Below are 99,093 nucleotides of genomic sequence, written 5' to 3' on the forward strand. Positions count from 1 at the left end.
AAGCGAAGCGTTGTAGCCTGCATCAGCTGCGGCGGTGAAAACCACCGGAGCCTCTGGACGTCCATTGGGGATTGGAAACGCCGTCGCGGTCACACCAGCAGGCAATCCGTCCAGGCTAAGCTCCACCGGACCGCCGTAACGGTCGCGGTTGACGGACACCATCATCGCGCTGCGTCCTCCGATTGGAACCGCGACAACCTGCGCTTCGTCGCGGCGGAGCTCTTTCAGCGTCAAACTGACCGATGGTGGCGGTGTGCTGACTTCGATTCGATAGTTGTAGGTCGGTCCGCCGGAACGGAGGTGATCATAAATGCGAACCTTGTGTGGCCCATCGTCCTTGGCATCGAACTCCAAGAACGGGTCAATTCGACCGCGGCTATCATCGTTCGAAACGATCGTCGAGTTGTCGGGGGCAAAGACGTTGATCACCGCGTCCAACGGCGAACGAAGCACATTGCGAGCGAAGACTTCGACGCGGTAGCGTGTTCCCTTTTTGGCTTCGAACGCGAAACAATCAAAATCATCGGCTTGGCCAATCACGCCACAATATGCGGCGGGGACTTCTGACAGGGGCGCTTTCGCACGATCGTCGTTCGGCTCTTGTTCCATCACCACCGGCAGATTGTTGACGCGGACCCAGTTCGGCGATGGCGTCACGCCGGTGTCGTCTTGGGTGACCACGCCCCATTGTTCTTGCGATTCGCTCGGCAACGGGATCATTGCCGAACGCTCCGTGCCGTCCGACATGATCAATTGGGCATTCAATTCACTTGCCGGCTGACCGCCCGCGGGAATCACGGTGACAGGGCGTGGGAACGTTCCAACATGCAACCGGTAGGTACCCGAGTCGCTGCCCTGGAAAGAACTCTCACGAACCAAGATCGTGTAGGTGCCGTCTTCTGGCGCGGTGTAGGAGCACATGCCGTCCTGTTGCAACAGATCACTATCATCGCTTGATGCGACTTCGAAGCGACCTGAATCAAGGATCGCGATGTAGGGATCCAGGATGTCACGATTTTGCAGCGAGAATGCAAGCCGAAGGCCTTCGATTTCGACATTCAGTGTTTGCCCTTTGGCAAGCTTGACCTGATAGTGGTCGACGTCTTCACGTTTGACGATTCCTTCGACGGTCGAATTCAATTCGATCGCTTGCGGGGCGTCGAACTCGTCATTCGGTTCGGCTTCCGTCACGATTGGCATCGAGCCAACACCGAGTAGACGAAGGTTTGCGATCCCGCTTTTTGTGACCAGACGAAGTGGGTAAAGGCCCGGCGTCAAGTCGGCGGCTGCTTTGATTTTGACTTCGACTTCAGAGTTGTTGATCGGCTTGACTTCCAGGATTTCGATTCCTGGTAAATCGCAGAGCACTTGCGAAGCGTCACTCAGTCGATTGCCGCGGAACTTCACGACCGATTCTTCCCCTCGCACCACACCACGAGGTTCCAGCAACGTGACTTCGGGGATGGTCGCATTCGCCGTGGAGGCGACGGACGCGACTAGGGTCGCTAAGGTCAGGGCTCGGCAAATGCGGCCCGCGTTTCTTATCAACATCGTCGATTCGTTAACGATTGAGGAACGGTCGTGATAGTCAAAACCGCCCACCGAAGCAGGCGGTCGTTTGGTTGAACCCTACGATCAAACCATCAATGGCGTGATTAGCTTTCCGCCATCAACGATCTCGATGGGCCGATCCCCCGGTGCCATCAATTCTTTGTCTGCAACGATTCCCATCAAGCGATACATGGTCGTTGCCAAGTCGGCGGGCGAAACGGGATTGTCTTCCGGTTCGGCAGCGGTCGAATCGGAAGACCCGTAAATCATGCCGCCTTTGATCCCGCCACCAGCTAGCATCACGCTGAACACCTTGGGCCAGTGATCGCGTCCCGCATCGGGGTTGATTTTCGGTGTGCGACCGAATTCACTGCTGACCATCACCAACGTCTCGTCCAATAGACCGCGATCGCTGAGGTCATCAAGCAGCACCGCCAAGCCTGTGTCAAGCGACGGCATCTGGTTGCGGAATCCCTGGGTGATGTTCTGGTGCATGTCCCAGCCGCCGTATGTCAGGGTCACCAATCGCGTGCCGGCTTCGACCAGGCGTCGCGCCATCAACAAACGCTGCCCGGCCTGGTTTCGCCCGTAGCGATCGCGAAGACCGGCGTCTTCTTTATCGATATCGAAGGCTTCCTTCGCAGCGGGAGTGTCAAGCAAGCTATAGGCCCGTTCGTAGAACGTGTTCATTGCATTGACGTTGTCCGCAGCAGTGGCCGAGGCGAATTGGTTATTCACCATTTCGAGGGCTTGTTTACGGCGTACAAATCGCTCGCCATCAACGCCACCTGCCAAGTCCAGGTCGCGAACCTTGAAACCGTTTTGCGCCGGATCGGAGCCCAACGCAAACCCGCCATAGCTGCTGGGAAGATACCCCGTCCCGGCGAATTCGTTGGGGACGTTCGGGATACAGATATACGGTGGCAGGTTGTTTCGTGGCCCGTATTCGTGGCTGACCACCGAACCGAAGCAGGGGTACTGCAGCGCTGGGCTTGGCTTGTACCCCGTGAACATGTTGTGCGTGCCACGCTCGTGAGCGGCTTCGCCGTGCGTCATCGAACGAATAATGCTGAACTTGTCGGCACGCTGAGCCAGTTGCGGAACCGTTTCGGCGAATACCTCGCCGGTGTTGGTTTTGATCGTCCGCATCTCGCCCCGATATTCCAGCGGGCTGTACGGTTTGGGGTCGAACGATTCCTGGTGAGCGATCCCCCCGGGCAAGTAAACGTGAATGACGCTTTTCGCCTTGGCTTCGACGAAGTCGTATTGCTTTTGCTCCGCCATTGCTTCTCGCATCAGCAGCTCTGGCAGCGACAGCCCTAGCCCTCCGAGAGCTCCGACTGTCAAGAAACCGCGCCGACTGAATGGACTTCCTTCACAACGCATCGAACGACTCCGTAGTCAATGTTGAAGTGCTTGAGATCTATCAAACAAACCTTGTCGCGGAGGACTTCCTCGGCGATCAAGACGGCGACGCAGCCAACAAAACAGCTGCGACGAGATCATCGTTGGGCGGGAACATGTCGTCGGCCTGGGGCAGCGTCAAACATGCTGGGAGGTGGGATTGGGGTGGGTAGGGCTGAGTTCGAATCGGTCCGTCACGCCGGTGGAGATCTGCAGAGCCCGGTCGCCCTGCCAACACTCCAACGTTTAATTTGTTCCGATGAACCTGATAAAATCAAGCATAGTGGATTTTTATCTAGGTCCAACGTTTCTGCACGAGTCGATCTGGCTCGAATGCTTGTGATCCCGGCCGAGGGTTCAATTTTTCGGCGGATCCACTGAACACATTTTCCCTTAGGGTCGATTAGCGTAGCGAAAGTTTCCCCATCCGTCAAACCTTCACCCCCCAAGTCGGTCGTTGGCAGAGTGCTAGGGGATTGCCTGAGTGAGTCCGGTGAGATACGGAGTCGTTTGCATTGGCAAATTACGGTTCAGCATTTCGGGCATGGTCCACACCTGAGTGTCGTCCAAAGACAGATTGACACTTCGCCAAGTGAAGCGAACTGGTTGGTAGCGCCAACCTGTGGTTTCGCCGGAACTGTCAGCTTCGATCCTCAGCAGCACCTCCGGATCGGTACCGTTATCCCACACAAATGCGAACAGGGCGCCGTCACGATCTGGCGTCGACTTCTCGTAGCGAAAGATCGGCTGGGGAAGTAGCCGGAGATGATTGGTCTGTCCGTCGTGAATCATTTCCGCGCTGAAACGCCTAGCCAGCGTTCGCATTTGTCGTAATCGAACCGCATCATTGGTGCTAACCTCTGGCGCCTTTTCGATGTCTTTCAGCGCCAGCTTGTCAACTTCTGGGCGCCAAGTCTTGTTGGGCGGATTGCCAATTCGAAGCGGTGTAATTGGCTGTGGCTTCAGCAAATGAAGTTCGACGAATTCCGTGTCGCGGCCGTTGATCGGAATCGAGCCGATCGTTCCAACCACGGCCAAGCGGTCTGACTTGTCGGTCCAAACATAAACACTGCCAAAGAATTGACCTTCGGTTGAAAAGCGGAACAAGGGCTTCGGGTTCCAGTGATATGCCTCGCCAGAGTCCGCTTGCAGCGTCAGCTCTTTGCCTGTTTGGTCAAAGTGTTTGAAGAGTGTCTCACTGCGTTGCGTCTTTGCAGTTTCGTTCTTGTCAGAGTCCTGGGCGGTCGCTTGCGATGCAACCGACGCGACGAGGAACGCCACAAGCATGATGAGTCCGCCAAAGTTTCGATCAAACTTTTCAACCAACATCTTTCGTGCTCCACGCGATCGCGTTTCCCTGTTCTCGGCGCTCTACGCTGCAACGCCAGGGAATCAGGCTAACACACTGAAGACGCGTTGTCTATTAATTAGGGCGTGGCGAGCGACGGCTGGTCCATTCCGGCAGTGTCGCATCCTTTATAATCAGGTTTCGTCAGGCCTTGCCCGCTGCCCCGCCTTCTCCTCCTTTTCCGAGACATCAGCCGATGATCGCGAACAGCCTGCGGTTTCCTCGAATTGCCGCTTCGTCCATTTTTGCTTGTGTCGTCCCGATCCTATTTGGCGCCGGAGCCCAGTGTTGTTCGGCTGATGAGGAAGTTCGTGACAGCCGTCCCAATATCGTTTTGATCATGTGCGATGACATGGGTTGGAGCGATATCGGATGTTATGGAGGTGAGATCGAAACGCCGAATTTGGATCGTTTAGCGCAAGGCGGCGTGCGATTTCGAACGTTCTACAACAACGCCAAGTGTGAGCACACGCGAGCGTCGCTGTTGACCGGCCGTTGGTGGCACCATGTCGGTGCGTCCGCTTCGGTGCACTATGCCGCGCCGACTTTTGGCGAGCGAATGCGCGACGCTGGCTACCGTACGTTGATGACTGGTAAGTGGCACGCCGGACAAACGCCCTATCAGCGTGGCTTTGACAGACACTTCGGGTTGACTGACGGTTGCTGTAACTTTTGGAACCCCGGGCACGCGCGGCCGGGCGAACCTGAGCCAGCCAAGAAGATGGTGCGGCGTTGGGCCGATGACGAACAGGAGTATTTGCCCTACACGCCAGAGAGCAGCGAGTTTTACACCACCGACGCATTTACAAACAAAGCGGTCGAGTACCTGCATCAGTATCGCGACGAAGAGCAGCCGTTCTTGTTGTATGTGGCGTACACCGCACCACATTACCCAATGCATGCGTCCGAAGAGGACGTCGCGAAATACCGCGGCAAGTACGGCGCGATCGGATGGGACAAACTCCGCGAGCAGCGATTCGCTCGTCAGCAACAATTGGGCATTCTGCCCGATAACGCTGTGCTGTCGCCCCGCGATGCTCGCTTGCCAGCTTGGGACGACATCAAGTCTGACGATCGCGATTGGTGGGACCTGAGGATGGCGACCTATGCCGCGATGGTTGATCGATTGGATCGCAATATCGGCAAGCTACTTGGGACGATTGATGACATCGGTGAGAGCGACAACACCTTGGTCTTTTTTCTCTCGGACAATGGCGCCTGCGAAGACTCCGCCGACCGATCGACGGTCAAAGGTTCGATGCCTTGGGAGGTCACCAGCTTCCTGACACAAGGGCGTCATTGGGCAAACGCCTCCAACACTCCGTTTCGAAAGTACAAAACGACTGATTATGAAGGCGGAACGCGGACGCCGCTGATCGCCTATTGGCCCGGCAAGATTGCTGCCGGAACAACCACGGACCACGTCGGACACCTGACCGATTTTATGCCCACGATGTTGGATCTGGCGCAGGCCGACATCACGGACGAACTACCGGGCCATTCGTTGGTGCCAGCTCTGCGGGGCGAAACCGTTGAACGACCTTGGCCAATCTATTGGCAATTTGGCAAGGCGAAAGCGATCCGCAACGAGACGCACAAATTGGTGCAATATGACAAAGGAGACTGGGAACTCTACAACCTTGTCGAAGATCCTTGTGAGCTAGACGACCTCGCCAAACGCGAACCGGAACTCGTGAATCAATTTCGTCAGCAATGGGAAACTTGGTGGAAGAACAAACCCGCCAAGTAGCGAGGCGGAGGACACCAACTTCACAACGCTTGGCGGCGCACGACAATCAAGGACGCTCGCTCAAGAAAAACCGTCTGATTCTCACGTAGGGTTGATTGATGCCGCTCCGTATTTCGTTGTGTGTTGTTTTCGCGATCAGTTGGTTGGTCGATGTCCGTGCGAATCCTCAGGTCGCGATACCCAAGCAAACCCCCTCAGATGTTGGTGCTGGAAATCATGGCGTTGTAGCAACGACCAGTCCGCTCGCGTCGATCATCGGACGCGAGTGCCTGGAAGCTGGCGGCAACGCCGTCGATAGCGCAGTCGCGACTGGCTTTGCGTTGGCGGTCACTTGGCCAGAAGCCGGCAACATCGGCGGCGGCGGTTTCATGCTGATCAGCCCTCCGAATATTGCATCGCCAAGTGACGTTGTCTGCATTGACTTTCGCGAAACCGCACCACAGGCAGCGACTGAAAGGTCGTTCGTCAATTGGTCACAGTCGCGGCATGCAAAAATGGCTGGCACACCCGGCTCGGTCGCAGGCATGGCACTCGCCCACCAAAAATATGGTTCCTTGGCTTGGAAGGAGCTCGTTGCCCCGGCTATCAAGCTTGCCAAAGAGGGATTTGTCGTTGATGACTACTTGGCGTATTCGTTGAATTCCGCGTTGACGGATCCCGCGATCAAAGACGCACGCTATGACGAATTTCGCCGCGTGCTTGGGCATCCCGATCAACGACTTTGGAAGCCCGGTGATCGTTTGGTCCAGCCAGATCTCGCGGCCACGCTTCAACGGATCGCTGATCAAGGCGCGGATGGTTTTTACCAAGGTCAAACGGCGGACAAAATCGTCGCCGAGATGAAACGTGGCGATGGGTTGATTTCGCGTGATGACTTGGCTGGCTACAACGCTGTTGCTCGCACCGCGACACAATCGGCGTATCAAGGGCACGACGTCTATGGGGCACCGCCGCCAAGTTCGGGCGGCCTGACCGTCGGGCTACAGCTTCGAATGCTCGAGCGATTGAATTTGACTCCGTCATCGGACGCGGTTTGGACGACGCCACAAATGCATTTGATGATCGAAGTGATGCGGCGATCGTTTCGTCTTCGTGCCGCATTGCTGGGTGACCCCGCGACAACGGAAGTTGGCGACGCGTATGACGATGCCCATGTCGAAGCAATGGCCCGAACGATCTCGCCTCGCCAAGCCACTTCGAGTGCGGACATTGCCGGACACATTCCCTTAACCGCTGGACCGTACGAAAGCGAACAAACCACGCACTATTCTGTTGTGGATGGTAATGGCTGGGCAGTGAGTACGACCACGACACTCGAGCGGTCTTTCGGCAGTTGGATCATGGTCAAGGATGCCGGGGTGTTGCTCAACAACGAGATGGGCGATTTCAATTGGGTTCCTGGTATGACAACCAAGACCGGCCAGATCGGCACGAAGGCGAACTTGGTTGGCCCAGGCAAAAGAATGCTCAGTTCGATGTCGCCAACAATCATTGCTAAGAACGGACAGCCGGTTTTGGTTGTCGGCAGTCCCGGCGGTCGCACGATCATCAACACGGTCGCCGAAGTGATCGTGCAATCAATCGGCTTTGACAGACCACTGCTCGAAGCGGTCGAAGCGCCACGGTTTCACCATCAATGGTTCCCGGATCAAGTTTCCTTAGAAGACGACGAGCATTTCGACGCGATCACACCGGCGCTTCAGGCGATGGGGCACCAATGCAGCCGTCCGTCTGGCCGCCGCCAAGGTTCCGTCCATGCGATCGCAATCGATCCAGAAACCGGAACGGCAACGGGCGTTTCGGATTGGCGGCGTGGCGGTAGCGTGGAAGCCGCGAGGTAGCTCGCTACCACTGCAGCCCCCATCGGCTGGGATCCTGGTTCAGGTCAAACCAGCCGTCGAAGTCGGCAAGCTGATCCGATTCGGACAGCTCAATCGCACCGGCGTCTGCCGACGCGAAAATGAACTTACCGAGGTCGTGGCTGTTGGCGAATTCCCAGGCGATCAATTCTTCTTTGCCGGATTCGGCAAAGTGATCGACGGCAAGTTCCAGCAGAACACGACAAACGCCTTCGGCGGCCACATGACCACGCTTTGCTAACTTTCGATCTTTGAGGGCAACCCGGATGGCATGACGCACGAACTCGGTGCGTTCGGGCTGCCCTTTGTCGAATTGGGGATCGTGATTCAGTCGGATGATGCTTTCTCCCGCAGTTTCTTGATGTCCGCTTCTACGGATTCCCGTCGGGCAATCAAGTCTGTCAATGACGAACGTTCTTTCTCGACAACGTCGGCCGGTGCGCGAGAGACGAAGTTTTCGTTGGCAAGTTTGGATTCTTTGCCAGCGACCTGTTTGATGATTTGACCAAGCAGCTTTTCCAAACGCGATAGCTCGGCTTCGACATCGATGAACTTTTCCAAGTCGACGTGGACTTCGATACCGATCCCGGGAATCGTTAGTGGTGCGTCGGTTTCGAACGCTTCAACCTCGGGGCCGATCGCCAGGACGTCGGCGCCAGCAAGTCCGGCGAAATAAGTCGACATCGGCGCGAGCAAGGCTTGGCTGGATTCACTGCACGTTAGCGAAACCGGTACCGTTTCTTGTGGCTTGATCGATTGGCTGGCGCGGATCTGGCGGATCGCGACGACCACTTGTTGGAACTCCGAGAACTGACGCTCGATTGCCGCGTCATTGTGACTTGAATCGGATTCTGGCCACGGCGCGACCATCAACAATTCGCTCGCGGGTTTGCGATCCAAGCCACGTGTCGGCGCGATCTCATTGAGGAAGCCCCAGATCGATTCGGTCACAAACGGTGTGATCGGATGCAGCAGTTTCAGTAGTGTGTCCAAACCGTGCACGATCACGTTTTGGCTGAGACTGCGTTCTTTTTCGTCAGCCAGGCGAGGCTTCGCAATTTCGACGTAGAAACTGCAGAACTCGTTCCATGCAAAGTCGTAGATCACGCTGCGAGCTTCGGCAAATCGGAAGTGTTCGATCGCGTCAGTCACTTGGCGTGTAACGGTCGCCAATCGGCTGAGCAGCCAGCGGTCTTCCACCGGCAGTTTCGCAACATCGATCGCTTGCGGCGTGAAGCCTTCGAGGTTCATCAGAACAAATCGTGACGCGTTCCAGAACTTGTTCACGAAGTTGCGGCTGTTCTCGAACTTTTCACTAACAACAGCGGCCTTCGGATGTTGCTTGTCTGCTTCGGATTCGGCCCACTGTGTTGAGAACGTCTTCTTGCACTCGGGACAATCGATCGTTGTTGCGGTGCGGTTCTTCTTTGTTTGGTCGACCAGTTTTTCGCAGTGCGGGCATTCGTACTGGACGGGCATACGAACGTCTTGCGTTTCGGTCGCGATCTCGGTCAATCCGAACCGCAGTGCATCGGGGCCGAACTTCTCGATCACGTCGATCGGGTCAACACCGTTGCCTTTGCTCTTGCTCATCCGTTCGCCGTGTCCATCCAAGATGGTCGGGTGGATGTAAACTTGGTCGAAGGGAATCTCGCCCAGGTTGTTCAGACCCATCAACACCATGCGAGCCACCCACAACGTGATGATGTCGCGCGAGGTGCACAGGGTCGATGTCGGATAGAAGTAGTCGAGCTCTGCGGATTTTTGCGGCCAACCCAAGGTGCTGTGTGGCCATAGAGCGGATGAGAACCAGGTGTCGAGTACGTCGGCATCACGAACTAGACGCAACGCTTCGAGTTTGGGTTCCAGCGGCGAGTCTTCGTTCCGCAAGCAGACGAACACGTTAAAGGACTCGCCATCCGCGTTCGGCTGAACGGCCGCGGAAATTTGATCGTCGCCGGCAAGCGATTTTGCTTTGTCGACGATCGCATTGGCTTCCGCTTCGGTCTCAAACGTTGCCGACCAAATCGGAATTCGGTGTCCCCACCAAAGTTGGCGGCTGACGGGCCAGTCGCGTTTTTCGCCGAGCCAATCGAGATAGCCTTTGCGATAGCGTGTCGGGAAAATCTTGACGCGTTCGTCGCTGACCGCATCCATCGCCGATTGGGCGAGTTCATCCATTTTGACGAACCACTGGTCAGCCAAGTACGGCTCGATCGCGGTCTTACTGCGATCTGACAGCGGCATTTCGATATCGCGGTCTTCGATATCGCCGAGCAATCCTGCTTCGTCCAAATCGGCGACAACTTGTTTACGCGCCTGCGGGATCGTCAATCCTTCATACGCTGGCGCGACCGAGTTGATTGTCCCGTCAGGATTCAAAATGTTGATCATCGGCAGCTCTTGTCGCTGTCCGACCTCATAGTCATTGGGATCGTGCGCCGGCGTGATCTTGACGCAGCCTGAACCCAGTTCAGGTTTCGCCCACTCATCGGTCACCAGCGGGATCTCGCGATTGACCAAAGGCAGCATCAGCTGACGACCGTCGGCGGCCATGTCACGAAGCTGGATCAGCTTCGGAAGCATCGACTCACGTCGTTTCGCGAGCGCATCGATTTGGGCCTGGACGTCAGTCTTTTCTTTGGCACTTGCCGCAACCAGCTTCTCTTGCAGTTCGTTGGCGACACGATCCAGCGCGGCGGATGGGTCAGGGTGTACGGCGACCGCAGTATCACCAAGCATCGTTTCTGGACGAGTCGTCGCGATTTCGACGAACTCGGGCTCACCGGGTTTGGGATCGATCACCGGGTAACGGAAGTGATAGAAGTGACCTTTCTTGGTGACGTTCTCGACTTCGTCGTTGCTGACCGCCGTTTGCAAAAACGTGTCCCAGTTGACCAAGCGTTTGCCGCGATAGATCAGTTGTTTTTGGAACAGATCAAAGAACGTGGCCCGAACGGCGGCCGCACAGGTTGGGTCCAGCGTGAACCGCGTACGACGCCAGTCACAACTGCAGCCCATCCGCTGCAATTGGCCGATGATGCGTTTTTCGTATTGGTCTTTCCAGCTCCAGATACGCTCCACCAAACCTTCGCGGCCGATGTCGTGACGCGACAGGTTTTCCTGTTCCTTCAAGCGTCGCTCGACGACCGCTTGAGTTGCGATCCCGGCGTGGTCTGTTCCCGGCATCCACAGCGCTTCGAAACCTTGCATCCGTTTGGTACGGATCAAAATGTCTTGTAGCGTGTTATTCAAACCGTGCCCCAAGTGCAACGCACCGGTCACGTTTGGCGGCGGGATAACGATTGAGTAAGGCTTCTTGTTCGGATTAACTTCCGCGTGGCTGCAACCGGCCTTGTCCCATCGCTGCGCAATCTCGTCGGCTGCGGTTGAGTGATCGAACCGAATCGGGATGGTGTTTTCGTTCATGTCGCCGGAGTGATGTTGTCTTTGTGCAATTTGTATTCGACCGAATCGATCAACGCTTGAAAGCTGGCTTCGATAATGTTGTCGCTGACGCCGATGGTGTTCCACGACTCGTTGTGGTCGGCGCTTTCGATGATGACGCGGGTTCCGGCAGCGGTGCCGCTACCATTATTGAAAATTCGTACTTTGTAATCGACCAAGTGCATTTCCCGTAACGCAGGGTAGAACGGCAGCAATACTTGGCGGATTGCCGAGTCGAGTGCGTTGACCGGCCCGTGACCTTCGGCTGCCGCAAAGCAGTCTTGATCACCGACGCGGATCTTCAAGATCGCTTCGGCATAGACATCTTTTTCATCGGCCGACGTCTCCCCGGCAACCACTCGGTATTTAATCGGGCTGAAATGCGGTGTAAACGTCCCAACGGTACGCTTGATCAACAAGTCAAACGAGCCCGCTGCGTTCTCATATTGGAAACCTTGGTTTTCCAGTCGAACGACCTCGGACAGGATTTTGTCCTGGATTTCGCGATCATTTTCAATGCTATGTTGCGTCGCAACCGCCGCAATGTTGCTGCGACCGGATAGTTCGCTCACCAGGATGCGGCGTTCGTTACCAACCAACTCGGGGTTGATGTGTTCGTACGTCGACGAGGCTTTGTTGATCGCATGAACGTGCATTCCGCCTTTGTGAGCGAAAGCGCTTTGTCCGACGAATGGCTGGTTCGTTCGCCACTGCAGGTTGGCGGTCTCGTAAACGAAACGGCTAAGTTCGGTCAGGGATTGCAGGTCGCGTCCGCCGAGTACCGTGTAGCCTTTCTTTTTGAGCGCAAGGTTGGCCATCACCGACAGCAAGTCTGCGTTGCCGCAGCGTTCGCCGATGCCGTTGATCGTCCCTTGGACCTGCGACGCGCCAACGTCGACGGCAGCCAGAGAGTTGGCGACGGCTAGTTCGCTATCGTTGTGGCAATGGATCCCAAAGATCACGTTTGGGAAATCTCTTAGCCCTTCGATAGCCGCTTGGGTGATTTCAGCGATCTGTTCTGGGAGCGAGCCGCCGTTGGTGTCGCACAACGCCATCGTGGTCGCACCGCCGGCTGCTGCCGCCCGAAGTGTCTCGATGGCGTATTGCGGATTGGCCCGGTATCCATCGAAGAAGTGTTCGGCGTCGTAGACGACGTCGGCTGACTTTTTCAGAAAGGCGACGCTCTCGCCGATCATGTCGACGTTCTCTTGGAGCGAGACCCGCAGGACTTCGGTCGCATGGTAGTCCCACGTCTTGCCAACGACGGTGATCACTGGCGTTTGGGCCGCGACGAGAGCTTTCATGCCCGGGTCGTCTTCGGCCTTCATCGAACGCCGACGTGTCATCCCAAAGGCACAGACCTTTGAATCGCCAAGATCATGTTTGCGGATCTGTTCGAAGAACGCGACGTCTTTTTCGTTGCTCAGCGGGTAACCGCCTTCGATCAAGTCGACGCCGGTTTCGGCGAGGCGAATCGCGATTTGCAGCTTGTCGTTCAACGAAAAGCTGACGCCTTCGCCTTGCGAGCCGTCACGGAGAGTGGTGTCGTAGATTTGGATCTGTTTCGAAGTCATGGCTACTTTCGTTTACAAAAAAACCCCCGAAGCGGGCCTGCTACGGGGGGTGCTGTTTGTTTGAACTACCGTGTCACCGGAACGAAATCTCAACAAGCCGGTGCAGGCTGAGTGGTTCCAGGGCATCGTTTCCCCCACGTCATCACTGGCAAACCGAGCCAGGGACGCGGCAAATAATGACACGGGTAATCATGCGGGGAATGCTTCAATTCGGGGTGGGGTTCAGTCGGCTGGCGGTGAGGATAAACCTGTGCCTCGCGTTCGTCAATCACGGCTGTTTCGTTGGGGATGGCGCCTCAAACGTCTGTGCGGAGGCTGAATCCGCCCCCGAATCGGTCGTTTTGCCAGCCGGTGGTGCCAGTCAGCGGGTCGAGGTGCTACGGCGTAGTCGGAAGCCTTCGCTGCGGACCATCGTCCAGCAGTAGCTAAACACGAACACGATGCAAATGGCGATCATCATCGTGACAATTCGGGCGAAGTGCATGTTCACGATTCCGGCATTTCGCCAAATCGACAAAAACTGGAACACTTGGCCACAGCCGATCAGCAGACCGAGGCTGCCCACACCGGCGGCTGTCGCCAGAGCCTGGCGTTTGCGGTGCGGATTCAACGCCACCACCCCGAAAAACAGGATGGGAATCCCCAACATCATGGGGATAAAAAGCAGAGGGACTTTCTCAATCGAGCCGAAGAGTGCGATCGCCGTATCGATGCACAAAAGAAGTCCAGAAACGATGCCAAATCGTGCCATTGACCGATCTATTCAAACCTAGGAGTACCGCCTTGTAGGTAATTGAATCGGGCAACCGATCCGTACCCAATCCTACCTCTGACCAATCGACAATGTCAGCCCAAAAGGATAAATCGCTCAGCCCCTGTGACGATCATTCCAGGAAAAAAAATTGCCCCAGGTGCGGCTGTAGGGCCGAGCACTTGGGGCAACCGTTGTGTGGAGGGAAGCAAGGCCTACGGCACTGCCTAGGTCTTGCCGCCAGGCCTATTCCTCGGATTTGCTATTGGGGAACTCGAGCTCCCCTGCGGCCGCGTCTTTCTTCATCAGCTCTGCTTCGCGACGGTGTTCGTCAGCGAGCTCGGAATCGCCAACTTTGTCGTAGCACTGTGCCAGCATTTCGTGGGCTTTTAGTGCCAGCGATGGCGACGTGAGTGATTGTTCTAAGTCGCTGATCGCGTCGCGGTAGCGTTCCATCCGAAACAGGATTTGGCCACGCGTTTCGAAAAAGTGCGGTGTCGGCATTGGCGTCGACTCGATTGCCTTGTCCGAAACCTGCAGGGCGCGTTCCAGGTCAGCGTCTTCACGCATCGTCAGTGCGACCGCCAAGTTGTTGAGAACGGCGGCGCTTTTGTCATTTAAGTCAGCGGCGAGGCCCAGGTGCAGTTCGGCGTTGTCAACGTCTTCCTTCATCAATGCCGCGGTGCCTTTGATGAAGTGTGAAATCCAAAGTGGAGATCCTTTCACCAGTGCGTTGCGAACACTGACGACATCTTTGTCAGATTCGTCGAGGTTCCCTAGGACGTGGTCTGCCAGCATCGTCACGACGCGAGGGTTGTTGGGAGCGATCTGAACCGCCACCTCGAGCATGCGCATGACGCGGAGTCGTTCGCTGACGGTGTCCGTCGGTGACTTTTCGATGTAGTTGACGTAAGCGACGATCGCATCGCCAAGTCCCAGCGTCAGCATTTTTTTCTCTTGTTCCGTCTGCGCGATTTCCAGACTGCCTTTCAATGTCCGAATCGCGTCACTGTGTCGTTCGAGGAACAGCTGATTGCGGGCGACCATGAATGCCAAGCTGGCGTTCATCGGATCGTCCTTTTGCATTTCCTGGGCCTTGTCCAGGGCTTTCGTCGCATACAGTTCGGCCTTGTCCGTGTCGCCGATGCGGCGGGAAAGCTCGGCGGCCTTTAGTCCCAGCAATGGTTCCGTTTGCGATAGCTCGTCAAGCATTTCGATCGCCGCGGCATAGCGACGGCGGAAGATCGCATAGTCGGTGTACATCTTCCTGACGTTGATGTCTTTCGAATCGGCGTCACAGATCAGCTCCAGAATTAAACCGCATTCGTCGAGTTGTTGCTCATCAAAGTCGGCCCATTTCTTGCCAAGCATTTCATTCTGCAATAACCACCGAGCTGCCGGAACGTGTCGGCGCTGCAGCAGTTTTCGCATGATTTGCGTTGCTTCTTCGCTGTGTGACTGTGCATCTCGCACCCACGCGTAGCGGTGCAGCAATTCGAGGTTGTTGGGGTCTGTTTCGAGTTGCCGCTTGATAACGATTTCGGCGGTCGGAAAGTCATCCTTTTCCAGCGACACCATCAGTTGGCGTTCAAGTCGGCGATTGCGCCAACCGGTTCCGCCGCTAAACGCGATGAAGCCGGTGACAAACAAGACGACCGACAGGATGATTGCCGGGATCGCTTTGGGAGCGTCTTGCCAAGGAATCCCCAAGAACCACGCTCGGATAAATTCGGTGCACCATCGCATCCAGGCCAGAGGGTTTAACGCTTGCATCTCAGTGCACCTCCGATTCGGTCGTTAGTTTGTCGTCCGACAAGCTGCTCGCTTCGGTGGCGAACGCGGCGACTTCGGGTGTCGCGTCATTCGGACGCTGTACGTTCGCTTGGGCGGGCTGCGATTTCGTTTCCGTAGGCCGAATGCGGCCCGCGTTGATTGCAATCGCATCGGCGATCTTCGCACGCATTGCGATGAAGTCTTCTTCGAGAGCCAGCAAGCGTTTCGGTTCGATTTTGTCAGGGACAATCACCCACATCTGAAACATCAGCACTTCGTTTTGGTCCCACACACCTGTCGAGTCGATGCGGTTCCAAACGCGGTGGGAAAATGCCGCCAAACTATTTGGCGCATCAAGCAGAGTTCCGTCGCTGCCGATTCCCGAGAACAGAAGGTATCCTCGTGCCGAGGGGCCCTGTTTGAAACGGGCGAGCACGTAGGTGGTTCGCAGCGCGTCGGGGTTTTGCGATTCGATTTCAAGTGTTTCGAAGTCGGTTGGCGACTTGATGTCCCGGTCGAGCAACATCCAGTCCAATCGTTCGTAGCAGTCACACAATTCGTGCCAACCTTTGTGCGGTTGACTGAGGACGATCTGGGCGGTCATGTCTTCCCAAGAACATTCCCACACGTCGGAGTTTGCTCCCAAGTAGGGAACTTCGTAGTTGCGGTTGGCAACGTGATTGACCACCGACAAGGATTGCAGGGCACTCACCAAATCAGACGGCGGGTCAAAGACCAAGTCGGTTTCACCAGAGACACGGTCTTCTGGTCGACGAGACGTGATCACTTGAAAGATTGAAAGCCCGCCAACCACGACCATCACGCACAAAAATCCGATCTGCGCGTTGCGGTTTCGCACGAGTGATTGGGCTGTTTCGAAAAACATGCCGCGCCGGTCTTGTTCGATCCAGGTGTTGGTATCACGTTGGGTCATTCGACCGCCTTCCTCCTCGCTGTCGCGGATCGCGATGCGGTTCCAAACACTAACGAGCGGATTGAATTCCGTTTCGTCAGGCACAACGTGGAACAGCGTCACCATCAGGAAGTCGAAGGACAACAGAAACGCGAATGCGAGTCCGAGTGCCAGATAGCCGAGCAGTTCGTGCGGCCAGCCTTCTGCCAAGTCGATCTGGTACCAGCTAGCCGCCAATGCCACGACGGTGACTCGGACGACATTCGAAAACAGGGCCAGCAGACAGGCAATGCCCAAGTAAATCGGTGCGGTCCAGACACGCCGCTTTTTCCATGCAACGACTGTAAGGGCAAGAAATCCAAGCGTAAAAACGGATTGGATTCCGCTGCATGCCTCCGCCACAAACAACTCGCGATCGGCAAGTTGAATCACGTTGTTGGTGACCGCGTGTGGGATCGCGACCGCGTCAAGCAGGACGCTCGACATCCAAGTTGTGATCCGTTGCAGACGAATGACCAACAACGCGTCCAAGCGAATCAGCTGAATCGCTGACCAGAGTGGAAGGGCAAGGACAAGAAGCGTGCGGTCATGTGGCCCACGCATTGCGCGCAGCAGCGACGTCGCAAACAACACGCAAGCGACTGCGCCAAACCAGGGAAACTTTAAAATCGCGCCCGCGACGACCAGCAGCAATCCAATGCCGACAGCAGCCCAACTGGCTGTGCCGCGCGGAGGATAGAACACCCCGTCGCTGCGCTGATAAGCGAGCCAAACCACGACGGCAACGGCAAACGGGATGTAGTGGTAGGTGGTGTTTGCCCACAGCGTTACCAGGTAGGGCACCAGCAATGGCACGGAAACGATGCCCAGCGCCAGCCAGAACCATCGCCAATTCGAGTGTGGCGATCCGATTGTTTGCTGATCAGAACCAGCCGAAGAAGGGGCAGGATTCAAGTGCTCGTCATTGACCGAGCTTCCCGCCTGTGCAGAGTCCGCGGACGACATGGTATCGATAGTTGTCGAATTGGAGGATTGTCATGCAAAACGAACCGCGTGTCGTCGCAAGGACAAGACGCGGTTCCGATTTGACGCACACGGTTGTTTCAACCGAGGGCCGTTATTGATTCAAGTCGCCGTGATCAGACTCACTGTCACGAGGCAACGTTTTGGGCATTGTCTTGACCAAGGTGCCGTTGCTGGACGAGCCCGATGATGAGGCGGTTTTGGACGAAAAGCCATTCGTCTTTGACGACTCGTTCTTGATGATCGAGCGATTGTTCGTCACCGCGACGCTGGTCGCGCTGGTCTGGCCGTTGCCGCGAGAGTACTGCCCGCCGTATCGACCGTGGCGGTAGTAACCGTAACCGGTGTATCCGTCCGAAGCGGTGGCTTCTTCCGAGTTGTTGATCACGACACCAAGCACGTTTGCACCAACACCGTTGAGAATGTTCAGCGATTCGCGGGCGTTCGGTTTGCTCTTGCGACGAATACGAAGCGTCAAGATCACAGCATCCGCCATGCTCGCCGTGATGCTTGGGTCGGTGACGACCAATAGCGGCGGCGTGTCCAAAATGATGTAGTCGAATTGCTCGCGAAGGTAGTCGAGCAGTTCGTTCATCATCGGCGACGTCAACGCTTCGGCCGGGTTCGACGGAATCGGGCCGGACGGCATCACATGCAGTTTCGGCAGGGGAGTCGCGTGGGCGGCATCCAGCGGATCGCATTCGCCGTTAAGTACATTCGTCAAACCGAGTTTTTCTTCGCACGCGAAGTTGTCGGTCAGTTGGGGACGACGCAAGTCACAGTCGATCGCGAGGACGCGTTTACCACTTTGGGCGATCGAGCACGCGAGGTTACATGCAATCGTGCTTTTACCGTCACCGGGCAAGGGGCTGGTGACTTGCAAGATCCGTCCGCGTTCGATGTTGCTCATGTCAAAGAACGTTGCCGTTCGCAAGGAGCGGATCGATTCGGCCGTCATGCTCGATGGCTGGTGAACGACCGCCAAGTCGGTGGACAAAGACTTGTAAGGGTCGAGTTCGCCTTTCTTCGTTTTTCGGCGTTTGCCGCGGAAGAATGGGATGTGAGCCAAAATCGCGACACCCAGCGTCGCGCTGATTTCTTCCGGATCGCGGAACGTGTTGGCGTTTTTCTCGAGCAGCAACGCAAGGCCGCTGCCAAGCAGGATGCCGAGCACGGTGCCCAAGCCGGCCGTTTTGATCAAGCTAGGTCCGACAACCATCGCCTTGGTCGGTTTCCAAAGTTCGTCGACTTTCGTGACGCTGTCGTCGTTGCCAAGTTGCGACTTCCGCATGTTTTCTTCGAGTTGATGCAGCAGTTCACGGCTTTGCTCAATCTCACGGATCATCTGAGCGTTCTTTTGCTCGTCCTTGGCCAACTCAGCGGCAGCGCGTTTTTCGCTGGCGATCTGGTCATCGAGATCTTTCAGGTGCAGTTGCTGCGTCTTGACCATTGCCTTGTGCGAATACAAGACAGCCTCGACGGTTTCTTTCGCGCGGGCGACTGGATCACCGTAGGTGTCTTCGAACCATTTTTCACGAAGCTTCGCGATACGGTCAGATTGTTGCTCAACCAGTTTCAACAGTTCTTCGCGAGTTGTTTCGAGCTGTTGATCAAACGCTTTGACCGTCGGGTGCGACTCGCCGAATTCGCGAGCGTTGATGTTTCGTTCGACCATCAACGGCAGCAGAGTCTTTTGGACGTCGATCGCCGCCAAAGCGCTATCGCCAACGAGTGGGTCGTTGTCACGTTTGTCGGAGATCGAGCTGATCTTTGCACCGAGCAATTGGCTCATCACATTCAAGACAATCCGCGGGTCGTCGGACTGCTTTGCGACGCTTTCCATTTGCGACAAAATCGTTTCTTGCGAACGCAGTTCTTGGAATTGACGCGAGCGTTCGGCGATCAAGGCCAGGTGGCGTTCGCGGTGCGGGTTGATCGCGTTGCCTTCGCTGTCCCAGTCGAGCGGTGCTTCCCGGCGGAAGTCGTTGTAGACGCGTTCCATTTCGGCGAGCTTGGGAGCCAGCGAGCCGATCGCCACGTTGATCAAACGCGTGAGGTCTTCTTGCGTGTGGCGATGGCGTTGGTTGTAGTAATCTTGCAGTGACTTGCTATAGGCCTGTGTCGCCGCTTCGCAGTGCTCCGGGATCTCGCTGTCGAAGTGCAACAGAGTGATCAAAGATTGAGCCGTTTTGACGTCCGTCACCTCGGGCTCGAGGGTCAGTGTTTCCTGAACCTCTTTGGCGAACTTCTCCAGATTGTTTTCGTAAAGCTCTTTGAACGGCTGCATCACCGGCTGTTCGAAAGCCATGCGGGCAACTGTATCGCTGTACAGCTGTGCTTGCAGGACTTCGATGTCTGGGACGCCGCCGACGACTTCTCCGGTGACGGTGTCAAGGATCGGCGGGCGATTCGACTCGACCATCAGTCGCGTTGACGAGCGATAGGTTTCGGGCATCTGCGTGAAGATCAGAAACCCGATCATTCCGAACAGGATACCTGGCAGCAGCACAGCCCAGCGATAGCGCCAAAGTGCGCCGGGAATGTCCAGCGGTTGCGCCGACATGACGACGTTTTGGCGATTGGAAACCTGACGGTTGCGAAAACTCGTTCCTGGTTTCGAAGGTTCTGCAATCATGTGGGGAAGTTGTCTGGTTCGGCAGAGCTTACGGGTGACCGACTGGTGAGAGTACCAGCCGGGGGTCGGCAGTCTGGTCTCGAGAAGACCAGCACACAAGCATTCATCCAGTGATTCATCGTGCCTTAGGGCAATCCGTCACCTTAGACGCACACTCGGTCGACTTGTTCAGCTCAATTGGAAAATTGGGGCAGTCATTTTGGGACTCGCTTTCCCGCCGGTCAGTTAGGCGCGGCTGGTGAGAGCCAACGACGCCCACATCGGGGAAACCGTGCAGTTGTAGTTTAACCCTCAATTTATTAGGGCCATAGCGGTTTTGAGTTTCACGAGTCGCAAAACTAGCCCTCCGGCGTCACATCCGAACTGACCGACACATCCTCGGGTGTCCCTCGGTACAACCGTTGATGCAGGTGTTGAGTCGCCTTTTCTATAGAATCGTTAAATCGCTCGTGAGCCCGCAATGTGCGGGGAAATCGCAAGTTAATTCCGCGAAGTATTGCAGCCCGGTACTCCGCCGGAAACAATCTTTTTGGCTTACTCCTCCCTCGCCAAACAACCGCCCGACTGAAGTATGAACGTTTCGTTTAATCTTCCGAAAACTGCCGCATCCCTGGATGGGACAACTTGCCTCGTGACCGGCGGTGGCGGATTTATCGCCTCGCATGTGGTCGATGCTCTGCTCGCACAAGGCGCCTCGGTTCGCATCTTGGATAACTTCAGCACGGGCTTTCGCAGCAATCTCGAACACCGCCCCGCCGAGGCTGACGTCGAATTGATCGAAGGCGACGCGGCCTGTGCGGAAACGGTTGACAAGGCCACCCGGGGCTGCGACTACGTCTTTCACCTCGCCGCGATGGCAAGTGTCCCGCGAAGCATGCGGGAACCACAGCTTTGCCATGCCTGGTGTGCGACCAGCACGATCAATCTGCTCGCCTCGGCACAGACGCACGGTGTCCGTCGGATGGTGATCGCCAGCACAAGCGCTATCTACGGGAATTCCCCGTGGGTCAGTAAGCGCGAGACGGACCCGCCGGCGCCGCTTTCGCCCTATGCCGCCGCCAAGCTATCCGCCGAAGCCTACATGCAATCGTTCGCGCGGACGTCCGACGTCGAAACGGTGACACTGCGGTACTTCAACGTTTATGGCCCCCGCCAAGATCCCAACAGCGAATACAGTGCGGTGATTCCTCGATTCGTCTCGATGATCCTGACCGGCGAACGCCCAATCATTTACGGCGATGGCGAGCAGTCACGCGATTTCGTCTATGTCGGTGACGTGGCCCGAGCGAACATGCTCGCCGCGACGGTCCCCGATATTTCCGGTGGCATCTTTAACATCGCCTGCGGACGTCGCACGACGTTGTTGGACCTGTTGACATCACTTCGCGAGATCTTGGGGCAAGACATCGAACCGATCCACGAGCCCCCGCGCGTCGGCGATGTCAAAGATTCGCTCGCCGACATCACCGAAGCACGCACACGATTGTTGTTCGAGCCATCGGTCAGCATTGACGAAGGGCTCCGCCAAAGCGTTGATTACTACCAGTCGATCTGCAGCGTGAAATCGTGAGTCGTTGGGATTGAGGGTTCTCGAAAAACGCGGGTACTCCCAAACCGATTCGCAATCATAATGCGTGTTCTCAAGCAACACGCTCGCACCACCTTTTTCGTCGAACCCAGAAACCAGGCAATGATTCGCGCCGACGTTCACCAGCCTTACTTCCGCAAGTTCCTGTTTGTCTTTCTGGGGTGTCTCGCATTCGGTGCGTATTGCCTTTATGACGGGTTAGTTGCCTATCCAAAAAAGCTGACCATGGCAGAAGCCTACGAGCAGCTTCCTGAAGACGGGCGGCAAGAGGCTTGGGTAACGTTGGCGACCGAAAAGGGATGGCCGACGCGAACCCCAGCAAACTCGCCCGACGAGATGCGGAACAAGATCGGAACGCAATTCATGATGGCGGTCCTGTGCGGCCTGTTCGCGATCCCTGCCCTGCTGAAATTCATGTCCGGTCAAGGAACCTGGGTCGAAGGCGACGAGACGCTGATCCGGAACAGCAAAGGCAAAGAGGTTCCCATCGACGCGATCACCAAGATCGACAAAAAGAAATGGCCGGACAAAGGCATCGCGAAGATCTACTACGAGGTCGACGGAAAAAACCACAAGTTCATCATGGATGACTTTAAGTATGACCGTGCCCCAATGGGCGAATTGATGAAGTTCGCCGAAGCCAACTTGGACGAAGACCAAGTCGTTGGCGATGACTTTGAACGAGACAAAGAAGCTCTCCGCGAATTGCAAGCCAAACAGGAAAGCGAGTCACTCGGGCAGACACAAGCGGACCCGACACAGGTCTAGTCTCCGCCGCTATCGCGTCCGGACGTCCAGGTCCCGTTTGCGTGACTTGGCGCTGCGTTACACTCCTGACTGACACAGCCAATCATTTCTGGAGGACAAGATGTCAAAGCTGAGTTACGCCGTGATCGGAAGCGGGGCCGTCGGCGGCTTGTATGGGGCAATGCTTGCCCGGCAGGGTCACGACGTCCACTTTCTATGTCATAGCGATTATCAACATGTTCGCGATCAAGGCTGGACAATCGAAAGTCGTTGGGGCGACTTCCAACTGCCGAGTGCGAACGTCTATTGCAAAGCAAGCGAATTGCCACCTTGCGACGTCACACTGCTGACCCTGAAATCGGTCAAAAACGATTTGCTTTCTGAGCTGTTGCCGACACCGACAGGCGATTCCGGTGTCGTGCTCGTCCTGCAGAACGGATTGGGCGTCGAGGCTGAAGTGGCATCGTTGGTTGGTGAGCACCGCGTGCTGGGCGGCTGCTGTTTCTTGTGCAGCAACAAAGTTGGGCCCGGACATATTCGGCACATCGATTACGGACGGATCGTTTTCGGACCCTACGTCAACAGCGACACAACACTTCGGATCGCCCAGCAGATTTGCGAAGAGATGCAGTCGTCCGGCATTGAAGCGCAAACGTCCGAAGACCTCAACATGGTCCGCTGGCGAAAGCTGATGTGGAATATCCCATTCAATGGACTATCGGTTGCGCTCGACGCGTCGACGGACAAATTGATCGGCAACGCCAGCAGCGTCGATCTGATCCGCGATATTATCACCGAAGTCCATCAAGCCGGGAACGCCTGCGGGGCGGCGATCGACTCGTCATGGATCGAAAAGACGATCGATCACACTCGAGAGATGGTGCCCTATGACAGCAGCATGCGTCTGGATTATCTGGCTGGTCGCGAGATGGAATTGCAAGCGATCTTGGCAAACCCGCTCGCCGCGGCCAAAGCGGTCGGCGTCGCGATGCCCAAGACGGAGATGCTGTACCAAACGTTGTGCTTCATGCAGGCCCAGCAAGCTGCCGCGGCATCGACGACATCCTAGAGCTGCGCTCGATGCAAAAAGTAAACGCACGGCCTTCCCCCCGAAAGGCCGTGCGTTACCTTAAATCCCCTCGTCACATCTGATTCGCGTGCTGCCGCAATCACCACCGGCTCCCGTCGGCAGCAGTCATTCACGATGTTATGAACAAAACATGAGTGCAGAATCAGGACGATGCGAGGAAACGTCGTTTTGACAGGACAGCCGCTGATTCGCCGAAGTTAAAGTCGACTGCGGCACCAGGGCTGTCATCGAAAGTCAGGTCGCTAAAGGCATCGGGATCAACGGTTGCTGTCGCACCGGTGCCAAGCGTGTCTTGACCATCGATATAGTCTTCGGGCTGGGTTTCGCTGACGTCGTACGTCCCAGCCGCCAGTTGGGTGAATAGGTAGTCCCCATTGTCGTCGGTCGTTACAACTCGCGTGACCGGTTCATTGAAGATATTCGTCCCAGTCAGTGTTATCGTAACTCCCGCGATGCCGACTTCACCCGAATCTCGAACTCCGTTGTCGTTTGCGTCGACATAAACCGAGCCGCTGATCGAGCTTTGAAATCCTTCGACGGTGGTTGCGGCGGTATCCGAGTTGTTGGTCAAGTCGGATTCGCCCGTCACTGTTTCTACGGAGACGCTATTCGTCACGGTGCTTGGCGCGGTCGCGTCAACGGTCGCATTGATCGTGAACGTGAACGTTCCACTGGCCGCCAAATCGCCAACATCGACAGTGACGGTTTGGCCGTTGGTCGTCACTGTTTCGTTGCCAGGTGTGTTGGCACTGACGAACGTCAAGCCGCTGGGCAACGTATCGACCGCGGTCACGTCTTCGGCCGTCGAGACGCCGTCGTTGGTCACCGTGATGGTGTAGACCAGCGTGTCCCCCGCTTGGGCCGTCGATTGATCGACCGTTTTATCAACCGTCAAATCGGTTTGTGGCGTCGCGGTCACATCGACCGAATCGCTGTTGTTATTGGTGTTCGTTTCGCCCGCGTCCGCCGTTACCGATGCCGTATTGGTGATGGTCCCGTTCTCGGTGGCACCGACGGTAAACACCAGCGTCGCGGATTTGGTTTCGGCGTCGGCCAGTGTGACCGCTGGGAACGTCACCGTGGTCCCATTGGAGGTCGCGGATTGGCCATCCAGCGTGCCGCTGACAAAGGTCATGCCCGTGGGGATCGCATCGGTCAGGATCACGCCGGTCGCCGTGCTGGGGCCAGCGTTCGTCAGATCGATCGTGTAGGTCACGTTCGTGCCTGATGCCGGTGTTGTGTCGTCCGCCGTCTTGTCGATCGTCACATCAAACTCAGGCGACAGCGTGGTTTGTGCGTCATCGCTGTCGTTGGTGGTGTCGATATCGCCGCCAGCGACGCTGATTGACGCATCGTTGTCGATCGTTCCGGTTGCGTCTTCATCGACGGTTGCCGTCATCGTGAAGGTCTCGGTCGCACCGATGGCGATCGTGTCGAACACGACGGTCACCGTTCGGCTGGTGCTGTCGAATCCTTGCGACGCTGCGCCAGGTGCCGAGATCTGGCCGAGCGTCAAGCCCGCTGGCAAAAGATCCGTAAAGGTTACTTGTGCCGAATCGCTGATGCTGTCGGTGTCGTGCGAGATCGTAAACGTGTACGTCAACGTGTCGTCGCCAGGGGTTGCCGTCGACAGGTCCACGGTCTTGGTCAAAATCAGGTCCGTGGTCCGGTTGATCGTCAAGTCGATGTCGTCACTGTCATTGGCGGCATTGGTATCCGTGTCCGACGTCGTGATGTCAGCTTGATTGTTCAGCGTGCCGGTCGCAGACGAGGCAATGTCAACCGTTACGGTAAACGTTTCGGTTTGACCGCTCGTGAGCGTGCCGACGTCGAAGGTCAGGTCTTGCCCGTTTTGTGAAACGGTCACTCCGGAGGTGCCAGCGTCAAACGAATCGAACGTCAACGCGGCAGCCAATGTGTCGGTGACTTCGACGTCACGTGCATCACTAGGACCGCTGTTGGTGACGGTAAACGTGTACGTGATGCTGTCACCTGCCACGGCCGTGTCGGTAGTGGTTTTGGTCACGCCGACGTCGACATTGCGAGCGACCGGGGTCGTTTCGGTCGCAGTGTTGTTGCTCGTGTCCGGATCGATGTCCGGCGAACCGGCAACGGTCGCGGTGTTGGTCAACGAAGTTCCCGCATCAGCCGCAACCATGACAATGAGATCGATCGTCGCCGAAGCGGCATCGGCAAGGTCATCGACGTTGATCGTCAATTGGCCGCTCGATGCGGGTGACTCGGTCACCGTTCCAGAGCCACTGGTAAACGAGCCGCTGACGAAGGACAGGTCCGCCGGCAAGTTATCGGTTACCACAATTCCGGTCGCCGTATCGGGACCATCGTTCGTCACGGTGATGGTGTAGGTGAACTGCTCCCCAGCAGTTACCGAACCGGTCGTGTTGTCGGACTTGGTAATGACCAAATCGGCTTGTGCCAACGTGGCCAAGGCGCTATCGGAATTGTTCGTGTCGTCGGTTTCGACTTCGTCGCCCGCAATGGTTGCGGTATTCGTCAACGGTGCTGTCTGGCCAGCATCAATGTCGACAGCGATGCGAATGGAGCCGGTAGCGGATGCAGCAAGCGTGCCGACCGGGATCGTGATGTCCTGACCGACAATCGTTGGAGTGAAGCCGCCAAAATTGGACGCTCCCTGATTGATCGTCATACCGACTGGGATCGAATCGGTGATGACAACGTTGTTGGCGTCGAGCGGACCGTTGTTACCGAAGTCGATGTCAAAGAACGCTTGTCCGCCTGCGTTCAGCGTCGAGGCGGGTTCGTCGAGTGTCTTCGTGATCTCCAGGTCGATTGTTGGCGTCAGACCGAAATCGAGCGTGAAGTTTGTGTTGACATCGGTGTCGCCGTCGTTGTTCGGTTCGCTGCCGGCGACGAGTGTGATTTCTTGGCTGACGATTCCGACGCCCGCCGAAATCGCACCGTTGTCGTCATTGTCGATGTCGTCATCAGGGTCTGGTGATGGATCGTTGCCGGTGCTGGTCGCGTATCCGAAGAACGGCTGACCGCTGCCGAATTGAGCATCGGGAATGACAACCATGTAGTTGCCGGCGTCCAAGTCAGTAAAGACGTAATCGCCATTGACGTCCGTGGTCGTCGTCGCGACGGCCGTTTGCGTCGATGGATCGATCGCCCCGCCGCCGCCCGGTTCGGCATACAGTTCGACCGTCACGTTTTGCATGCCGCTTTCGGTGCCGTCCAATGTGCCGTTATTGGAATCGGTCCCACCCCCTAAATCTTCAAACACCGTGCCGCCAAGTTGCAGCAATTGGGTGTTGGATAGGTTGACTTCTATCGGCGAGGGGCCGCGTGATTCGACGACCGAAAAGAAAATATCATTGTCGGCCAGGGTCACCGTTGCGGTGGCTCGGATCGCGGCGACGTTGTTAAAGTCAGCGGGGTTGGTCACGCCCGCGAACCCAGAGGTCGCCCAGCCAACGTTTGTGAAGTCGACGAAGATCGTTTGTAAGGCAGGGTTCTGCGGAATGGTGATGTCGATCTGCGACGCTTCGGTTGCCGAGGTGAAGACGATGACGGTCATCGTTTCGTCTTGGTTTTCGGCGCGTGCCTGAATCTCGATACCGGTGTTGATGGCCGGCGTAGTTCCCGCCGCACCACCGGCGAGTTGTGCTGCCGGCGACAAACCAGGTACAAACGACAATCCGTACGCACCGTCATTTCCGTCGTACTCAACCGTTGCTTGTGACAGAGCACCACCACCGGTGCTGAGGCTTAGCAATTCAGTTCCGTTGTCGACTTGGAACGTGGTGTTGCCGCTGGCATTGGTGTGGACCAGTTCGACGTCGCGAGATCCACCCAAGGCGTTTGCCGCCGCTTGGGTATTAGTCTGCGTCGTGTTTCCGCTGGCTGTGATCAACTGACCGCCGGTCGTGAAGTCATCGATCGTGACGATGGTTTCGCCATCCGCATCGTCAGCGGTGACATCAACCAGCGCGGCCGCAGGCGTCGTGACTCCGGCGCCTGCCGAGCCTTGCAAGACAAAGTATGTTCCGACACTTAAGTTGTCGAAGCGATACAAGCCGGGCTCTGGATCCGCCGAGGTCGCAGTTGTAGTCGTCGCGGCTAGCGTGTCCACGCCGGAGTCGTACACGTTGTTCGCGTTGGTGTCGTTGTACAACTCGACTGTGATGCCTTCGAGTCGTGTATCGTCACCCGTCAAGCCGTCGCCGGTCAGGTCTGCATAGGCAATTCCTGAAACGGCCCCAATGTCACTCGCCAACAACTGACGCTTCGTCAATGTCTCGAGCTTCAGTGCTCGACGACGTGATCGTTCTACCGTTGCACGACGATTGCGACCGGTCAGTCGCTGAATCATTCGTTGCCAGACCATGGGGAACATTCCTTCGTTTTGGGTGACTCGACCGCTCGGTCGCACGTATTGGGGAAGCGAGACCAGTGCGCAAGTTCGTCAATCATTTTCGAACTTGCGTAGCCGTCATCTTGCGGGGGGAGATCGTCTCTGATCGTGCTATCGGCCCCGGGTCAACCAAAATTAAACGGGTGGTAGGATTTAACGATTACCACCGATATTCCAATCCATAAGTGATGCCATTGGCCCAGTAGTCAGTCGTGTTGAATGCGAACATCGGGTATGCATCCGTGCTGCTCAGTGCTGGCGGCAAGAAGTCTGGGTTGATCGCTGTTGGGATGTGCTCGCCAGGGCGAACAACATTCGACCAGTAGATCCCCGTGTAGCCAATCGTTGCCTTGAGGTGGTCGGTCAATTGGTAACCCAAGGTCAGGTTGAATTCGGGCAGGACCGAGAACTCGTCCTGCTCGAAGGTACCTTGGTTGGTCAGAGCCAGCAGGCCTCCCGATTGGGCCGCACCGTCATCGATCGAAGTCGAACCGTTGATGCGAACAATTTGATTGGTGTTGCCCACTGCAATTCGGATCAAGCTTTCAAGGCTCCAGTACCCGCGGACAATTCGGTTGCTCCATCCCAAGTCCACACCGTTGAAACGGTTCTCGGTATCGAACGCGTCAGTGATGTCAAACGATCCGGGGTTGGTACCGGTGCTGAGCAGATCTTCGTGAATCGAAACGCCTTCGTTGAGTTCCATAAATCGGTATCCCAAACGGAATTCCGAGCGGCTGCAGTAACGATTGGTGTTGGCAAACAAAATCGGTGGGCGGCAACCTTCGTCGCAACTCTTCAAGAATCGCAAGCTGAACGCACCGCCAACCATTTCTGTGTAGGCCTGAACGGATACGGTTCCGTTCAACGCGATTTGTCCGTCGTTGAACGCGATCAATTCCGAATCGTTCATGCCGGTCGTCACGTTGTAGAACGGACGGGCCAAGATCGGGTCACCGGTGCTGGATGCCGAAAATGATTCGTCTTCGCGTTCGAGTTCCAGGTATTCGGCAGCCAAGCCGACCGTGTGGCAGCTATCGAACCAGAAACCGAACTTCAAGCGGCCGCCGGTGCGTGAGTCATCCAAGATGTCTCCGCCGCCATAAAGTACCGTCGCACCAGGCAGAACACCTGCTTCCGACCGGCCGCTGATCGCACCAGGCATCGACTGTGTGACGAGCGCGGGGACGTTCATTCCGTCGGTCCAAAAATTCAACGCTTCGAATGAGATGTAGCCATCCTGTGGCAAACTCAGCGTGATCGCCGGACGCCATGCGCGACCGCCTGCCAGTTCGCCGCACAAACTGCAACCGCAATTCGGCCCACAGCTACTCCGTGCGTCACAGCCGATCGCGTCGCAACCGGCCCCTTCACAACCACAACTTGGGCCAATCGCGTCGCAAGACATGTCGACGTATCCGGGTTCTACATATCCAGGCTCGATGTATTCGCCATCGTAGATCACCGTTTCACCCATGGGCGGCGGTGTTGGGATCGCATGGCTGGTTACGCGATGCGATGCTTGTGTCACCATTCCTTGTGGGGCCGCCGAATCGGTCGGCTTGAGCACTTTTTTCTTGGTGGTTGCCGTGCGCTGAACACCTTTCGGCGAAGGCTGGCGGCTGGAAGCAGATGTTTGAGCGCCACGGACTGGCGTCCACTTGGCACGGGCTTGCTGCTCGCGATCGCTGGATTGTGTTTGCGCGTCGGCAAGCGAAGCTGGCAAAATCGCGAAGACCGCAATCGATGTGATCGCAAGCTGGCGGAAGGTGTTGAGGTTCGGCACGATCGTCACCACTGAAGAACTCGGGGAGGAAAACCGACTGCCAGCGATCTGTCTCCTCGCAGGCATCAGTCAGTTCTGGGCGTACCGGCGAGCTCAGCGCAACGCACGGCACGATCTGTCACTTGCCGTATCGACGGCCTCCACCTCAGCCCTAAACGTAAAATCCGAAAAATCCTCAAAATCGTTACGACCCGCAAAACCGTCAAAGTTTGACATTCGATTGCTAGCAAGTTGGCTGTGTCGATGTCGGTTACCTGGGCGATTATTGATACCTCTTGGTGAATCCCGGCAGCCAACCTTGACCTCGTCCCCGGCATATTGCTACTGGCAGGCTAGCGATCGAGGCTTCTCGGTCGTTCTCCCGATGAACTTGAGCGAATTTGTGGCAACTCGTTGACTCGACACGCGAAATCCAACCGATCTCGACCTGGCCTGCGACTGGGTTTTTCTATTCCGGCGGCGGCTGCTAGCAAAGCGGCGGCACGGCGGGCGATGACCGCGCGTATTGCACTTGGGATTGGCTCGCTTGTTGTTTGCATTCCGATGCTCAGCGGTTGCCGAGGTCGCGCCCAAGACGACTACTATCGCCAAAAGTTGACGAACCAAATTCGCGTTCTGGAAGACCAGTTGTATGACGCGGATTACCAGAATCGCGTGCTCCGCGACAAACTCGAGCAAGCTCGTGAAGTTCAATCAGACGAGCCAGATGGACAGGGCGACGATCCGTATTTAGCGCCCAAGCCGCTCGAAGATTACGACGTGATGGATTTGGATCCTTCGCCAAGCGACATCCAATCGGAAGAACCGAGGGACGATTTCACGCCCCCGTCGCTTCCCGTCCCACCGGTCGATTTCCCCGATGACTCCAGTGTGCTGGAACCACCAGCGGACAAGCCATTGGAAGCGCCGCCTTTGCGTGATCCAGATCCGATGCCTGTCGAGACGCCCGGCGAACCGACAGATGTCGCTCCTGGAATCGACAGTGATCTTGGAATGCCAGAGGACCTGCCATTGCCGGTCCCGGATCCAGACAACAACAGTCAATTATTGCCGGCGCCGAAATCGCCAGGCGAACAGTTGCTTCCTCCCAGTGACGACCAACTTCAAGACGACCAAATCATTCCGGGCGACCCACAACCGCCTGCAGGCAATCCGTCCAATCCTCCAGGCAGGATCACATTGCCGCCGAACTTGGAAAGGATGTCCTACGAAACGACTGTGGATGCCAGTCCGTCCGCAGTTCCGATTCCGGATCATCTGGAGATCCATCCGCAGCTATCCGGGGCGCATCGGCCGAATGACGATGAACCGACCGATGGGCTGTATCTCGTTGTGACAGCAGTCGACAAGGCAGGTGACATCCTCGCTCTAGCGAACTATGACATCGACGCCAAGTTGACGGTGGTCGCAATCGATCCGCTCGACGAATCAGAGGACCCACGCGTTGGACGTTGGGACTTCACGCCCGAGGAAGTACGCAGTTTTATTCAGCAAAACCCGGTTGACGGTTTTCATTTGTCCCTGAAATGGCAAGACCGCATCCCCGATGGGGAAGAAGTGATCGTCCATTTGCGATTGAAAGCTGCGGACGAAGAAATGCGTTGCCAAGCCAGCCTGCGGTTGAACGATGCCGTCGCGGTGTCCAGTTGGCTCCCACGCGGGTAGCCAAATTTTCGCCACCGGTCCTGCGGATCACTCGGACGACACCGTGTTCGAAACGATTCGTTGGGTGCGTTTTGCGTGCTTCTCGCTGAAGCGGTGGAACCCGCGGAACCTTCCCAATTGTTAATTCTTTCGAAAGCTGCCCCCATTGTTGTGTTTGAACAGGGTGCTTTTCGTCTCACTACAAATGCCGTCATAGTGAAAACGGGAAACTGCGGTTATGCTAGCCGCATGAATGCAAAGCAGAAGGAACGCAAACGTCCCCAATCCGAGAGTTTCGATAAGCTCGACCTCTCCCCCGTGATGCGCCGCGCCCTCGAAAAGGCCGGCTTCGAAAAACCATCACCGATCCAAGCCGAGCTGATTCCGCTCGCGCTCGACGGCTACGACGTGATCGGTCAAGCACGGACCGGAACCGGCAAAACCGCCGCGTTTTCCATCCCGATTCTAGAGCAACTCGACTCGCTAGAAGATTGCCGCGATCCTCAGGCGATCATCGTGGTACCCACCCGCGAGCTAGCAGATCAAGTTGGCCGCGAGATCAAGCGACTGGCGGTCGGCGTTCCCACCGAAGTCGTCGTCTTGGCGGGCGGTCGAAACATCCGCCAACAGTTACGGCAACTCGAAAACGGGGCTCAAATAGTCGTCGGGACGCCCGGTCGATTGCACGATCACTTGCAACGTCGTTCGCTGCGTACTAAAGACGTTTGGTGCGTTGTCTTGGATGAAGCGGACCGGATGTTGGACATCGGTTTCCGTCCCCAGATCGAACGAATCCTTCGTCGGTGTCCGCGCGATCGCCAAACACTCCTGCTTTCTGCCACGTTGCCAGATTCGGTTCGACGGTTGGCAGAGTCTTATATGCAGGAGCCCGAGGTCATTGACTGTTGCCAGAACGAGATGTCGGTCGACACCATCGAGCAGCATTACTTCACCGTCGCGCAAGACAAAAAGCTGGACTTGTTGCTCAGACTTCTCGAACGTGAGCAGCCCGAGCAAGCAATCGTGTTTTGCCGTACCCGCCGTGGAACCGACCGACTCTGGCGTGCACTCAGCAAGAAGCATCGGGCATGTGCCGCAATGCACGGCGATATGGCGCAGCGAGAACGTGACCGGACGCTGTCCAGTCTGCGTGAAGGCAGCTTGAAAATCTTGGTCGCGACCGACGTCGTGGGGCGAGGAATCGACATCAGCACGATTTCGCACATCGTCAATTTCGATGTCCCCGAAGACAGCGACGACTACGTCCACCGGGTCGGGCGAACTGGTCGAATGGGACGCGATGGTGTCGCGTTCACGTTTATCGTCCCAGGACAAGGTGACTTCTTGACCGGGATCGAACAGCGCATCAACAAGCTACTGATCCGCGATTCAATCGAAGGGATGGAGCCTGAAAAGAAGGTCGAAGCGGAACCGGAATCCGTAGGCGAAAAGCCAAAGCGAAACCTCAATCCGATGCGACGAAAGGTGACCCGGCGCCGGTAAACACACTGGCCACCATCACTTGGTTTGCACCCGCATCGATTAACCGTTGCAAATCGGAAGCGGTTCGGACCCCACCGCCCGAGACCAGATTGATCTGCGGAAGTTGTTTCCGGATCCGCTGAATCAATTGCAAAGTCAAGTCGGATTGTCCGGTGCCAACGGATCGCAAGTCGAGCGCGACGACGGTTCGTATCTCGCGAAGGATGACGGCATCAATCCAGTGCTGCTCTGTGATATGACTGCAGAGCCACTGGCCATCGGCAAAGTCAAAGCTAACCCCAACGTGGTCGTTTCCGAATCGTTGGGTGAGTGTATCCAACGCTTCGAATCCTTTCGCCGTTTCGGTTGCGACCAGCACGACCGTGTTCGGCAAGTGATCAAAGATCGTTGCCAAGCATTCCAGCTGTTTGTTTTTCGGTGGATCAGTCGCGCCGATGTCGAGCAGCAATCGAGTGCGCTTTGGCAAGATTCGAGCGATGCGTGTCAGCAGATCGGATTGCATCTCGCCGATGCAGATCGCATCCAAATCGGCGATGTAGATTGCGCCGATTGGGTAGTCGCAATACTGTTGTGCATGAAGGACTGCATCGCCAGCGATTGAAACGACGCGGCCATCGGGATGGGCAAAACGCTCTGTCGCGAGATAGCGGTCGCGGTTTCCACTGACCGCATGGACAGACTGCCCTGATTTTAGATCGATGACGCCGACGCTATTCGGCCAGTCCCAGAGTTGTTGCGAACGTGGTGGTTTCGCGGCCGAACCGTCCGCCATCGGTTATTCAGGCAGTGAGAACAGCGATTCAACTTTGACGATCGCATAGTCGTCGGGGAAGGTGTGAACCGCTTGAACCAGCATCGATCGTTGGCGGCATTCGACATTGATATAGCTCAGTGCGCCAAACGACATTCGGCCACTCGAGTCAAAGGTATGCAGCAATCCCTCGACGGGCTGTTTCCCGAGCTGCTGGCCGACCATGAAAAAAAGATCAGGGCTGACCGGCTCCAATTGGAAATGAGTGCGGTACGACACCCCCGATTGGCAAACGAACTTCTCGGTACGACTGCCTTTTAACGGACGTTTGATGAGGCATCGTTTTGTTGGCAGCGGTTGGTGCGCACCGGTTGCGACTTCGCAAATCGTCACGGGGCCGTCGCCAGCACGATTCCACGTGATGACATGCCCACAATTCGTGATGCTGATTTGGGCCTGATACGCCGTCCGTTCGATACGACGTGTCCGATGAACCGTGTACAGTTCCGGGTGCAGCGATCGGCTGAACACGTGAAACGAAAGTTCGGCAACTTTTGGGCGAACCGAGAGCACGATAAATCAATCCGAGGAGAATGGAGCTGGAAACATTCGATGTTAAACGCGCAACGTACAGTCGCAAAGCGCCGAGTGTTTCGTTCCTTTTCCATTGCGAAGTGACACGGCAGGCTCTCGGCAATTGGCCTGGTACATGTCATTATAGGATGCACCAGGATTCGGAAAGAAGAGCGTTTGCGGACTTCATCGGCAAAGAAGCGTTTTTTGTCAAACCGCTCAAAATTCCATTGACAGCAGGGTTCGAGCTCACAAGTTACGCCATGGTCATTGTCATCGATAACTACGATTCCTTCACTTACAACCTCGTTCAGCGACTTGGCGAAATCGACCCCTCGGTCGAACTCCGCGTCTTTCGCAACGATGAGCTCACGGTCGAGGAACTCGAAAATCTGTCCCCCGATCGAATCCTGATTTCGCCGGGACCATGTACGCCGAACGAAGCCGGAATCAGCGTCGATTGCGTCAAGCATTTCGCTGGCAAAGTGCCGCTACTCGGCGTCTGCCTTGGTCACCAGTCGATCGGGCAAGCCTTCGGGGCGACGATCGTTCGTGCCCCGCAATTAATGCACGGCAAGACCGACGAAATTCATCACGACAACGGTGGACTGTTCCAAGGCCTTGCACAGCCATTCACCGCGACACGTTATCACAGCCTGGTGATCGATCCGGCAACCGTGCCGGATTGTCTGGAAGTCGGCGCTTGGACCGACACCGGTGGTACTCGCCAAATCATGTGTGTCCGTCACAAGACACATCAAATCGAAGGCTGGCAGTTTCACCCCGAGAGCTTCTTGACGGAGCCTGGGATCGAGATGCTAACTCGGTTTTTGAAGTGGTAAGGCTTCGCGGTACGATCGAGCGTTTCAATCAATCGGCCACGCTCTTTCTTCTGCTGGTTGCTTTCGATTCGTCATCCATTTTGTTGGCGGACGATACTCGACAAGCAGAGCAAGAGACGCAGCCCATCTCACTCGATCAGTTCCCGCCACCACCAGCTGATCTTGAACAGCTGATACGGCGAGGCAACGTTCGCTTGATTACTGGAGGCGAACCAAAGTCCGAGTTAAGTAACTTGGACGCCAACAGTCAGCTCGCAGGCGAAACGCGTTTCCATTTCAACTATCGCTACCAAAGCAACGCGCGCTGGCGAGTGTTCCGAAACCGGGGGGCCGCAACGTCAAGCAATACAACTGCGGATAATAAGTCCGTCCGTATTGATGTTCGCTTTCACTCAATCAACTTGGAACAAACTCACGAAATTTGGTTGCGACAAGTGCCACCTTCCAATTCCTTTTGGAAGCATCCGGTGGTACGCCACGAGTTCGACCACGTGCAGATTTCGTCCGACGAGCGGATCGAAAATTATTTTCGTGATGGCGTGAAAAGTGCCAGGCGATTTACCGTTCCACTTGCCGAAGTTGCGAACGAGCAGGGGCGTGTTGATGACGCCAAAGTGCGTCAGCAAATCGAACGGAAGTTGCAAGAGCTTCTGCACGAGACAAGTGAGCTTGTACGCGTTCGGTATCTTGAGCTCGATCGTGTGACGCGGCACGGCATCCGTCCGCTACCAAACGATTGGGTGCCGCTGCCCGACGAGAATCCCTAATTCGAGGCTTCGGGGGCAGAAGCACACTTCGGTTCAAGGCGACCGGCGTGTGCCTAACGGAACGAAGGCGGCGTGGGACTGCCGGGATAGACTTTGGCGTTGAGCTGTTCCTCTTGGAAACGCTTCATTCGCTCTTGGAATTCCTCTTCCGTCTCTTCATCGCGTGGCGTGAAGCTTTCCGGCAGATCTTCGGGAGCTTCCTGAGAATCGGGGCGACCGCTATGGTTCGGTGGGATCACTTGGCTGCGCGATGAAGTCTCACCCAGGTTGATCATTTTGTCTTCCAGGTCGCCAACTTTGGCGCCACCGGGGTCGGCTAGACTGCCAACACGTCCCGAGTCACGGTGCAGACGCTTCCACGCGCCACCGTAGGCCGCAAAGGCTGCGTCTTCACGGTCGCAGCACAGTCGGCAGCCGCCGCTGGTGACGATGCAGACGCAGACGAGTAGAACGCTGGTCAAAGCATTCTTCGGTTGGATAGCGGTACGGTGATTCGCGGTAAGCATGGTCGCTTCGGCCGGTCGATTCGCGGTGCGATGACGCTCATTTGTCCCCACGTCAATCGATCGCGAGGCGCAAAAAAAGAACGGTGCCCAAACTTCGGGTCACCGTCTTTATCGGTTATGCCAGCTGTTCGCTTTAGTAAAGCTTTGACGGTTAGGTGATTCTTGCCGCCAAGATCGCGAGAGAGCTCTGCTGCCGTGAAACCCAAATCGCCGGGCACGGCACTGGCCTAGCTCCGAACCGATTTGAATACGTCGCTAAAGTTCTTGGCCATCAGGTTCAACGCTGCCTCGATCCGCGGAGCCGTGCCAAGCTTGTCGCCGACACCGGGAAGTGCCATCACACAAAACAGAACGAGGACAAACCCGCCGTATGCTGCCGCACTGCCAATGGTTTCGTGCTTCTTGACCTGCTGGCCTTTCGTAAACGGCAGACGAAATGCCCATCGTTTTTTCGGTTCATACTCGTGAACCGTTACCACTTGCAGCCTTGGTTCGCCTTCAACCGAAGGCACAAAAACTTGTGGCGTGATCAGTAAGCGACGGTCGTCGTAGTGCAGTTCATACCGCGTTCCCAGTTTGATTTTCTTGACTTGCTTTGGGTCCAGACCCAGTGTGAAACCTCCGCCGCAAGTTTCACGCACAAAAACTTTCAACGATCGTGGACCGACAAACAGAGTGGCCGCAGCGTTGCCCACCACTTTGCAGCGGTAAATCTTTTCTTGGGCAGTGTTCGGAACGACTTTGTACAAGTGCTCGGCCATGACTCGTAAACCTAGGTGCGGCGTCGCACCATGCTTGACGGATGAAAACTGACATTACAACGATGGCGCCGAAGTGATCAGACGGAAAGACGCCAGCGTTTTTTAATCGCAACTGTTGAAAAGTAGCTTTGAAACACCCAGTCGTAGCCTTGTACACCATCCCCTCTTTAGGGTTTTTCTTGTCAAGGTGAATGGAATGGGGGGATTTTGCGGGCTGAAACAGCTTCAGCGAATGAAGGGGTCCTGCGAGGTCGAATGCAGACATAGACCGCGCCGAGTCCGGTTCCTGCCGACCGTTTCTTAACGTCCGGACCTCTTGATGAAACTTTCGATCGCAATCCTGCCGCTGACCGTCTGCGCTGCTCTCGCCACGATGGCATGTTGTGGCGGCGCTGCCGCGCAATCGGTGGTCTTGCCCCTGCCGACAAATCCAGTTCATGCTCCAGCGACGTTCGATCGGCCGGCTTATGGAAAGACACAGCGGCCGGCTTGGTCAGCACCTGCCGATCCGCACCAATGGCGCCTCCCCGCATCCAGCCCGGTTTCGTCCGCCGAAGCGCGCGAGCAACTTCGCCAAGCGTATCGAATCGCACTGTTGAATTCAGCGGCAGAAGGAAAGACTGGCTCGTCCGATGATTCGGGGCTTCTTGACGGCGACGATCTTCTTGGCGGAGATGACTTACTTGGCGGAGATGACTTACTTGGCGGAGATGACTTACTTGGTGGAGATAGTTTGCTCGGCAGTGATAGCCTGCTGGGTGGCGATGATTTACTTGGCGGCGACGACTCGGCCGCGGGTGACCCGCTCAAGTCGTTTCACTCCACACCCGCGCCAATCAATTCCGGCGACGAAAAAACAGACGCAAAGAAAACGCCCGCGGACGGTCCCGATCCTCACGAAGCTGTTTGGACAGAGAACTGTTATCCCTCCGCGGAAACATGCCAGAAATGTCATCCCGCGCAATATGATCAATGGCGTTCCAGCGGTCACGCTTATGCATCCGTATCGCCCATGTTCAATCGTTTTGAACAAGCGATGACGGAATTGACGCGTGGTACCGTTGGAAGTTTTTGTGTTCGCTGTCATTCACCCGTCGCGACGCAGCTCGAATTGCCTCGTACCGACAGTATTCTCGAGTCACCGCCGGTGGTTCGTGAAGGCGTGACATGCATCGCCTGTCACCGCGTCAATGAACATTACTGGCGGAGCAACGGTGATCGTCGTATCGAACCCGGTGACATCCATGCTCCCGTCAATGGCGGACATGGTGGCGCTGGCGTGCGTGCAGCGATCGCAGACGCCAAGGAGTTGAAACTCAAGCCTTCCGCCGATGACAAAGGTCCCGGTCAAGCGATCCACCGCGATGGTCGCTTTTTTGCCCCGCTCACGAAAAGCGATATCTGTGTTTCGTGTCATCAAGTCGCTGTGCATCCGGGGATTTGGCTGGAAGTCGTTCATGCCCAGTACCGCAGTGGCCCCGCTTCAAAGAAAGGAATTAGCTGTCAGGACTGTCACATGGGGGCAGTTCCAGGAAAGCCGCTCGGCTACGAAACCGGATACGCTGCGTACTTGAATGACAAGCCGTATGGCGAACCCCGCAAGCAGTCCAATCATATGTTTTGGGGCCCCGGATATTCGATCGCGCACCCCGGGGTCTTTCCGCACAACCCGAAAGCCAAGCAATACAGCCCGCGAGAATGGGTTGCGTTTGACTATCGTGCCGGCTGGGGGACCGAAGCATTCGAGAAGTCGGTCACCCAAAGCATGTCATTCCCAAAGCCTTGGGATACCACGGATGACCGCCGTGATGCCCGCAAGATCATCGATGACAACTTGCACCGACTGCAAATCAAGCGAGCCGCAGCAATCCAGACGATGGAAGGCGGTACTCAAATCTGCGGACCGTTCTTCGAAATGCAGCCACTCGCCGGACAGGATTTGAACTTCAGCTATCGCGTCGACAATATTAGCGAAGGCCACAACCTTCCAACCGGATCTCTCGGCGCGCAGCCACAACTCTGGTTGAACGTTGCACTCATCGATCCCGACGGGATGCGAGTTTGGGAAAGCGGTTACCTCGACAGCAACGGTGACCTTTGTGACATGCACTCCGTCGATGTGGCGACACATCGTATTCGGCGTGACAAAGACCTTTTTAATTTGCAAACGAAGTTCTTGATCAATAACGTTCGCGGGACGGATCGCGAAGCCGCACTTCCGCTTAACTTTTCACTTGATCAGTTGGTCTTCCTCCGCCCTGGTGCCGTGCCCGTTTCAGTGCTTAACCACCCGCCTCTGATTCGGATGGAGGCGCATAGCATCGCGCCTCTTGATCATCGAACCGCGAGGTACAGCATTCCCGCGTCGGTGATGAACAAGCCGGGGCCTTATCGACTAAGCGTTCGTATGCGAAGCCGCACCGAACCGATGTACTTCATGCGGCAAATCAACAGCACACCCGAGATGATTCATCGAATGATCGAAGGAACCTTGGATCTGCATCCCAGCAGCCATACGTTTTGGGTGAAGTAATGCGTCTATCAGTGTTCAACAACCAGCGATTCGAATCGCGATCATTTTCAGTTTGCTTGGGGGGATTCTCGCAAGCACTGTCAGCGCACAGAGTCCACGAAGATTGCCACGCGTAAGTTCGCCCGACGTCGGTGCTGCTGTGCCGGATGGGCTAGCATCGACGGCGTATGATGATCGTGTTTTTGAAATTGCGATTCGTCAATCGTTGGCCCAGATCGAACTTAGTCATTTAAGTCTTCCAAGTGTATTGCCAGCCCAGTTCGCCGAGCCGAGCGGTTTTCCCCATGGTCAATGGAGTAGTGTGTTTGCAGCTCCCGTTGGTGAAGACGCATCACCGGTTTCGCAAGTCAGCAATAACGATTCTGGGAAACACGACGCCGAAAAGTCGAAGGCCGACCGCTTCGTTAGTCCGCTGATTGATTTGTCGAAGGCCGAGCTCGCAAGTAACCACTGTGACTTTTCCACTGTTTGTCTTCCGACCGGTGGGAACGGGATCGATGCCGCGGAAGAAGCGTTCCCCTATGATTCGAAACGTGACGTTCCAACCCAGCATCCCTGGGTGGAGTGGGGGCGTGTCTGGTATGGCGACGGGATTACCCCAAGAGGCATCGACTTGTTCGGGCCGATGAACTTGGTCCGTCCAAAGTTCTATGTCTATGGTGACTTTCGAACGGCCATCGCCAGTGGTCGAAACGCTGTTGCGAGGACTGACAACTGGGCTAACCGGTTGAACTTGGATATGGACTTGCAAATCACCGATACAGAGCGATTCCATACCTTTATCGGTCCGCTCGACAAGCAAAATCGCTTCACTCGGTGGGAGTTGGTCGACGGCGATTTGCAATACCGCAATGAGATGAACTGGACTCCGGCAACCGGTTTCTTCGAAGGCGATATGGGGTCGATCCTCGGTGCCTTGGCCGGGCAGTCGTCGCCTTTCGAGTTGCCCGTGACTGCCGGGTTAGTACCGCTGCTGTTTCAGAACGGAATCTGGATGGAAGACGCGGTGAGTGGGATGGCATTTTCGCTTCCCGCAAAGCACTCACGGCTCCTGAACTGGTCCAACGTTGACTGGACGTTTTTCGCAGCGTTTGATCAAGTCAACAGTCCCGCGTTCCGTGATAACAACGATGCACAAGTTTATGGAACGGCCGCGTTCATCGAAGCCTACGGAGGCTACATCGAAGCCGGTTACGCCTACTTGAACGTGCGGCACGACGATTCGCTCAGCTACCACAACGCGACCGTCAGTTTTACCCGTCGTTATTTCGATCGAGTGAGCAACAGCATCCGCGTGATCGTAAACACCGGCCAAGACGGCGACCGGCTTTCGCGCACCGCAGACGGCGGTCTGCTGTTGATCGAAAATAGCTTGATCACCGCGACGCCGCTGACGTTCGTTCCCTATGCCAACGTCTTTTATGGTTGGGGGCGGCCGCAATCCGTTGCCCGCGCGGCAACATCGGGCGGCGTCCTTCGCAATACAGGGATCAACTTTGATACCGATGGCGTCAACGGATTTGCGACGCTTGATACTTCCGCCGCCGACACGCTAGGCGGTTCGATCGGCGTCGATTTGATCGGTGAAAGCTTGGACCGTCAATTGTTGCTGGAGTTCAGCTATTTGACGCCGCATGCCGACCGAGCGATTGCCAAAGGTGATCAGTACGCGGTCGGTGCTCGGTATCAGTTTCCAGTAACCAATGCCACGCTGCTGCGATTTGACGTCATGCATGGCTGGCGAGAAAACGATCGTGATGTCTATGGCACGCGAATGGAATATCGTTGGAAGTTCTGATCGCGACTAAGCCGCGACCACGTCCAAGATGCGACGCATTTCGGCGACGGCGTCGCGCATCCCGACCATCAGCGCCCTGCTGACGATCGAGTGTCCGATGTTCAATTCGATCATGCCTTCGATTAAAGCGACCGGACGCACGTTGGTGTAATTCAGGCCATGGCCGGCGTGCAAACGCATGCCTTCTGCACATGCGACTTCGCCGGCGCGGCGCAAGCGATCCAATTCCACATCGAATGCTTCTCGCTTGGCCAGCGCATAGGGACCGGTATGAAGTTCGACGGCATCAACGCCAAGTTTTGCTGCCGCGGCAACTTGGTTGACATCGGGATCAATGAACAGACTGGTTAAGATCCCGGCTGCTTTCAATTGATCGACGGCAGCCGCGATTCGCCCGTCGTCACCAAGGACGTTGAGCCCACCTTCGGTGGTCACTTCTTCGCGGCTTTCCGGGACGAGCAATGCCCAGTCCGGTTTGACGCGAACGGCGATGGAAAGGACGTCTGCGGCGCAGGCGAGTTCGAAATTGGTTTTGACCGTGACCGTTTGGACCAGCAACTCCACGTCACGGTCTTGGATATGACGACGGTCTTCGCGGAGGTGAAACGTGATTCCGTCGGCACCACCCTGTTCGGCGAGCGCGGCGGCGATGACCGGATCGGGTTCATAGGTGCGTCGCGCCTGACGTACGGTCGCGACGTGATCAATATTGACGCCTAGTTCAATCATGGACCGCCTGAGAATTGGGGGCGTATTGCCGATGGATAATTTGCCAAGGAGGGGGAGGGATCGCTTCCCCTCAAAGAATCAGAGCAACCAATCCTGCCGGTTCGGTCGCTTTTGAAGGCGACCATTTAATACGCCCAGCCGCGACTCGTCTACTCGGGATCGGACTCATCCGATCGATAGTAGGTTCGCAGTGATTTTGGCAAAGGATCAATCGCCAATTGGTCGGTGATTGCCCCGTCGGTCTTGGCGATTCGCAGGACCGTGACGATGTCGGCGTAATCTCCGCCAACGGCGGCGATCCCTTCGAGCAGGCCAGGGACTGTCGCGTCGCACAATTGTCGTCGGTCTTGTTTGCCAACTTGGAATCGGCTGACACGCAGTTGAGCGGGGTTGGCCGGGTTCTGTTTAATGATCAGCCCAAGCGGGCCCATAATCGCACCATCGATCGTGACGGGGCCGCTGTTGCCAAAGACGACGATTTCAGGAGTATCGCGAGTCGAAACGGCAATTGCCGGACCAGCGGTCGACGCAACTTGGTAGAGCATGCAACGTTTCCCGATCGGCTTGGCGGACATGATTCCGCCTGATTCTCGGCGTTTGCGCAGGACCGTGAACGCGCCATAGCGCGATTCAATACTCTCTTGTTCGAAGAGCGGTTTAAGGGCGTCAACGACACCCGGGTGCTCTAAGCCTTCGAGTGCTTGAAAAGCCGGGTGACGGAAAGCGGCATCGCTTTCGATGACCGCGACCAGCGGTTCGAGTGCTTCGTAGCGATCGAGGTACGCGAGCGCTTCGGCGGCATAGAATGAAAGTTCGGGATTCGTGCTTTTGGTGCCGGCAATCAGAGTTGGGATCGCGCTTTCACCAATCGCTTCCAATTGAAGAGCCGCATCGGCAGCCTTGGCTGGGTTGTTCAATTCGCTAGCCAAGCGACGCAGACGTTCCTGTTGTGCCGAGGCACTGGTGTCGATCACAAGGGCCCTTAGTACCGAGACGTAGCGTCCCAGTGAATCTTCGTAACGCGGGTGCACTTCGACTTCGATATAGTCGTCCTCGACTGGTTTGGCTACACCGCGGCGCGTCGTGCCATCGAAGAAAAAGAACCGCCGGTTGATGGCCGCGGCAATCTTGGTGGCAACTTTGACGTGTTGATATTCGGGCCGGATGACAAATCCCATCTGGCGGCTTTCCTGAACCGTCCCTCCGCCGAGGATGAATCCTTGGGTTGCCAACCGCGGGTCATCACCAGATTCGTAGGCCGAGCGGGGAAGGACTGCGCCGGTCCCCATTCCCATGAGGTCACCTTGGCGGACGCGACCGCCAAGGATTTTTTGTTGTCGGAGTCGTGTCTCAAGCAGCCATCCGCCGTGCAAGGTATCCGCATTGGCATCTAAGGGTGATTCGACGACGAGGTCGATCGGGTCGCCGCGTTTGGCTCCTGGCGGGATGGTCCCCATGACGCGGACAAGCGCGTTGTCCGTTTGTTCAAGGATTTTGAAAGCGTCTTTGATGTTATTTCGACGCATCTCGTCGACGAGTTGATCGCGATAGGGCGACGGGTCTGCGGGGCCGCCGGTTCCGGCGAGAGAGTTGACGAGTCCGACACCCGAGACACGAATCGGGGAGAGGCCGCGAGGCGCGGCGGCTTCCCGGATGAATTCGGGCGGTGTAGGCACGTCCAGCAGATTCGTGAGTTTCTTTTCTTCGCCTTCGTTCTTTCCTTTGAACAGGCTGCACCCACCGATCACCGCAAGAGCGACCGAGCAAGCGAAGATGCTAGCGAATCGGCGTGATGAGAATAGGTGGTGTGTGCGTGGTTGCATCATGCGAGCCAAGCTGAATTGGAGAGCGCGTCGTTCGGGATCCTGACGTTGGGCGTATATCAAGCGAAGGGCATCGCAAGCAACATCACTTCGGGTTGCCAGCATTTCACCAATCGGCTCTCTCCCAAATCGACGGGGCCAGACCCCGACAGTGTGTGGCGATCGCAATGCTTTCATTTTCAATCTTGGCGGGGCCAGACCCCGTCATTCAGTCCGGATCGCAATGCTTGCATCTAGTCTGCTGGCAGGGACAGACCCGGCTGCTTTCTGGTGGCGGGGCCAGACCCTGCCAAAGCAGACCCTGCCAAAACTTGACGGGGACAGACCCGGCGGTTGTGGAGAGTCTGATTTGCTAGCGGGCGAGTTTTACTTGCCCTGGAGAATGGGCGTGATCGCTGGTGGCTTGATTGCTGTCGGGGTCTGTCCCCGGCGTTGGGGACAACTTGGTAGTTGCAGGCCGGCAGCCTGAAATGGAAATGCTTGCAACTTCGAGATCGCGATTTGAATGCAATGCGACGTTGAATGGTGGGGGCCGAGTTTGCACGGGAATGGAGTCAGTTCTGCTTGAGAACCAGCGTGATCTTCGTCGCCGAGCAGTGGCTAATCCGCGGGTTTAGTCACCCAAAATAATTTTCCGGATCGCAGCTTTTTTGAAAGCAATTTGAAGTGGACACCTTGGCCATGCACTCAAGTGCGGTGCATGAAAAGCGTGCAGCCTTGCGTTCACCACCCAGGTTGCGGCCTGCTTAAATCGCGAGCATCTTCTCTTTGCTTGCGTAAGTCCTTTTGAAAGCATCGTTTAGCGAGCAGCGTTTGACGCCCTTCGAAGATCGGCACATCCAAACACGTGAGCGACCGCTGACGCGATCACGCTCCCACGAAACGAAATAGCTTGCAAAGGAATCTGGCCATGACCGATTTGAACCCGAAGGAATTCAACCCTCTCGTAGCACCCGAGGACACTTCCGGCGGTAGTCAACTGCGTTATGCCAGCGATCCCGATCCCGATAAGGAAGCTGACCTTCCTACGATTGAATTGCCAGCAACAGAGTATTCCGGCAGCTACGAAGACCGTTGCAAGCAAACCCTTTTCTTGGCCGAAGAGGCATTCGCCAAGACTGGAAGTTGGGTGCTCTTCTACCGCGTCGTGATGGGAACCAAGGGCGTCGTTCAGAAGATGTTCTCGGATCCGGAAGAATACAAGCAATTCATTGTCAGCGAGCACTACGCAACTTTGCAGGAGATGCTAGCTGCCATTCGGAGCCAGGATCAATCGAAGGCTGATTCTGCCGAACCAGAACGGATGATCACAATCCGGATCCCTCGTTCGCTCCACGAGTCGCTGCAGGTTGAAGCTAAGAACGCTGGTCTGAGTATCAATAAGCTATCAATCAGCAAACTTCTGCTACCAGTGAACCCACGATTCATTCCGGAGCAGCAAGGTCGACGTCGCGGTCGCAAGCCAGGCCCGCAGGGTAGCCGCAGCAAGATTGGGAATCGAACGGACGCACCGGCGCCCTCGCAGTCCGAGCCAAGCAATCGGATCAACTTCCAGCAGAAGGAAAATGTTCGCGAGCACTCGCACCCCGCCCATCACTGGGGAAGCAACAACCCACAGGCATAGCCGTACGAAGTCGGTGTTCAGCAATCGGTAAGCTGAGCGGCGATCAAGCAAGCCGCTGTTTCGATGCGATAGATGCGTGGTCCTAATCCGACCACGCCAAATCCGTTCTGTTGTGCCTCAGCGACCTCTGAATCTGTCAGGCCGCCTTCTGGGCCGATCACGAAAATGACGGGCGTTCTTTTGCTAGCGGTGGTGGACTCATCGACCAGCTGCGACGCCCGCTCTCGCAGGCTTTCTGCGCCAGGATGCGCGACACACTTGGCGACCTCCATACTTCCGGCGGTCTTCAGCCAATCCGCGAACGATCGCGCCTCGTCGATTTCCATTAGCATGTTGCGAGTGCTTTGCTTGCAAGACTCGATTACCACACGCCGCAACTTTTCCAGCTGACTTGAACTTGGTGGTCGTTGGCTTCGGTCGCAGATCAGCGGGACGATCGCGTGAACACCGAGCTCCGCAAGCCGTTCGATCAGTTCCTTCGCGCGATCGCCTTTTGGTAGGGCAATCGCTAGCGTCAGTTGGATCGCGGGTTCGCGATTGATTGCGACAGAAGGCTCCGCCGTGACAAGGCAGCTTCGCTTGTCGATTGCGGTGACCGCGGCGGTTGCTTGGTGGCCCGACCCATCAAAAAGTTCGATTGAGTCACCGGTCTGTAGACGCATGACACGAGCAGCGTGTCGAGCTTCGTCTTCGCAAAGCGGAAAGGTACCGCCACCGGATGGTAGATCGGAAACAAAATATCGCCGAGTCACAAGCAACTTCCTTTTCAGAGACGATTCGCAAGTCGCCATCGGCGCAGCGTGCGATTGAACAGCGCTGCGCATTTCAGTTTCCGCATCAAGGGAGTTTGGCCACCAAATCACTTTCTGAGCGAGTCTGGGGCCTGGCGCAGCTGCGGTAGCGTAGCGGCCGGTACCGCAAATCGGTAGATCGCATCGGAGGTGCGAATGTTCCGGGACTCGATTGCGGTCGTAGCCGGTATGTGCGTCTCGTCTTAGAGATCACTGATTTCGATCTCGATCAGCTCGGGCTCGCCGATCAACGTTCCGGGCGCATGGTGTCTGGAAGTCCAATTCTTGTGATTGGGGTAGGCATCTTTGTGAATCATTTCGTTGCTTAGCTGTGCGAACGGATTGTCGGACGGCTTGATTTGGGCTCGTTGTTCGGCTTGGACCGCCTCAATCCCGAAGGGGACCGGATCGGTCGGCGCGTGTCGGACTTCGTTGGAGAGATAGCGTTGGACGCAATGTTCGCGTTGGCTGCCGACACAGTGGTCTCCGACGATTTGCGGCGTGATGAATACCAACAATTCACTTTCGCGTGTGCTTGCCGATCGATGTTGGAAGAGCCTTCCGATCACCGGAAGCGTCCCAACGATCGGCACGGCGGTTTGTTCAGAGATTCGTGTCCTTTGGCGAAGGCCGCCTAGAACGATCGTCTGGTTGTTCGCGACACGAACGGTGGTGTTGGTTTCGCGACGATCGATGATTGGCGCGTTGTCTGTTTCACTAAAACCGGTGAGTAGGCTGAATCGCGGATTAACGACCATCGCGATCGTGCCGTCGTCGGCAATGTGCGGGACGACGTTCAGTGTTACGCCAGCCTCGCGAAATTCGGTCGTGCCAATGGTCCCCCCATCAATGCCTTGGGTGAGTTGTTGGTAGGGGACTTCGGTGACGATTTCGATTTCGGCCGTTTCATGATTCATCACGACGACGTTAGGGTCAGCCAATAGGCGACTGTCACCGGCCGTGCGGAGGGCCTGGACAACACTTTGCAGGTCGAATCTGTCGTTCAGGCTGGTGATGGTCAGCAACCCGTTGGTTCCAGAACCGACCGTTGATGTCACCGTGTTCAGGACCGCCGAATGGGCAGCGGTTCCGGTGGTCGCATCAATCGCTGTGCCCGCAACCGAACTGTTCCAGTTGATGCCGAGGCGATCTAGATCGTCAGTGCTGCAATCATAGATCATCGCCCAAATCCGCACCTGTGCGCGAGGCTGGTCAAGTTGTTCAACCGCGGCGGAGATCTGTTCTAGGTTGGCCAACTGGTCTGAAACGACCAATTTGTTTTCTAGCTCGATAGGGGCAAGCCGTCCTGTCGGGCTAAGAAGCGTTTTTGCCGCTTCGGCTAGTGTCGCCGGATCAACATATTGCGTCCGGAAGACGCGTACGGTCGGCGGCGGCGTGACCAACGCGCTATTTCCGTTAAGCCCCGTCGACGCGTTTTGATTGCGGCCGACCGTTCGATCATTGAATTGTTTTGCCGCCTGTTCGAGTGCATCGAGATGCGAGCGGACTTGTTGCAGTCGCTGTGGGTAATCGATTAGCACCAACGAGTTGCTTGCTGCGATCGCGTGCGCACGTCCTTCGGGGGACAGCAGTGATTGCACTGAGGGAAGCAGGTCTTCGACTTGGTTCTCGATCAAAGAGACGATTTCCGTTTTGAATAACGGAAGTTGGTCGCCCAAATGATCCAACGGCACAACAGACAAACTTGTTCCGACGACGCGGTAACCATATCCGCGTGTGGTCAACAACGAATCAAGAATATCGCTCACCGAAGTGTCGACAAATGAAGCGTTGACGGTTCCGACAACTTCGTTGCCAGCGACGATGTTGACACCACAGACATCTCGGAGCGTAAACAGTGCATCCAAGAGTGTTGAATCGCGTAGCGTCAGGTCGTACTTTGCAGCAAGTTTGTCACGTAGCGCGCTGGGTATTTCAGGCTGCGAATCAGTGACACCTTGAGCGAGCAGCAAGTCGCCTGTGTGAGGTGCAGTTGCCATGATCATCGCAGTGATGATCGCACCGCATCGCAACCCGATCTGTGACAGGCGGATGACGTTTCGCAACCCCATTTTTTCCACTGGTAAGTCCGGTTCTCCGTAACGCACGCGAGGATGATCGCGTTGTCGTCCTGATTCGCTGTATCTCCATTTACATGCGAGAATCGTTTGCGGGAACCAATCCCAAGAGCGAAATCTCGATGTCGAGCGACAAATGTCCGTGATTACCCTCGCGCTGAACCGTCAAATTTGTCGGAACCGCAAATTCTGCGATTGAGTTAAGTCGGATGATCAGCTTTGTGAGGTTCGTCAGCGGTCCTGTCGCGGACAAATTGAGTAATCGTGTTTCGAGATTAAAGTCGGACTCAATTCCTTCTTCTATCTCTGCATTTGAACCCAGTCCTTGGCTGGGGACCCACGGAGTTTGTCGTGGGTCGGAAAGAGTCAATCGCTTGAGCTGGCATTGCAGATCAAACGTGATTTCTGTCACAGATTCGCGAAACTGTTCGGCGCGATCTTGGTCAAAAAACAGGTTCTGTTGGCCGTCCTGCGTGCCAAGTTGCGCCAAGCGACTTTGCATGGCGGCGACATTGTTTGATGCCAATGTTGCTTCATAGAGTTCCGTGGACAGGCTTCGCACTTCACTCTGTCGATCGCCATAGTGGTCCCAGCAGGGGAGGGTGACAAACAGCAATAGGAACAGCGTGATTCCCCAAACAACCCAACGTCGTTTGGGATGATCGAGTGAGCGTCGAACCAGTTGGTCAACCATCGGATTCGGCCTCGAAAGAGAACTCGTTCAGGGCTGCGGGCACCACATTATGGCTAAGCCGATGGTCTAGAGTTTCGGTGGACCGATCCGTTTTTGCCTTGGCGATGTTTTGCAGTTCAGTCGGCTTGGCGAGTTCGGCTGATACTTCGAAGCGGACCTCTGTTGTGGAAATGCCACGGTGCGCTGATGTCGATTGCAATGCAACACGTGTTAGCAGCGGGCAGCTTCTCAGTCGACGTAGGTACTCGAAAACTCCATCATCGCTGCGACTGATTCCCACAACCATGACGGAATTGTCTGTGTGAAACTGAATCGATTCGAGCCAAACGCGGTTGGGAAGATCATTTCCGATTGCCCAGATCGTTTCGGCCCAACGGGGTTTGTGGACTGATTCGCTCAACTGCCGGACTTCATTGGCGTATTCGATGCGTGACGTCAATGTCGCGCGTAGCTCTTCACTGGCATCGACTTCATCAAGATAGGAATCGATCTGAAGACTGATCTGTTCGATTCGCGATGACAGACGCAGATCGAGCGCGAGCAGGGCAAAAGTTACAACCGCTGCGGCAATGATTGGCCAGGTACTCGTTAGCAATTTGGCCCAAGGCAGTTTGTGATCGGATCGCAACGTCGCGACCAAGTTGTTGCTTTCGTTGGCGTTGGATGCTTCGATCTGTGAACGGACCAATCCGATCGCTGCGATGACACTTGAATCGGGTGTCAGATCGCTGTCGACAGACAGTTTTTCGCAAAGGTCGTCGAAAGGAAACGGCGATCGGTCGGCAGCGTCGTTAGTTTCCGAAATGCTCGCGACGTAAACGGTTTGCAAGTCCGACGGCGCTTCGGGGACTTGGGATTGGACATATCGTCGCAAGCATTTTAGGTGGCGCTGAATCACTTCGCCTTGTTCGATCGATTTGTCTAAAAGCGCGGGGCGGTAGTCCAGCAACAATCGACCTTTGTATGAAATGCCAAGGTCCATCCGGCCCAGGTCATCGATTACCAACAGCACCGGTTCGTTGTCGTCGCGACCGCAGGTATGCAAAACTCGGCACAACACCACCATCGTGTGTTCCAGGTTTGCCAACCGCAGCCCGGTACTGCGTGTTGCGGCGGAGATCGCTTCGACGACATCACGCATTGCAACCGTAACCCAGACACGCTTCCGTTTTGCGTCGATTCGCTGCGTGTATTCGGTGCGAACTTTTTCTCCAAGGCCCATGCCGATATATCGTTCGGTCCGGGCCGCCAATTCGGTCAGTTCGTTATCGACGTGTTGGTCGGTACCCGAGAGGACACGGGTGACGCAGGCATGTCCGCCGATTGCGCAATAGACAGCTTGTCCCGCTAGGCCATGACGCTGCACCAGTTCGCTGAGATGGGTTTGCAGCGTGCCATCGTTCCAGTCACCGCGGGCGGGACCACTGTCGGCGGGAAAGCTAACGCGGTCGAGTACCAATCGGTCTTGCGACTCAGCGGTTCCGTCCGAAATCGCTTTTTCACTATAGGCGAGTGCGATGCCGGCGGGCGAAATTTCCAACCCAACGGTCCGCTTCGTTCGCTTTCGCCGATCAAATCGGCGGCCGTGACGCATTCCAAATCCGTCACCCGAACGAGGCCCGCTACGTCGTTCAACGATGGCTCGATCTTGGCCTATCGCAGTCAATAAATCTTTGGGAGGTCGAAGTGCCATTTCAACCGCCTTGTTTGATTGTCACATCAAGGTAACGCGAGAAAGACCCTGAACGGCCTTCGGAGTGAACGTCGACAGTGCCATTACCATTGTCTGAGAGCGTGACTGAATAGGTCCGGCCGCTGCCTGGCGGGAACTCGGTTGTTTGGACACCTGTTCGCCATTGAAAGTCCGACTCCAAGTTCATGATCGCGGCGTGCACACCTGCCTCGGCAAGGTAGCGGGCTTCATCCCATTGCACCGAATTTCTGAGTGCCATGAACCGGATGCGTTCCGATTCCAACAGCCCAACCACCAGCGAACTGACAAGGGTCATCGCGAACAATGCGATCAACAATGCGGCTCCGGTGCGGCACCGCGAAGTTCGTCGAAGATCTGTGCGCAGGTGTTTGACTACCACGATCGGATCCAGACTTTGCATTCTTGTTCGAGCAACGGATCGCTGGAACGATCTTGTCGGGCTTTCGCGACGACGCCAATCAGTTGCATGTCGTTGGGTTCAGATTCCAGTTGGACACCGGCTGCGTCGTAGCCGGTGAATTCGAGGTCTTCGATGTCGTCGGCGAGCGTTTGGAAGGCGACGTCGTGATTCAGTTGGAATTGGACTTCGCCATCCCCGTTGCGTCGCCAGGTGCGAATGGTGCCGTCGTTCATCAGTAGCGAGATTTGGTCACGACGTGATGAGATCGAAACGACTGCCGCTGCTTCGCGAGATTCGCGGACGAAGTGCCGCACGAGACTGCCAAGTTGTCGTTCAACAGCGTGATCGCGATCGACGACTTCCCAGGTTTGCCCCGAAGTCCGAAAGACCAGGGCCATCCCCATCATGATTGTCGTAATCATGGTACCGGCAACGACCATCTCGAGAAGCGAGATTCCGTTGCGTCGTCGGTTGCGAAGTTTATTGGCCATTTGCGAGCTCCTGGTAAGTCTTTGTTTTTGCGACTTTGGTCGCCAAGCGAAGGTGGAGTTCGCCGGCGTCGAAAGTGCCATTCCGGTTGCTGTCTCGAAACGTCAATACGTCGATCACAGCGAGTTTTCCTGGGACGCCGCCGACGGAGGGTTGGTCCGAGACGACGGTCAGAAAGTGACAGGGGATCGAATCCACCGATCCAAGCCTGCCTTGTTTGTTTTGGATGTTCCAAGTTGCAGATGTGGTCGCCATTGCGAGTTCCAGTTGGGCAATGCAGCGACAGTGCAACCATTCGTAGTGCCGTAAATCTGCGGAAACGATGACCCGTTCACGCATCAGCCCCAGTGCGGGAGCAATCGCGACCGAAATGATCGTGGTTGCCGCAACCAGTTCCAGCATTGTTTGCCCAGTACGCTTTCGAGCCCCAGCGTTCCCAACTGGTTTGGCGTGTGTGTTGTCTCCCCGCATCGCTACAACTCGTTGACACGAACCGATTGTGAAAACGGGACGACGTCCACTTTGTATTGCCGGTTAGGTCCGCGAAAGACGACGGTGAACGGTGCTGTTCCGTGTCCTTCGAAATCAAACCAAACCTCTGATTGTTGTGTGACGACCTCGACATCGGTGTGTACTAGGTGTTCGTCGATCGTGTGGCGAATATCTCCGCTTTCGCGTCGCACCGTTGACCATACATTTCCGATCGCTTGTGATCGGCTCAAAACCACGCCATGCGTTTGGCCTGTGCGAACCGCTGACGCTTGTGCGAGTGAGATTGCGTTGGTCAACACGGACGCTTCGAATTTGGCCCCCGTGTCGCCAAAGGTGCTTCGGCCGAGTCGCATCATGGCTGCGCCGGCAAAGATGCCCAGCAACGAAACCACCACGATCAGCTCGACCAAGCTCATCGCGGTTCGTCGTGTCCGGCACATCAATCGAACTGCGGGACGTTTCGGTTTTCGTTCGTTCAACATGAACGCCAGCGACCGATTCGGTGTCGTTTTGCGTGACGGCCTTATTTCACTCGGTGCGTTGTCGAATCGAGACGGTATCGGGTGTTGTCGACCGGGTTGCGTGGGATGCCTTCAGGGAAGTAATTCACGTCGGTCCCGATGTCAGACAAGTTGCTCTTCGGGTAGCTCCCTTTCTCGAAGTACCAGCGTTCAACTGCCGCATTGATTTCGGCAATGTTTTGTTTATTGACTTCTTGCTGGGCCGTCTTTTTCGACGCCGTGATCCGTGGGATCACAACCGCCGCGATGACCGCCAAAATGGTGATCACGGCAAGCAATTCGAGGAGTGAAAAACCGCGTTTGCGGATTGTCGTGCGATGGTTCATTTAATTTCTCAGGTCGAATCCACGTGCGGATTGCGTCCGTCGCAAAGCAAAAGTCCTGGGGCCGTTGACGGTGGTTGCGACACCGACGGTTTACTGACAAAGGTAGCTTTGCACACAATCGAAACGGACCGAATCAATTCAATGTCGATGTCCGTTTACCCTCCCCGTATCCGGTGCGACAATGTATCGAGTCCCATCAACCGGACAGACTGGAAGTCCATCGGGAAAGTATCGTGGATCTGCGGCAATCTCACTCAAGTAGCGATCCGGCCAACGACCTTGTTCGCGATAGAACAGCACGGTTTGCAATTCGATCATTCGGACATTCAATTCGCATGCTGTCGCGTTGGCCTGTTCTTTACCACGACCCAACCGGGGAATGATCGCAGCGGCAAGCACTCCGATGATTGTGACGCTCGCGACCAATTCCAGATACGAAATGCCCTTGCTTGGTGAGCTTGTCGACCGCAACATCAGCCGCCGACCTTGCCGATCAAGTCAAACATCGGAAGATACACCGCGAGCAGGATTCCTCCTACGATAACGGCCAGACCCATCGTCAAAATTGGTTCGATCGCGGCAACGATCGTGTCTGTCGTGGCGTGGACGTCCTTGCGCAGGTGAGTGCGGATTTGTCGAGTCACGGCGGCCAGTCGGCCGGTTCTTTCACCGACGATTACCAATTGCTTGACGACTTCCGGAAACAGTTCGCCTTCGCGTTCGATCGCGACACTGAAACGTTCACCGCGCCGAACGGCGGCGTTCAAGCTTTGGATCTTTTCGCGTACGTATTGGTTTGATACCGCCCTCGAAGACGACGGCAACGCCTCGGCAACGGTGAACCCTCCTTCCATCAGGTTACCTAGCACTTCGGAAAACTGAAGGATCGCAAATTTGCGGAACCAATCTCCAATCAAAGGCAGTTTGATCAACTGTTCGTCGATCGAGCGACGGGTGATCGGATTGCGAAGTAGCGTTGTTATCGTGGCGAAGAGTATTGCCGCGATGATTGCGATGTAGATCCCGTTGCGGGTCAAAAAGTCAGAGCAATCGATCAAAAACTGTGTGATCCAAGGCAGCTTGGCATCAGCGTCTTCATACATCGTTTGAAATGTCGGGATCACGTTGGTCAACATGAATGCGACCGACCCGGAACCGGCAACCAGCAATAACGCCGGATAAGTCAGTTTCTTGAGGATGTAAGACTTTTGGTTTGTTGATTGCTCAAGCTGTTCGGTGATACGTTCGAGAGTTTTGTCGAGGCTGCCTGAAATTTCACCAACGGAGATTTGGCTGACCAAGATCTCATTGAACGCTTCCGGAAACTCATTCATCGCCGATGAAAGTGACTCACCGCTTTTTAGATGCCGACAGAGCCGTTTCAGGATGTGGTGATACTTGGCCATCGATCGATCTTTTCCGACCGTTTCGATCGCGTGTGTCAGCGAAACCCCATTGGAGACCAGCGTGGTCAAGTTCCGCATCAACAGGACGAGGTCCTTGGGTTTGAATTTACGGTTAGGATCCGCGCCAAACTTGATGTCATGCAACGAACGCAAGATTGTTTGAAGCGACAATCCGTTGGTCGACGCTACCGGCGAAGAGTGGGACATGGTTTCAACCTGAGAGTTTGAAATAGACCTCGTCGATCGACGTTGTGCCCAGCACTGCTTGCCGCAGTCCCATTGTGGCCAATTCGATCATCCCGCCTTCACATGCAATTTTCCGTAGTTGGCTTGCTGGCAGACCCGACTCGATTGCCTGTTCGAGTTTTGAGTCGACAACCATGATTTCAAAAATGGGGATCCGACCCGAATAGCCTGTGCCACCACAACGCTCGCACCCGCCCGGTTCAAAGTAGCGTTCGTGATTTGCAAATTCTGGTGGCACGATTTGTCCTTGGTAAATCGTCCGCAGTAAATTCCGATTGATTGAGGTCGGACGTTTGCAGTGATCGCATAACCGGCGTAGCAATCGTTGTGCAATGGATGCGACGAGTGAACCGGCGATTTTAAAATGGTCCAGCCCCAAGTCACTTAATCGTGCGACCGTGCCGACCGCATCGTTTGTGTGTAGGGTGCTGATCAGCAGGTGCCCGGTAAGTGCGGCTTGAACCGCTGTTGTCGCTGTTTCGTGGTCACGGATTTCGCCCACCAAGATGACGTCTGGGTCTTGTCGCATGAGGTATTTCAACCCGTTAGCGAATCCCATCCCGAAGTCGTTGTTGGCATGGACTTGGTTGATTCCCGGCAAACGAAATTCGACAGGGTCTTCGATGGTCGAAACGTTTTTGGTCGACGAATCCATGCTGCACAACATGGAATACATCGTGGTCGTTTTTCCAGAACCTGTTGGCCCCGTCATCACGATCATGCCGTGTGGGCGATCGAGCAATTGTTTGACCAACTGCAATTGCGGGTCCGGCATACCCAATGAATTGATGTTGAATGACTTGCTGGATTCGTCCAGAACCCGCATCACGACTTTTTCGCCGCGTACGCAGGGGATACAGCTGACACGGAAACTCGCCCGTGTGTCGCCCACTTCGATGGAAAGGTTGCCATCTTGGGGCCGCCGTTTTTCGGCGGTGTCGAGATCAGCCAAAACCTTGACGCGGCCGACGAGCGCGTCTTCACTGTCGTCGGGAACGGACATGATTTGGTGGAGTTGCCCGTCGATCCGATAGCGGACACGCATCTGAGGTGCGTCGGGCTCCAGGTGGATATCACTCGCTTCGGCACGGACGGCACCCATCAAGATCGCTTCCAACAATCGCACCACTGGGGCGTCACTGTCGTCCGAATCGAACGCTTCAGCCTGAGGTGATCCGATCGATTCACGCAGCTCTTCAATCCGCATATCGACTGCGGCCTGTTTGGCTTTGATTCGATCATCGAACGCTGATTCGACCAAGCGTTCGATGTCGTCTTCGAGGCAGATCGCCGCTTCGACTTGGTAGCCGGTCATCAACTCGATTTCGCTGATCGCTTCCATGTCGCTGGGGTTTTGCATCCCGACCCGAAGCACTTTGTCGTGCAGTGCGACCGGCGCCACCCGCCGTCGACGCACATAGGTTTCTGGCAATAGTCGCACTAATTGTGGATGCGTCGCGGTTGATTCCCCGTTGTAGAACGGCGTTTCATATTGTTCGGCAAGAGCCGCGCCGAGTTGACCTCGTGACACGATCCCACGTTTGAGCATGAACACTCCGAGTGGCAAACGTGTTTGCCGCTGGTCTTGCAGAACTGCTTGAAGCTGTGTTTCGGTGATGACTCCTTGTTCGAGGAGAATATCACCCAGACGTCGAATCGCAGTCATCTCGCCGCCTCACCAATGCTGGTGGTCAGGGATTGATCACGGATGGCATCGATCAACTTGTTTTCCAAGTCGATTGGGTCGAAGGGCGAGACCAGAAAACCGATTGCTCCCGCTTTGTAGGCTTGCTCGACTTCGACCAAATCACCGCGACTGGACAGGCACAAGATTGGAATGTGCGAAGTGCATTCGTCCGACGCGATGGATTCGATCCAGCGCAAGCCGGCGCCTTGATCGAGGTCGAGGTCGACAACGACCGCATCGGGAAGACTGCCAGAGATCGCTTCTGCCATTTCGCTGTCTTGATGCACGTTGGTGACACGGATCCCGAGCAGGCCCAGCCGATGTTCTGTCACATCCGCAACGATCGGATGTGCGATGTAGATCAAAACATGGCGAGTGTGTGGCTTCATCGTCGGTTGGCGTTAGGCAGTCCTACGAGAGCCAGACGCAACGTGTGTTTGTTCGCAAACGAAGAAAGCAGGTGGCTCAAAAGAAAATCATTGATGCGTAAAAACGCTAGGTTGCAGCAAAACGGTTGACTTCAACGTCGAGCGTTGAATGGACTGAACAGTATCGATTGAGGGAAAAACGACAATTCGCAGGATCGCATCCGCCGGCCGACTGTGCGTGACGGAGATTCACATACGTCTTCTGTCCAACGACTTTTACGACACGAACAGTTGCCATGTCGTCAATGTTTCTGCAGCACGCTGGAGTGGTATTCCGCTTCGCCACGAGTTTGGTGGTTACCTGTTCGACCTGCCTGACGCTCGTTGCACAGTCCGCATCACAGCCGACGATTCAACAACCGTTCACGATTGAATCGATTGGCGACAAAGAACCTGGATTCTTTACCGAACCGGTTGAAGAGGTCCGCAAGCCCGCTGCTGTGCCGACCGAAGAGACGAACACCGATACCATTCGCTTGCTTGGCATCATTCGCCCAAGTGTGCCGAACGCAACGGCAACTGCACTCTTCCGAATCGAAGACCAGTTCGTGGCCTTGGAAGACGGTCAACGTCACGACGGAATCACCATTCGATCGATCGATTGCCAAACGCGGACGGTGTTGGTTGAACAACAGGGGCAGACAGTTTCGATTCACTTGTCGTCGCAGCCGATCGTCAATCAAGCACCGCCGCAATCGCGATCGGCAACGTCACGCCGCACGGATGAACGGGCGAATCTTAATCGCGGCACGATGTCCAGCGCTCAGGCGAGCGGCATCCCGTCAGCGATACCTAACGCAATCGATTTGCCGCAGCTCTCTCCACCAGGTTCACTGCCATCGGTCGATCTACAGTTGCCGACGCTTCCAGAGTTGCCTGGTCTGCCAGACGTCCTGATGGAATTGAAGGGGCGAAAGTAGTGTTGGAACGGACTACCGCGTCTTGGCGGTGTGTTCAGGCGTCGGTCCTGATTGCTTGCCTTGTTTCTTCCGCGCAAGCCGACAATTTGTATGTCCGCGCAACCGGTGCGGACTCGAACAACGGACGTTCTGCTACCTACGCAGTACGCACAATCGCCAAAGCGGTCGAGATTGCGCGATCGGGTGACGTGATCTATGTCGGCGCAGGCGTCTATGCGGAAAGCTGCTTGATCAACAGCAAGACCTCGGCAACGAGCCAGGGCTGGTTGGTGATCTATGGCGACCAAGACGGTCGGTATACCGGTGATGCTGGCGAAGTGGTCGTTCGCCCACCTGACAGTCGGTGGGCATTCGACATTCGGCAATCCAACAATGTGGTTCTCTATGGACTGACGATCGATCCGACGGGGACTGCGAATCGATTGGGCGTTCGGATTCTAGATTGCCCGGCAACTTATGTCGTCGCTTGCAAGCTAAATCGCTGTCACTACGGCATTCATGCAACGCGATCAAATCTGATCGTCTATCAAAACATCCATCAGGAAAATCGACATGCTGTTTACGCGGCAAACGCGACAAGCTTGCAAGTCTTGCTCAGTCGATTCACAGACACACGTTATTCGGTGGTAACGCAGTCAGTCGGACTGGTCACTGTAAATGGCTCGCAATTTGAATGGATCGATTCCGCGGATCCGGTGCGCGGAATTCATTGCGTTGACAGTGGAATGGTCGTGCAGAATAGCCAGTTCACAAAAAACAATATCTGCATCTATGGGACAGGGATCACTTCTGCACAAATCGACCGCTGTCAGTTTCGGCAAGCGATCAGCCACGGCATTCACGTGACAGGCACCCGTCTGGCGGCATCGAATTGCACGATCGATTCTGCACAGCAAGCGTTGATGATGGATGCGAGTGACCAGGCGGTGCCGCTACAAAATGTTGTAATTGAGGGTGCCAACATCGGTGTCGTTGCTCAAGGCAGTGACTATCACTTCGCCAACGTTTCAATGTCGAACTGTAGGATCGCACTTCATCAATCAAACGACTGCTCACGTCTTACGATCGGCGAAGACGAGACGGTGGTGTTTCGAGGCAATGAATATGCGATCTATTCGAATACGCTCGGGGCGGTTTCGCTGACAAATGCCAACCCGTGTTCGTTGCACGTCACGAAGTGTGACTTTCAAAACAACGATCGTGGATTGCTCGTTTATGGCACCACGACTTGGCTTCGCGATTGCCAGTTCGCTGGATCGGCGTACGGTGTGACGGCGATGAGCTCAGATACGCTGGAGATCGAATCGTCAAACTTTCGCGGCAACGAAGCACAGCCGGCAGATTGCAGCCATGGGGTCTATTCGGACGCACGCAATGTTTCTATTCGCCAAAGCTGGTTTGCAAACAGTCGACACGGGTTGTTGTTGCAAAATCCGGTTGCTGATCAAGTTCACCTGCAGCAGAACGTCTTCGAAGACATCGAGTATGCCGCGATCGATCTGCGCGGTGGTTCATTCGTCTTCGATGGCAGCGAAGGAAATTTGATACGTCGTTCGTTGCGTGGAATTGTCGGTCAAGGCACAACCTGGACCGTGAGAACCGCATCCTTTGACAACACGACCGCTTATCCCTTGCTGGACTATTCGGGGCAGTTGACTGTCGAATCATTGCAGGCGCAGGGAGGCAACGTCGGAGTCTACTCGGCGAATTCGCAACGCCTCGATCTCCATTCCACGTCTTTGCAGTCTTATGTGCACTATGCAGTCGTCGTGCATGGCTGTCAGCAAACGTCGTTGAGCGATTTGGTTGCAAGCCAAAATCAAAATGGGGTCTACGTCGATTCAGTTGACGATCGAACGATTCAGTTGACCCGCTGCGAAGCGGTCGGGAATGCCGGGTATGGGTTCGTTTTGAAAAACATCACGCCCTCCGTCGATTCACAGTTTTGTACCGCGAAAGACAACTTGTATGGCATCGTGGTCGAAGATTGCGATCTTGGGATGGCTGCCGACCAACACTGGTTGATCGCGGGGAACAGCTACGGCATCGTGTATCGTCGTGGATCGATCACGCTACAAGGGCTGCACTTAGAAGAAAATCGCGTAGGGCTTCATGGCTATGACTGTGACGTTGCCGCAAGTGATCTAGCGATTGACGCGGCCGATTCATCGATGGTCGTTTATGCCCGGGAGAGGGTTTCGATTGTCGATAGCCGCTTCCAAGATTCACGTGTTGGGATCCATCTGACAACGACGGCTTTGCCATGTGATGTCACCATCCGGAATTGTGCGGTCGAACGAACGCAGGGGCATGGTGTCTACTTGCGAGATGATCAGGAAGTTGGATTGACCGTTTCGTTGGATGGTCTGACGATTGATCAGGGACATCAGGGCATCACATTGGTGAACTGCGACGCAACGATCTCGACAACACATCTTTCTAATCTGGCACAGAACGCGATCTACCAACTCGGTGGCTCCGGTCGGATTAATCGCTGCCTGATCAATGATGTGACATCAGGATGGGGGTTGGTCGCTCGAGGACTGCGAAGCGATGTTGATGCGACGCAAATGATTCGGGCTGCCAACGGTGTGTTATTCGAATCTAATTCTGGCCGAATTCGGAACACGACAATCACGGCGGCAAACTATGGAATCTATGTTGCCGGAAGTGAATCGAATTGCTCGGTCGATTTCGTTTCAATTGCAAATGCTGCGTCGATCGGTTTTGTTCGCAGGGACGGCAACGCTGCGCTATCGAACACCATCATTCATGGGCAGCGATATGGGATCTACGACACCGCGACCTCAGGCGTTTTGACTCACGATCACAATTTGATTGACGCCCAAATCCCTTTTGTCGGCACTGACGCTGCTGAAAATGAGGGGACTGGTTCGCCGCGATTTGTCGATGTTGATGCGGGGGATTTGCACCTCGCATCGGGATCACCGGCGATCAATGCGGGGATCGATCGAAACACCTGGGTTGATCTCGACGGTAACGAGCGACCCAGCTTCGATGGCTTCGAAATTGGGGCCTACGAGTACATGCGTCCTGACGGATCGATCAAAGTGCTCTCTTGGGATGAGGTCGCGACGCAGTGATTGGGCGAGGCTTGATCTTTTGGCAGCCCCCGATAATTTCGTTGCTTTGACTACCTCTCGCGGTGTAAAACAGGGACACTCCCTGCCCCCCCACTTCGAGCCGCCGAGAGGCCCACTGTGAAAGACTTGCAACTAAAGCGGATCGCGTTCATCGCCGCACTTTCCGTTTGCATGCCCCTGCATGCAGAGGCAGCCTACATCTCTGACTTGGTCGCCGTGCTTGGTCCTGGTACGCTCACTTCGGCACCAACGGCGGACACCACCGATCTGAACAACGACAACTTTGCCGGTGCCGGTATCGATAACGGGAATCAGATCAATTTCGAAGGGATCACGATTACCGATCTCCAGCCGATCGATTTTGTCATCGAAGCGACTAACTCAGGTGGTACCAGCGAGTATTTCATGAACTTCGGCACGGCAGTAAATGACACCGGTGTCGCATGGAAGGGCTTGCGACTGGAACTTGGATCGGGCACTGGATTTGATTTTATGCGCACTACCAATCCGTTTCCTGGTGTGGTGGGATTGGATTTCGATTTCCCAGATACCGATCCAACGGTCAGCTCGATCGATTTGCCCGTGGTAGAGCACACCGCTGACATGATCTTTTTTACCGGCGGGGTGATTGCCCCAGGTGAGAGCGCGACCGGACAGCAGCTCTCACTCGATTTGCCAGATATCGGCGGCTTGATGACTTACAATTTCACGTTACGTATGGAAGTCGTCGCAATTCCTGAACCGAGCATGGTTGCATTGCTCGGCGGAATTGGATGCGTCGGGGTGTTTCGCCGTCGGCGATAAGGGCGACTGCAAAGAAGTTATGACGTAACGGCTTCGGAAGGGACCGTTTCGGTTGACCACTTGGTGAAGTCGTGCGGCTCACGATGGACACGGTTGTAGACCGTGTCACGTTCGATCGGGTCACGTCCCGCTTCAACGATCAATTGACGAATGTCATCGACGCTCAAGCATTGTGGCGTCGTCGCACCCGCATCGTGATAGATCAGCTCGTGCCGTACGGTCCCGTCGATATCGTCCGCACCGTAGGCCAACGCTGTTTGCGCTGTTTCGATACCCAGCATGATCCAGTAGGCCTTGATGTGCTGGACATTGTCGAGCATCAGCCGACTGATCGCGATCGTTCGTAAGTCCATCAATGCAGATGGCTTTTTCAGATCCGAAAGCTTGGTGTTGTCTGGGTGGAACGCCAACGGAATGAAGACTTGAAAACCGCCGGTACGATCTTGCAGTTCGCGGAGTCGCAGCAGGTGATCGATTCGGTGATAGGCTTTTTCGACATGCCCGTACAGCATGGTGCAATTGGTGCGAATGCCAATCTCGTGTGCGGTTTGGTGGACTCGCAACCATTCGTGAGTGTTCGCTTTGTGCTCGCACAATTGATCGCGAACTTCAGGGTGAAAGATCTCTGCGCCGCCTCCCGGCATGCTGCCAAGACCGGCTTTTCGTTGATCCTCAAGGACCCATTGCTTGGATTTTTTGGTTTGGAATTCAAACCAGTTGATTTCTACCGCGGTCCAAGCTTTCAAGTGGATTTGTGGGTAGTTTTCATTGAGCAACTCGATGATGCCACGGTACCAAGTGTACGGCATCTTGTGGTGCAAGCCGCCGACGATGTGCATCTCGGTGCAGCCGTTTTCGGTCGCTTCCTGGCCACGTTGAAGGATTTGTTCGTCGTTCATGACGTAACCCTTGGGGTCACGCAAGTCGCTACGGAAAGCGCAGAACCGGCAACGGTAGACACATACGTTGGTCGGGTTTAAGTGCGTGTTGATGTTGTAGAAACCAACATTTCCGTTTTTGCGTTCACGGACCAAGTTGGCCAACATTCCAATTTCTTGCAGCGGTACGGCGGGGTCGTACAAGAAGATTCCGTCGTCCATCGACAGACGTTCTTCCGCTTCGACTTTGTCTCGGATCTCGCGGAGTCGTGCGCTATAGTCAGCTTGAATCATGGAATGCAGTTCAGGTTTGTCAGTGAGTTTCAGCAGGCTTGGCAGCCCGGAAAGGCCGGTGAGCCTGGATCGTGTCCGGAGTCTATTTTGACCTGATTTGCGTCAAACAAAAGGTCCCCTCCGCCCAGACTAGCTACCGAAATCGTGTCGAGTTGGTAACCCGCCGGGTTAGGAATTGGCGAGCTGTTGCAGTTTTTCGCGGGCTGCGCCGTTGTCAATCGTTTGCTGAGCAAGCGACACCCCCTCTGCGAGCGTGGCGACTTTCTCGGTCAATAGCAGTGCTGCGGCGGTTCCCGCGACGACGGTATCGCGTTTGGGGCCGGGCGCGCCATCAAGAATTTGCCGGATGATCTGAGCGCTTTCTGCCGGTCCCGATGCATGAAGCGATTCGACACCCGCAGGGAGAAGTCCGAAGTCTTCTGGGGTCCAGCGATGTTTCCCAATGATTTCGTCACCGCGAACTTCGACTGCGTCGGTGTATCGGTCCAAGGAAACCTCGTCTTGGCCATCGGCGGCATGCACGACAAACGATCGGGTGGTCGAAAGTTGTGCGATGGCTTGCGAGATTTTGGTCTGTGCCTCGGGGCGGCTTGTGCCGAGCAACTGGTGAGTCGCGCCGGCGGGATTGCAGAGTGGACCGAGCAGGTTGAACAAGGTTTTTACGCGCAGTTTTCGCCGGATTCCGACGACATGCTTCATCGCCGGGTGCAGTTTCACGGCAAAGCAGAAGCAGAGTCCGATTTGGTCAAGTCGTTCGGCCACCTTGTCGGCATCGGATTCGATCGGGACGCCAAGTTCTTCCAGCACGTCAGCGGATCCGGTCACACTGGTCGCTTTGCGGTTTCCATGCTTGGCAACCGGCACACCGCAGGCTGCGGTGACGATCGCGATCCCGGTACTGATGTTGAAGGAACCACTTTCGCTGCCGCCAGTCCCACAGGTATCCAAGAGAACTTGGTGTGAATGGGGGATCCGGGTCATGTGTTGCCGCATCGCTTGTGCAGCGCCAACGATTTCCGAGACCGCTTCGCCCTTTTCACGTAGTTGCAGCAGTAATTGACCGATCTGGTCCTCGTCCGCTTCCCCCCGCAGCATGGTGTCGATCAGCCGTCCCGTTTGTGAGGCGGACAGATCTTTGCCGCTGCGTGCGATATCGATCGCTTGCACAAATGAGATCGGTTCGTCGGCTTGGGCGTTTGGGGTGCCCTTTCCGGATGAATTCATGCAAGTCAACGGTTTTGAGGATCGACACGAGCGGGATACGACATCTTTACACAGGGTAAACAGATCGGGCTCGTTTCGAAACGCCCGGGACTTTACACTTTGCCTATGACAAGAAAAATCATCATCGATTCGGATCCCGGAATTGACGACGCGATTGCCTTGACGATGGCGCTGTTCGATCCGCGATTAGACGTATTAGCGATAACGGCAACCGCCGGTACGGTTGATGCCGAACAGGCGACGTCCAATGTTGGGGCGATCATTTCGACCTTGGACCCGCCGCGGTACCCACGCGTCGGCAAGGCGTCGCCGCCGGAAGACGCATCGGTGACCGACGATTCGTTTTTGAATGGTCGGAGTGGCTTGGGGGATTTCGAAGTCGCAAACAACGCCCGTCAGCACTTGCCAGCAAGCGAAAAGGTGATGGCAGAGCTGCTTCGCGCACACCCCGGTGAAGTCACGATTGTCTGTTTAGGACCCTTGACCAACTTGGCGCGATTGGCCCAGCGTGATCCGGCCGCGTTGCAATTGGTTGATAAGCTGGTGATCAGCGGTGGCGCCTATCGAGCACCCGGCAACGCGTCGCCGGTCGCCGAATTTAATTTGCACTTCGACGCCGTCGCCGCGGCGGACGTTTTCTTGTCCCCCACGACGAAGTCATTGGTTCCGCTGGACGTTACCAATCGAATCGCGTTCGGTGTCGATTTGTTGGAACAGCTTCCGGCAAAGTACACGCGAGCCGGAAACTTGCTCGGTCAAATGTTGCCGCACGCGTTTCGCATGTCACACCAGCGACTGGGCCGCGAACTTTTGCCGCTGATCGATGCCACAACCATTGCGGCCGTTCTAGAGCCAGAGTTGTTCGAGTGGACGGAAATGGCTGGCAAGGTCGAAACACAGGGCGTGCACACTTGCGGAATGAGCGTGTTTGATCGCCGTCTGCGTCCGGAATGGCAGACCAACATGGAAGTCGCGCTGAAAGCGGACGTCGATGGTGTTCAGCAATTGATCCACCGCAGCCTAAAGTACGCCGGGCAGCAAACCTAGAAACACGAAAAGGGTGACCCGATGCAGAACATCGAGCCACCCCTTCGTTGATGGAATTCGTTAGGAGGTCGGTCAATTACCAGTTGTAATTGAATCCGACATAGCCACCGTGCATCATCAGGCAATCGTCGGCGCGAACACGGCCTGCCGATTCGACGCTGGTGTATTCCGCCGGCATCGAGCCGATGGAGGTTGCGACGCCGCAGGCAGTCAGGACTCGATAACCGCAAGTCGCTGTGAAGCGATTGCAGATTCGGTAGCCAAGTCCGAAATCGAGTTCACCCAATCCTGCCAAGTTGACGTCGGATTTGTCGGAGTAGAGATCGCCAGCTCCTGCACCTTGTGAATCGGTGTATGCCATGACCATGTCATTGCCGATCCAGTGACGAACTCGGGCGTCATTGCCATAGATGCCAACTTTACCGCCGACGTTCAACATCAAACGGCATCCAATCGCGTAGCTCAACTGTGAGCCGAATTGATAACCGTAAAGATTGTTTTCGGTATGCAGTTCGTAGTAGATGTCGCTGCCGCCAAGTCCAGGCATCCCGTCGACGTCACCAGCGATCAACAAGTCATCTTCCAGTTGGAACCAGCGGAACCCGTGTGACGTGCGGACGCGAACGCGACCCGAGCAAGCTCGTGCCAACGGTCCGATCGCGCTGCCGTACAAGCGGCTACGTTGTGATGCGCGGTACGGCCCACAGCCTCCGCCTAATCCACAACCGCCGAGCAGCCCGCAGCCGCCGTTGCCGCCTAGTCCACAACCGGCAAAGATCGATGACGGGTACGCCGAACCAAGGCGGCGTGCTCCCATCAATCCGAAGCAGTTCAGGTTGATCTCAATTCCCTTCACGCGGATGTCACGTTCGGCACAAATGCATGCGGCGTTCATGTCGTAGTCGTCATACACCGTCGTTGCACCGCCGCCACGGTTGATGGAAACCGTGTTGAGTGCCGGAAGTGTAAAACGAAGCCCCGCGCCAGTGTCGGAGTACATACGCGATTGTGGGTCGGGATCCCAGTACAAAAACCCGACATCAATTCCGTAGGCACCGCAACCAAGGTAGCGACCGATCCGGGTGTTGAATCCGGCGGTGTTGCCGGGATTCAAATAGTTGTATTGGCCAACGGCAACCGCGTTGTCATACGTCGCAAAGACCGCGTTCGATCCGCCAGCGAGTTCCCAGAACAGGATGTCGGTTCCGCCGTACCAAGGTGAAATCGCACCCACGTCGCCGCAACCGGTTGGAGTGCAGCCGCCGCCGCAGCCGCCAGTGCATCCGTCCATCGAACAACCTGGCGCCGAGCAACCGGATTGACCATAAGATCCGATATTGCAGGAGCCGGAGTTGCAGGAGTCTTGATCGCATGCCCCACCGTACATCGGTCCGCCACACGCGCCGCTTTCGTAGTCGCTGTATGGTGCTCCCTGCCAAGGAGCTGATACGGCGTCAGAGTAAGGGCTGGAATAGACCTGGGTGTGAGGCACAGCTTGTGGTTGGCTTACCATTGGCGCTTCGGCCATTGGTGCCGCGGGAGTCGGGACGTTCTGTTGCTGATGCCCAACGCTGTAATGCGTCGCGCCAAAGTGCGGCGCATTCAGTTCAGGCATCGGAGGTTGCGACACATATCGCTGCGTCGGAACATACTGGCCCGTTACGGTCTGTTGCCTTGGTGCGAATTGCCGTGGCGCGACCTGTTGTGTAGCCATTTGTCGAGATGCCAACCGGGCGGTTGGCATCGTCGGTTGTGGAATACCTTGCGGCGCTTGGTATTGCGACGATGGTGCCGCATAACCTTGGTAGGGTTGCCCCGTCGGTGCTTGCGGATACATCACCGAAGGCGGATAGACTTGCATCGGTGAGACCGGTCGACCGATTGGCGCCGGAATGTTTTGGACGGCACCCTGCATCGCGACCTGTTGGATTTGGTCAGCATCGGGTTTGGGTGCGTCGAGGCCTTCCATGACCGTCTTCAGATCGGTCGAAGGCATCTTGAACGAATTCCATTTCGCTGGCTCGTCCGCGGTGGCGTCGAGAGCGATCCCGACACCGACGGTTAGCCCAATTGCCGCGGCAATACTCCGCACAAATGGCGTCTTCACTGTCCTACTCCTTTGTGTATTCCATCACGCCCACAACAAATACGCGATCACACGCGACTCCTTGTCATGGATTGAGTCGTTCCGTTGTCATTCGCCGAAGTGATCACGGAACTGGCGCCGCCGACCTCCTGTGGAGACGCAGTAGTCTGGATCGGACAATCGATTCGTTCCTAATACACAGACGAACGATTTTCGGTGTCGCTGGATGTTGGCGGATGTTGCAATCGCCATCGTCAGAATCGTCGTTAAGACACGCAGTACCGATAGAGTTTGCCCAACCCGAACGCCTTGTTGGGGCAAAGGTGCTATCCGGCGTCGAACAACGACTGTGGATCAATACAGAGGTCGTCCGTTGGCAAACAGGACCAGTCAAAGTGTGATGTCAATTCGCTTGCTTTGCAGTCTTCGGGCGTATCGATCAAGCCCAACGTGAACGCTGCCCAACCGACAATTGTTTCCGGTCGGACGCCTCGTTCGCGATAGTACCCCAATCGCGTGTCACCGTGCCGTTTCGCCAATCGCCGGCCGTCCAAACCGCGGATCAACGGAACGTGCGCATATGTCGGACTGGGAATGCCGAGTCGTTTGGCGATGTCCATTTGCCGAAACGTACTCGCGACCAGATCGTTTCCGCGTACAACCTGGTCGACGCCTTGGAGCTGATCGTCGATTAAGACCGCCAATTGGTAGCTCGCATCCCCGCTCCGCGAGACCACCGGAAAATCGCCGAGTTCGAACGCAGGATTACATGCTTGCCGGCCGAGCATTTGGTCGTCGAATTCAATGATTTCGTCGCGAGCGCGAAACCGAAAACAGTGCTCGCGATCGTCGATCGTATCGCCGTACCGATAGCCGGCGCAGATTTTTGGATAGGGCGGCAACTCACCACGGAACCGTGTCTCATGTGGCGCCGAAATCACCTCTTCGATGTCTTTGCGCGAACAGTAGCACGGGTAGATCAAGTTCGATTGGTGAAGCTGATCGATCGCGACTTGATAATGTTCACGGTGATCCGTTTGTTTGGCAATCGTCGAATCCCAGTCGATGCCAAGCCACCGCAAGTCTTCGATGGCTTGATCGATTGCCCACGTTTTCACGCGTGGTGAATCCAAATCATCAATCCGAAGCGCGAGTTCACCTCCGACATGCCGGGTGGACCAATATGCAACCAAATGGGTTCTGGCATTTCCCAGGTGTTGGGCACCGGTTGGCGACGGGGCCAATCGGCCACGTGTCACGATTGTGCCTGAATCATATTGGTCATGCTTTGCTTGGCGATTGCTTCGGCACCCATTGAATAATCAAACACTTCGACACTGACCCACCCGCGATAGTCGATGTCTTTCAAGGCGGCGAAGATCGGGACAAAATCGACATCCCCCATTCCCGGGCCGCGTAAATTGGGATCGTTGGCATGGAAGTGAATCATCGCGTCTGCGTTATCCCGGATGATCGTTTCGATGGGCGTTGGTTCATCGCTCATTGCTTTGACATCCAAGTGCAGTTTGACCTGTTCGCTATCGATCATTTTCATCAGCTCGCGGCCTTCCGCGGCAGTATTCAAAAAATTACCTTCGCCTCGGCCCAACGGTTCGAGCGCAATCTGCACACTGTACTCTTCCAGGGCTGGTACGACGGATCGCAAGCAGTTCGCGGCCGCTTCCATCGCTTGGTCTGGTGTTTGGGAAGACGGGAAGTTTCGTTGCTGGGGCGAGCCGAGCACCATCAGTTCGCCGCCCAGATCCGCGCAGAGTTTCGCCAGCTTTTTCAGATAGTTTGCTGTCGCTGTACGAACGCCGATGTCGAGCGTGGTGAGGTGAAAGCCTTCCGTTTTCGCCAGTAGCCAGTGAAGGCCGATGACGTGCAAACCCGCATCAGTGACTTGCGATCGATAAGCGTTTCGTGCATCGGTGCCGAATTGATCCAAGTCGTCCGTCAACATGAACGGTGCGATTTCCCAACCTGTGTAGCCAGCATCCTTGGCAATCTTCAACGCATCGGCCAATGGCATGTCGCCGAATGTCTCATTGCAAATGCCATACTTCATCGTCAAAATTCCTCAAGAAGAATGAGTGCTCGGGTTGGCCATGGTGAAGCGTTTGATCGCGTCTGGCAATTGATCGATGCCGATGGTCAGCTATCGAGGTCGGCCATCAACACAAACCTTTCGCTGTCTCGAACGGAGCCCAGTGTGCGTGCTTCTAAAGTTTGTCACGGTCGCGGGGCCAACGCTGTCGGGGGCAACTAGGATAGCATTGATGGACGGTTGACCGGAACCGGGGCAAACCGTTGCCGGCTGGGAACATATCCGCCCTTTTGCGCCAATAGGTACCGGTATCCAATTGATTCGTCGATTGCCACAACGTTCAACAGTGATCCGTGCTGCGGCAGCGACAATCGCAGTGGCGATCGTAGTGGTCTATCTCATCGCAATGTTTGCGACGCCCAATGCCAGCGGACTCGGCACGCACCAATCGCTGGGGCTTCCGCCATGCAGTATTCGCGTGTTGTTCGGCATCCGTTGTCCAATGTGTGGGATGACGACGTCTTGGGCGAACCTGGTGCGAGGGCAGGTGTGGGCTGCGGCGTCGGCGAGCGTGACCGGCTGCCTTTTGGCGTTTTATTCGCTGTACGCACTGTTTCTGGCGGTGCAGAGTGCGGTGTTAGGAATGCTGCCTAGCCCATCACAAGTGCGAACCGCGACTTGGGTTTTGATCGGGATTCAGCTACTGATCGTTGCCGAGTGGTTGTATCGCTTGAACTGAGCAATTGGGACGAGCAACGTTTGCGAATGATTACGATCGCCAATGTGGTGTCGTTCGTGGGTGATGGCTTATTCGGCGTGATCGTAGAGTGGCAAGTGTCTGTAGTAGACTTCCAGGCAATAGATCGACATGCAGGTTGTGTAGAGTCGTCCGCCGATACTCCATGCGTCGCGCTGTGGCGCCCAGCTTCCGCGTTCTTGACCGTCACGAATTTGCAACGCGGGAAGCTTGACCTTCATTTGGTCATTCCACCATTTCCAATGGAAGCCGCCGTAATGATGAAACGCTTGGGTTTCGTAGTACCAGCAGTAGACGTTCTGGTTGTTGGTGTCGAACGGTGCTTGTTCCTGTAGCAGCGACAGTCCGTCACTCATTGATGGGTGTCCTCGATCCCAACCGAGGTATTGGCGGCATAACAGGCCTTCGGCGGTGAGCGCTGTTTTGGCAACGCCCTGTCCAGGCTGATAGCTATAGGCGGCGCCGTTGTAGACGGAGACCGAATCGAGGAAGTTTGAAATTTCTCGCACCTGGGAGTCTTTCACTTCCAGTCCGGCAGCCATCGCGCTTTGGACAGCCATGACGTACCAACCGGTAACGGACATATCACCTGGTTCGCGGGGACGATAACGCCAACCGCCGCCAGGTCCTTGTGCGGTGAAGGCGTAGTCGATTGCCAGTTGTGCGTATCCACGCAACCAAGAATCCTTTGTCATTCCATACAGTTCGCACAGCGCGATCGTTGCTTGCGCTTGGGCGTAGGCGCGATCGTTGCCGCGAGTTTTGGTGGCCATGAAACCGGTGCGATCTTGCATTTGGATCAGTGCCTTCACCCCGCGGTGGACCTCTTCGCGGTAGGGGCCTTCTAAGTGCGTGTTTCCGTCACCGGCGAATGCGAGTAACGCCATCGCAGTTGCAGCGCAGCTATTGTCGGTGTTGGCGCCGTTGTCGTACGGTCCGTCGAGTTGCCAATGGCCGCGCGAGGTCTGTTGGCGTTTCAGCCATGCGAGTCCAAGCTTGACGGCTTCTTGTGTTTCCGGCGTGGCGCCGTACATGGCCATCAGGGCATTTCGCATCGCCCCGGTACGTCCGCCAAACATTGGTTTGGTGATCGAAACGCTTCCAGGACCAAGTTGTTCAGGCTGGATGTCAGCTTGTTCGAACGTTTCGACGTCTTCGAACAATTCGACAACATCGGCTTCCACCATCGTTTCGGTCAGCGCGTCCTCCGTCGCCTCGATGGTCTCATTCATGATCGGGCTGGAAAGGTCCAACTCGCTGGCGTCGTCATCGGATCGTTCGGCGATCCCAAATTCGACGACGAGGTTTTGAAAGCCTTCGGGCATGGGAGAGGTCAACAGCGCCAGGATCAGCAAGACGATCAGGTGGATGACCAGGCTGAGCAGCCAGCTGGGGGCTGACCGGGTGACTTCGTCGGCTAGTTCGTGATCGGAATCAGAGGCTGGGGCAAGATCGGTTTGATCGGATCGGGGCGAATTTGGATCGGTTGCCGCGACGACTTGAGGCAAGTCACCGCGCCAGCGAGTGTTGGCGGTCCCAATCCCCGAACGCGGTGCAGGCTCCGTCGGCCCGACCGACGCCCCCTCAGCGCGAGCCTTGGGCGACCGAACAGGCGGAAGGGTCGACCGAGGCGGAGGTGGCGGTGGAGGTAGTGGTTTTTTTTCGGAAGGGTCTCGGTTTTCGATCGTTCTGAAGCTATTTGCCAATGGCGGTTGCAAACCGTCTGGTCGCGTGTGCACCCCGGTGTCGACCAGTGGCAGGTTATCGACTGGCCGCGGTTTTTGCGATGAGACAGCCTCACGGGGGACTTTACCCGGCACGGGCGGAGGTAAAGGAGTGAGGGCGCGAAATTCGCTGGATCCCAATCGAGCCGAGGAGGACTCATCCGCAAGATTATGCGACACAGCTGTGGTCCCGATTGTCAGGGAAAGACAAGGTTAACGCGAGGCGGGCCCGAATTCGGGACCCCAAGCATCGGGTCACAGTATATCGCAGTCTGAAGTGTACGACAAAAAGCGGGGTAGGATTCCCGGTGTCCGGAACCCCCACCCCGCTTAGCTTGTCGCGTGCAGAGTTTGATTCGCCAGGACACTCAGGCCTTTCGCGGTGGCCTAAGTGAACCTGATCGATTTCAATTAGCAGCCGCAGGAAGGTGCAGCAACTTCACAACCGCAGGCTGGTTCAGCGTCGCAACCGCAAGCGGGTGCAACGTCGCAGCAGCTCTTTTTGCATCCACCGAACAGCTTCTTCAGCAGTCCGCCTTTGTGGCCACATCCGCAAGCTGGCTCGCAGCAGCTGCCGCAAGCGTCAGCCGAACCGCAACCACATGCGTCAGCCGATCCGCAAGCGGGAGCTGGGCAGCAAACGGTGACGGGAACTTGCTTGCAGACAGTGCGTGGAACGCACTTGGTGACGGTGTAAGGTTCGCAAACCTTACGGCACTTGGCGACCTTAACGGTCTTGGTGTAGCACTCGGTGCGGCACTTGTTGACGCAAACGGTCTTGGTGCGGCACTCGGGAACCATCTTGCAAACTTTGTATTCGCAAGTTTTGGTGCGGCATTCTGGAACCATCTTGCAGGTCGTGTACTTGCAAGTCTTGGTGCGTGGCTCGCAAACGTAGCTGCAAACGGTGTAGTTGCAGGTCTTCGTGCGGCACTCAGGAACCATCTTGCAGACGGTGTAGTTGCAGGTCTTGGTGCGGCACTCGGGGACCATTTTGCAAACTTTGTATTCGCAGGTCTTGGTGCGGCACTCAGGAACTCGCTTGCAAACGGTGTAAGGAATTTCGCGGGTGCGGCATTCTTTTACGTAGCGGGTGCAAGTGATTTCTTTTTCTTCGCAAGTTGGAACCCAAACTTTCTTGCAAACTTGCTTTGGTGGGCATTGAACGCATTCAACGCGGCACTTGCCGGGGCAGTAAACGCAGCGGCAGGTCGAAGCGTCGTAAGTCCAGGTACCTGGCTCACGAACGGTGCGACGCATCGTTCCGCCGGGAACTTCTTCCGTGCGGGTTTCCCAGTGTCCACCTTTGACCGTGATGGTCTTGGTGAATTGCTCGGGAACCATAACGGTGTAGTTCTCGGTACGAACTTTGTCTTCTTTCACCGTGTTGTAAACGGTGTAGTTGATCGTGCGAGTCTTGGTCTCGTAAACCGGAACCATCACGGTGTAGTTGATGGTCTTGGTACGAGTTTCGTGGACCGGCTTCATCACGGTGTAGTTGATGGTGCGGGTCTTGGTCTCGTAAACCGGCTTTTTAACCGTGTAGTTGATCACTTTTTCGTGAGTCTCGTACACTGGCTTCATCACGGTGTAGTTGATCGTACGAGTTTTGGTCTCGTAGACTGGCTTCTTCACCGTGTAGTTGATGACCTTTTCGTGAGTCTCGTACACTGGCTTGTTGACGGTGTAGTTGATCGTACGAGTTTTGGTTTCGTACGTCGGCACCATCACGGTGTATTGGACTTCACGTTGCTCGGTGTAAGGAACGACGCGCGAAGCTTGGACTTCTTTATCTTCGTAGTACGTTTCGTACTTCGTGCGATAACGAGTCTCTTCGACTTGGTCGTAAACCGTTTCGGTCACGTTACGCATGACGGTGTATGAACCGCATCCGCCTTCTGCAGGTGCACTTTCAACAGCACCGGCAGCTTCGCCACCTTCGACGACTTCACCGTCAGCAACGACAGAACCACCACACGAGCTACACCCTTGGTAGCTGATAGCGCCACAATAAGCGCCGCGTGCGGACTGAGCCCCCGAGACGATCGCCAGGATCGCCAGGGCGGGCAGTAACCACAGCCTTTTCATCTCTTCTTTCTCCAGGAAACACAAATTGGGTTGCAATGGGACGCACTGGATGATGCGAGACCCATTGCTCACACCCTCCTGCACTTGTGGCGTGCACGTGCACTGCGACGAAAGACCCCCCGTTCGAGATGACGCATCCGCTAAGCGGCTCGTGACCTTCACCAACCTTTCCCGTTACGGAAGGGAGGAAGATGGATCGGACACGCAAAGGTTGCGTCCCAACGAATTGGGTCCTTATGCCGTCAATACATCGACTGCGTAAACAGTTCCGACCAAGTAAAGAGACTTGCCCAGGCAAATTTTGGCGGTTGGGTAGTCAGGGAGTGTCGCCAATAGGAGGCGTATCGATTGTGCCGATTTCGACGGCCAGGCTACGACCGTAAACGCCCAACCGACCCGCCTGATGTGACCATTCCTCCGCAACGGAGTATTCGTTGCAAAAACACCTCGTTCGGGCGACGAAAGCCCGTGTGATCGGCAGGTTCAAAACGGCTGTAACCTCTGGCAGGGTTACAAGCTTGAACTTGTCGCAGTGTTAAAGTCCAATACCCCCATGCCAGACAACTCCGAACCTGTCGAAAATACCCCACAGCCGGTGCGTTTCCCTCGCCCTGCCGTCGGTCGGTTCAGCCTCTACTATCGCGAGCTCTATCGCCTGCTGGATCAAGGGAAAACCCACATCAACAGCAAGCAACTTGGCTCGATTGTGAACGTCTCGCCCGCCGTAATCCGCCGTGATCTAAGCAATTTGGGGACGATCGGACGCCGTGGCGTGGGGTATCAAATCGATCAGTTGATCGAACAGATTGGCGTTGTCCTGGGCAGCGGACTTCAGTGGCAAGTAATCCTGGTCGGCGTCGGTTCCCTGGGCGACGCACTCCTGCGCTACCGTGGTTTCGAACGACTCGGGTTTCGCTTGGTCGGTGCGTTCGACCTGGACGAAAGCAAGGTCGGAAAACAGATCGGTGGTGTCTCGATCCTGAGTGCCGAAACGATGGTCGGAAAGCTTGCCGAGCTTTCTCCCGACTTGGCCATCATTGCCGTTCCGGCAGATGTTGCGCTCGATGTGGCAAGCGAATTGGTCGCCGCAGGGATCAGCGGTATCTTGAACTTTGCCCCGACAACGTTGCGATTGCCCGCCGGCGTCGCGGTCGTCAACGTTGATTTGGCGAGCGAACTACAACGTCTCGCCTTCAGCGTGCAAAACCTGCCGACGGGGCCGCCACGTTAATTGGCGTTGTCGCCCGAAGACAATGTGGACCGTGCATCGAGGACCACGCGCCGAGCTTCGTCGATGTTGTCCGCCGTTGCGGTGAGGTGTCCCATCTTGCGGCCGATTCGTGCCGAACGCTTGCCGTACAGGTGAAGCGACACCGTCGGTTCGGCTTTCAGAAGTCCATCCCAGCGTGTCGGTCCCGGTTCGGACCATACGTCGCCAAGCAAGTTGGCCATCGCCGCCGCAGGAACACGCAGCGAAGGGTCGCCAAGCGGCAATCCACAGACAGCCCGGACGTGTTGTTCGAACTGGCTGGTAAAACACGCCTCGATTGTTAAGTGACCGCTGTTGTGCGGTCGTGGGGCGACTTCGTTGATCATCAACGTGTCATCGTCAACGACGAACAATTCCACACACAGAACGCCAACCAAATCGAGTACCTCCGCCGCTCGCGTCGCCAATGCAACCGCCTTATCGATTAAGGCAGCGGGTAGCGATGACGGACAAACGGTGGTGTCCAAAATGTGGTTGACGTGGTGATTTTCGAACGGAGGAAAACAGCGTGTTTTCCCGACCGCAGAACGCGCGACAATCACCGAGGCTTCGGCGCGAAACGCGATACAGCGTTCGGCGATCCAGTGTTCGGTTTCTTGCCAAGGGATCGCGTCGATTTCGTCGGGGCTGCTGATGCGATGTTGCCCTTTGCCGTCGTAGCCGCTACGTGCCGTTTTGACGATGACCGGCCAACCGTGTTGCTCGGCAAACGCTTCAAGGTCTGCGCGTCCGGTCACCCTTGCAAATGGAGTGACGGCCAAACCAGCGTCGGCAAAGGTTTGCTTTTCGATCAAGCGGTCCTGTGCGGTCGCTAAGACATGATGCGAAGGATACGTCGGAGCATGTTCGCCGCAAAGCCGCATCGTCTCGGCTGGAATGTTTTCAAACTCCAATGAGATCACATCGCACTGCGCCGCGAACCGGCTGACCGCTTCGTCGTCATCGAGGTGACCGAAGACGACTCGTGTGGCGACTTGAGCGGCGGGTTCGTCATCGGAACCGCAAAACACCACCACGTCATATCCCATTTGGATCGCAGCGATCGCAAACATTCGTCCCAATTGGCCGCCGCCAACCATTCCGATCGTCGCGCCCGGGAGTACCGTTTTGTCATTCAATGAATCGTTCTCGGACACGCGACTACTCCAATTCCGTTGACGCCAAGACCTGTGCCGTTTGCTGGTCGACATACGCTTGCAGTCGTCCCGCGAGGGCTTCATCACCGACGGCCAGAATCCGAGCCGCCATCAGACCGGCATTCTTTGCACCACTCGTTCCGATTGCCATTGTTGCGACGGGGATGCCGCCGGGCATCTGCACGATCGACAACAACGAGTCCAGTCCGCTGAGTGCTCGGCTTTGAACGGGGACCCCAATCACAGGCAAAACGGTCTCCGAAGCGACCATCCCAGGTAGGTGGGCAGCCCCTCCCGCGCCGGCAATGATGACTTTGATCCCACGGGCTTTCGCCTGTTGTGCATAGGCAAACATGCGAGCCGGTGTGCGGTGTGCACTGACAACGGTTCGTTCGTGCCGAATGCCAAGGGATTCGAGAATTTCGCAGGCCGGACGCATGGTTTCCCAATCATTTCGGCTGCCCATGATGACACCCACCAAAGCGTCAGTTTCAGGAAATTCGGTGCCTGCGTCGGTCATGCTGATCTTGTTTTCGGGGCCAATGAATGGGGGACGGGCGGTGCTCAACGGGCCGCGTCTCCCTCGTCAAACGGACACAAAAGATAGGCTGCCGTCGCCAACATTGCTACCGCAGACCCGTCGCGGATGCGGGCGACGCGATTGCCCCGCGATGACGGATCGTTCTTCGCCAGAATGGCCTAGCGGGTTAGGAAATCTAAAACCGCCGTATCGGTCAGGTCATCGACGATTCGGTCCGGTTTGGCCTGTTCCAGTTGCTGGCGGGTAGCCGCACCGGTGCAAACAGCCAAGCATTTCGCACCGATGGCTTGGGCACAGAACACGTCCGCGGGTGTGTCTCCAATCACCAAAACCTCATCGGGCGTCTGCCCGAATTGCTCGGTCAAGAATACTTGGGCCCGCTTGGCCAAGTCGCGACGATCGACATCCAAGTCCCCGCCGACGATCCATTTGAAAAATCGATTCAGTTGAAACACTTCGAGCTTCATGCGGGCCGTTTCGGGAAAGTTGCCCGTCATCACGGCGAGCGCGATCGCTGGAATTTGTGTCAACTGTCCGAGCAATTCCATCACGCCGGGAAGCACGTGACCTGGCGTCTCTGGCAAAGATTGTTGAAGGATTGCCGCATAGCGTTGACGCAGACGCTGTCGATTCGTTTCGCAGGGTTCGATCTCTGCGACGGTCAGTAGTTCATGCATGAGCGAACAGTCTGTCCGCCCGCCAAAGCTGATTCCATCGATCGGGAAATCCAGAAAGGCGAACTCCTCGTGCATCGCCCGGACGAGCGCGCTTGCGCCGGCGCGTTGCGTCAGCAGCAACGTGCCATCGATATCAAAAAGAAGTGTTCTCATCCTGCGTTCAACCGAGATCAAGTCGTTGGTAGCACGCCGAGAGCGGCCTGCGACAGCTTCAACTCACTAAAAGCCGGGTGTTTAGCAAGTAATAGCGGAAACATCAACGCGCCGGCTTCGTCCAGTTGCCCGGCAAGGTTCTCGCTAAAGGATGCACCTGATCGCAGTTGCCAAATGGCACGGTTCAGTTCAGTACCGAAGGGACCGTATGGAAACGTCTCCAACATGCCTTCACGCATCGCGTAATAAGACTGGCGATCCATCGCGTTGTCTGGCGGTTGTCCCATCAACGCGGCCGCATCGGCGTAGCGGACTTCTTCTTCGTACAGGTCGAGTAGCAGTCCGATCACATAGACCCGTGCGGGGTATTCTTTTGCGGTGTCACTGAGATAGCGTTCGGCATCGCGTTTGGCCCGCGTTTGATAGTTGAAAAACCAGTCCAGTCGCGCGCGATCGACTTTGATCATCAGCGACATCGGGTTTAATTTCGCGGCGCGTTTGAGTGCGTCCAGCGATTCGGTCATGCGATCGAGCGTAGCAAAGTACAAGCCGCTTTGGTGTTGAACTTGCCAGTCGTATTCGCTTTCAGCCAACAGGGTGTCGAAGATTCTGCCGGCGAGCTGGAAATCATATTGAGCTTGCCACTCGTACATCGCCTGCGCGAGTCTCGCGTCAACCGAATGCGGTTCAAGCTCCATCGCATGCGTAAAGTTATCAGTCGCAATCTTCAAGTATTCGGCGGACTTTGGCATTCCACTCCGTGCCGCCAAGTGCAAGGCCGTTACCGCCGACGCGGCAAGCGGTTCGCTTAGCCGGGGGTCTTCCTGATGGGCGTGTTCGAAACAAGCCATCGCGTTTTGCATTCCCATCGTACTATCGATGTCGGCGTAGGCGCGGCCTTTGACCAAGCACCCATAGGAATGCGGATCGGGCTTTTCGAGGTTGCTCTGGCCCGTCGTTTGTAGATTCTTGCCGATCTCTTTGGCGATTTCCGAGGCAACGTTGCTGCGCACCAGAAACTGGCCATCACTGCTAAGCTGTTTCTGCTCGACGATGTATTCGTTTCCTGCGACGACGGTACCCTTGCGAGCATCGATCACTTGCCAGCGGAAGGACCAGAAAAAACGTTCGCCACGCTGTTGCTGTTCGAAGACGCCGTCGACGAGCACTTGGACGTCAAGTTCACTGCCCAGTTTGACGTAGTCTCGTGTGGTTCCTGCGCTCATGGGACGATACGGACGCACGGCAAGGCCATCGATCTTTGAAAACTCGTTGACCAGCGACGAGGCCAGGATATCTGCGTCCTCGATATGGCGACTGTCGAGCGGTTTACCGTCGGCAATCGATTTTGGATCGACGTTGTTTTCTCTCGGCGTCAGTACCGCAATTGCTTTGACGCCGTCCATTCGCGGACCGGCGGAGGTGTTCGACATCGCGCCGATGATTGCGCCCAACATCCCTCCGCCAAGCGTTGTGATCGCATGGCGCCGGGTAATCGTGTCAAAAGCACCTGCACCGTGCGTGCGCACCAGCTCTGCTTTCGCGTCTTGGCGGACCTGTTTCAGGTTCAGGGCACGTAGTTTGGTCGTGATGTCGACCGCTGACGGACGCAACATCGGGTCTTTTTGCAAACACTGTTTGATCACTTCGCAAAGTGTTGCGGAGCGTTCACAACCGGGTTGCTCGAACGTGACTTCGCCTTGCAGAGTCGCGGCCAACCGGTCGGCCGGCGTCGCGCCGACGATCGCGGGTTTGCCGTAGAAGATTTCGTACAGGACACAACCGAAGGCGAACATGTCGGCTGCTTCGGTCGCCGGTTCACCGCGGGCCTGTTCAGGGGCCATGTACCCCGGCGTTCCCAGGATCATGCCGGCACGCGTTTTCTTGGAATCGTCCGGTGACAAACTTGTGTCGCTGACTCGCGACAAACCGAAGTCGACTAGTTTGATTCGCAGCGGACCATCGGAGTGATCATCAACCACCATGATATTTTGTGGTTTTAGATCACGGTGGATCACACCCGATGAATGCGCGGTCGCGAGCGCGCTTGCGATCTGCATTCCGACTTCGCAAGTCTGTTTGATATCGAGTCCCGAAGGGTCGCGTTCGAGTGTTTGTGCGAGCGTCGGTCCGTCGATGAATTCCATGACGGCATAGGGGGCACCATTTTCAACGCCAACGTCAAACAGTTCGACGATATTGGGGTGTGAAATGGCGGCGACTGCTTTGGCCTCACGCTCGAAACGTTCGACCAATTCGATCCGCCGAGGATCGCGGTCTGCGAGGTGTGGGAACCCCAGCATCTTGATTGCGACGATTCGATTCAAGCGTGTGTCAGCGGCTCGGTAAACAACACCCATCCCGCCTTTGGCGAGCACTTCCGTCACCGAAAACGGGCCCATCGAAAAAGGCCGGCCTTGGTCCTCGGATTCATCTTCTGTCGTGTCGTTGTCATCCACGGCGGATGCGGACCCAGGGTGCACGCCGGGCGCCCAGTGGGTTTCCAACGCGTCGTCCATCGAAGAGACCAGCGGCGTCGCGTTCGATGATTTTGATTTCTGGTTCCGCAGCACTTCACTGGAGACGGCCGCGAGTTCTTCTTGCAGCATCCCAAGCAATTGCTTTGTGGGCGTGCCGTGATACTGTTCGACGAATTGCCGAACGGATTCCTCGATCGCTTGATCGATCGAGTCCGTCTGATTTGCCGAGCCGAGATGGCCGGACCGCAGCTGCTTTTCGAACGCTAAGCAAACGGCATCGAGTGCGGCTAAGTCGTCGGCAGAAAGGTCTTTGAAGTTCATGTGCTCAAATCGTTGAAGGCCTGAGCCGCCTCGGTCCAGATCCGCCGAATCAGTTGCAGTCGACGTTCCGTCGCACGTTTACTTAATTCCATTCGTTCGGCGATTTCATCCACCAAGAAACCGTCCATCCGCATGACGGCGATCTGCCGCAATTGGTCATCGGGCAATTGGTCGAGCAGTGAGTTGCAAGCTTCTTCGAGTTCGACCGACAGATCAGCGGTGTCTTGGTCTCCCGCGATCGCGCCGATGCCGGCGTTTCGGTCTTGTTGGTCTGGATCAATAAACACCGACTCCCCGCGTACCGCGCCGCCGCCGCGTTTCTGTCGCGTTTGATGTCGCAGGTGGGCGTTGACTTTGCGACCGGTCAACGTGATCAACAGCCCCCACAAGTTGTCTGGTCCGCTGAGGTCTGGAAACTGATCACGACGCACTCCGGCAATAAAACTGTTGAATGCCGAAAGTGCGACGTCTTCTTCGTCGCCGGTCCGTTTTAAGTTTGCCGGCAAGCGAGTCGCTGCGAGACGCACGAGTCGGTGAAAGTAACGGTTCCAAAGCACCGTGATCGCGTCGTCATCCCCCGATCGCACCCTTTCGAGGGCATCGCCGAATTGCTGCAGATCGTGTTCATCTGTGGGGCGTTCTTCCATTGCAATATCATGACGAATCATCGGATTTCCCCACAACCCCGAGTCAATCGACCTCCCTGCAGAGCGGGACCAGGAGGACAATGCAAAGCGGGACCAAGATGACAATCAAGTGTTACCCAACTACCGGGAAACCTGCGAGCGTCGTCTGGCGAGTGGCTCGTCATAAAACAGTGTCTTCTGGCGATGGTGTTTGAGCGCTTTTTGGAGAGTCTGACGGATCTTCTCCACTTCTTCATCCAGTTCGGTGCCGTCCAATCGGTTTTGCTCCAACAAATCTGACTTCGTGTCATAAAAACGCGCGTCGGAATAAAGTTTGTAGCGGTCCGTTCGAACATGCTCGCTGGCACCATCCCGGATCCCATCCCGTTCATACCAGCAATAGATGTAATCCTTACCGCGTTTTTCAGGATTTCCGTGGAATGCCGGCAGGAGGCTCTTTCCCGACAGCAATGCCGGATTCGACGGCGCGACACCAGCGGCATCGAGCAGCGTGGGATAGAGGTCCGAAAAATCGACGAGCGATTCCGAAACGCAGTCCGCTTCTATCACGCCGGGCCAGCGGGCGATCAAGCCGACGTGCGTTCCATTGTCCGTCGTTTTGCCTTTGCCACCCACATAATCTTCGCCGTGCCACTGTGACGTTACGCTTTGATAGGTGCCGTTGTCACCCGTCCAAATTACCAGCGTCGAATCAGCGACACCATTTTTTTCCAAACTGTCGAGCAGTTTGCCGACCATTTTGTCCGTGTAGCGGACCATCGCGTCCCAATACTTTGGCCCCTTAAATCCACCTGGTTCGTTTTTGGCGTCCTTCCACATCTCTGGATCCCAGTCCGGATGATCCGGCGTCGGCACGAATGGCCAGTGTGGCATCATCATGGGGTAGTAAACGAGGAATGGTTGGTCTGGTTTATCGTTTGTCTGCTTTTCGATGAAGTCGACAAGATATTGGGACACAATGTCGGGCCCGAACTCGCCATTCTTGAAATCCCGTTCGATGCCATCGATTTCCAGTCCAGGGTTGGGATAGCGACTTGGGCGTCGAGTCAATTGCCACAAGCAATAATGGTCGAATCCAAATCGCCTCGGCCCGTCGAAGCCGCCAGACAGTTGCCATTTTCCGGCGATCGCTGTGGCGTATCCGGATCCACGAAGCTCGTTTGCAAAGGTGGTCGATGCGGGATCGAGAACACCAAATCTCAGGTAGTTCTCGTTGTTGTAAATTCCCGTCATCAACTGCACGCGAGAAGGGGTGCAGATCGGCTGGGCATGCGCATTTTCGAATCGCATTCCCGATGCGGCCAGGCGGTCGAGGTTTGGCGTGTCATATTGCTCGCTGCCATAGCACCCAAGGCACTCGACCCCGATGTCGTCAGACAGGATCAAGACGATATTCGGGCTGTTTGGTGGGGCTTGAGCGGTCGCCACATGGGCCTGGACAAATGACGTCGTGATCGCCAAGGCGGTGATGGCCAACAAGTACTTGAGCTGGTTCATCGTGGCGGGAGCAGCGCGATTCATATGCGGTCCGTAAAAAGGAGCGGTCATTCGGATTCTGTTGGCAACAGCAAGGTTCGCGGCACGACAACCGCTACACGCTGCCGCGCGTTTACGTGCGATGGTGGATCTTATGGGTGCGTTTGTCGACTGCTTCTGTCGTCAATGTTGACGCATTGATCACACCTCGCGGCGATGCGCTGCTTGAACTTGTGGAAAAAGTGTTTGCCGTTCGCCGATTGGCTTGCTCGAACCACTTCGATTCGTAATGATTCGATTTGTATCGATTCTGCCAGTTGCATGCAGACCTATTCTATCCCTGACGGGGTTGCGTTAGGTGCTCGGATGTTGCCGAAAAGTTACCCCGGTTGCATTTTTTGACCTACGTTCCCTCAAGCGGGGAACGCATGTCGCGGAATTCGCGCGTGGTTGATTGGACCACAGATGAACTGAATCACACAGAACGCTTACCGGGGGAACGAACATGTCACGCGCGAAATTCGTCGCGACCTTTGCCTTTACCTTCTGCTTGCTCGCCGCTGGCGCGACGGAAGGTTGGGCGGACTGGCCCGACAACGCGTTCCCCGTGAAAACCCATGACTTTGGGACAGTCGCCGTCGCCGCCAAAACCGAATTTCGGTTCCCGGTACACAATCCCTACAGCAAGCCGATGCACCTGCGAACGGTTCGTCGGAGCTGTGGCTGCACGACACCGATCATTGAAACCGAGTATATCCAGCCTGGACAAACCGGATCGATCCTGGCGCGTTTCAACACTGATACCTTTCGGGGAACCAAGGGCGCAACGCTGACCGTTGTCGTCGACGAGCCGTTTTATAGTGAAGTTCGTCTGCGAGTCGACGGATACATCCGCAGTGACATGGTGTTCCACCCCGGTTCGATCGATTTCGGATCTGTCAGCCAAGGCGAATCCGCTTCGAAGACCTCGTCGATCATGTACGCCGGGCGATCGGATTGGAAAATCATGGACGTTCGTAGTAACGTGCCGTGGTTGGTTCCGACATCGAAGCTTGTCAGCCGCACGAACTCGCGGATCAATTACGAAATCACCGTCGCCGTACGTGAAGACGCCCCAACCGGCGCATTTCGGGACGAAATCATTGTTGTCACCAACGACAACAAGCGGCCCAACGTTCCTTTGAAAGTCTCTGGGAACATCGAAAGCCCGCTTAGCATTTCGCCACAAGCGATCGCGTTTGGCAGCGTCAAACCTGGCGAGCAGATCACCAAACGATTGGTTGTCAAAGGCAACAGTGATTTCACGATCGCTTCGATCACCTGCGAAGGTTGGGACGTTTCGTTTCCCGAAAGCGCGGTGGCAAAGCGAGTGCACTTGATCGAGGCGACTTTTACCGCGACTGATGCGAATGGTCCAACCAAGTCGACCGTCGAAATCACCACCGGCGGCGAACAGTCGGTCACTGCGAAAGCGGTTTTGACCGCCGACGTCCGCGAGCAGTAACACTCGCAATTCTCTGAAGTAAACGATCAAATGAAATCGCCCGTCATGTTTGATGACGGACGATTTTTGTTGAGCATCCTTGGTTAGATCGCGGCGAGCACGCCGTCAATCGCGTCGATCGTTTCGTCGATCATCGCCTCGGTATGCATGCGGCTAAAGAACAACGCTTCGAACTGGCTGCACGGCATATAGATTCCGCGCTCAATCAACCCCCAGAAGTATCGCCCAAACATCTCGCGATCGCTGCGGTCCGCTTCGGGCCAATTGGTCACCGGTTGGCCGTTGAAGAACAGCGTCATCATGCTGCCGACCTGCTGAACCTGGTGAGTCACGCCGTGCTTTTCGGCGGCAGTCGCCATCCCATTGGCCAGGCGTTCGCCCAATTCATCAAGCTGTTCGTACGGCGGGTCTTCTTCAAGGACTTTCAACGTCGCGCTGCCGGCCGCAACCGCCACTGGGTTTCCGCTCAGCGTTCCAGCCTGGAAGACCTTTCCGGCCGGTAAGACGTTGTCCATGATGTCAGCACGACCGCCGTAGGCGCCAAGCGGCATCCCACCGCCGACAATTTTGCCGAGCGTGGTCATGTCGGGGACAACGCCGAAACGTTCCTGTGCACCGCCGTATGCCAAGCGGAACCCTGTCATCACTTCATCAAAGATCAAGATCGCACCACCGGCCAACGTTTCCGCTCGCAGCGTGTTCAGGAATTCCATTGTCGCGGGGACGCATCCCATGTTCCCGACGAGTGGTTCCAAGATCACGGCGGCGATTTCGCCAGGATGCTGTGCGAATGCGTTCTTCACGCCGTCGACATCGTTGTAGTTCAGAACGATCGTGTCTTGACCGGCGCCGGGAGTTACACCAGGAGAGTCGGGGACGCCCAGGGTTGCCGCGGCGCTTCCGGCGGCAACAAGCAAACTGTCGACGTGTCCGTGGTAGTTGCCGGCGAACTTGATGACTTTGTTTCGGCCTGTTGCCCCACGTGCCACGCGGATCGCACTCATGGTCGCTTCGGTTCCGCTGTTGACCAGTCGAACTTTTTCGATGCTCGGCACCGCGTCAATGATCTGTTCGGCGAGTTGCGACTCGGCCTCGGTCGGTGCTCCGAAACTGGTGCCTTTTGCGATGGCGGCTTCGATCGCTTGGACGACGGCCGGATGGCGGTGACCTAAGATCATCGGGCCCCAGGATCCGATGTAATCGATGTATCGGCGACCATCGATGTCATACAGATAAGGACCATCGGCGCGATCGATAAACAGTGGCGTTCCGCCGACCGCACCAAACGCTCGCGCGGGGCTGTTGACCCCGCCGGGCATGAGCTGCCGAGCCCGCTCAAATGCCGCTACACTTTTCGCTCCCGCGCCCACTTCGACGTTCGCCATCCGATTACTCTGTCCTTCAATGTGTGATGCAAGTTCGTCGAGCGCATGCCCCCCGCCGACTATGGGGAGGGGCGCCGATGCACCTCGACAAGACGTTTGGCTGGCAATGAGGCCATTTGGCGATCGCCAGCATCTGTCGTGGCAACCATTGTGACGGATTTTGGACACAATGCGAGTGCGGCGCAGTTGGTGATTCGGGATTCGTTTGCAGACTTAAAGCGCACCTAGACGACATCGAACGCGGACTGAATGCGAGCATGATGCCGTTGTGCGAGGTGGCTGACGCTGCGGCTATCAAGCGATTCAGTCAGGCGATAGATTCCGCTGAACCGAACGGTGAACACGCGATCCGAGTTGGATCCAATCAACGATCTTTTGCTTCAGAGACCGACTATGATTTTCGCAAGTGACAACTGGGCTGGCGCGGCTGATGAAATCGCCGAATCACTTCGCCGCCACTCCGAAGGTTTCTCACCCGCCTATGGTGAAAGCCCCTTGGACAAGCAGTTGGAAGCTCGATTCAACGACCTTTTCGAACGCGAAGTCGCTGTCTTTTTCGTCGGTACGGGGACGGCCGCCAATTCGTTGGCCATGTCAGCGTTTAATCGCCCCGGTGGGTTTGTCTTGTGCCATCGCGAAGCGCACATGATCGAAGACGAATGTGGCGCACCAGAATTCTTTACGTCGGGTGCCCGCCTCGCCCCGATCGATGGCGCTTACGGAAAGCTCGATCCGGAACATCTGCGAGAAGGTTTGGAGCGTTTCGACCCGGGCTTTGTTCACCACGGCCAACCGATGGCGGTCAGCCTGACGCAAGCGACCGAAGTTGGCACTGTTTATTCGTGCGACGAACTGAAGGAAATTTCCGATCTGACACATGCGTTCGGTTTGCCGCTGCATATGGATGGTGCACGCTTTGCAAACGCGATGGTTCGCCTGGGCGTTTCGCCAGCCGAAATGACTTGGAAAGCGGGCGTCGATATCTTGTCGTTCGGCGGGACGAAGAACGGCTGCTGGTGCGCCGAAGCGATCGTGTTCATGGACCCCGCTCGCGCAAAACAGCTTCCGTTTATCCGCAAGCGTGCTGCCCAGCTGTTTTCGAAGACACGTTTTATTGCCGCCCAGTTCCACGCCTACTTAGACAATGATCTGTGGATCTCGTTGGCTAAACATTCCAACGCGATGTCGGACGAATTGGCGAGGCGGCTCGATCACTTCGAAGAACTGCGGATCGCGTGGAAGTGCCAGTCCAATGAACTGTTCGTCACGATGCCTAAAGTGCTGGCCAAGAAACTGCATGACCAAGGTGCCAAGTTCTATCCTTGGCCGGTGCCAGCCGAGTTCGCGTCAAAGTTGCAAAAGGGCGACGGGCTGTATCGTTTTGTCACTTCCTTTGCGACTCAGCAAGAACAGATCGACGAGTTAATCGCGACGATTGAGGCGACGGTTGTTGCCTAGCACTGGGAATGCCCAGGATGCGTGGCGATGGGATTGATCACACGCGTTGGCGTGGTTTAGTGGAATTGGCTGGAGGAGTCCAATAGACTGGTGGACTTGCCCTCCCCAATTCCCTCCACCCCGGATCTCCATCGTGCGAACCAATCCGCTGTACCGACTGATGACAGGCGGTCTTCTCGGCGCCTGTTGCCTCTTTGCTTCGGTTTCGACCGCCGCCGAAAATTCAGCCGACAAGCCCGTCCAACTGATTTTTGACACCGACATCGGAAACGATTGTGATGATGTCATGGCGTTGGCGATGATCCATGCGCTTCAATCACGTGGCGAATGTGAGTTGTTGGCGGTCACGATCACCAAGGATCACGAGCTTGCCGCGGCGTTCACCGACTGCGTCAATACCTTCTATGGGCGTGGCGAGATACCGATCGGTGTCTGTCATAGCAACGTGACTCCGGAAGCCGGTCGTTACAACGTGCTGGCTGCCCAACAGGACGACGGCAAGCCACGTTATCCGCATGACTTGACCAGCGGCAAAGACGCCCCGTCAGCCGTCGAAGTGTTGCGGTCCACGTTGGCCGCGGCTGATGACAATAGCATCGTGATCGCGCAAGTCGGCTTCTCCACCAACTTGGCCGATTTGTTGCGTTCTCCGGCAGACGAGATCAGCAAACTTGACGGTGTCGCACTGGTCAAGCAAAAGGTGCGTTTACTGTCAGTGATGGCGGGCGCGTTTACCAAAATCCCCAACGATAAAGGCGAGTTGTACGACCACAAGGAATACAACGTTGTCAAAGACTTGGACAGCGCCAAGCATCTGGCGGAACACTGGCCAACTGAAATTGTCTGGAGCGGTTTTGAAATTGGATTAAATCTTCGCTACCCGCACCGTAGCATCGAACAAGATTACGACTATGTCGCACATCATCCGGTCGCCGAAGCGTATGTGCTTTACAATCCGCCACCACACGACCGACCCACATGGGATCTGACCGCAGTGCTGCAGGCGGTTCGCCCGAACCACGGATATTTCAACCTTTCCACTCCTGGGCACGTCACTGTTCAGGCGGATGGGCTGACCACGTTTGAGGCTGACACCAATGGGCGTGATCGTTACTTCATCCTGCGCGACGAAGTGAAACCGCGAGTGACGGAAGCTCTTGTGCTTCTCTCCAGCGAACCGGCTCATTAAACCAGCCGAATGAGCCGGAAAAGTCGACGGCCGCGACTATTTGGTTTGCATGCCATGCCCCAGGAAAAAACTGGGGTGTGGCGGCTTGTTGTAGACGACGTTTTGCCAGACCAATGCCAGTCGATACTGGCAATCTTGAAGTAGCGTGACGAGGCGATGTTCGGTCGGAATGCTGGTTGTGAAGACTCGCAATTCCGCTCCATCTGGCGACGACATTACCAGCTCTTCCCGCCAATCGCCGATGATGTCGCCCAGCAGGTTTGGGCCGCGTGGTGCACCGCGACTGTGGGTGTCAAAGATCACGTTTTCGCGTTGTGATTCCCAGTCCCATTTCGTCACTCGCGAAAATCCAACCAACTCTCGAAGCAAGTCGCCGTCCCACCAAATCGCCCAGCTGCTCGTCCGGGGCGATTTGCCGATCACTTCACCCGTCACCGTCCGCAGTCCTCCCGGTCCGCCCCAAGCTTCGCATCCGGGATGCCTCGGATCGATGTCTGCTGCCAAGCCGCTGCCGACGTCAATTCCAGGGCTGTGGCTCCATAAAATCTCGCCGGTGCGAGCGTCTCGCATGGCCGCCCCCGGTGTCCCGAATCGTTTCGTTGATTCTTCGTTCTCTTGGACGGTGAAGACTTCCAGGCCGGGGCGGTTTGGATCTAGGTCACTTAGGTGCATCGCATCACCGTGGCGCAAACCGGATGAATACAAACCTTTGCCGTCATCGTCGACGACCATCGCTTGGTAAACGATTTCATCTTTGCCGTCTTCGTCCACGTCGGCGACGGACAGCGAATGTCCGCCCATCCCAGAGAACGTCGATGCATCTGAAAAGGGACGGTAGCTGATTCCTGAATCAAATACCCAGCGCTGCGAAAGCGTGCCCTCGCGCCAGTCCCATGCGGCCATCACAATCCGTCCGTAGACGCCGCGGCACATCACCACGCTGGGCAGGTGCCCGTCTAGATAGGCGACGCAGGCCAAGAATCGGTCACAGCGGTTGCCATAGTCATCGTTTCCACCATTGCCGCCGATTCCTCCCCAACCGTCAATCGGGTCTCGCCCGGGAAGATAGTCGACCGTCGAGAGGGCCTCCCCAGTTGCTCCCGAGAAGACGGTTAGGAATTCGGGGCCCGACAAGACACGGCCAAAAGACTTTGATTTTTCATCGACCACCCGCCAATCTTTCGTGGCATCGCCAATCGTGTTGCCCTTGCCATCGACAGTGCCGTCGGCCGTTTTGCATACGACCTCCGCTTGGCCGTTGCCGTCCAGGTCATAGACCATGAACTGGGTGTAATGCTCGCCTTCTCGGATGTTCTGTCCCAAGTTGATTCGCCACAGCAGTGTTCCGTCCCACTCGTACGCGTCCAGGATCGGACTGCCGGTCAGCCCCGCATGCGAATTGTCACGAGGCTTGGAGATTTGATGAACGACGAATTCCATTTGCCCGTCGCCATCCAGGTCCGCGATTGACGTGTCGCCCGGGCGATAGCCTTCGATGACTTGGATCGGAATCCGATGGTAGCCATTGTCCCAAGCGGCAACGGGCGTCGACGGTTCGAGTTCGTTGCCGTCGACGACAGCGCGGACAAAGTATTTGGCGCCCTGAACGTCGTCGGCTGGGGCCGTACTTTGGGGCGCCATGCTTTGGGGAACCGTGAAATTTGTGCCGGTTTCCAACGGCACCTCATTCAATCTCTTGGTGTCTCCATCGATTTGACGGTACACGTTGAAAGCGACCGAGTCGGGATCATCGCGAAGTAATCGCCAGCTTAAAAAGACACCGTCCTGGACGGCGACTGCGACCAAGCCGCGATCCAGCGATTCGGTCACACGCTCCTGTGCGGGAGCAGATGAAAGAAGAAAGGTGACAAAAAACAGCGCCGCTTTGCAAAGCAGCAATGGTTTCGGCATCATGAGCAGATTCGACAATCAAGTTGGAACGATTCAGTCCAGTCCGGTGTGGGCCCTTGCCACTCAGTTTAACGCAATGGGCGCTCGGGATTGGCGTGGCTTGGCTCGTCGACCGTTGCTGTGGGGAACAATGAGATCCCGTAGCCCATCACCACAAAGACGCATTGATTGAGGCCGATCGATCGGATGTCCCTGCTAAAAAAATTGTTTGGGCGGACCACGCCCAAAAATGTAACGATCGAAGTCGACTCGGTTTGGCAAACCGACCAAGCGAAACACAATGGTATCAGTCAAGAGATCGAGCGGGCTGATCGGTCGGACGCGGTCGCGATATTGACGATCGCCCATTTCCCAGACTCGCTCGATTGGCTCCAAGCGATCTGCGAATCCTGCGAGTCGGAAACGCCATTGATGGCGGTTTTGGCGAAGGAGCTTTCCGCCGACATCGCGGCCCAGCTTGATGTGGGGCCGAACGACATGATCCAGCTTGTCGTTGCGGAGCGACACCCGCTGACGCGTGTTGACGACAAGGTGCTCAAAGACTTTGCGGCTGTCCTGCCCTGTCGCTGTCGTGTGACGTATCACCTTTCGCTGGAAGAACCGCTGATGCAACAGTTCGGTGGGGAGCGGATTTCTAAAATGCTCGAAATGCTGGGGATGCAGCCGGATGAGCGAATTGAGAGCCCGATAGTTACCCGCGCGATTCGCAACGCTCAGAAAAAGATCTCTGAGAACGTTTCGCCAAATGGGCCTAGTGATTTGCGTGCCAATTCCATGCAGGAATGGTTCGACAAGAATGTGCGAAAGTGACTACAGAATTCTTTCTCCGGGACTTCACAACAGGAATCAACGAGAGTGTACTGTGATCAAACCCACCACGCTGCTACGGAGCGAATGATGTTTCGAAATCGACTGGCCGTCCGTGCCATGACTTGCTTTGCGGTATTGGCTTCCTTTTCGACGCCAGGATTTGCCCAAAGCAACGGGAAACTGTCGTCGAGCTACATCCCATCGGATGCGATCGTTGCGGCGTTCGCCAGACCGCGTGAGATCTTGCTCGATGAGCAGATGGAGTTGTTGCCTTTAGAAGTCTTGCAAGCGTTTGGCAATCACCAGCTCGGATTCGATCCGCTGACTATCGAGTCAGTGAAAACGGTAGCCGGAATGCCTTCGCCCGCCGGTCCAATGGGAGGCGCGGTGATTGAGTTCTCCGAAGACTTTGACCTCGCCGCTGTACTGCAGCGGATTCCCGGGACGTTCGAACCGGTGACCGTCGACGGCTTGGACATGTTTCATGCCCCAGGCGAGCGGCCGACCATTCATTTTTACCAGCCCAACAGTAAAACCGTCTTGGCGGGAGTCGGTGGTTACTTGCCTGCAATGATCAATGCCAAAAGCGGATCATCCGGCAACTTGGCGGAACTGACTTCGCGGATCAATCAGCGTCCGGGTTTGATGGTGATCGCCGTGATCGAGCCGATTCGAAACATCGTGTCGCCGATGCTCAAGCAACAAGTAATGATGTTGCCACCAAAACTTCGAAGTGTTGGCGATCTGGCCGATCAATCGGATGCGATCTTGGTCAACGTCAACTACATCTATCCGCAGTCGCAATTCGCGGTCACGCTACTCGGACGTGACGAGGCGTCTGCAAAAGCGATCGCGGAGACACTGAATCAATGCATCGACTTTGGACGCGAAATGGCGATCAACAACGTCGCGGACAAGACACAAAGTGATGACCAGGTTCAATTGGAAATGTTGAACTACACGAAGCGTGTCAGCGACTTGATTGCCGAACGCTTGCGTCCGCAAGTCAGCGGCAAGTTTGTACAAATCAAAGACGACGGCGCGTTGCTTGGTACAGGGACGCTGCTTGGCATCCTCTTGCCGGCGATGGAGGGGGCTCGGTCCGCGGCCCGAAACCTCGGCGTGGCAAGCCAAATGAAACAGATTGGCCTAGCGATCCACAACTATTATGCGACTCAGAACAAGTTGCCTTTTAATGCGATCGCGAGCGACGATGGCACTCCGCTGCTCAGTTGGCGTGTGGCGATTTTGCCCTACATCGATCAAATGGGCCTGTATCAACAATTCCACTTGGACGAGCCTTGGGACAGCGCCCACAACCGAGCGTTGGTCGATCAGATGCCCGAGGTCTTTGCAAGTCCGCGGCGCACGCTGAAGCGTGGCGAAACGGCGTTCTTGGCGCCAGCGGGGACTGGCATGATCTCCGAACCCGGCCGGACAACTTCGTTCTATGACATCACCGATGGAACGTCGAACACGATCATGGTCGTCGAAGCGAGTGATGAGGCCGCGGTCCCCTGGACCAAGCCGGCAGACCTTCCGACAGAAGGCACAGATCTCCGGTCAATGCTTTCGATCGGTCCCGGAGAGCGTGGGTTTCAGGTGCTATTCGGAGACGGCAGTGTCCGTAGCCTTCCTCAAACGATCTCGGCCGAAGATCTCAAAGGTTTGATGACTCGCGATGGCCGCGAGGCTCTGAATTATTAGTGGCATCCGCCGCAACAGCGGCATGCTTTCATTGTGTACCATAACGCTATTACACCACGTCGCTGCGGAGCTCTTCATGATTCAGTCTAAGTTTCTGACGCAAGTGTTTGCGGGCGTTCTGACGCTCGCATCGCTTTCGATGCCCTGTATTGCTCAAGACAGTTCAAAACTTTCGACCAGCTATATCCCGCCGGATGCACTGGTTGCCGCTTTCGGTTCGCCAAGCGAGATTTTGCAAGGCGAGCAGATGGAGCTTCTGCCGGTCGAAGTCTTCCAGGCCGCGATCGTGAAGCAGGTCGGCATCGATCCGATCACGATCGAATCGGTAAAGGTGATCGCCGCGATGCCTTCGCCAGCGGGGCCAGTCGGCGGTGTCGTCGTCGAAACGAACAAGGACTTTTCACTCGCAGATGTGGTCAGTCATTTTCAAGTCCCATTCGATTCGGTGACCGTCGATGGGCTGGAAATGTATCAGACCCAAAACAACCGAGTGACATTCCAGTGCCACCAGCCTGACAGCAAGACGTTGTTGATCGGGACTGCCGGATACGTTTCGGCAATGATGAAATCGAAGAGCGGTTCAGAGGGGACGCTGGCAAAGCTTGCCGGACGGGTCAGCAAGCGACCAGGCTTGATGTTGATCACCGTGCTGGAGCCGATTCGCCCGATCGTCACACCGATGTTGCGTCAGCAGGTTCAAATGCTGCCGCCAAACCTGCAAAGCGTTGCTGACTTGCCAGAGCAGACCGATGCGTTGTTAGTCAACGTCAACTACAGCTTTCCAATGATGGAAGTGGGAATCACGTTCGTTGGTCGCGACGAAGCGGCGGCACAATCAATCGCCACAACGTTGACCCAGTGCATCGACACGACTCGTGATATGCTCGTCAGTAGCGTTGGGGCGCAGGTGCGTGGTGATGATCCGGTCCAACTGTCGACCGTTCAATACCTGCGTCGTATCGGAGACTATTTCAGCGAGCGGTTGAAGCCACAGGTCGACGGTAAGATTGTCCAAATCAAAGACGAGGGAACAATCACGAGCATCGGTTTTGCCGCCGGCCTATTGCTTCCTGCGGTGCAAGCTGCCCGTGACGCTGCCCGGCGAATGACGGTGTCGAACGAAATGAAACAAATCGGTTTGGCGATTCACAACTATCACTCCGCCTACCGCAAGCTTCCTTTCAATACGATCAATGATGCCTCTGGCGAACCGCTACTCAGCTGGCGTGTTGCGATCTTGCCGTTCCTTGAAGAAATGGAACTCTACCAGCAGTTTCGTTTGGATGAGCGTTGGGACAGCCCCCACAATCAACGATTGCTTGAACAGATGCCTGCCGTGTTCGCCAACGCTCGAATGGGGTTGGCTCCCGGAGAAACGGTTTTCCTGGCTCCGGCTGGCGAGGGGATGATGGCCGAAACGGGAAAGGAACTTCGATTCCGCGATGTCCTCGATGGCCTGAGCAACACGTTGATGGTGGTCGAAGCAAATCAAAACGAGTCGGTGCCTTGGACCAAACCATCCGACCTGACGTTTGATTCGCCAGACCTGAAGAGCAGTCTTCCTATCCGCTCGCCCGATCGGGGCAGCTGGGGTCTGTTTGGCGACGGAGCTGTAATCCAAATTGACCCTTCGCTCTCAGCCGAGATGCTGAGGGCAATGCTTACGCGTGCGGGCGGCGAAACCGTAAGCCGCTAGTAGCGGGCACGTGTGATGCAGTAGGGTCTTTCATCCTATTGAATTTCAAGTGCCGCCTTTCGCTCGGCGACGGTAGAGTTCTCTACCGTCGCTTTTGCAGAGCAGAAGGCGACAGAGGGACAGGACACATCTGAAGATCAACCGGCCTTCAGATCTTGCCTGTTTGCAATGGAGTTGCAGGTGCACTGGGTGTGCATGTGCATCGGAATTGCAAGTGGAGGGCGTGTGCGATAGCTCGTTTGCTTTTCGAGCCTAGTTAATCTTTTGATTCGAGCGCTAAGCGAAACATGTAGCCGATTGAACGGAAGGCTTCCGGGAGCGAGAGTTTGCTCTCACCGATTTGTCGTTCGGTGAACGTAATCGGTACCTCGTCAAATCGATATCCGCGACGGTGCAGTCTTACCAAGACTTCTTCCAGTACCGCATAGCCAACGCATTTCAGCGAATCGAGTTGAATGTCACGCAAGGCTGTGGTGCGATAACAACGCATCGAACCGCTACAGTCATGGACTGGCAACCGCAGGACTCCGGTCGCGAAGCGGTTCACCAGTTTGCTCATCACCCGGCGTTTCAGGGGCCAGCCGACGATGCGACCGCCTTGGACATAGCGAGACCCGATGACAACGGCTAGTTCGTCGTCCTGCTTTGCACGCTGAAGCAACTTGGGCATCTCGGCCGGCGAATGGCTCAGGTCAGCATCAAGGTTCAGAAAAAATTCGTAGCCGCCGTCGCAGGCGATTCGCATGGCGTCCACGATTGCACTGCCTAGGCCCCGTCGATCTTTACGAACGAGAAGCCTTACTTTCGGATCGCGTTTTTGTACCTGCTCGACAATACCGGCGGTTCCGTCCGGTGAATTGTCATCGACAACCAACAGCACCGCATCCGGAAATGCACGTCGAAGCTCAACCAACATCGATTCGACTAGGCCTGCTTCTTGATAAGTGCAGATCGCCACCAGCGTGTCGGTTTTCACCAATGGTTGATTTTGGCCGACATCAATCGGGCTTGTTGAAGTGCTAATCGAAGTTGTCAAAACAAAGCCTATTTCAGTACTCCGGGCCAGCCATCGGTGTGGGCTCGCGTGGACCTTCTTGTTCTCTTCAAGAAAGTTTAGCCCGATCCCAACATTCTCCAACCACAAGTGAGAAATCGCCGGGAAATCCCAGTGAGTGAATCTATTTCGGATGGAGAAAACTTTCAGCCATACCGCCTGGAAGGGTGTTGTCGACGCCCTCGCGGATGACTTAGTGCTGTCGTAGTAAAGCGAAAGGCTCCGCAAGAGTGTCACCCTCGCGGAGCCTTTCGTCGTGGATCATTTGGTGGTCGTTCTCGCGACCGTGTTTGAACTACCCGTGGCGACGCATCTTTTCCAGCATTTCGCGGTAGTCGATGTTCAAGCGTGGTGGTTCGCCGCCATCGCCATTGTCGACACGGCGATTGATCATCGGCTCTCGACGCTCCAAGTCGACGTCTTCGGTGATCCAAAGCAGATCGCTATCGTCGTTCATTGGGTCGGTGTCTGCTTCCGGTTCGTCGTACCAAACAACGCTTGGACCTTTCGCGGAAGTTTCAACCGACTCAGACGCCAAGTCTGATTCTGCGACTTCGATTTCCGGCAGCGACAGTTCAGGCTGCATCTCGGGATCGAACTGCGTCGTTTCGAAAGTCTCATTCCGCCCTACATCAGCTGCTGCTGATTCGCGTTCGGCGGTATTGCTGGCCGCGAATTGGCTGAGGCCGATGATTTCGCAGTGCAGCATCGATTCCAAGTCCACGTCCGATGCTGGCGATGCGGGATGGCTGGAGGTGCCCACTCCCAAGTCCAACGCTTCTTCTTCATCGAAGCTGCCGAACAGTGCGACTGGGTCAAGCGGTTTTGGGGCCGGTGCGGCAGGTTCAACGGCCACGGGTTCGTCAATCATTTGCGACTCGATCATGTCGGGTTCGCTCGCGAAGCCGACTTCGGCAACCGCTGACGGTTTGTCCGCACGCGGCGCCGAAAGCTCAGACAGTTCGCCGAACTCGATCGCCGACGATTCGAATTCGACCGTTGAGCCCATTTGTGGTTCGTCGATCATCGGGCTTGGCAATTGTTGCAAGCGAGCCCAGGCGCGGTTGACCATGACTTCGTCGATGACTGAGCTGTCCAGTTCGGCTGCGCAATCGATCGCCTCGGTCATCAACTGGTTAACCAATCGAGGAACTCCACCACTGGCATGGTAGATCGCCGAAATCGCGGTGCTGGAAATCGTGTCTTCCGGCGATGCTTCACAAGCTTCGATTGCGCCCATGATGTAGCGACCGGTTTCTTCACTGGTCAACGCGTGCAGGTAGCAACGTGCGGACACACGTTGGACGAATGAATCCATTGATGGGAGGGCCAGCGTCTCGTCCAGCTTTGGACCGCCAACAACGATCGCGCTGACGACCGGTTGGCCAGCACGCATGATGTTGGTGACACGTCGGATGTCTTCGAGGACTTCGCTGGAGAGCGTCGCCGCTTCGTCAATAATCAACGCGACGTGTCGCTTGCGATTGCTGAGGTGTTCGTGCAGCATCAGTTCCAGATCCGCACCGCGGTTGTCGCCGATTGCGACACCCAATCGATACAACAGCATGCGGTAAAGCGCCGACGAATCGCCTAAGCCGGTTTCGCCCAACTGCACGACATCATGCGTCGATTCCAATTGTCGCGCCAGCACGGCACAAGCCAATGACTTGCCAGTCCCGGGAGGTCCGATGATCAAGGAGATCGCTTCGCGTGCCAACACGCTGCGAGCGACTCGAACGATCGCTTCTGATACCGGGCCCAAATCGACGTATCGTCCGACACTCGGAAAACTCGGGAATGGTGGGACGACAAAATCGTGCTCAGCATTGTTCATGGCTAAACTTTTTTGGAAGGTTTTGGGTGTCTCAGATCGATTACAATCGCAACTTGATTTAATCCGAATAGTCGGCGAATACCCTGGCCGATCTGAGACGGATCTTCTTGAGTACTGGTTAATACCAAACCACGACGGCTGATATAAATGCCAACGTGACAATTCCGCCGAACGTTCCGAGTCGAGCCAAAACGCCGATCGGTTGGTCGCGGTACTCGACGCCGGCTTGCATCGGAGTCAGCTTGAACCAATGCATGTAGCCACACACCGCGGCAATCGCCAGCAGCACGGCCAAATTGAAAGCAAATTGTGATGGGCCAGCCTTGGTGACTTCGCCAATGATCACTGGCGGATTCGCCGCACGCGTTTCGATCTGTTCAATCGAAGCGGCCGCAGATTCTTTGACTTGCTGCCAGTAACGCACATCAGCCGAAGTCTCGTCGGCCGATGCGGAAGACGCGTCGGCAACCATCGAGAGTTCGGCGTCCGCCTGGGCGACCGAGTTGGTTTTGGCGAGTGACTTTGTTTCAGTCGCCGGTTGATGCTTCGGTGCCAAGTCCGCTTGGGGAACTTCGTTCAAGGTCACCTGGTAATCGACTTGGCGAATCGCACCTGCCGATTCCTTTGCTTGCAATTTGGCTTTGTTCGATTCGGTGATCACCAGGTCGCTGCAGCTTGGTACAGCGTCTTCGTCGACTGGGATTTCATAAGAGGCTGTGATGACGCTGTCGGAGATCGATGCGGTCGTGGGACCACTGTGCGATCGACGGCGTGACTTTGGAGTGTGTTGTTCGGCATCGTCTTCGACATTGGTGCCGACGCAATCTTCGGCATTCAGAGAATCGGATTTGCAGGGCGAGGACTTTTCATAGAACTCGGCGACCTGCTTTCGCCATTTGGCGGTGACGTAGACGGGATCATTCTCGGGGGTCTGCCAACGCTCCACGCTCTCTTTCAACTTTGCCAGACTGGGATGATCGACAGGGATGCTGTACGTTGTCCATTGCTGCGTATTGGATTCGGCATCGACGCCGGTTTGACAATGCAGCACTTGGCGTTTGGCTTGTGCGGGCCACAATCCGAGCACGACGACAAACGTTGCAGAAAAGACGAGCAGTTGATCGAGGAGTTGTGGACGATCCTTCATCGAGAAGCCTCACTGGGTTCCAAAAAATCCGAACGGAATGCTGTCGGTTTTATCGACAGGGTTGACCGAGAGGGATGAGCGGAATCGGTGGTGAGTTAACGATTAGGAGGTCTGTCGGGGGAAGAAGATGTTTCGCATTAAAATCTGTGGCGTTCGGCTCAAGTCGGACATCGAAGCGGTCGGGCAGTCTGGTGCCGACGCGATCGGTCTGAATTTCTTTCCCCCTAGCGTTCGCTACGTCGATCCAGAAGCCACGTCTACAAAAGATCTGTCCGGCGCAGCCCAAGCTCGCTCGCTGCTCAGAGTCGGCGTGTTTGTGAATGAGTCGACGGAGACACTGAAGCGAATCGCCCAGACGGTCGGGTTGGATGTGATCCAGCTGCACGGTGACGAACCGGTGGGTCAAGCGACCGAGTTGATCGCAGGCGGGTGGAAGGTTATTCGCGCGATCAAGTTGCCTCGCGTCGAATTGAGTCCAGAGGAGATCGATGCGATTGCGGCGCCATGGATTCAAGCGGGCGCGCATCTATTGCTGGACGCAGATGCCGGTGCGGCCCACGGCGGCAGCGGAAAGACATTGCATTGGGAGTCTGTGAAGACCTGGGCGGCCACGCATCCGGATTGGACGTGGACGTTGGCCGGCGGGTTGAAACCGGAGAACATCGCCGAAGCCGTCATCGCCACCGGTGCCCAATCGATCGACACCGCCAGCGGAGTCGAATGTCCCAAGGGCGTCAAGAACGCGCAGCGAATCCAAAATTTTGCAAGCAACAGCGGATTAGTCGGTTAGTGTGCCTTTGGCCCACGCCAATTAGCCGAAACGCGCTAGCGTCGGTTGCGATCCATCACTGCTTACGCGAGACCGGAAATCGCCTAAAGGCTAGACTCCAGCGAGCACCCCATCAGCCGATACGCGCTAGCGTCGGTTCCCAACGATCACTGAGTCCGTGAGACCGGAAATCG

At 56.0% G+C, this 99,093-nt stretch carries 75 protein-coding genes (1 of these 75 running past the window's edge); 25 read left to right on the forward strand and 50 right to left on the reverse strand.

Annotation, left to right across the window (positions count from 1 at the left end; all coding sequences use genetic code 11):
• The 3 genes from CGZ80_RS15195 to CGZ80_RS15205 form a co-directional block, all read right to left on the reverse strand.
• Positions 1 to 1,551, reverse strand: the 5' portion of a protein-coding gene (locus CGZ80_RS15195) for a pre-peptidase C-terminal domain-containing protein (RefSeq protein ID WP_094416037.1). The gene continues 897 nt to the left of window position 1, outside the view; 1,551 of the gene's 2,448 nt are visible here — the first part of the coding sequence; the start codon lies at positions 1,549 to 1,551; its stop codon lies beyond the left edge, outside the window.
• An 84-nt stretch (positions 1,552 to 1,635) separates the two neighbouring features.
• On the reverse strand, positions 1,636 to 2,937 hold the full coding sequence (locus CGZ80_RS15200; RefSeq protein ID WP_094415876.1) for a DUF1501 domain-containing protein: 1,302 nt from the start codon (positions 2,935 to 2,937) through the stop codon (positions 1,636 to 1,638).
• A gap of 486 nt (positions 2,938 to 3,423) precedes the next feature.
• Positions 3,424 to 4,284, reverse strand: a complete 861-nt coding sequence (locus CGZ80_RS15205) for a hypothetical protein (protein WP_094415878.1) — start codon at positions 4,282 to 4,284, stop codon at positions 3,424 to 3,426.
• Positions 4,285 to 4,499: 215 nt separating this feature from the next.
• Between CGZ80_RS15205 and CGZ80_RS15210 the strand changes: the two genes are divergently transcribed.
• Entirely contained in the window at positions 4,500 to 6,053 is a 1,554-nt protein-coding gene (locus CGZ80_RS15210; RefSeq protein ID WP_094415881.1) for an arylsulfatase, read from the forward strand.
• Positions 6,054 to 6,151: 98 nt separating this feature from the next.
• Positions 6,152 to 7,894: a gamma-glutamyltransferase gene (gene ggt / locus CGZ80_RS15215; protein ID WP_094415883.1), complete on the forward strand. Its 1,743-nt coding sequence runs from the start codon at positions 6,152 to 6,154 to the stop codon at positions 7,892 to 7,894.
• A 4-nt stretch (positions 7,895 to 7,898) separates the two neighbouring features.
• On the opposite strand, the gene CGZ80_RS15220 is transcribed toward ggt, so the two are convergent.
• The 7 genes from CGZ80_RS15220 to CGZ80_RS15250 all read right to left on the reverse strand — a co-directional run bounded on the left by CGZ80_RS15220 (position 7,899) and on the right by CGZ80_RS15250 (position 20,028).
• On the reverse strand, positions 7,899 to 8,192 hold the full coding sequence (locus tag CGZ80_RS15220; protein ID WP_094415885.1) for a hypothetical protein: 294 nt from the start codon (positions 8,190 to 8,192) through the stop codon (positions 7,899 to 7,901).
• Positions 8,193 to 8,239: 47 nt separating this feature from the next.
• A complete protein-coding gene (locus CGZ80_RS15225) occupies positions 8,240 to 11,341 on the reverse strand; it encodes a valine--tRNA ligase (RefSeq protein WP_094415887.1) in 3,102 nt (1,033 codons plus the stop codon).
• Positions 11,338 to 12,933 (reverse strand): citramalate synthase, encoded by a 1,596-nt coding sequence (gene cimA, locus CGZ80_RS15230; RefSeq protein ID WP_094415889.1) that lies wholly within the window; start codon positions 12,931 to 12,933, stop codon positions 11,338 to 11,340. The genes CGZ80_RS15225 and cimA overlap by 4 nt, the downstream gene beginning before the upstream one ends.
• A gap of 361 nt (positions 12,934 to 13,294) precedes the next feature.
• Positions 13,295 to 13,684, reverse strand: coding sequence for a hypothetical protein (locus CGZ80_RS15235; protein WP_094415891.1), 390 nt, complete (start codon positions 13,682 to 13,684; stop codon positions 13,295 to 13,297).
• Between the two features lie 246 nt (positions 13,685 to 13,930).
• The gene (locus CGZ80_RS15240; RefSeq protein ID WP_094415893.1) at positions 13,931 to 15,457 is read right to left on the reverse strand and encodes a tetratricopeptide repeat protein; all 1,527 of its coding nucleotides are present in this window, start codon (positions 15,455 to 15,457) and stop codon (positions 13,931 to 13,933) included.
• A 1-nt stretch (position 15,458) separates the two neighbouring features.
• Complete coding sequence (gene xrtU / locus CGZ80_RS15245) at positions 15,459 to 17,375, reverse strand: exosortase U (RefSeq protein ID WP_094415895.1); 1,917 nt, start codon at positions 17,373 to 17,375, stop codon at positions 15,459 to 15,461.
• Positions 17,376 to 17,487: 112 nt separating this feature from the next.
• A complete protein-coding gene (locus tag CGZ80_RS15250; protein ID WP_094415897.1) occupies positions 17,488 to 20,028 on the reverse strand; it encodes a polysaccharide biosynthesis tyrosine autokinase in 2,541 nt (846 codons plus the stop codon).
• Between the two features lie 571 nt (positions 20,029 to 20,599).
• Here CGZ80_RS15250 and CGZ80_RS15255 point away from each other — a divergent pair.
• The 3 genes from CGZ80_RS15255 (at position 20,600) to CGZ80_RS15265 (ending at position 23,432) form a co-directional block, all read left to right on the forward strand.
• Positions 20,600 to 21,598, forward strand: coding sequence for an SDR family oxidoreductase (locus CGZ80_RS15255; RefSeq protein WP_094415899.1), 999 nt, complete (start codon positions 20,600 to 20,602; stop codon positions 21,596 to 21,598).
• Positions 21,599 to 21,718: 120 nt separating this feature from the next.
• Positions 21,719 to 22,384, forward strand: coding sequence for a hypothetical protein (locus CGZ80_RS15260; RefSeq protein ID WP_143543947.1), 666 nt, complete (start codon positions 21,719 to 21,721; stop codon positions 22,382 to 22,384).
• A 100-nt stretch (positions 22,385 to 22,484) separates the two neighbouring features.
• A complete protein-coding gene (locus CGZ80_RS15265) occupies positions 22,485 to 23,432 on the forward strand; it encodes a putative 2-dehydropantoate 2-reductase (RefSeq protein WP_094415903.1) in 948 nt (315 codons plus the stop codon).
• A gap of 163 nt (positions 23,433 to 23,595) precedes the next feature.
• Here the strand turns inward: CGZ80_RS15265 and CGZ80_RS15270 are convergent, their stop codons facing one another.
• Together CGZ80_RS15270 and CGZ80_RS15275 are read right to left on the reverse strand one after the other, a co-directional pair.
• A complete protein-coding gene (locus CGZ80_RS15270; protein WP_158222708.1) occupies positions 23,596 to 27,822 on the reverse strand; it encodes a beta strand repeat-containing protein in 4,227 nt (1,408 codons plus the stop codon).
• Positions 27,823 to 28,009: 187 nt separating this feature from the next.
• Positions 28,010 to 29,644: a BBP7 family outer membrane beta-barrel protein gene (locus tag CGZ80_RS15275; protein WP_158222709.1), complete on the reverse strand. Its 1,635-nt coding sequence runs from the start codon at positions 29,642 to 29,644 to the stop codon at positions 28,010 to 28,012.
• Between the two features lie 483 nt (positions 29,645 to 30,127).
• Here CGZ80_RS15275 and CGZ80_RS15285 point away from each other — a divergent pair, with 483 nt between their 5' ends.
• Both CGZ80_RS15285 and CGZ80_RS15290 read left to right on the forward strand, forming a co-directional pair.
• Positions 30,128 to 31,300, forward strand: a complete 1,173-nt coding sequence (locus CGZ80_RS15285; RefSeq protein ID WP_143543949.1) for a hypothetical protein — start codon at positions 30,128 to 30,130, stop codon at positions 31,298 to 31,300.
• A 228-nt stretch (positions 31,301 to 31,528) separates the two neighbouring features.
• Entirely contained in the window at positions 31,529 to 32,782 is a 1,254-nt protein-coding gene (locus CGZ80_RS15290) for a DEAD/DEAH box helicase (RefSeq protein WP_094416039.1), read from the forward strand.
• Here the strand turns inward: CGZ80_RS15290 and CGZ80_RS15295 are convergent.
• Both CGZ80_RS15295 and CGZ80_RS15300 read right to left on the reverse strand, forming a co-directional pair.
• Positions 32,745 to 33,554: a HisA/HisF-related TIM barrel protein gene (locus CGZ80_RS15295; RefSeq protein WP_094415913.1), complete on the reverse strand. Its 810-nt coding sequence runs from the start codon at positions 33,552 to 33,554 to the stop codon at positions 32,745 to 32,747. The two genes, CGZ80_RS15290 and CGZ80_RS15295, sit on opposite strands and share 38 nt — an antisense overlap.
• Positions 33,555 to 33,557: 3 nt before the next feature.
• The gene (locus CGZ80_RS15300; protein WP_094415915.1) at positions 33,558 to 34,106 is read right to left on the reverse strand and encodes a DUF2617 family protein; all 549 of its coding nucleotides are present in this window, start codon (positions 34,104 to 34,106) and stop codon (positions 33,558 to 33,560) included.
• Between the two features lie 263 nt (positions 34,107 to 34,369).
• Between CGZ80_RS15300 and CGZ80_RS15305 the strand changes: the two genes are divergently transcribed.
• Both CGZ80_RS15305 and CGZ80_RS15310 read left to right on the forward strand, forming a co-directional pair.
• Positions 34,370 to 34,948 carry an anthranilate synthase component II gene (locus tag CGZ80_RS15305; RefSeq protein WP_094416041.1) on the forward strand — a complete coding sequence of 193 codons (579 nt, stop codon included), beginning with the start codon at positions 34,370 to 34,372 and terminating at the stop codon, positions 34,946 to 34,948.
• Positions 34,942 to 35,715 carry a hypothetical protein gene (locus CGZ80_RS15310; protein ID WP_094415917.1) on the forward strand — a complete coding sequence of 258 codons (774 nt, stop codon included), beginning with the start codon at positions 34,942 to 34,944 and terminating at the stop codon, positions 35,713 to 35,715. Before CGZ80_RS15305 ends, CGZ80_RS15310 begins: the two co-directional genes overlap by 7 nt.
• A gap of 53 nt (positions 35,716 to 35,768) precedes the next feature.
• Here the strand turns inward: CGZ80_RS15310 and CGZ80_RS15315 are convergent, their stop codons facing one another.
• Together CGZ80_RS15315 and CGZ80_RS15320 are read right to left on the reverse strand one after the other, a co-directional pair.
• Positions 35,769 to 36,221: a hypothetical protein gene (locus CGZ80_RS15315; protein ID WP_143543950.1), complete on the reverse strand. Its 453-nt coding sequence runs from the start codon at positions 36,219 to 36,221 to the stop codon at positions 35,769 to 35,771.
• Positions 36,222 to 36,448: 227 nt separating this feature from the next.
• On the reverse strand, positions 36,449 to 36,982 hold the full coding sequence (locus CGZ80_RS15320) for a hypothetical protein (RefSeq protein WP_094415921.1): 534 nt from the start codon (positions 36,980 to 36,982) through the stop codon (positions 36,449 to 36,451).
• Positions 36,983 to 37,301: 319 nt separating this feature from the next.
• On the opposite strand from CGZ80_RS15320, the gene CGZ80_RS15325 reads away from it, so the two are divergent.
• Positions 37,302 to 39,515 (forward strand): multiheme c-type cytochrome, encoded by a 2,214-nt coding sequence (locus tag CGZ80_RS15325; RefSeq protein ID WP_233148435.1) that lies wholly within the window; start codon positions 37,302 to 37,304, stop codon positions 39,513 to 39,515.
• A gap of 103 nt (positions 39,516 to 39,618) precedes the next feature.
• Positions 39,619 to 41,313 carry a hypothetical protein gene (locus CGZ80_RS15330; RefSeq protein WP_143543951.1) on the forward strand — a complete coding sequence of 565 codons (1,695 nt, stop codon included), beginning with the start codon at positions 39,619 to 39,621 and terminating at the stop codon, positions 41,311 to 41,313.
• Positions 41,314 to 41,319: 6 nt separating this feature from the next.
• On the opposite strand, the gene CGZ80_RS15335 is transcribed toward CGZ80_RS15330, so the two are convergent.
• Both CGZ80_RS15335 and CGZ80_RS15340 read right to left on the reverse strand, forming a co-directional pair.
• Positions 41,320 to 42,042: a pyridoxine 5'-phosphate synthase gene (locus tag CGZ80_RS15335; protein WP_094415925.1), complete on the reverse strand. Its 723-nt coding sequence runs from the start codon at positions 42,040 to 42,042 to the stop codon at positions 41,320 to 41,322.
• Positions 42,043 to 42,191: 149 nt separating this feature from the next.
• Positions 42,192 to 43,970 carry a flagellar basal body P-ring protein FlgI gene (locus CGZ80_RS15340; RefSeq protein WP_233148436.1) on the reverse strand — a complete coding sequence of 593 codons (1,779 nt, stop codon included), beginning with the start codon at positions 43,968 to 43,970 and terminating at the stop codon, positions 42,192 to 42,194.
• Between the two features lie 805 nt (positions 43,971 to 44,775).
• Here CGZ80_RS15340 and CGZ80_RS15345 point away from each other — a divergent pair.
• Complete coding sequence (locus tag CGZ80_RS15345) at positions 44,776 to 45,489, forward strand: toxin-antitoxin system HicB family antitoxin (protein ID WP_094415927.1); 714 nt, start codon at positions 44,776 to 44,778, stop codon at positions 45,487 to 45,489.
• Between the two features lie 17 nt (positions 45,490 to 45,506).
• Here the strand turns inward: CGZ80_RS15345 and CGZ80_RS15350 are convergent, their stop codons facing one another.
• The 13 genes from CGZ80_RS15350 to CGZ80_RS15410 form a co-directional block, all read right to left on the reverse strand.
• On the reverse strand, positions 45,507 to 46,241 hold the full coding sequence (locus CGZ80_RS15350) for an RsmE family RNA methyltransferase (RefSeq protein ID WP_233148437.1): 735 nt from the start codon (positions 46,239 to 46,241) through the stop codon (positions 45,507 to 45,509).
• Positions 46,242 to 46,483: 242 nt separating this feature from the next.
• Positions 46,484 to 48,388, reverse strand: a complete 1,905-nt coding sequence (locus CGZ80_RS15355) for a type II secretion system protein GspD (RefSeq protein ID WP_094415929.1) — start codon at positions 48,386 to 48,388, stop codon at positions 46,484 to 46,486.
• A 43-nt stretch (positions 48,389 to 48,431) separates the two neighbouring features.
• Positions 48,432 to 49,052, reverse strand: a complete 621-nt coding sequence (locus CGZ80_RS15360) for a hypothetical protein (protein WP_094415932.1) — start codon at positions 49,050 to 49,052, stop codon at positions 48,432 to 48,434.
• Positions 49,045 to 50,745, reverse strand: coding sequence for a PilN domain-containing protein (locus CGZ80_RS15365; RefSeq protein ID WP_094415934.1), 1,701 nt, complete (start codon positions 50,743 to 50,745; stop codon positions 49,045 to 49,047). Before CGZ80_RS15365 ends, CGZ80_RS15360 begins: the two co-directional genes overlap by 8 nt.
• Before the next feature lies 1 nt (position 50,746).
• The gene (locus CGZ80_RS15370) at positions 50,747 to 51,061 is read right to left on the reverse strand and encodes a hypothetical protein (protein WP_143543952.1); all 315 of its coding nucleotides are present in this window, start codon (positions 51,059 to 51,061) and stop codon (positions 50,747 to 50,749) included.
• Between the two features lie 77 nt (positions 51,062 to 51,138).
• The gene (locus CGZ80_RS15375; RefSeq protein WP_094415938.1) at positions 51,139 to 51,657 is read right to left on the reverse strand and encodes a hypothetical protein; all 519 of its coding nucleotides are present in this window, start codon (positions 51,655 to 51,657) and stop codon (positions 51,139 to 51,141) included.
• The gene (locus tag CGZ80_RS15380) at positions 51,647 to 52,126 is read right to left on the reverse strand and encodes a hypothetical protein (protein WP_094415940.1); all 480 of its coding nucleotides are present in this window, start codon (positions 52,124 to 52,126) and stop codon (positions 51,647 to 51,649) included. Before CGZ80_RS15380 ends, CGZ80_RS15375 begins: the two co-directional genes overlap by 11 nt.
• Positions 52,127 to 52,128: 2 nt before the next feature.
• Entirely contained in the window at positions 52,129 to 52,629 is a 501-nt protein-coding gene (locus tag CGZ80_RS15385) for a Tfp pilus assembly protein FimT/FimU (protein WP_094415942.1), read from the reverse strand.
• Between the two features lie 41 nt (positions 52,630 to 52,670).
• A complete protein-coding gene (locus tag CGZ80_RS15390) occupies positions 52,671 to 52,994 on the reverse strand; it encodes a type II secretion system protein (RefSeq protein ID WP_094415944.1) in 324 nt (107 codons plus the stop codon).
• A 138-nt stretch (positions 52,995 to 53,132) separates the two neighbouring features.
• On the reverse strand, positions 53,133 to 53,468 hold the full coding sequence (locus CGZ80_RS15395) for a competence type IV pilus major pilin ComGC (protein WP_094415946.1): 336 nt from the start codon (positions 53,466 to 53,468) through the stop codon (positions 53,133 to 53,135).
• On the reverse strand, positions 53,468 to 54,607 hold the full coding sequence (locus CGZ80_RS15400; protein ID WP_094415948.1) for a type II secretion system F family protein: 1,140 nt from the start codon (positions 54,605 to 54,607) through the stop codon (positions 53,468 to 53,470). The genes CGZ80_RS15395 and CGZ80_RS15400 overlap by 1 nt, the downstream gene beginning before the upstream one ends.
• A 4-nt stretch (positions 54,608 to 54,611) precedes the next feature.
• Positions 54,612 to 56,312 (reverse strand): GspE/PulE family protein, encoded by a 1,701-nt coding sequence (locus CGZ80_RS15405; protein ID WP_094415950.1) that lies wholly within the window; start codon positions 56,310 to 56,312, stop codon positions 54,612 to 54,614.
• Entirely contained in the window at positions 56,309 to 56,722 is a 414-nt protein-coding gene (locus CGZ80_RS15410; protein WP_094415952.1) for a two-component system response regulator, read from the reverse strand. The genes CGZ80_RS15405 and CGZ80_RS15410 overlap by 4 nt, the downstream gene beginning before the upstream one ends.
• A gap of 275 nt (positions 56,723 to 56,997) precedes the next feature.
• Between CGZ80_RS15410 and CGZ80_RS15415 the strand changes: the two genes are divergently transcribed.
• The 3 genes from CGZ80_RS15415 (at position 56,998) to CGZ80_RS15425 (ending at position 61,589) form a co-directional block, all read left to right on the forward strand.
• On the forward strand, positions 56,998 to 57,681 hold the full coding sequence (locus tag CGZ80_RS15415) for a hypothetical protein (RefSeq protein ID WP_094415954.1): 684 nt from the start codon (positions 56,998 to 57,000) through the stop codon (positions 57,679 to 57,681).
• Positions 57,681 to 60,785: a right-handed parallel beta-helix repeat-containing protein gene (locus CGZ80_RS15420; RefSeq protein WP_094415956.1), complete on the forward strand. Its 3,105-nt coding sequence runs from the start codon at positions 57,681 to 57,683 to the stop codon at positions 60,783 to 60,785. The genes CGZ80_RS15415 and CGZ80_RS15420 overlap by 1 nt, the downstream gene beginning before the upstream one ends.
• 117 nt (positions 60,786 to 60,902) lie before the next feature.
• The gene (locus tag CGZ80_RS15425) at positions 60,903 to 61,589 is read left to right on the forward strand and encodes a PEP-CTERM sorting domain-containing protein (RefSeq protein WP_094415958.1); all 687 of its coding nucleotides are present in this window, start codon (positions 60,903 to 60,905) and stop codon (positions 61,587 to 61,589) included.
• 17 nt (positions 61,590 to 61,606) lie between these two features.
• Here the strand turns inward: CGZ80_RS15425 and mqnE are convergent, their stop codons facing one another.
• Entirely contained in the window at positions 61,607 to 62,761 is a 1,155-nt protein-coding gene (gene mqnE / locus CGZ80_RS15430) for an aminofutalosine synthase MqnE (RefSeq protein ID WP_094415960.1), read from the reverse strand.
• A 168-nt stretch (positions 62,762 to 62,929) separates the two neighbouring features.
• Complete coding sequence (gene trpD / locus CGZ80_RS15435; RefSeq protein WP_094415963.1) at positions 62,930 to 63,985, reverse strand: anthranilate phosphoribosyltransferase; 1,056 nt, start codon at positions 63,983 to 63,985, stop codon at positions 62,930 to 62,932.
• 105 nt (positions 63,986 to 64,090) lie between these two features.
• Between trpD and CGZ80_RS15440 the strand changes: the two genes are divergently transcribed.
• The gene (locus tag CGZ80_RS15440) at positions 64,091 to 65,032 is read left to right on the forward strand and encodes a nucleoside hydrolase (protein ID WP_094415965.1); all 942 of its coding nucleotides are present in this window, start codon (positions 64,091 to 64,093) and stop codon (positions 65,030 to 65,032) included.
• A gap of 76 nt (positions 65,033 to 65,108) precedes the next feature.
• Here CGZ80_RS15440 and CGZ80_RS15445 read toward each other — a convergent pair whose 3' ends face one another.
• The 3 genes from CGZ80_RS15445 to CGZ80_RS15455 all read right to left on the reverse strand — a co-directional run bounded on the left by CGZ80_RS15445 (position 65,109) and on the right by CGZ80_RS15455 (position 69,192).
• Entirely contained in the window at positions 65,109 to 67,139 is a 2,031-nt protein-coding gene (locus CGZ80_RS15445; protein WP_143543953.1) for a BBP7 family outer membrane beta-barrel protein, read from the reverse strand.
• Positions 67,140 to 67,444: 305 nt separating this feature from the next.
• The gene (locus CGZ80_RS15450; RefSeq protein WP_158222710.1) at positions 67,445 to 68,377 is read right to left on the reverse strand and encodes a glutamate--tRNA ligase family protein; all 933 of its coding nucleotides are present in this window, start codon (positions 68,375 to 68,377) and stop codon (positions 67,445 to 67,447) included.
• On the reverse strand, positions 68,374 to 69,192 hold the full coding sequence (locus CGZ80_RS15455) for a sugar phosphate isomerase/epimerase family protein (RefSeq protein WP_094415971.1): 819 nt from the start codon (positions 69,190 to 69,192) through the stop codon (positions 68,374 to 68,376). The genes CGZ80_RS15450 and CGZ80_RS15455 overlap by 4 nt, the downstream gene beginning before the upstream one ends.
• Before the next feature lie 301 nt (positions 69,193 to 69,493).
• Here CGZ80_RS15455 and CGZ80_RS15465 point away from each other — a divergent pair, with 301 nt between their 5' ends.
• Positions 69,494 to 69,904: a DUF2752 domain-containing protein gene (locus tag CGZ80_RS15465; RefSeq protein WP_233148438.1), complete on the forward strand. Its 411-nt coding sequence runs from the start codon at positions 69,494 to 69,496 to the stop codon at positions 69,902 to 69,904.
• Between the two features lie 68 nt (positions 69,905 to 69,972).
• Here the strand turns inward: CGZ80_RS15465 and CGZ80_RS15470 are convergent, their stop codons facing one another.
• Positions 69,973 to 71,430 carry a prenyltransferase/squalene oxidase repeat-containing protein gene (locus CGZ80_RS15470; RefSeq protein WP_233148439.1) on the reverse strand — a complete coding sequence of 486 codons (1,458 nt, stop codon included), beginning with the start codon at positions 71,428 to 71,430 and terminating at the stop codon, positions 69,973 to 69,975.
• Positions 71,431 to 72,057: 627 nt separating this feature from the next.
• On the reverse strand, positions 72,058 to 73,734 hold the full coding sequence (locus CGZ80_RS15475; protein WP_094415975.1) for a hypothetical protein: 1,677 nt from the start codon (positions 73,732 to 73,734) through the stop codon (positions 72,058 to 72,060).
• Between the two features lie 553 nt (positions 73,735 to 74,287).
• On the opposite strand from CGZ80_RS15475, the gene CGZ80_RS15480 reads away from it, so the two are divergent.
• On the forward strand, positions 74,288 to 74,965 hold the full coding sequence (locus CGZ80_RS15480; protein ID WP_094415977.1) for a redox-sensing transcriptional repressor Rex: 678 nt from the start codon (positions 74,288 to 74,290) through the stop codon (positions 74,963 to 74,965).
• Here the strand turns inward: CGZ80_RS15480 and CGZ80_RS15485 are convergent.
• The 6 genes from CGZ80_RS15485 to CGZ80_RS15510 form a co-directional block, all read right to left on the reverse strand.
• Positions 74,962 to 76,140, reverse strand: a complete 1,179-nt coding sequence (locus tag CGZ80_RS15485; protein WP_233148440.1) for a 5-(carboxyamino)imidazole ribonucleotide synthase — start codon at positions 76,138 to 76,140, stop codon at positions 74,962 to 74,964. The two genes, CGZ80_RS15480 and CGZ80_RS15485, sit on opposite strands and share 4 nt — an antisense overlap.
• Before the next feature lie 4 nt (positions 76,141 to 76,144).
• Positions 76,145 to 76,660, reverse strand: a complete 516-nt coding sequence (gene purE, locus CGZ80_RS15490; RefSeq protein ID WP_233148447.1) for a 5-(carboxyamino)imidazole ribonucleotide mutase — start codon at positions 76,658 to 76,660, stop codon at positions 76,145 to 76,147.
• 179 nt (positions 76,661 to 76,839) lie between these two features.
• Positions 76,840 to 77,511 (reverse strand): HAD family hydrolase, encoded by a 672-nt coding sequence (locus tag CGZ80_RS15495; protein WP_094415981.1) that lies wholly within the window; start codon positions 77,509 to 77,511, stop codon positions 76,840 to 76,842.
• 17 nt (positions 77,512 to 77,528) lie between these two features.
• On the reverse strand, positions 77,529 to 80,312 hold the full coding sequence (locus CGZ80_RS15500) for a serine/threonine-protein kinase (RefSeq protein ID WP_094415984.1): 2,784 nt from the start codon (positions 80,310 to 80,312) through the stop codon (positions 77,529 to 77,531).
• On the reverse strand, positions 80,309 to 80,980 hold the full coding sequence (locus tag CGZ80_RS15505; RefSeq protein WP_233148441.1) for an ECF-type sigma factor: 672 nt from the start codon (positions 80,978 to 80,980) through the stop codon (positions 80,309 to 80,311). The genes CGZ80_RS15500 and CGZ80_RS15505 overlap by 4 nt, the downstream gene beginning before the upstream one ends.
• A gap of 99 nt (positions 80,981 to 81,079) precedes the next feature.
• Positions 81,080 to 82,507: a sulfatase-like hydrolase/transferase gene (locus tag CGZ80_RS15510; protein ID WP_199180674.1), complete on the reverse strand. Its 1,428-nt coding sequence runs from the start codon at positions 82,505 to 82,507 to the stop codon at positions 81,080 to 81,082.
• A 433-nt stretch (positions 82,508 to 82,940) separates the two neighbouring features.
• Here CGZ80_RS15510 and CGZ80_RS15515 point away from each other — a divergent pair, with 433 nt between their 5' ends.
• Positions 82,941 to 83,939 (forward strand): DUF1573 domain-containing protein, encoded by a 999-nt coding sequence (locus CGZ80_RS15515; RefSeq protein ID WP_094415986.1) that lies wholly within the window; start codon positions 82,941 to 82,943, stop codon positions 83,937 to 83,939.
• An 83-nt stretch (positions 83,940 to 84,022) separates the two neighbouring features.
• Here the strand turns inward: CGZ80_RS15515 and hemL are convergent, their stop codons facing one another.
• Both hemL and CGZ80_RS28005 read right to left on the reverse strand, forming a co-directional pair.
• Positions 84,023 to 85,324 carry a glutamate-1-semialdehyde 2,1-aminomutase gene (hemL, locus tag CGZ80_RS15520; protein WP_094415989.1) on the reverse strand — a complete coding sequence of 434 codons (1,302 nt, stop codon included), beginning with the start codon at positions 85,322 to 85,324 and terminating at the stop codon, positions 84,023 to 84,025.
• A gap of 224 nt (positions 85,325 to 85,548) precedes the next feature.
• Positions 85,549 to 85,692 carry a hypothetical protein gene (locus tag CGZ80_RS28005; RefSeq protein ID WP_158222711.1) on the reverse strand — a complete coding sequence of 48 codons (144 nt, stop codon included), beginning with the start codon at positions 85,690 to 85,692 and terminating at the stop codon, positions 85,549 to 85,551.
• Between the two features lie 25 nt (positions 85,693 to 85,717).
• On the opposite strand from CGZ80_RS28005, the gene CGZ80_RS15530 reads away from it, so the two are divergent.
• Positions 85,718 to 86,782, forward strand: coding sequence for a threonine aldolase family protein (locus tag CGZ80_RS15530; protein ID WP_094415993.1), 1,065 nt, complete (start codon positions 85,718 to 85,720; stop codon positions 86,780 to 86,782).
• Between the two features lie 160 nt (positions 86,783 to 86,942).
• Positions 86,943 to 87,971 carry a nucleoside hydrolase gene (locus tag CGZ80_RS15535; protein WP_094416060.1) on the forward strand — a complete coding sequence of 343 codons (1,029 nt, stop codon included), beginning with the start codon at positions 86,943 to 86,945 and terminating at the stop codon, positions 87,969 to 87,971.
• 36 nt (positions 87,972 to 88,007) lie between these two features.
• On the opposite strand, the gene CGZ80_RS15540 is transcribed toward CGZ80_RS15535, so the two are convergent.
• Positions 88,008 to 89,885: a rhamnogalacturonan lyase gene (locus CGZ80_RS15540; protein WP_094415995.1), complete on the reverse strand. Its 1,878-nt coding sequence runs from the start codon at positions 89,883 to 89,885 to the stop codon at positions 88,008 to 88,010.
• Between the two features lie 183 nt (positions 89,886 to 90,068).
• Between CGZ80_RS15540 and CGZ80_RS15545 the strand changes: the two genes are divergently transcribed.
• From CGZ80_RS15545 to CGZ80_RS15555, 3 genes are all read left to right on the forward strand, one after another.
• Positions 90,069 to 90,692 carry a preprotein translocase subunit SecA gene (locus tag CGZ80_RS15545; RefSeq protein ID WP_094415997.1) on the forward strand — a complete coding sequence of 208 codons (624 nt, stop codon included), beginning with the start codon at positions 90,069 to 90,071 and terminating at the stop codon, positions 90,690 to 90,692.
• Positions 90,693 to 90,776: 84 nt separating this feature from the next.
• Positions 90,777 to 92,399 (forward strand): DUF1559 domain-containing protein, encoded by a 1,623-nt coding sequence (locus CGZ80_RS15550; protein WP_094415999.1) that lies wholly within the window; start codon positions 90,777 to 90,779, stop codon positions 92,397 to 92,399.
• 76 nt (positions 92,400 to 92,475) lie between these two features.
• A complete protein-coding gene (locus CGZ80_RS15555) occupies positions 92,476 to 94,095 on the forward strand; it encodes a DUF1559 domain-containing protein (RefSeq protein WP_158222713.1) in 1,620 nt (539 codons plus the stop codon).
• Between the two features lie 256 nt (positions 94,096 to 94,351).
• Here CGZ80_RS15555 and CGZ80_RS15560 read toward each other — a convergent pair whose 3' ends face one another.
• The 3 genes from CGZ80_RS15560 to CGZ80_RS15570 all read right to left on the reverse strand — a co-directional run bounded on the left by CGZ80_RS15560 (position 94,352) and on the right by CGZ80_RS15570 (position 98,130).
• Positions 94,352 to 95,131 (reverse strand): polyprenol monophosphomannose synthase, encoded by a 780-nt coding sequence (locus tag CGZ80_RS15560; RefSeq protein ID WP_255407711.1) that lies wholly within the window; start codon positions 95,129 to 95,131, stop codon positions 94,352 to 94,354.
• Between the two features lie 313 nt (positions 95,132 to 95,444).
• Complete coding sequence (locus CGZ80_RS15565) at positions 95,445 to 96,983, reverse strand: ExeA family protein (protein WP_094416003.1); 1,539 nt, start codon at positions 96,981 to 96,983, stop codon at positions 95,445 to 95,447.
• Positions 96,984 to 97,101: 118 nt separating this feature from the next.
• A complete protein-coding gene (locus tag CGZ80_RS15570) occupies positions 97,102 to 98,130 on the reverse strand; it encodes a hypothetical protein (protein WP_094416005.1) in 1,029 nt (342 codons plus the stop codon).
• Positions 98,131 to 98,257: 127 nt separating this feature from the next.
• Between CGZ80_RS15570 and CGZ80_RS15575 the strand changes: the two genes are divergently transcribed.
• On the forward strand, positions 98,258 to 98,920 hold the full coding sequence (locus CGZ80_RS15575; protein WP_094416007.1) for a phosphoribosylanthranilate isomerase: 663 nt from the start codon (positions 98,258 to 98,260) through the stop codon (positions 98,918 to 98,920).
• Positions 98,921 to 99,093 lie beyond the last annotated feature (173 nt).

The sequence above is a fragment of the Rhodopirellula sp. MGV genome (genome assembly GCF_002251265.1).
In the GTDB taxonomy this organism is placed as follows: domain Bacteria; phylum Planctomycetota; class Planctomycetia; order Pirellulales; family Pirellulaceae; genus Stieleria; species Stieleria baltica_A.

Coding starts and splice junctions, on each gene's coding strand:
- CGZ80_RS15200 (WP_094415876.1), bottom strand. CDS start 2,937: ATGCGTTGTGAAGGAAGTCCATTCAGTCGGCGCGGTTTCTTGACAGTC.
- CGZ80_RS15205 (WP_094415878.1), bottom strand. CDS start 4,284: ATGTTGGTTGAAAAGTTTGATCGAAACTTTGGCGGACTCATCATGCTT.
- CGZ80_RS15210 (WP_094415881.1), top strand. CDS start 4,500: ATGATCGCGAACAGCCTGCGGTTTCCTCGAATTGCCGCTTCGTCCATT.
- ggt (WP_094415883.1), top strand. CDS start 6,152: ATGCCGCTCCGTATTTCGTTGTGTGTTGTTTTCGCGATCAGTTGGTTG.
- CGZ80_RS15225 (WP_094415887.1), bottom strand. CDS start 11,341: ATGAACGAAAACACCATCCCGATTCGGTTCGATCACTCAACCGCAGCC.
- cimA (WP_094415889.1), bottom strand. CDS start 12,933: ATGACTTCGAAACAGATCCAAATCTACGACACCACTCTCCGTGACGGC.
- CGZ80_RS15235 (WP_094415891.1), bottom strand. CDS start 13,684: ATGGCACGATTTGGCATCGTTTCTGGACTTCTTTTGTGCATCGATACG.
- CGZ80_RS15240 (WP_094415893.1), bottom strand. CDS start 15,457: ATGCAAGCGTTAAACCCTCTGGCCTGGATGCGATGGTGCACCGAATTT.
- xrtU (WP_094415895.1), bottom strand. CDS start 17,375: ATGTCGTCCGCGGACTCTGCACAGGCGGGAAGCTCGGTCAATGACGAG.
- CGZ80_RS15250 (WP_094415897.1), bottom strand. CDS start 20,028: ATGATTGCAGAACCTTCGAAACCAGGAACGAGTTTTCGCAACCGTCAG.
- CGZ80_RS15255 (WP_094415899.1), top strand. CDS start 20,600: ATGAACGTTTCGTTTAATCTTCCGAAAACTGCCGCATCCCTGGATGGG.
- CGZ80_RS15260 (WP_143543947.1), top strand. CDS start 21,719: ATGATTCGCGCCGACGTTCACCAGCCTTACTTCCGCAAGTTCCTGTTT.
- CGZ80_RS15265 (WP_094415903.1), top strand. CDS start 22,485: ATGTCAAAGCTGAGTTACGCCGTGATCGGAAGCGGGGCCGTCGGCGGC.
- CGZ80_RS15270 (WP_158222708.1), bottom strand. CDS start 27,822: ATGGTCTGGCAACGAATGATTCAGCGACTGACCGGTCGCAATCGTCGT.
- CGZ80_RS15285 (WP_143543949.1), top strand. CDS start 30,128: ATGACCGCGCGTATTGCACTTGGGATTGGCTCGCTTGTTGTTTGCATT.
- CGZ80_RS15290 (WP_094416039.1), top strand. CDS start 31,529: ATGAATGCAAAGCAGAAGGAACGCAAACGTCCCCAATCCGAGAGTTTC.
- CGZ80_RS15295 (WP_094415913.1), bottom strand. CDS start 33,554: ATGGCGGACGGTTCGGCCGCGAAACCACCACGTTCGCAACAACTCTGG.
- CGZ80_RS15305 (WP_094416041.1), top strand. CDS start 34,370: ATGGTCATTGTCATCGATAACTACGATTCCTTCACTTACAACCTCGTT.
- CGZ80_RS15315 (WP_143543950.1), bottom strand. CDS start 36,221: ATGCTTACCGCGAATCACCGTACCGCTATCCAACCGAAGAATGCTTTG.
- CGZ80_RS15320 (WP_094415921.1), bottom strand. CDS start 36,982: ATGGCCGAGCACTTGTACAAAGTCGTTCCGAACACTGCCCAAGAAAAG.
- CGZ80_RS15325 (WP_233148435.1), top strand. CDS start 37,302: ATGAAACTTTCGATCGCAATCCTGCCGCTGACCGTCTGCGCTGCTCTC.
- CGZ80_RS15335 (WP_094415925.1), bottom strand. CDS start 42,042: ATGATTGAACTAGGCGTCAATATTGATCACGTCGCGACCGTACGTCAG.
- CGZ80_RS15340 (WP_233148436.1), bottom strand. CDS start 43,970: ATGCTGGCAACCCGAAGTGATGTTGCTTGCGATGCCCTTCGCTTGATA.
- CGZ80_RS15345 (WP_094415927.1), top strand. CDS start 44,776: ATGACCGATTTGAACCCGAAGGAATTCAACCCTCTCGTAGCACCCGAG.
- CGZ80_RS15360 (WP_094415932.1), bottom strand. CDS start 49,052: ATGGTTGACCAACTGGTTCGACGCTCACTCGATCATCCCAAACGACGT.
- CGZ80_RS15365 (WP_094415934.1), bottom strand. CDS start 50,745: ATGGCACTTCGACCTCCCAAAGATTTATTGACTGCGATAGGCCAAGAT.
- CGZ80_RS15370 (WP_143543952.1), bottom strand. CDS start 51,061: ATGACCCTTGTCAGTTCGCTGGTGGTTGGGCTGTTGGAATCGGAACGC.
- CGZ80_RS15375 (WP_094415938.1), bottom strand. CDS start 51,657: ATGGCCAATAAACTTCGCAACCGACGACGCAACGGAATCTCGCTTCTC.
- CGZ80_RS15380 (WP_094415940.1), bottom strand. CDS start 52,126: ATGCGGGGAGACAACACACACGCCAAACCAGTTGGGAACGCTGGGGCT.
- CGZ80_RS15385 (WP_094415942.1), bottom strand. CDS start 52,629: ATGTTGAACGAACGAAAACCGAAACGTCCCGCAGTTCGATTGATGTGC.
- CGZ80_RS15390 (WP_094415944.1), bottom strand. CDS start 52,994: ATGAACCATCGCACGACAATCCGCAAACGCGGTTTTTCACTCCTCGAA.
- CGZ80_RS15395 (WP_094415946.1), bottom strand. CDS start 53,468: ATGTTGCGGTCGACAAGCTCACCAAGCAAGGGCATTTCGTATCTGGAA.
- CGZ80_RS15400 (WP_094415948.1), bottom strand. CDS start 54,607: ATGTCCCACTCTTCGCCGGTAGCGTCGACCAACGGATTGTCGCTTCAA.
- CGZ80_RS15405 (WP_094415950.1), bottom strand. CDS start 56,312: ATGACTGCGATTCGACGTCTGGGTGATATTCTCCTCGAACAAGGAGTC.
- CGZ80_RS15410 (WP_094415952.1), bottom strand. CDS start 56,722: ATGAAGCCACACACTCGCCATGTTTTGATCTACATCGCACATCCGATC.
- CGZ80_RS15415 (WP_094415954.1), top strand. CDS start 56,998: ATGTCGTCAATGTTTCTGCAGCACGCTGGAGTGGTATTCCGCTTCGCC.
- mqnE (WP_094415960.1), bottom strand. CDS start 62,761: ATGATTCAAGCTGACTATAGCGCACGACTCCGCGAGATCCGAGACAAA.
- trpD (WP_094415963.1), bottom strand. CDS start 63,985: ATGAATTCATCCGGAAAGGGCACCCCAAACGCCCAAGCCGACGAACCG.
- CGZ80_RS15440 (WP_094415965.1), top strand. CDS start 64,091: ATGACAAGAAAAATCATCATCGATTCGGATCCCGGAATTGACGACGCG.
- CGZ80_RS15475 (WP_094415975.1), bottom strand. CDS start 73,734: ATGAAAAGGCTGTGGTTACTGCCCGCCCTGGCGATCCTGGCGATCGTC.
- CGZ80_RS15480 (WP_094415977.1), top strand. CDS start 74,288: ATGCCAGACAACTCCGAACCTGTCGAAAATACCCCACAGCCGGTGCGT.
- purE (WP_233148447.1), bottom strand. CDS start 76,660: ATGACCGACGCAGGCACCGAATTTCCTGAAACTGACGCTTTGGTGGGT.
- CGZ80_RS15495 (WP_094415981.1), bottom strand. CDS start 77,511: ATGAGAACACTTCTTTTTGATATCGATGGCACGTTGCTGCTGACGCAA.
- CGZ80_RS15500 (WP_094415984.1), bottom strand. CDS start 80,312: ATGAACTTCAAAGACCTTTCTGCCGACGACTTAGCCGCACTCGATGCC.
- CGZ80_RS15505 (WP_233148441.1), bottom strand. CDS start 80,980: ATGATTCGTCATGATATTGCAATGGAAGAACGCCCCACAGATGAACAC.
- CGZ80_RS15510 (WP_199180674.1), bottom strand. CDS start 82,507: ATGACCGCTCCTTTTTACGGACCGCATATGAATCGCGCTGCTCCCGCC.
- CGZ80_RS15515 (WP_094415986.1), top strand. CDS start 82,941: ATGTCACGCGCGAAATTCGTCGCGACCTTTGCCTTTACCTTCTGCTTG.
- hemL (WP_094415989.1), bottom strand. CDS start 85,324: ATGGCGAACGTCGAAGTGGGCGCGGGAGCGAAAAGTGTAGCGGCATTT.
- CGZ80_RS15530 (WP_094415993.1), top strand. CDS start 85,718: ATGATTTTCGCAAGTGACAACTGGGCTGGCGCGGCTGATGAAATCGCC.
- CGZ80_RS15535 (WP_094416060.1), top strand. CDS start 86,943: ATGACAGGCGGTCTTCTCGGCGCCTGTTGCCTCTTTGCTTCGGTTTCG.
- CGZ80_RS15540 (WP_094415995.1), bottom strand. CDS start 89,885: ATGATGCCGAAACCATTGCTGCTTTGCAAAGCGGCGCTGTTTTTTGTC.
- CGZ80_RS15545 (WP_094415997.1), top strand. CDS start 90,069: ATGTCCCTGCTAAAAAAATTGTTTGGGCGGACCACGCCCAAAAATGTA.
- CGZ80_RS15550 (WP_094415999.1), top strand. CDS start 90,777: ATGATGTTTCGAAATCGACTGGCCGTCCGTGCCATGACTTGCTTTGCG.
- CGZ80_RS15555 (WP_158222713.1), top strand. CDS start 92,476: ATGATTCAGTCTAAGTTTCTGACGCAAGTGTTTGCGGGCGTTCTGACG.
- CGZ80_RS15565 (WP_094416003.1), bottom strand. CDS start 96,983: ATGAACAATGCTGAGCACGATTTTGTCGTCCCACCATTCCCGAGTTTT.
- CGZ80_RS15570 (WP_094416005.1), bottom strand. CDS start 98,130: ATGAAGGATCGTCCACAACTCCTCGATCAACTGCTCGTCTTTTCTGCA.
- CGZ80_RS15575 (WP_094416007.1), top strand. CDS start 98,258: ATGTTTCGCATTAAAATCTGTGGCGTTCGGCTCAAGTCGGACATCGAA.